We start from the raw sequence: 82,883 nt of genomic DNA on the forward strand, positions 1-82,883 counted from the left end.
GTCCTAGGCCTCTAGACGAAGGGGACCCGGACTTATGATTTAACTCGTAACCGAGCTTTGTAACACATTCACTTCCGTAGGCTAGGAAGCAAATGCCTTGTTCTTACCAAACAACACGTTAGTTATTCGCTAGGAACCAAAATGTGGTATCCCCTAGGGGATTCGAACCCCTGTTACCGCCGTGAAAGGGCGGTGTCCTAGGCCTCTAGACGAAGGGGACCCGGACATATTAATTTGAACCTAACGTTCCCGTTTAACATCTACGGTCTCATATGCACCCACTTCTAAAGAAATAAAAGTGCCATTGGTGTATTAATTTAAACTTTCGTTTCTGCTTAATAAGGCAGTAAATTGGTGGAGCTACACGGGATCGAACCGTGGACCTCTTGCATGCCATGCAAGCGCTCTCCCAGCTGAGCTATAGCCCCAAATCTTTGTCAACACACTAAGCTTTATCGGCCTGTACATCAGCAGAAATTTAGATTTTGTTCTTATCAAACAACACGTTGTCATTTGCTAGGAACCAATATTTGGTATCCCCTAGGGGATTCGAACCCCTGTTACCGCCGTGAAAGGGCGGTGTCCTAGGCCTCTAGACGAAGGGGACCCGGACATATTAATTTGAACTCACGTTCCTGCTTAACATCTGCAGTAAGTTTGGTGGAGCTACACGGGATCGAACCGTGGACCTCTTGCATGCCATGCAAGCGCTCTCCCAGCTGAGCTATAGCCCCAAACTTATCTAACGACATTTAAGTGCACTGCAAGCATTAGCTCGACTATGTCTCAACTGCGTGGCGCATTCTATGCAGCGCACCTAAAAGTGTCAACTCGTTTTTTTAGGAATTTATTCTATCTGCTACAAATTCAATCGCTTTGGATATTCTTTGTTCAGAACGGCTTCTTCCGATTAAAAATAGCGTGATATCTAAGCCTGGAGACTGCCCTGCCCCTGTTACTGCAACACGTAAAGGCATACCAACCTTACCCATACCCACATCTAATTCAGTTGCAGTATCTTCAATTGCCTGATGAATAGCTTCAGCCGTCCACTCTGTTAATGCAGTTAATTTTTGTTGCACCAGTTGCAATGGCTCTAACGCAACACCGCGTAAATGCTTTTTCGCCTGGGCTTCATCAAACTCGGCAAAGTCCTCATAGAAATAGCGGCTAGATGCAGCTAATTCTTTTAGTGTTTTTGCGCGTTCAGCTAATGCAGTGACCACTTCAGCTAATGCAGGGCCATTTGACAGATCAATTTTTTGATCGTCCATATGCCATTGTAAGTGTGTTGCCACATATTCTGGCGCTAAGCTCTTTATATAGTGTTGGTTGAGCCACACCAGCTTATCGGTATTAAAGGCAGAAGCGGCTTTGTTGATATCACCCAATTTAAAATATTGCTTCATTTCTTCTAATGAGAAAATCTCTTGGTCGCCATGTGACCAACCTAAACGCACTAAATAGTTCAGTAGTGCTTCTGGTAAATAGCCATCGTCACGGTACTGCATTACGCTAACAGCGCCATGGCGCTTAGATAACTTAGCGCCGTCATCACCTAGAATCATCGATACGTGTGCATATTCTGGAATCGGCGCCCCTAATGCTTTAAGGATATTGATTTGACGCGGGGTATTGTTGATATGATCTTCACCACGCACCACACAAGTGATCCCCATATCCCAATCGTCAACCACCACACAGAAGTTATAGGTTGGCACTCCGTCGGTACGGGCGATGATCAAGTCATCTAATGCATCATTTGAAAATTCAATACGGCCACGTACATGGTCGTCAAATACCACTGAACCGCCAATAGGGTTTTTAAAGCGCACCACAAATGGTTCATCGGTGTCACGGACAGGTAAATCACGGCAGCAACCATCGTATTTTTGCGCTTCACCGTTCGCCGCTTGTGTTTCTCTTAAGACATCAATGCGCTCACGTGAACAGTAACATTTATAGGCAGTGCCCTTTTCTAACATTTGCGCAATAATTTCGTTATAACGATCAAAACGCTTAGTTTGGTAGTACGGACCCTCGTCCCAAGTCAAACCTAACCAGTTCATACCTTCTAAAATCGCATCACAGGCAGCTTGAGTCGAACGTTCAATATCAGTGTCTTCGATACGCAGTACAAACTCACCGTTATTTGCACGAGCTTGTAACCAAGAATAAAGTGCAGTACGAGCACCACCAACATGCAAGAAACCTGTAGGACTAGGGGCAAAACGCGTCTTAGTTGTCATAATGGGACACTAACCTATATAAAGTCGTCTAGATAAAGACAATCACGTAAAAGTGGGCTTATTCTAACAGCCAAAGCGAGTGCTGCAAATGGGACAAGTAGGGTCAGTTCACTTATCGCATTAAAATCACTACTCTACATGTTAAATAATCCTGTTGGTGTAGAATTGGCCGTAGAAAAATCTTAGCTATCTGCCTCAGAAGACATCTAAAAAACTGTTCCAGTCCAGCATCGACTTAAACCTCTAATTTAAGTCAGCTGTTAAGCTTTAAATACCGTCCTTAGACAGCGTCACGATTCTATCGAGCCACACAGCCCTTCAATTAAACATCAATAATTGACTAATTAACTAACACTTTGATCCGCAGGATGAATAGCATTAAGTCAATACGAACAAAAATAACGCGACCAATGTTTTTTTCACTAAAAAGCGTTGACACTCGATCGAACCTCCCTATAATACGGCTCCACACAGCGAGGTCGATTAGCTCAGCTGGGAGAGCACCTCCCTTACAAGGAGGGGGTCACTGGTTCGAGCCCAGTATCGACCACCATATTTTTTGCAAAGAATTTATGGTTGTACAAAATAGTTATATCCCAGGTCGCTTAGCTCAGCTGGGAGAGCACCTCCCTTACAAGGAGGGGGTCACTGGTTCGAGCCCAGTAGCGACCACCATATAACATAACTTGATGTACAAAAATGTGTGTAGTCATTCCCAGGTCGCTTAGCTCAGCTGGGAGAGCACCTCCCTTACAAGGAGGGGGTCACTGGTTCGAGCCCAGTAGCGACCACCATTCTTTAGTGAATAATGACTTTCGATTTATCTAGTATCAGAATTCCCAGGTCGCTTAGCTCAGCTGGGAGAGCACCTCCCTTACAAGGAGGGGGTCACTGGTTCGAGCCCAGTAGCGACCACCATAATTCTGAAATACACAGCTTTACCCCCAGGTCGCTTAGCTCAGCTGGGAGAGCACCTCCCTTACAAGGAGGGGGTCACTGGTTCGAGCCCAGTAGCGACCACCATAATTCTGCAATACACAAGCTTTACCCCCAGGTCGCTTAGCTCAGCTGGGAGAGCACCTCCCTTACAAGGAGGGGGTCACTGGTTCGAGCCCAGTAGCGACCACCATATTTATTCCCTATTAAACTTTACCCATATTCTTATTCAACTATGCTTGTTCTCAATCAGCTAGTGGTCAATTTTACTATTCGGCATTTAATCATCTTCTAAATACCGAGTTCAATCGACACTCAGCCTGACTTCAGTTTGCTTTTAGCATTGTTTGGAGATCAATATTATGGCCAGCGTCAGTCAATCAGCTTCTCTTACCAATATTGCCGCTTATTTAAAGCATACCCACGCCTGTGATGAACAAACCGCCCTAAAAGAAGCACAAGAAGTGATGCATAATCTCGTCAACATGCGCTAAAAGGGCTTTATTACTGGCTGGTATTTTGACGAGCAAGGCCATTTAGCACTTTTACCTAGCGATGCCATCCTTAAACGTATCCTTTAAGTGACATGTCTTATACCAATCACATTAAATATCTAATCAGTTCAGAGCCTCACAGGTATTTCAATCCGAGGCGCATTGACGTAGAAATGGTTATTGCCTTTTAAGTCAATGCAGCACTGGAGTGAGATACCTGTGTGGCTCCCGAAGGGTGGCTGATGTTAACTGCATGGCGAAGCGCTTTATACTGCGTTTAAGGCTTTCGACAGAGCACCACTATCCTTTCAAGCCTTCGCCTTGTCTAAAGCGCGTTGAACTCACGCTGAATGAACAGATATTTAATACGATTGATATAACTGCTGAGTTAACGATAGTCACGATTAGCTTACCCATTGTCAGCAGTATTATTTCCTTACTTTGCAGTCACAACCCCAACCTCAGCCTGTGCCTAAGTATGATTTAGCAACATATTTTGATCTATAAATAACAAGCTTTGCTTAATTAGTCGCCATCTTAAAGCGCTATAGAGTAATGACAAACATTTCATTTGGGTGGTTACCCACCCAAACACATTGACATTGTGAGCGAGATCTCACCCACCAAACTAAATGTGTGACACACATCAAATCAACTACACTTTTGCAACCAAACACTTACAGTTTTTGGTGTAAGTTGGCGTAGTATTTGCCTTTAGTAAGACAGACCTCAGGGAAATCAAGGCTGTACTCCTACTCAAACTTGGTAACAAACCAACCAAGACTGAGGACCAATCCTAACAATAGAAAAAGGAACTCAAGATGACATTGAATCAACACACTGAATTTACCCGTCCACTTAAAACCCTCGTTAAAATGCTCGCCGTTGCTTCGGTATTCGCCACCAGTTTTAACGTGTTTGCCGCACCGGTTGAAATTAAGTTTTCGCATGTTGTCGCAGAAAATACCCCTAAAGGCCAAATGGCACTTAAATTTAAAGAACTCGTGGAACAACGTTTGCCAGGTGAGTACACAGTCAATGTATTCCCTAACTCACAGTTATTTGGCGATAACAATGAGTTAGCAGCATTACTGTTAAATGACGTGCAATTTGTCGCGCCTTCACTGTCTAAGTTCGAACGTTACACTAAACGTTTACAAGTATTTGACTTACCATTTCTATTCAATGACATGGATGCAGTTAATCGCTTTCAACAAGGTGAAGCGGGTCAAACTCTTCTAAACTCCATGACACGCAAAGGTATCGTGGGCTTAGGTTATTTACACAATGGTATGAAACAGTTCTCTGCCAACACGCCACTTAAAAATCCTTCTGATGCGAAAGGCTTAAAGTTTCGCGTAATGGCATCGGATGTTCTGGCTGCTCAGTTTGCGGCTATCGACGCCATTCCGGTTAAAAAGCCCTTCTCTGAAGTGTTTACCCTGCTACAAACCCGCGCTATCGATGGTCAAGAAAACACTTGGTCAAATACTTATTCACAAAAATTCTATGAAGTACAAAGCCAAATTACTGAAAGTAATCACGGCGTGCTCGATTATATGGTCGTGACCTCTGATACTTTCTGGAAAGGTTTACCTGCTGATAAACGTAAGATCATCAAAGAAGCCTTAGATGAATCTATCGCACTAGGTAACAAGATTGCCGGAGAAAAAGATGATCAAGATAAGCAGCTAATTCTTGATTCTAAACGTTCACAATTAGTGACGCTATCTCAAGCTGATCGTCAAAAGTGGATTGATGTCATGAAGCCAGTTTGGACTAAGTTTGAAGACGAAATCGGTAAAGATGTGATTGAGGCCGCTGTAGCTGCAAATAAATAATAAATAATAATAAAAATGCCGCTTAAGTTCATTTGAGTTTAAGCGGCTATTTCAGTGAGGGAGTTATGACTGTGATATCACGAATATTTGGTTATTTTGAAGAAGGTGTGCTGAATCTACTGATCACCTTGATGACATTGTTAGTATTTTCGGAAGTAGTCGCACGATTTTTCTTCAATACGGGTTTTCTGTGGATCCAAGAACTCACGTTAACCCTTTGCGGTTGGTTTGTGCTGTTTGGTATGTCCTATGGCGTAAAAGTCGGCGCGCACATTGGGGTGGACGCCTTTGTTAAAAACTTAGCACCTCGCGCCAAAAAGATAACCGCTTTAATTACCGCCTCTGTCTGTATCATTTATTGCGGACTGTTTTTAAAAGGTAGTTGGGATTATTTAAGCCAGATGTACCAAATTGGTGTGCCGATGGAAGATATTAATTTCCCTCAGTTTTTCTTACAAAGTATCGACCCTGACTTCGCCTGGGATGTATTAAAAATTGATATAGAAGATGGTGCGGTTCCCATTTGGTTATCTCAAAGCATCTTGATTATCGGATTCTTAATGTTGACGTGGCGTTTCGTCGAACTTTTTATAGGTATTTTACGCAACCAAATATCAGGCCTCCAATTTGCAGATGAAGCGAAAGAAAGTATGCATTTAATTGATGAAAGCGTGAAACAAACCAATACCACTATTATCTCTGGCGAAAAGGAGATTAAATAATGGCTATTGCGACCCTATTCACCGCCCTATTCGTGTGTATGTTTCTCGGGATGCCCATCGCTATAGCGTTAGGTTTTTCCAGCATGCTCACCATATTATTTTTTTCTAATGACTCTTTAGCCTCAGTTGCGCTGAAATTGTATGAGTCTTCATCAGAGCATTACACTTTACTCGCTATCCCCTTTTTCATTTTATCATCGGCCTTTTTATCAACCGGTGGCGTCGCGCGGCGGATTATTGATTTTGCGATGGACAGTATCGGACATGTCCGCGGTGGCTTAGCTATGGCATCTGTCATGGCATGTATGCTGTTTGCTGCGGTTTCTGGTTCATCACCTGCTACTGTTGCGGCTATCGGTTCTATCGTGATTGTGGGCATGGTTAAAGCGGGGTACCCAGAGAAGTTTGCCGCAGGGGTTATCACCACCTCGGGCACGCTCGGTATCTTAATCCCGCCGTCAATTGTTATGTTGGTATATGCGGCGGCGACAGAAGTATCGGCGGCGAGAATGTTTATGGCAGGTTTAATCCCAGGCTTAATGATGGGATTGATACTGATGATTGTTATCTACATCGTCGCACGTTTCAAAAACTTACCTTCACGCCCTTTTCCGGGCTTTAAAAAACTGGGGATTTCAAGTATCAAAGCTTTGGGTGGATTAGCACTCATCCTTATTGTATTAGGCTCTATCTATGGCGGCGTTGCTAGCCCAACCGAGGCATCGGCCGTAGCCTGTGTATATGCTTACTTTATTGCGGTATTTGGTTATCGTGATATCGGCCCATTAAAAGATGTAGCTTGGCGTAATGAAGGTGAAAATATCGCCAAAGCGACTGCGCGCAATTTAGGTTATATGGTATTAGGGTTAATAAAAACACCCGTTAACAAAGACATCCGCAACGTTGTACGTGATGGTGCTAAGGTTAGTATCATGCTGCTGTTTATCATCGCTAACGCTATGCTATTTGCGCATGTATTAACCACAGAACGTATCCCTCACATTATTGCTGAGTATATTGTTAGCATGGGTTTACCCGCCTGGGGATTCCTGATCATCGTTAACTTACTGTTGCTTGCTGCCGGTAACTTTATGGAACCCTCGGCGATTGTACTTATTATGGCGCCGATCCTCTTCCCTATCGCAACTCAATTAGGCATAGATCCTATTCACTTAGGTATTATCATGGTGGTTAACATGGAGATAGGTATGCTCACGCCGCCGGTGGGGCTTAACCTCTTTGTGACTGCGGGTATCACCGGGCATAGTATTGGCTGGGTGATTAAGTCAGTACTGCCGTGGTTAGTGGTGATGTTGGCTTTCTTAATCCTTATCACTTACGTGCCACAAATTTCACTTTTCTTACCTGAATGGTTAGATTCAATGCGTGGTTATTAGCCTACAGTTCAAGGTTATGACATTAACCCTTGATTACCGCTAATTTTTAAGCGAGCCTAACCTGGCTCGCTTTCTTTTTATAGCAAACCGTATCCGATATTAATGCCCGTGTTTTACCAGGATAGACACCATGTTACCCATGACCCCTAAGGCCAAAAAACGCCTATTTTTGACTATAGTCCTGCTGGTAGGCTTACTTTTAACGCTAAAACTGACCTATTGGGTACATTTACATCAGGGTAAAATTGATATTCAAGCTCAATCAGAAAAACAACTGAAGGAGTTAGTCAGTTTTCTTGATGGCTCATTATCGCGCTACGAAAGCATTCCCCACGTGTTGTCTACCAATCCTATGCTAGCCAATGTACTGAACGATCAACAAAACTCTAGTAAGATCCAAGAACTCAATTTATATCTGGAAGAAATTCAACATGTCACTGAAGCATCGGATATTTATCTTATCGATGAGCAAGGGGTCGCGATTGCCGCCAGTAACTGGCAACAGAGTTTCTCCTTTATCGGTAAAAACTATTCCTTTAGACCCTATTACAGCGATGCAATTTCAGGCAATTTAGGCCGTTATTATGCCGTGGGTACCAGCTCTGATAAGCGCGGATTTTACTTTTCCTACCCGATTTATCAGCAAGGGGGTAAAGAGATACTCGGCGCGATAATCGTTAAAGTGGATATAAGTGGTATCGAGCAGCAAAGCACGAGTATTGCTATCGCAGGCCAATATCAATTCCTTATCAGCGATCCCGAAGATATTGTGTTTATCTCTAGCGTCGATGCATGGCGTTTAAAATCTCTGACGCCATTGACTGAGATAAAACAGCATACTCTGGATACATCCAAGCGTTACGCTGCGCGCCCGATTGGCGAGCTATTAATTAAACCAGCCTATGAGAGTGGTCGTCAGGCGATGATTTACCAACTGCAAACGGGTAACAAGCATGAACAATATATGGATAATCACCAACAAATGTCTAAAGCCGGTTGGCAAGTGCATATATTCGCGCCGATTAATCCGCTGATGACCTCTTTACCTGCACTGATGCTACTCAGTGCCAGTATTTACCTGTTACTGGCACTGAGTATCTTATTTAGCGCCGAACGCCGCCGTAACTTACACCGTATGCAATTGGCTCAGAGCCTATTAGAGCAAAGAGTTGAAGAACGCACTCAAGACCTGCAGCAAGCCAACCATCAACTCAAAGACACTCAAGACGAACTGATCCAAGCGGCAAAACTCACTGTAATAGGCAGTTTAGCCGCCAGCATTAACCATGAACTAAACCAACCTCTCGCTGCTATTCGCAGTTATGCCCAGAATACTCAAACTTTCCTAGCCCGTAATATGCAAGATAAAGCCCTCGATAATATCAAGATAATTATTGAGCTGACCGATAGACTGGCCGATATTGTGGGACAATTTAAAAGCTTTACTCGCAAAAGCCAAGGCACAGATAGCGCCACCGATATTGGCCGTTGCCTAAAACAAGCACTGACCATAGTTCAGCCCGCAATAGACAAGCAAGGTGTTGAATTAGACGTGCAGTTACCCAGCGGTAATTATCAAGTGTGGGGCGATAAAGTCAGACTACAACAAGTATTTGTCAACATTATGAGTAACGCGGTTGTCGCGATGCAACAATCGGTAAAACGCCAGTTAATCATTCGTGTAACTGGCGAAGATAAATTCTGCATCAGTATTCAAGACACAGGTCCTGGCGTGCGTGAAAGCCAAATCGAAAAAATATTTGAGCCCTATTTTACCACCAGTGAACGTCACGGCCTTGGCTTGGGTTTATCGATTTCACAACGTATTATCGAATCAATGCAAGGCCAGATTAACGTGGCTAATGCCGAAGATGGCGGCGCCATTTTCCAGATTATTTTACCTATTTATTTGCTCGAGGAACGTTAGTCTCATGAGTGTGCTCAATTCAATCCAAGATTATTCTGTTCTCATCGTTGACGATGAGCCGCACATAGGCACAGTTCTAGTTCAACTGTTTGAACTAGAAGGTATTAAAGCGATTGCGACTACAGAGCCTAAAGGTATCGCTAAGCTTTTGCATAAAGATTGGGCCGGCATGGTGATATCAGATGTCAACATGCCGCACTTAGACGGCATCAATTTAATGCAGCAAATCCGCCTACAAGACCCTGATCTACCCGTAGTACTACTGACTGGCTTTGGCGATATCGCCATGGCGGTCAATGCGTTAAAGCAAGGCGCCTACGACTTTCTTGAAAAACCCTTTAATAATGAACATATTCTCGACGTAGTCAAACGCGCCCTAGATAAACGTAGCTTAACCTTAGAAAACCGTAAGCTCAAAAAGGATCTCGAGAGCCAGAGCGTGCCGGGGCCACGCATTTTAGGCAACAGTGTCGGCATTAACCGCATGCGCCATATTATTACTCAAGTGATAGACACCCCAGCCGACGTATTAATTGAAGGCGAAACGGGCACAGGTAAAGAGCTCGTCGCCCGTTATCTGCATGATCATAGCAGCCGTAACCAAGCTAACTTTGTTGCTATCAACTGTGGGGCTATTCCCGAAAACCTGATTGAAAGTGAACTTTTTGGCGCTGAAGCCGGCGCCTTTACCGGCGTAGACAAGATGCGCATTGGTAAATTTGAATATGCCAATGGCGGCACGTTATTTTTAGATGAGATTGAAAGTACGCCACTGTCACTACAAATAAAGCTGCTACGAGTACTTGAGGATCGTAAGGTTGAACGCTTAGGTTCCAATAAAAGCATCAGCTTAGATATACGCGTGATAGCGGCCACAAAAGTGGATTTAAAAAGCCTGTGTGATACGGGGGAATTTCGTCAGGATTTACTGTATCGCTTAAATCTAGTGACAGTGCCCATTCCACCATTAAGAGATCGCCGTGAAGACATTCCGTTGTTATTCCTACATTTTGCCCGTGTTGCGTCAGCGCGCTATCACAAAGCGCTCATCGCCTTAAATGCCGAACAAAATGCCATACTCACCTCCCACGATTGGCCAGGCAATGTACGTGAGTTACGTAACCTAGCAGAACGCTTTGTGCTATTAGGCGGAGAAGCGGCCTTTGCCGGCACGTTGGGCAATACGCCCAGTTTGCACTCAAGCATGTCCTTACTTCAAAGAGTCGAGTTTTTTGAGCGCGTATTAATTGAAGAAGCGCTCAGTCATAACAAGGGCAGTATTAAGCTGACGATGGAACAACTTGAACTACCGCGTAAAACCCTCTACGACAAAATGCGAAAATACGATTTAGACCGCAAGCAATACATTAATTCAGATGATTAAGCTGAGCCGTATTTATAGTGTTATGTGTAATCTCCATAATAACGTTACAGTACAGGGGGATTAATCAGTTATTCACTGATTCTGATTGAAGAGTTAACAGATAGTATGACAATCAATGCTTTTTACGTATAAAGGTAGGTTTTAAAAACGCGTATCAATCCGGCTCTGCGATGGCTAAATACACCATCGGAATGATCCATAAATCTACAATGAACACTTTGTATTCGGAGGCAAAATTGAAAAAACTATTATTAGTCATCAGTGTCTTTTTACTGAGCGGTTGCTTAGGTATGCCCAAATATGTTGAACCCGTAAATAATTTTGAGCTGAATCGATATTTGGGTAAATGGTACGAGATAGCACGATTAGATCATTCATTTGAAAGAGGGTTAAGCCAAGTTAGCGCCGAATATAGCCTAAAAGATGATGGCGGCGTGATGGTGATTAACCGTGGTTTTTCAACCGAAAAAAATGCATGGAAAGAAGCCGAAGGTAAAGCCTATTTTGTTAATGGCGATACTGAAGGCTATTTAAAAGTCTCCTTCTTTGGGCCATTTTATGGCTCCTATGTGGTCTTCGAATTAGATCATGAAAACTACCAATATGCTTTTATATCGGGGCCTGACACAGATTATTTGTGGTTACTGGCAAGAACACCGACTGTGCCAGCAGAAGTACTGCAAAAGTTTGTTGATATGTCAAAAGCGCGCGGTTTTAATACTGACGACTTAATTTACGTACAACAAAAATAATGCTAACCCATAACGAGAATTAAGCAGAAAACAGAGACAAAAACGCCGCAATTTATTGCGGCGTTTTTAGATTAGCAGCGCTTAATATCGCAGACTAATCAATCTTATAATTCAATCCCTTTACTGGCAAGGAACTCATCGTAACTGCCTCTGAAATCATTCACGCCTTTGTGAGTCACTTCAAGAATACGGTTCGCCAGTGACGATACAAATGCACGGTCATGACTCACGAAAATCAATGTGCCTTCGTACATTTCTAACGCGTTGTTCAATGACTCAATGGATTCCATATCCATATGGTTGGTCGGTTCATCGAGTACCAGAATGTTGGCTTTTTGCATGATGAGCTTGCCAAATAACATGCGGCCCTTCTCACCACCCGATAACACTTTGACTGACTTTTTAATGTCGTCAGATCCAAACAACATACGGCCTAAAATAGCGCGTACTGATTGGTCATCATCTTCAGGTTTACGCCATTGGCTCATCCACTCGAACAGAGTCATATCGTTTGCGAAATCAGACTCATGGTCCTGCGCATAATAACCAATGTTAGCGTTTTCAGACCATTGAATAGTACCGCTATCCTGTGGAATATCATGGATCAAAGTTCGTAACAGCGTTGTTTTACCCACACCATTTTCACCCAATACCGCAATACGCTCACCCACTTCAACAATCAAGTTTAAGTCTTTGAACAGTGGCGTATCGTAGCCTTTAGTTAATTGCTCAACCACTAAGGCATTACGGAATAATTTCTTTTCTTGCTCAAAACGAATGAACGGGTTCACACGGCTAGAGGCTTTAATATCATCTAACTTAATTTTGTCGATTTGACGGGCACGTGATGTAGCCTGTTTCGCCTTAGATGCGTTCGCAGAGAAGCGCGCTACGAAGGTTTGCAGCTCAGAAATCTGGGCTTTTTTCTTGGCATTATCAGACAATAAACGCTCGCGAGCTTGAGTTGCCGCCTGCATATATTCGTCGTAGTTACCAGGATAAACGCGCAGCTCGCCGTAATCTAAGTCAGCCATATGAGTACAGACTGAGTTTAAGAAATATCTATCGTGCGAAATGATCACCATAGTGCTGTTACGTTGATTCAGCATGTCCTGTAACCAACGAATTGTGTCGATGTCCAAGTTGTTGGTCGGTTCGTCAAGTAGCAGCACATCAGGATCAGAGAACAACGCCTGTGCTAACAATACTCGCAGTTTCAAACCTGGAGCGATTTCTGACATCAAACCAAAATGGGTTTCGATGCTAATACCCACACCCAGCAGCAATTCGCCTGCACGAGATTCGGCGGTATAACCGTCCATCTCAGCAAAGTCCATCTCAAGGTTAGCCACGGTAATGCCGTCTTCTTCACTCATTTCAGGTAAAGAATAAATACGGTCACGCTCTTGCTTAACCTTCCACAGTTCGCGGTGGCCCATGATCACAGTATCAATCAGGTTGAACTCTTCATAACCGAACTGGTTCTGGCTTAATTTACCCAGACGCTCATTGACATCTAACGAAACGTTACCGCTGCTAGGGTCTAGATCACCACACAGGATCTTCATGAAGGTCGATTTACCACAGCCATTCGCGCCGATAAGACCGTAACGGTTACCTCCGCCAAATTTAACTGAGATGTTTTCAAACAGTGGCTTAGCGCCGAACTGCATGGTGATATTTGCTGTTGTGATCAAAATGAACTTCCAAATCGAGTAATGTTGGCCTAGCCAGCTGGCGCCGCTTAAAAATAAGCATAAACCTAATAACGCTATGCCGAAGGGGTAAAAATAAACGTGGCACTATAGCAGTTTGGGCTAAATTATCAACTACCAAGGCAGTATTAGCCTTTAACGCTAATACTGCCATTGCCACTTAATATCGATGTTAAGAAACTGAACACGCTTAATATATTAGCTAATTTTCAATAAGTTAGATCTATTTACCTATGGTAGCACTCAGGCTGGCGTCGAAAATAACTCCAACGCCAAGACTGAACGTTAATCGCCCGCTTATAACTTCTGCCGTCTTAAACGATTAGCGTTAGTCACGACGGTTAACGAAGACAACGCCATAGCCGCCCCCGCAATCACGGGGCTTAACAGCATACCGGTTAACGGATAAAGCACACCTGCGGCAATGGGAATGCCTAAACTGTTATACACAAAGGCGCCAAATAGGTTCTGTTTGATATTGGTAATAGTTGCCCGAGACAGCGCCAATATGTGAGCAATCACGATTAACTGTGGTGATAATAAGGTCATATCCGCGCTTTCAATCGCCACCTCAGTGCCCGATCCCATCGCGATGCCCACATCGGCGCTCATTAAAGCTGGCGCGTCGTTAATGCCATCACCTACCATAGCAACCACATGCCCTTGCTTTTGCAAATCCTTCACATGCTGTTGTTTTTGCTCGGGTAGTACACCTGCTATCACTTCACTGATACCCACTTGGCTTGCCACCGCCTGCGCCGTTTGTGGGTTATCACCGGTCAATAACACCACGCGAATCCCACTTTGCAGCATAGCTGCAATCGCCGCTTTAGCATCGGGTTTAATCGGATCGGCCAGTGCGATAGTGGCCACTAACGTACCTGCCCTTGCGACGTAAATGGGGGTTTTGCCTTGATTTGCAAAACTTAAGGTTGCTTGCGGGTCTAACGCACTGCCATCAGGATTAACAATGTCCAATTCCGTCATCAAGGCAAGATTACCAATAGCAAAATGAGCACTATCAACTTCGCCGGTAATGCCTTTACCTTGATGGTTAATAAAACTTTGGGTATCCGGTAATTGCGATAGCGATTCCTTGGCATAATTGACAATAGCACTGGCCAATGGGTGCTCTGAATGTTGTTCAAGACTCGCAATCGCAGCGAGTAATTGCGTTTGTTCCGCATTATCTAGTGTTTGAACTAAGGTAAAGTCCGTCACTTGCGGTTTGCCTAACGTCACGGTGCCTGTTTTATCAAGCACAACGCAATCGACCTTACTTGCTGTTTGCAGCGCCTCACCATTTTTGACTAATACACCCATTTGAGCTGCGCGGCCAACGGCCACCATAATCGACATGGGTGTTGCCAGTCCAAGCGCACAAGGACAAGCAATAATCAGCACACTGGTCAGCACCACTAGCGCATGACTCAAGGCTGGCGCTGGACCTACAAAATACCAAATCGCGGCAGCAAGAAGGGCGATGATAACGACTGTCGGTACAAATACGGCTGAAATTTTATCGGCCAACCGACCTATGGGTAACTTAGAGGTTTGCGCCTGTTGTACCAGCGCAATAATTTTGGCAAGCCTAGTATCCTGCTGACCTGCTGTTACTCGATAAACTAAGCTGCCGTTCCCATTGACTGTACCTGCACTTAAGCTATCTCCGCGATTTTTAAGCACGGGAATAGGCTCGCCCGTCAACATGGCTTCATCTAATAAGGATTGCCCTGTTTCAACAACACCATCGAGGGCCACTCTATCCCCAGGACGTAAGCGCAACTTATCGCCAAGCTTAAGCTGACTTATTTCAACCTGTTCATCACCGTTGTCGCTAATACGGATAGCCGTAGTCGATTGTAATCCGAGTAATCGCTGCACTGCTTCGCTCGTTTTTCCGCGCGCTTTGAGCTCAAATCCGTGGCCTAAGTTAATTAATCCTAAAATCATCACACTCGCTTCAAAATACACATGGCGAGTCTCCATAGGAAAAGCACTTGGCATAATCACTACCAGCATGGAATACGCCCATGCTGTACTAGTACCGAGCACGATTAAGGTATCCATATTGGTCGTTTTGGCTTTAAGCGCCCGCCACATACCTTGATAGAAATGCCCACCCGTCGTCACCAGTAAAGCCAACGTCACCAGTCCCATGATGCCCCAGCCAAGTTGCATACTCGGGCTGTTGATCATCATTTCACCGCCCAGTAATCCCCATAACATCATAGGCATACCAACCGCGAGCGCCGCTATCGCTTGGCGCATTCGCAACCGATACTCAGCGGCATCGGCGATGCGTTTATCTTCGGCGGCGGCCTTAGCATCAACCACCACCTGTGCAGGAAACCCCGCATTGGTCATTACAGCTAACGCCGTATCAACATTCATGTTGCCGTCTACGGTCACTTGCTTATCGGCGAGGTTAACCCGCGCCTCGACGCCCTCTTGAGCGGCAAGTGCCTTTTCAATTTTCGCCACGCAGCCTGCACAATTCATATTGGCGACATAGAGCCTGATCAGAGCCATAAAATATTCCTTAGTTGAACTTTTACGCGATAAGCTTAAGATAAAGTCTCCCATGACAGGAGAGTCAAGCATCAATTGATTGAATGTGATAGCGGTAACCATTTACCCTTAAAAAGATAAGTAAAACGCGGCGTTAACCCATCCTAGCGCTTATCGTCGTGGTCATAGTCGTTGTTGTAGTCAAAGCCGAGGTGAAAATGAAGATAGGTGAAGTGGCGAAACAAACGGGCTTAAGTGTTAAGAGTATCCGTTATTACCATGATATTGGCTTAGTGTGCGGCGAGCGCAATGAGGCAGGTTATCGAGTTTATCGCCATCAAGATATTAAAGCACTTAAGTTTGTGCACCAGTGCCGCGACTTAGGTTTTAGCCTAGAGGATTGCAAATCCTTGCTAGGTCTTAAGGGTAATGAAAGCCGTAATGCAGAGGATGTAAAACAGCTTACCCAAACTCATCTTGCTTATGTCGAACAGCAAATCAATAAGTTACAGCAGCTTAGGGCACAATTACAGCAAATGGTAACCCAATGCCAAGGCGGCGATCAGCCCCACTGCGCCATTATCGACAGCCTAAGTCATGCGCCCCAAAAGGAAGAGAGCCTACAAGATACAACCTTTTCGTGTTGCCATAAAAGCCCCACAGAAGAACAACGGTCAGTATCAACCACTGCAATTCTGGGTTATTGATGACTGACACTGTTCGGCTTTAACGCCGCGGCATTATCAAGCAACAAGCTAGGCAATGTACCCGCAGGCGTAAAATGAAACACTTGTCCATAAAATGCCAGTTCAGTGTCTAAACTCGCCGCTTTATGTTCGGGTATCCAGCCATCATGAGACTCGTTTTCATAACTGATATAGGCTGTCGGCACCCCTTTGGCTTTTAAGGCGGTATAAATCTGTTGCGATTGCTGTGACGGCACAATTTGCCCTCTTAAACCTTGAATAATAAGCAAAGGTTCGTTTAATCCCTCAAGATGATAAAAAGGCGATCGCTCTCGATAACGCGCTTTATTCTCAGCATAGGGACCAATGAGTTGATCTAAATAGCCCGTCTCAAACTTATGCGTGTTATTGGCAAGCTGCTCAAAATCACTGATACCTGCGTAACTCACGCCCGCTTGAAATACATCGTAAAAAGCTAAAGATGACATAACCGTTAGTCCCCCTGCACTAATGCCGCGAATCGCTAACTTTTGCGCATCGACCCAACCTTTAGCGACCACATATTGAGCCGCATTGACGACATCTTCCACGTCAGCTTGGCCCCACTTCCCATAGAGACTTTGACGATAGGCACGGCCAAAACCACTACTTCCACGAAAATTAACATCAAGTACCGCAAAACCACGGCTGGTCCAAAACTGGATATCACTACGATAAGCCAGACTCGCCCGCGCAGTCGGGCCGCCGTGCAACATCACAATTAACGGTGGGCGAGTTTCTAGGGGGGCGGTATAATCGGGGTTTACGGGCTCATAAAAATAACCGTAGGCTTGTTGATGCTTACCAGTTTCAAAGGTAATAGTTTTTGCCCGTGAAATATAATGAGGATCAAGCTTGGCTAAGTTAGGGCTATAAACCAACTCAGTGCCGCGGCCAATCACTTTATAAATTCCCTTCTCTGGGGTGGCCTTAGCGCCAATAAAATAAACGCCGTCTTCCCCCCTTATCACTTGGGTTATTTCACCAAAGTCAACGGCTAAAGATTCAACCAAACCAGAATCCAAATACAAGCGAATTAACGCCGCCTGACTCCCTAACATATAGCTGGCGATAATCGTGTTTTCGGATTCAAAGGCATAGTTATGATTACCTAAATACCAATCAGCTACTGCAAACTCGGCACTTTTACTCAGTACAGGGGATAAGGTGTTTTTCGGTGTAACACGATAGATATTCCACCAATTACTCATATCCGAGACGACATAGAGTTGCCCATCAGGACTGAATAGTGGTTGAGATACAGAAGAATCTGTCGGCGTATTGATCTTACGAATATTATGTAACTGGCCTTTACGATCGAGATCACCAAGCCAGAGAACACTGTTATCCCATGGCATGTAGGGATGCTCCCATGTGATCCATGCAAGCTTCGAGTTATCGGGCGAAATGGCAGGGGCAGAGATAAAATCATGCCCCGAGACAAGGGTGTCACCTTCTTCGGCAAAATTGAGGTTAATCGTCACTAAACTGGCTTTGGGTTCGCCCGCTTGGCGATGATCTTCGCGCACACAGATAATCCGCGAGCCTTTAGGATAAGCAACACAGTCGGCTTGGCGGGTGCCATTTGGGGTTAACGGTAATGACGGTTGATTAGGCGCAAAGCGATAAAATAATTGATCGTCCGCTTTAGTGACAAATAAACTCTGGCCAATGCCTAAAAAGGCAGCTCCGCCATATTCGTGCACTGTGGATTTAACGTTAAAACTCGGTGGTACCACCTCAATAATATTACCCTGCTGATCAAGCTTCTTAATGCCAACTTGCCCCTGCTTTTCGCCATTAGACTCGGCAAAATACAGTGTGCCTGCCACGCTTTGTAATTCAATCACGCTATCGGACTGTTGAAATACATTCGCCGCCGATAAAGGAGAAACCCAGCTGCCATAGGAGGCAATAATCCGCGTGCCATTATCACTAGGGCGTGACACCTGCTCGCTCGAAGGCTCACATGCGCTCAAACATAACAAGCCAGCCAAGAGGTATAAATATTGATATAGCCCCATGTTTCTCTCCAATGTTTGCTTACTGTGCAAACCGAAACAAAAATATGAATGTGCAACACAGATTATTTTTTAAATGGATTTTTAAGTTTTTTTAAAAACCAATGCACGATTTGTACTTGCTGCGTCTGAGTCAAACCAAAATAAATGCATATCCAAGGTGAGAGCAGGAAAAACCAAGGAATGACCGCAACAGAACGACCGCTGAAAAGCAGAAAAAAGAACCCACAATAGATCACTATCAGCCCTAAAACACCGACAATCAGCATCATGCGTTTCGTTATCTTCTCAAGCCAGAGGGCTTTATGCTGCCAAGACATGCGGATGTTAAGCTCCATTACATACAATAAACCGGTTTATTGTATGGTGTAAAAAGTGGATGGCGATTGTTTAAGGTTAACCAGTAAATGTCAACTCTAACAACAGGGAACAACCCACTGTGATAGCCGCGATTATCTTTGCTTTACACATAAAAAACCGAGCTTAAGCTCGGTTTTCATTCATCTCGATGACACATACATCATCAATATACTTACAGGCGGATGCCGCCATCAATTTCAAATACACGACCATTCACATAATCGTTTTCAATAATAAAACGCACGGTTGAGGCGATTTCTTCAGCATGGCCAAGACGGCCAACGGGGATTAACGTCTCTAAACGCTCTAACGCTTCGGGTTTCATCGCAGCGGTCATTTCGGTTGCAATCACGCCTGGCGCAACTGCGGCACTACGGATATTGTGACGTGCCAGCTCTTTTGCCCAGCCAACCGACATAGCCGCAACGCCCGCTTTAGAGGCCGCATAGTTTGATTGCCCCATGTTACCCGCTTTAGCTAGACTAGAGATGTTAACAATCACCCCTGCTTGGCCAGATTCAATCATGGCAGCGGCGGCTTCACGACCACACAAGAAACTGCCCGTCAAATTAACATTGATAACCGATTGGAACTGCTCCAGTGACATACGGTCAGTGACTTTGCCGTCTTTGGCTTTGACTAACATACCATCACGTAAAATTCCGGCATTATTGACCAGTACGTTAACTTGACCAAAGTCTTCTAAAATATAGGCGAACCCTGCAACCACATCTTCTTCATCAGTAATATCTAAGGCATAACCTTGGACTTCGGTGTCTGAACCTAGCTCAGCACAAGCTCGCTCGAGTTTTTCTTGATCCACATCGATAAGTGCTATTTTAGCGCCTGCCTGTGCAAAATTTTGTGCCATTGCTAAGCCTAAACCACCCGCGCCGCCAGTAATGACGACAACCTTATCTTTTAAATCCATCTGGTTATCCCTTGTTCTAATGTTTATTTTTTAAGTGGTGCAAATTGTTCAAAAATACTGGAAAAATCTCGACGACCATTGCCTTGCCTTGCATGATTAACATACAAGCTACGGGCTAAGGCGCCCATTGGCGTACTGGAATTGCTCAGTAATGCCGCTTCTTGCGATAGACCAAGATCTTTAACCATCAAATCTACCATAAAGCCGCCCTCATAGCCCTTAGAAGAAGGTACGGTTTCCATCACGCCTGGGCAGGGATTGTACTTCTCTAACGTCCAATTACCACCACTACTGACCTTCATTATGTCCGATAACACTTTAGGATCCAGACCATGGTCAACACCCATTTGCAACGCTTCAGACGTGCCGACCATCAACACGGATAACAGCATGTTATTGCAAATTTTAGCGACTTGACCCGCACCCGGACCGCCTGCGTGGAATATGTTCATTCCCATGGCTTTTAATACAGGCTGTGCGCGCTCAAACGCCGCATCGGAGCCACCACAAATAAAGGTTAAACTGCCAGCAGCGGCACCTGCTGTGCCGCCAGAAACCGGCGCATCCATAAATTCGATACCACTTTTTGCCGCCTCTGCCGCGACTAATTGCGCACTTTGCGCATCGATGGTCGAGCAATCGATCAGTAGAGTATCGCCAGCAACCACGTCGAGCAGACCTTTGTCTGAACCATTACCTAAATATAAGTTTTTCACATGCTTACCCGCAGGCAACATAGTAATCACTACGCTTGCGCCCGCTGCTGCACCGCAAGCGGTACTCGATACAAAAGCCCCTTGATCAGCAAGATTTTTCATCGCTTCGGGGACTAAATCGAATACGCGAACTGTCATGCCCGCTTTTAATAAATTGGCCGCCATTGGGCTGCCCATATTGCCAAGACCGATAAATGCGACTGTACTCATGCTGACACTCCTGTGTGCTGTTCTTTTTATATGGTGATAATGCGGTCACTACCACAGAGTAAAACGCGCATGGCTGAGTTTAATTTTTATAAACCCAGCCATTAAACCAATTCAACACTTAGCTTAATTAATTAAAGGGATGCGCCTCGCCCCACGGGGACGTTAATATTTGCTCAATGACGGCCGCTGGCACAGAGTTAACATCCTTAAAGCGCCACTGGGGTTGCTTGTCTTTATCGATCAACAATGCCCGCACGCCTTCACAGAAATCACCGTGAGCACACACATTGACGCTGGCGGTTAATTCCCATTTAAAACATTGGGCTAAACTTAACTTGGTACCAAGTTGTGCTTGGCTATAAACTAAATGCCAGCTAATAGGGCTGCCCGCAAAGAAAGTATCTCTCGCCTTTAGTAACCAAGCATCATTAGACACCAGAGTCGACATACGCGTGGCGATATCCGTTAAGCTGCCCGCCATGAGTCTATCGATAATGTCTTGACTGCCAGCCAGTATGCTATCGCCCTTAGGAATATCAACTTGGTTAGACAACTCATTGATCATGCTGTCTAAACGTTGATGATTGAGCGCTGGTATATCGCTCCAATCTAAGGTGGCCATGGCATCAAACATCAGTTCTTTGTCATCACGATTCAAATAATGATCCGCAAGGCCAACATAACAGGCATCAGCAGCTTTCATTTGATAGGCGGTGAGCCCTAAAAATAGCCCCATTTTACCTGGCATGCGGTTAAGAAAATAACTGCCCCCCACGTCGGGATACAGGCCAATGGAGACTTCAGGCATAGCAATGCGCGAAGTTTCAGTGACAACTCTGTGGCTGCCACCCGCCATCAAACCGAGCCCGCCGCCCATGACAATGCCGTCACCCCACACCAACACAGGCTTGCCAAAGGTATGCAGTAGATAATCGAGACGATATTCCTCTTCGAAGAAAACCTTTGCCTCCTCAGTCACTTGTCCCTTCGCGGCAATGGATGCATGGTATAAAGCACGCACATCACCCCCAGCACAAAATGCCTTATCACCGCTGCCATCTAACACGATACAAGCGATAAGCGAATCTTTCTTCCATAGATTGAGCTGCGCCGTCATAGCGCGCACCATGTCTAAATCTAAGGCGTTGAGGGACTTTTCCACATTGAGTGTAACCACCCCAACCAACTTACCAGAAGCGGTAGCTAAGGTTTGGAACACCACGTTTTGCGTGGTCGTGGCCTGATGTGCGGCACTTTTTAATGCGTTATCTACTACATTAGTCATTAGCGGTTCTTCCAATCAGCTTTACGTTTACCCAAAAATGCGTTTACGCCTTCGGCCTGATCTTCGGTATCAAACAACCCGACAAATAATTCACGTTCAAGCGGCAGCGCTTGGTTGCGCACCATAGTACGACCTGCTTGAATGAGTGTCTTACACGCTGCTACGCTGCTTGGGCTTTGATTAGCCACTTTAGCGGCTAACGCTATCGCAGTATTAAGTGCCTCGCCCGTTTCGACCACTTCTTCGACTAAACGTAAACCCAATGCTTTGGTCGCATCAATACGCTCACCGCATAAAATCATCCGTTTAGCCCAACCTTCACCGACTAATGCGGTCAAATTTTGGGTGCCGCCCGCACAGGGTAATAAGCCGACAGTCGCCTCAGGCAATGCCATCACAGCTTGGGTCTCAGCGATACGAATATCGCAAGCTAATGCCACTTCTAAGCCACCACCCATGGCGTAACCATTAATGGCCGCAATCGACACACCGCGAAATTGGCTTAAGGTTTCAAAGGCTTCACCAAAATGCTTAGCCATCGCCGCGGCATTGTCTTTATTACCGTCGCTAAATAGCTTTAAGTCCGCACCAGCAGAAAAGAACTTTTGTCCCTGGCCGGTTAACACTAAGGCATAAATGTCTTTATTGGCATTGAGCGCCAGCACTTTGGCTTTAAGCGCCTGTAAACTCTCGGCGGTCCAAGTGTTTGCCGGTGGATTATTCATCGTCAGTATGGCCGTATGGCCTTCGATGCGTTCAACTAAATATTCCATTTGTATAGACTCCTTTTATGTTATCGCCTACCGGTAATCCACGCATCTTGCGAGCTGATTTACAGGATTTGTCCTGCATTTTCATCGAGTAAACGACGGGCGATAATCAAGCGCATAATTTCGTTGGTGCCTTCTAAAATCTGGTGTACACGCACATCACGGAAATGACGTTCTAGCGGGTACTCCCTTATATAACCATATCCGCCGTGAATTTGCAGCGCTGCATCGCAAACCTGAAAACCCACATCGGTGGCAAAACGTTTCGCCATGGCGCAATAAGCCGTGGCTTCTGGATCGCCACTATCTAATTTAAAAGCGGCAAGACGTACAATTTGGCGCGCGGCAACTAATTCAGTGGCCATATCGGCGAGCTTAAATTGTAAGGCTTGAAAAGCCGCCAACGGCTTACCAAATTGCTGGCGCTCATTCATATATTGGGTGGCACGCTCAAGTGCTGCTTGCGCCGTGCCCACTGAACAGGTCGCGATATTGATGCGACCACCATCTAAGCCTTTCATTGCAAAGGTAAAGCCTTGGCCTTCTTCGCCAAGTAAGTTTTCCACCGGTACGCGCACGTTTTCAAAGGTAATTTGACGCGTGGGCTGGGCATTCCAACCCATTTTATCTTCGGCTTTACCATAAATAACGCCAGCGGCGTCAGCGGGAATGGCAATGGCAGAGATTCCCTTTGGTCCCGCTTGTCCTGTGCGGCACATCACCACGAGTAACTCTGTGGCGCCTGCTCCAGAGATAAACACTTTAGAGCCCGAAATCACATATTCATCACCGTCACGTACGGCTTTAGTTTGTAATGAGGCGGCGTCCGATCCCGCGCCCGGCTCAGTCAAACAATATGACGCTAACATTTGGCCTGTAGTTAACGGCTCAGACCATGTCTGACGCAGAGTTTCAGTCCCCCAAGTCGTCACCATCCAAGTAGCCATATTGTGAATGGTTAACATAGCAGTCGTTGCCGTACAGCCTTTGGCGAGCTCTTCAAAAATAATCGACGCATCGAGGCGCGATAACCCCATACCACCTTCAGATTCAGGCGAATAGAGAGAGCAAAAACCAAGTTCACCGGCTTTTTGGATCACATCCTTCGGGAAATGATGTTCTTCATCCCATTTGGCGGCAAACGGGGTTAACTCTTCTGCGGCAAACTGGCGCGCAAGTTCGGCAAACTGGCGTTGGTCATCGTTGAAATTAAAATCCATTTGGCTCTCCTATGACTCTGTGGTCACTTGTTTTATTCAATAGACTGGGCGCCTTGAAGGCGCCATTTTTTATGTTTAGTGGCTCAACTTAGCGCAAATTAATGCTCATATTGGGAGCGATTGCCGTAGCAATATCAGACTCAAACCAACGAGAGGTAATGGTCTTAGTCTCAGTATAAAAACGCACCGCTTGCTTACCATAAGCATGTTGATCGCCATAGAAACTGCCCTTCCAACCGGTAAATGAGAAGAAGGGTAATGGCACTGGAATCGGCACGTTAATCCCCACTTGGCCCACTTCAACTTCATGTTGATATTTACGCGCCGCAGCGCCGCTAGCAGTAAAAATAGACGTGCCGTTACCGTAGGGGCTAGCATTAACCAACTCAATAGCTTCATCTAAAGAGTCTGATTCCATACAACATAATACTGGACCAAAGATTTCTTCTTTATAGATACTCATGTCTGTCGTGACTTTAGTGAACATGGTTGGGCCAACCCAGTTACCGTCTTCATAGCCTTTAACCGTAAAATGACTGCCATCAAGCACGCACTCTGCCCCCTCTTCTTTACCTTGAGCAATCAACTTAAGCACACGCGCTTTGGCGGCTGGGCTTATCACTGGGCCATAACCGGCTTCTTTGTCGTCCCATAAACCTGGGCGAACCTTAGCTAACGCATCTTTAAGTTCTGGGATCCACTCTTTAGCCGCACCCACAAATATCGCTACCGATAGCGCCATACAACGCTGACCCGCCGCGCCCACAGAAGCACCAACTAAATTGTTGATCACTTGCTGTTTGTTGGCATCAGGCATAATTACGCAGTGATTTTTCGCGCCAGCAAACGCCTGTACACGTTTTAAGTTATCGGTACCGGTTTTATAAATATATTGCCCAACAGCGACTGAACCGACGAAAGAAATGGCTTTAATGGCTGGGTCGGCAAGTAGAATATCAACCGCCGTTTTGTCGCCATGCACTAACTGTAATACGCCCTTAGGCGCACCTGCTTCAACAAACAGCTCAACTAAACGCTGCGGCGTCATTGGATCTTGTTCTGACGGTTTTAAAATAAAGGTATTACCGCAAGCAATCGCTAATGGGAACATCCATAACGGGATCATTGCAGGGAAGTTAAACGGCGTAATGCCCGCACAAACGCCCAGCGGCTGAGTGTAGCTGTAGGTATCGATTGAGCGCGCAACGTTCTCAACGGTTTCACCCATCAGTAATGACGCCACGTTACAAGCGTGTTCTACCACTTCAATACCGCGCCACACATCACCCTTAGCATCTTCAAAGGTTTTACCGGTTTCCTTTGCAAGAATGGTCGCCAGCTCATCGTGGTGTTCTTTTAATAAATGCTGATAACGCAACATGACTCGCGCACGCTCAGACACCGGCACTTCTTTCCAGGTTTTAAATGCCGCTTTAGCACTCGCAATAGCCGCATGGACTTCAGCGTTTGTGGCCGCATTGATTACCGCGATAGGCTGATTATTCGCCGGATTAGTCACAGTAATCTGTGATGTACCCGTACCATGGGTAAACTCACCGTCAATGTAATGCTTTACTTGTGTGATCATGTTGCAATCCTTTCTTTGTAGAGTGATTGGCTGGCGGTGCGATATTATAATTATCCTCAAGGGAAGTGATTGCCCTTGCCAGCCGTCTTGTTGATTTATCTAAAACTAAAACGATAACTTATATTTCGATGGCCATCGCAGTTGCTTCGCCGCCGCCAATACATAACGAAGCCACGCCGCGCTTAAGGCCGCGGGCTTTTAATGTATGGATTAAGGTCACAAGCAAACGTGAGCCCGAGCAACCAATCGGATGACCTAAGGCACAGGCGCCGCCATTAACGTTAACTTTTGCGTTATCTAAACCCAGTTCAGATACGGCAAGCATAGTCACCATGGCGAAGGCTTCGTTAATTTCGAATAAATCGACGTCATCTTTTGACCAGCCGACATTAGCCAGTAATTTTGTGATTGCGCCAACGGGCGCAGTGGTAAAGAGTGCAGGCTCTTGAGCGTGAGTGGTGTGGCCTTTAATGGTGGCTAACACAGTTAAACCTAAACGCTCAGCTTCGCCGCGCGAGGTCAACATAAGCGCCGCCGCGCCATCGGAAATTGAACTAGAGTTTGCTGCGGTAATGGTGCCATCTTTAGTAAAAGCGGGGCGCAACGTAGGGATTTTTTCAGGACGAGCATTACCAGGCTGTTCGTCGGTATCAATAGTCACATCACCACGACGATCACTGATTGTGACTGGCGAAATTTCGGCCTTAAAGGCTCCAGAGGTAATAGCGGCATTAGCTTTCTCTAACGAACTGAGGGCAAAAGCGTCCATCTGCTCACGGGTGATGCCAAATTCATCGGCAGTTTTCTGGGCAAAGGTGCCCATAGCACCACCGGTGTAGGCATCTTCTAACCCATCTAAAAACATATGGTCAAGCACTTTACCATGGCCCATACGCATGCCGCCGCGGGCTTTATCCAGCAAATACGGTGCTTGGCTCATGCTCTCCATGCCACCAGCGATCACCACTTTTGCGCTGCCTGCTTTAATTAAATCATGAGCTAACATCACCGTTTTCATGCCTGAACCACAGACTTTATTCACTGTCGTCGCACCAACAGACAAAGGCAAACCTGCGCCTAAAGTAGCTTGACGTGCGGGTGCTTGGCCCAAACCTGCGGGTAATACGCAGCCCATCAAGACTTCATCAACATGTTCACCCGCCAATTGCGTATCCGCTAACAAACCTTTAATAGCGGTCGCGGCTAATATGGGTGACGCAACGGATGACAAGCTACCTTGAAACCCACCCATTGGGGTGCGTTTTGCGGCAACGATAACGATATCTTGATTTAACTGTTCAGTACTCATTGAAACTCCAACCGATAATGCCAAGCACATCAAAACATGCCCATAGCGAATAAAAAAATCACAATAAAACCACTCTGACGTTTACGCGAACGTAAAGCAAGTATTCCTTGGTCTAATGTGAAGGTTTTATCCCCTAGAAATTGTCATAAAGGATTTACAGTAAGCATCGAATTTAGGAGGGAATAACGAAAAATATACTGTGTGGATGCTGAGCTCACAGCGATAGAGCGGCTCTCTTTTAATAGTAAAAATAAGCACAAAAAGCGGCGTAGGATATCGACTCCTGCGCAGCTTTTGTAAAACTTTATCACTAAATTAATCGCTTAATAGCAGGTTAACGCGACTCCCACGGGGTCATCGCCGTCATATCATTTAAATCATAGGGGGTTAACTGATAAACGTAATAGTTAAGCCAATTACTCACCAGTAAGCTGCCGTGACTGTGCCAACGGGCAATCGCCTCTGCTTCAGGATTGTCATTGCGATAATAGTTTTGTGGTACATCGGGATTGAAGTTTTGGGCTAAGTCTCGATGATACTCATCATTTAACGTCGATTTTTGATACTCAGGATGACCCATCACAAACAAGTTGCGATTGTTACGGCTTAATACTAAATAGGCTCCCGCCTCATCGGACTCGGCTAATACTTGCAGCTGCGGATGTTGTTTAATTTCTTCAAGATTCATTTCAGCAAAACGGGAATGGGGCGCAAAAAACTCGTCATCAAAACCCCGTAACAAAGGAAAATGCTGACAAGTACGACGATGTACAAATACGCCAGAACGCTTTTTTGGCAAAATTTGTCGATTTAAACCATAGAGATGATACAAACCCGCATGGGCTGCCCAACATAAAAACAGCACTGAGGTGACATGCTCTTGCGACCAGTCAATAATTTCACGGATATGATCCCAGTAGACTATATCTTCAAAATCGATTTGCCCCAGCGGCGCTCCCGTGATAATCAACCCGTCATAGTTTTTGTGGCGCACGTCTTCAAAATCACGATAAAAGGTATTCATGTGATCAATAGAAGTATGTTTGGATTCTTTATCATGAATACGCAGTAAATCAACATCGACTTGCAGTGGTGTATTACCCAGTAAACGCAATAACTGGGTTTCTGTCTCGATTTTGTTCGGCATCAAATTCAAAATCAGCACCTTCATCGGCCTGATATCTTGATTCGCCGCCCGCGTCTCGGACATAACGAAAATATTTTCTGACTCTAACACCCCTGCTGCGGGCAGATGGTCTGGAATTCTAACCGGCATACAGCGCCTCTTCTGTTCGTAAATATCAACGGATTCGGCGCGTATGTCAGCTCACCTTTAGTGAGCTAATTAATCACCGACTTTTTCCAGCAGTATGGTCATAGATTCAGTGGCGTTGAGGTCAATAGGATAAGCGTGAGTGTTAATAAACAATAACTTATCACCGAGCATTATCCGTGCACCTATAGCATAACTGTGACCAGGTTGAAATTGATCACTGCCCATCGCAAAACTAAATGGCGCGGGAATCGCAGCCCCTTGTTGCACACGTTCAGCCATCACTATGGCTGGCACATCCATTTTTGAAACATCAAGCAGTTGCACTATGACCTTGGCATCAGCAGGCAGTGCAATGCGTTCGCGATATAAGGCCTGGCCCTTAATCTCAACGATAGCATTGGGCGTTGCACAACCAGATAACACCCCAATGACGGCCATTAATACTAAGGCTGTTAATCTCAGCGCGCTTAAACGCAATCCTGTGTTCATTTTATTTCTCCTAATCATACATAAAGACTTCTAGATGTCCATACGCCCGAGCTATAAATCTTGTCTTGGCGCGTATATCTTTCTATCATAAGCCACCATTTCGTTGTCGAAAAACCTATGACTCAAGCAACTGCAATCATTGTGGGAGCTAGCTCACAATTAAGTCGTGAACTTGCAAAGCAATTGGCGGATCAACAGGTTGAATTAGCCTTATTCGCCCAAGATCCAGAATCACTTCACGATTTTGCCCTATCCTTGCCAACAAAAGTACAAGTATTTGCACTTCAAATTGAACGGCCTCAAGCAATTATTAATCAACTTGAATCCGTCTGGCAAAATCTTGGCGGCGCGCACTTAGTCTTAGTCAATACTGGCCTCAATAGCTACGATCCTGAGCTGCCTTGGTTACCTGAGCAAGATATTATCGATGTCAATGTGCGAGGTTTTGCCGCTATCTGTAATACGGCATTTAGACTATTTCGTGAACAAGGTTATGGACAACTGGCGGCAATAAACTCGATAGCAGGTCTACGTGGTGGGCCAAGCGTGGCTTACCATGCCTCAAAAGCTTTTGGGCAGAATTATCTTGAGGGCCTAAGCATGCATGCACAGCGCCTCAAGTTACCGATTACCATTACCGATATTCAACTCGGTTTACTCGATAAAGCCGCTATGCAGCAAAGTGCAATGTGGCTTGCGCCATTACCACAGGTCGCAGCGCAAATTATCAAGGCAATGAAACAAGGTAAACGCCGCGTTTATGTGACTAAACGCTGGCGCCTCGTTGCTTGGCTTACCGTGTTATTACCCGAATTTATCTACAACACGCGCCACTGGAAGGCTAAAAAACCAAAACAGTAAGCCGACATAGTAACGGATCAAAATATCGTGCTAAAAATGCAAAACGAAAAAGGAGCCCAAGGCTCCTTTTTTACGCTTATCTACTCAATAGATTAGAAAGTGTAACCCACACTTACCATATACACCCAAGGGTCGATATCGGTTTCAATCTTCACTGGAGCCTCTGCTAAATTAAACTTCACGTCGGTACTAATTTGCATATACCACACAGATGCGTTAACTAACCAATTTTTACTTAATTGATAATCTAAGCCAACCTGCCCAGCAACACCCCAAGAATTACTGAGGCTGAGATCCGTTAAGGCGCCGTTTAAGTCATTGGTGAATTCACTATCATAAAAGTTAGTGTAATTAACACCTACGCCAATGTAAGGACGTAGAGCAGATTGAGCATCACCAAAATAGTACTGAGCCACTAATGTGGGAGGGAGGTGCTTAGTGTTAGCAATTTTACCTACGCCTTTTAAAGAAACATCATGGCTAAAAGGCGTTGCCGCTAATAATTCAATACCCAGGTTATCAGTCAGCATATAGCCGAAGTTAAGCCCTAATTGAGTATTGTTGTTAATGATAAATTCACCGTTTCCAGCGACATCTTGGCTCGACTCATTCGGCGCCACCACAGCAACCCCCGCACGAACAATAATATCGCCCGCTTGGTGAGCCGATACTGAGGCTGAAAAACCAATAGCGAGAAGAGAGGCAGCGACTACAGCAGATACAGTATTTTTACGCATCATCATACTCCATGTATATAACATAAATGATTGTTTGTGATTACATTCGTAACGATTTGAGCTCACACTGCCAGAGAAATGATATGGTTTTATTGATCCAAATCAAATGCGCACACCAATACCTACTTGGGAGTATTCGCAGCGGGATACCGATCACAAAACATAAACATTTATTGAGAATACTCCTTTAATTATCGTGAGTTAGCGCATATATGCGCAAATACAAATATACATCTTTAGTTGTATGCCGCTCGATCACCGTTAACATTTCAGCTACATATATTCGCAGAATATTGCGCCAATTGGCGGTGGGGTTTAGTAGGTAGTTAGTGAGTGAGTAGAGCGGTAAGCTGTTAGAGAGCCAGATTAGATAACGACAGCGTTGGTTACGCTATAGAAAGTTAATTCATCAGTTTGAGTAAAGGATATTGGCGTAACCAGCCCTTTGCAGACACTCTTTGCTCAAATATCAGTAAGCTACGTCGAGGGTTTGCATGTAAGGTAAGGTCAAACAGTGCATAAAGACCAAAAGGCGTCACCAATCCATAAGATGTTGCACACTGGCAGAGTAAGGGCTGATCAGCAGTAACCTGAGTATTTTTGTCATAGTTACACTCGCTAACATCAGAGACATAAATACCAATAGCGGTTTCGAACTCAGGCCAATAGGTCATTGCATCTGCACAGGAAGTATAAGCAGGGTCTTGATTTTTTAAGTGCATTCGCGCTTGATTTTTCACCGACCAAGGTAAATCGGGCGCCAATTGTGTAAGGTAAGCTTCAATCGCAGCATCTCGTTCAGGGCGAATATCTAAGGGGCAAAAATAAATGAGATCAATGTCGTTAAGCGGGCTCAACTCAAATCCGTGCAAACGATCCCACACCAGATTACGCACAAATCCAGCCGCAATACACCACTGTGGCATTGAGTGTACTTTGGCGCATTGAATCGCGAGTTCAAGCGCCCTCACCCGCTCGCAGTCTTGAGCTATCCATTCGAGTAATTGATGCTCTAGCGCTGCTTCAGTCATTGCTTCACTCATAACAGCATCGCCCGCTTCAATATCAGATAAAAACACGGGAAAGACAGTAGGCTTACTCCACTTCGCCATCGGTTTCTGCGCACTTTACGACCTCATGACAGAGTAGTGAAACGAGACTATAAATAGGTGCCATCACCGCAACACAAATCCAAAAACCATGTACATCTTTGTCTAGCAGATTAACGCTAACAGTACAGATGGGCACGAACAGTAGCATCCATTTTATTACATTGAGTTTGTACAGTATCGGCTTATCACAATGACAGCAGCGCCCTTCCTTAATCGGCACATCCTTAGCGCCGAGTTTACCTTTGCAATACGGACATTTTTTACTGAAAAGCATTTAAACTCCATCGCTGAGATTAGACTCGCAAAGCAAGCCTCATCATCCATTTTTTCTATTCGTAAAAACCGTATCCGCGCAATTCGTTACACCGCATCCGCTTGGCGCTCTGGCGCAGCATCGGCAAAGGCATCAAGCTGATTACATTCAGCCCATACACGCATAATATTGGGGTAAGGCGTTACGTCCACATTAAAACGCTGCGCGTTATATACCTGCGGCACTAAACACAAGTCGGCTAATGTCACGGTATTGCCAAAGCTGTAACGGCCGCTATGTCTGGCTAATAGGGCTTCTAAGGCCGCAAAGCCACTCGTTACCCAGTGCTGATACCAAGTATTTTTAGCCGCCTCATCAATACCTAGTGTTTGGGTTAAATATTGTAATACTCGCAGGTTATTTAACGGATGAATTTCACAGGCTATGGTTAGTGCCATTGCGCGCACGTGAGCACGCTCAAGCGCTGAGGCGGGCAATAATGGCGCTTGAGGATAGATTTCATCAAGATATTCAATGATGGCTAAAGATTGCGACAAGGCATCCACATCCAGCTCATCATCCACCACTAAGGTTGGCACTAACTCTAAAGGATTAAGCGCAATATAGGCCGCTTTATGTTGCTCGCCGCCATCACGTACGAGATGCACTGAAAACTGTTCGGCTGAAATCCCCTTGAGATTAAGGGCAATACGAACCCGATAGGCTGCACTGGAACGCCAATAACCGTAAAGTTTCATATTTTCATGTCCTTATAAAAGTCAGTATAAAAACGGGGCAATTAAGCCCCGTTAGTTTGAGTCTGTATCGCCCTTTAAGGGAAAGTCTTAGGCTTTGTATTCAACCACTTTTTGATCGATAGAACCAAAAATGGTTACATCATTATCATCGAGCATTTCGATGCGCACTGTGTCACCAAAACACATAAATGGCGTCGTGGCTTTACCGTCAGCAATCACTTCTAACATGCGCTTTTCTGCTAAACAGCTCGAACCCGCGCTACGGTCATAGTTAGAAATCGTACCAGAGCCAATAATCGCGCCAGCGCTCAATGGGCGAGTTTTGGCAACATGTGAAACGAGTTGACTGAAATTAAACGTCATATCAACGCCGGCATTAGGGCGGCCAAATAACTCACCATTTAAGTAGGTGATTAATGGTAAATGCACTTTAGAATCTTCCCAACGTGCGCCTAATTCATCGGGCGTTACCGCCACAGGAGAAAAGCTGCTCGATGGCTTAGATTGGAAAAACCCAAAACCTTTCGCCAGCTCTCCTGGGATTAAATTACGCAGTGAGACATCGTTCACTAACATCAACAACTTAATATGTTTAGCGGCATTATCGCTACTCACGCCCATAGGAACATCATCAGTAATCACGGCGATCTCAGACTCAAAATCAATCCCCCAGTCTTCACTGGCCATTTTAATATCGGCTTTAGGCGCAATAAAGCTGTCAGAGCCCCCTTGATAAACGAGAGGATCTGTCCAGAAAGTTTCTGGCATTTCAGCGCCGCGTGCTTTACGCACTAACTCAACGTGGTTTACATAGGCGCTACCATCAGCCCATTGATAAGCGCGAGGTAATGGCGATAAACACTTAGCTTCATCAAAGGCTTGAGCATTATCAAACATGCCTTCATTCAACGCATCGTATAGTTCTTGTAATTGTGGCTTGAGTAAATCCCAACCATCGAGTAATTGCTGCATGGTGTGGGCAATAGCGGGTACGGCAACCGTTTTAGTCAGATCACGACTCACTAACATCAACTGACCATCGCGACGACCATTGTTATAACTTGCAAGTTTCATATTGGCTCCAGTACAGCTCTAACTAGGCGTACCATTTGGGACTACGGGAAAACGCTGCGCGTCACCCAACTTAAATTCGATGATTGTCATTGACTCATACTGAACATTTTAGGCTAACAAAATGTCCGTAATGGTTTACGCTAACGTATTTATTGCGCGTAGAAATACCCGATACCGGCGAAGATTCCTATAGCGCGAACAACATCATATCAAAATCAATTATTCCATACTTTGTAAACGATTAATTACGTTTATAAGTACCTTGCTGCTTTTCAATAGCTGGCCAACTGATATGCCTAAAAAGCCAGCTATTAAGTGGAACGATACGGTTACGTTTAGCGATTAAATATCATCACTAACGACGTTTAGCTATCTGGTATTCACGCAGTTTATTGGCAATTGCGGTATGCGACACTCCGAGCTTTTTTGCCAACTGGCGAGTACTTGGATACGCAGGATACAAACGGCGTAACAGATTACCCTCAAACTGCTTCATGGCATCATCGAGATTACCTTCGAACTCATCATCAAAGTAACCAAAACCTTCGGCATAAGAGGGAAGTTTTAGCTGCTCTACCGTCAATTCTGCCGAACCATCCCACATAGATACCGCTCTGAATACGGCATTTTTTAATTGACGCACATTACCCGGCCAAGCATAAGTGAGTAAATGCTCACGGCACAGGGCTGAAATCCGCCGTACAGGACTAGATAATTGCTGGCTGTAATGTTCGAGGAACATTTCAGTCAATGGAATGATATCAATTTTACGCTCACGTAATGAAGGGATGTGGTAACTCAGCACATGGATGCGATAGTACAAATCTTCCCTAAACTCACCGGTTTGGCACAGCTCAGCGAGATTTTTTTGGGTCGAACAGATAATACGTACGTCTGCGCGCACTTCGTCATCGCCACCTATGCGTCTAAAGGTGCCATCTTGCAGTAAACGTAATAATTTAACTTGGGCAGCCTTTGACATTTCAGCCACTTCATCAAGGAATATCGTTCCCCCTTTGGCCTCTTCAAAAAAACCGCGTTTGATCACTTTACCTTGGCTGACGTAACCAAATAATTCCTCTTCGGCGGCGCTGTCCGGTAAAGCGGCACAGTTAATGGCTATAAAAGGTTTTTCACGGCGCATACTGGCATCGTGGCTGGCTCTGGCCATGAGCTCTTTGCCGGTACCTGTTTCACCGGTGATCAGTAAAGGCGCATCAAGCTGAGCCATACGCTGCGCTTGCTTAAGCACATCTTTCATTTTGTCACTGCTGGCTAATACATTCTCAAAGCCAGTCGTTTGATTCTGCAACGCATTGAACTGTTTACCGACTCGTGCAGGAGATTTGAGCGACACCACTGCCCCCACTAAAATGCTTTTTTCATCCTCATCGGGCAGATAAATTGGCAGCATTTCAGCTAAATATTCGTTTGGACCAATTTGTACTCGCGCCGCTTGCGGTAATACTTGGCCTTCACTTAACCAACGACTGAAGTTAAAGCCTTGCACCCAATGATTAAGTGATTCTTCGAGCACCTCGTGCTCGCCCATACCAATATTGAGCAAAGCAGACTCGTTAACAATACGAATACGGCCTTTAGCATCGATAGAGAATACGGAATCGGGTAAGGTTTTTAGCAGGGTTTTGAGCGCGTAATGCTCTTGCTCTGAGGGCATAAATGAAACCGTGCGCACATCATGCACACTTTCCACCTTACGGATTTGCGGCATTAACGCACTTAAGGTTTCAAAACCTATTTCGGCAAATTGTAGGTATAAAAAACCTTGGTTACTGGCATCAATGGCAATTAAATTAATACCATACTGTTCTAACACGACTAATATATCTTTCGCTAAACCCACGCGATCTTGACAGCTGACTTCCAAGCGCATAATGACTGATATTCCCTTTTTTTGATTCGAATTTTGGGGATAAACCGTGCAGAGCTATTTTTTACGCACGTTAATGCAGAGCATGCTGGCTTAGGAAAACCAGCTTTACGCAAACGTAAGCGGCAAATTAATAGCAGGGCGTGTATACGTTAAAAGGTTAAATCAAAAGTGGCAAGTCTAGTTTACAGTACGAGCGGAGTTGGAATAACTAAATCAGCGCCGAAAAACACTTAACGAGCTGATTTAGTTATTTAAAAAATTAATCAAATAACTGGTCCGTCTTGGCGGCCATGATGAAATCGTTCTTATGTAACCCTTTTATTGAGTGTGACCACCAAGTTACCGTCACTTTGCCCCACTCAGTAAAAATACCTGGATGATGAAATTCGGCTTCAGCCAAATCTGCCAGCTTATTGGTAAATACCATTGCCAGTTTAAAGTTTTTAAACTTATAGACTCGTTCAAGTTGCATTACGCCATCACGCACTTGTACGCCCCAATCTGGGATCATACGCACCAGTTCTGCCAACTCTTCATCGGTCACTTTGGGTGCATCGGCTTGGCACGCTTCACATTTCATATTCGATAACGCTGTCATACATACTCCTATTGGCAACATCAATAAGGTCAATCCGTTGCACTTTATGCATTACTGATTGAGTGACTCAATCATAAAAAATGAACTCAGTTCACTATATCGGCACTAAATCACTATCTAACTAACTCACTATCTCGCTCACTTTAACTTTGGGTAAATATTTAGGGGCAAATAAGCCTAACTGGCGCGCCTTAGCCACATAACTCATGATATCCATTTTGGCAATTTCATCCAGCATATCAATATGTTCAATAACATAATAAATAGGCTGCATGATATCGATACGGTAAGGAGTTCGTAGCACGTCGAGTAAATCAAACGGTTGACGTTCTGGCACGTCACTTTCCATTGCATATAAAGTTTCACCGGGTGAACTTAAAATACCCCCACCATAAATACACAAAGGGCCGTCTTTAGGTTGTAGTAAACCAAATTCAACCGTAAACCAATACAAGCGAGCCAAAAATACCCGATCCTCTTTACTGGCATGCAAACCTAACTGGCCATACATATGCGAGAAATTGGCAAATGAAGGATTGGTCAATAAAGGGCAATGACCAAAAATCTCGTGAAAAATATCGGGCTCTTGTAGATAGTCAAACTCTTCCTTGCGGCGAATAAACGTTGCCACTGGAAACTCTTTATTAGCGAGCAATTCAAAAAAACGGCCAAAGGAAATCAATGCAGGCACTGCCGCGGTTTTCCACCCAGTCGTTACTTGCAGTACTGCATCAATTTCAGCAAGTTGCGGAATACGATCCTTAGGCATAGCTAACGCATCAAGTCCTTGCAGATATTCCTTGCAAGCTCGCCCTGGGAGATTCCCCGCTTGACGGGCGTACAATTGGCTCCATATGTCATGCTCTGCTTGTGGGTATTGAATAAAACCAGTCTCATCGGCTGTGTGAGCGATGTACGCTGTTCCTTTAGTCATAGTCTTCACTTCATGGCTAACTGTTATGACTCCATAGTGATCTAAGCCTTGAATTTTGTTAACTCCCTCACACTTTATTCTTGACCCGTCATTGTGATAAAAACGTAAAGCAAGTATTACAAAAAATTTAAAAGTGCACTAAAAACACATATCTCCAATGATGTATTAGATTCACTATGCTAACGTTGCTACAACCCTGCATAAATTTACCGTTAAAATACCGAAATACTCTGATATTTCAGTGTTTGTAAATAGCTTTTCTGTGCAGGTCATTTACAATATTGGCTATTAATCGTATCTCTTTGACCTAAAAGGTTCGCAATGACACAACATCAAATCCGTAAAGCTGTTATTCCTGTCGCAGGCCTTGGCACTCGTATGCTTCCAGCGACTAAAGCCATTCCAAAAGAAATGTTACCTGTTGTTGATAAGCCATTGATCCAGTATGTGGTAAGCGAAGCCATTGCCGCTGGAATTAAAGAAATTGTACTGGTGACTCATGCCAGTAAAAACTCTATCGAAAACCATTTCGATACCAGTTTCGAATTAGAAGCGCAACTTGAACGCCGCGTTAAGCGTCAGTTACTCGAAGCGGTACAATCTATTTGCCCTAAAGATGTCACCATTATCAGCGTACGCCAGTCGCAAGCGAAAGGTTTAGGTCACGCAATTTTATGTGCTAAATCTGTGGTGGGTGACGCACCATTTGCCGTATTACTGCCTGATGTGATTATCGATGAGTCGAGCTGCAATTTACGCACTGATAACTTAGCGGCCATGGTTGCCCTGTTCGATGAAACCCAAGTGGGTCAAATCATGGTTGAAGGCGTGCCACATAATGTCGTCAACCAATATGGTATTGCCGATGTGAATGGCCATGATTTACAGCCTGGTGAGTCCGAGCCATTAGCCGAGCTCGTTGAAAAACCATCTGTAGATGAAGCACCATCAAACTTAGCCGTTGTAGGCCGTTATGTGTTACCCGCCAGCATTTGGCCGCTACTGGCAAAAACACCAGCTGGTGCCGGTGATGAAATTCAATTAACCGATGCTATTGCCATGTTGATGAAGCAAGAAACAGTGAATGCTTATTATATGGAAGGTAAGAGTCACGATTGCGGTAATAAGCAAGGCTACATGCGTGCCAACGTAGAATATGCTCTGCGCCATAGCGAAATTGGTGAAGACTTTGCACAATATTTAAAAACCGTCGTAAAGGGAATGAAGTAATGACGATTTTAGTGACTGGTGGGGCGGGTTATATTGGTACCCACACTGTGGTAGAACTTCTTAATGCAGGTAATGACGTGATTGTATTAGACAACTTGTCTAATTCAAGCATAGAAGCCTTACACAGAGTCGAGCGGATCACAGGTAAAGCAGTCACTTTTTATCAAGGTGATATTCTCAATAAGGCTTTATTACAAAAAGTATTTAGCGACCATGCAATTGATTCGGTTATCCACTTTGCCGGATTAAAAGCCGTGGGTGAATCGGTTGCTAAACCACTCAAGTATTATGAGAATAACGTCACTGGTACCCTTATTCTCTGCCAAGTGATGGCAGAGAATAAAGTGAAAAATCTCGTTTTCAGTTCATCGGCTACCGTGTATGGCGATCCTGCAAGTTTACCTATCACCGAAGACTTCCCTACGGGGGCAACCAATCCCTATGGTCAGTCTAAGTTAATGGTTGAGCATATTCTTGCGGATGTACACAATGCCGATCCGAGCTGGAATATCGCTCGTTTACGCTATTTTAATCCCGTTGGTGCCCATGCCAGTGGCTTAATCGGCGAAGATCCTAACGATATCCCGAATAATTTAATGCCGTTTATTGCCCAAGTTGCCGTAGGTAAACGTACCGCCTTAAGTGTGTTTGGTAATGATTATCCTACTCACGATGGTACGGGTGTGCGTGACTATATCCATGTCGTCGATTTAGCCAATGGCCATTTAAAAGCGCTGGCCAAACTAGCGACCAAACCCGGTTTAGTAACATATAACCTAGGCACGGGCATAGGTTATAGCGTGTTAGATATGGTCAAAGCTTTTGAAAAAGCCTGTGGTCGCACTATTGCTTACCAGATTGCGCCACGTCGTCCCGGTGATATTGCCGCTTGTTACGCCGATCCAACCCATGCAAGGGAAGATTTAGGCTGGCAAGCCACGCATACCTTAGAGGATATGGCCAAGAGTAGTTGGCATTGGCAGTCGACTAACCCCACTGGTTATAGCTTATAGCGACTAATAATGTTAATGGCTTGTTGAAATATCTCACCAAGCCATTTTCTTTATCTCTTAGCCTACGAATACCGCTTGAAATGACCTACATCTTCACGGAGCAACATGACTCAAAGTATTAATCACAGTCGTCGCAGCCTCTTTAGTCGTCGTAAAAGTAACGCGATAAGGCCACCTTGGGTACGTGAGAATATCGAATTTACCGATATGTGTACTCGCTGCTCGGCTTGTATTACGGCCTGTGAAACCCAGATTATTATTAAAGGCGATGCTGGTTTTCCAGAAGTATCCTTCACTAACAATGAATGTACTTTTTGTACTCTGTGCGCCAAAAGCTGTCCTGAGAACATTTTTGATCTAACCCAATCCGCTTGGCATTATAAAGCCTATGTGCAAGAGACTTGTTTAACAAATCATGGGATCTGGTGCCAAAGTTGTAAGGATGCCTGCGAGCCCCGAGCTATCAACTTTGTATTCAGTATTGGCCAAGCTCCGAGCCCTCATATTGATGTTGATTTATGTAACGGTTGCGGTGCCTGTGTTGCACCTTGCCCTAGCCAAGCCATACATATAAAACAACCCACTGAATAAACCAATAATCCTACGGATGAGTAAACGGTTACTGGGCTAGTTATCTATTATCGGCTACTATCGCGCGCCGATTTAACTGAGTTAATTTATGATGACCTTTATTAAAAAACTGTTTTCCCCAACTCAAAAAAGTACCTCGTTGAGTTTTATTTCCCGTGGCACAAAACTCACCGGTAATATTGAATTAACCGGGGATGTACTTATCGGTGGCGATATTCAAGGTCAACTTCTGTCCCAAGCTAATGTCAGCATAGAGCAAGGCGGTACCATTCATGGCGAAGTAAAGTGTCAAGAATGTATTGTTGATGGATATTTTAAAGGTAGACTCATTTGTGAGCGTTTAGTGATCCAACGTAATGGCGTTGTCGATGGCGAAGTGGCAAGTACCTCAATGCAAATCCTTGAGGGTGGCCAATTTATCGGGATGCGGATTAAAGAAGATGCGCCCACTATTTATTCCCATGCAATAGGCCATACCCCAACAGCAAATTCACTCAACTTACCGTCCGTGCAAAACGACGTCATAGAATCTCGCTAATCCTAAATGCATCACAATCGTTTGCTCGCTGCCTTAGGCGAGCTGACGTTGACTAACTCTTTAGCTCAATCATTCCTTACCGCTCGACGTTAAACATAGCGTCTACTCATCTAACTCCCCCCACTTTACAATGGTTAAATAATTGTTAATTCACTGAGGGGGATCACAGTTAATCCGCATGCTGAATGTTAATCTTGGCAGTTAGTAACCATGATATTTGATCGCGGTAGTTCGGGTAATAGCAAGGACACAGAACTCCTCTAATCGTGCCGCAAAAGCATTTAAGACTCATACAGGGCAAAATACAAAATGAGCAACTTATTACTAAAACAGATCTGTGAACTCGATGTTTTTACCTTGCTTGTATTTAAAAGTATTTTCGACACTGGGCACGCAAATAGCGCGGCCAAAGCGCTAGATGTTTCTGCTCCAAAAATAAGCCGCTGCCTCAATGCCTTACGCCTAACCTTTAACGATGAACTATTTTATCGTCGTCAACAGGGGCTAAAACCGACGCCCTTAGCAGAAAGTCTCTATGTTGCTATTTGCCAGTTTACTGAATCGGTTTATCACCTCGAACAATCTGCAATCCAGATACAAAATGCGGCTATCAATACCGACTTACCGCTGCATATCGCTGCTTGTAATGGCCTGCTAAGCTTTTTAGCGCCTCAGTTAAGCACTCCTGAACTTGCCCAAAAGCTAGGACAAATACGCTTACATAAATGGCAGGAAAATAGCGCTGAGTTGATCCACGCAGGTGCGCTTGATTTTGGGATTACGTTCGAAAGTGCTGAAAATAAAGAATTAAGTTACACCAAACTTGGCTCAATCAATGGCATTTATATTGTTGCAGCCAAGCAACACCCACTTTGGGACGTTGAGACGAATATTACCTTAGAGCAAATTTGTCGCCATCCGTTTCTATTTCAAGAACTCAAGGGCTTTAACAGTAAAATCGATCCCTTAGAATTATTTTGCCAACGCCAAGGTATCTTACTGCCTACCGTAGAGAAAGTGATAGACAGGGAGGAATGGTATGCCCATCTATTAACCATGAAGAGTGTGGCTTTTTGTTCCAGCATTGATATGCACACAGTTAAACATATGCCCGGATTACATCTCGAGCGCCTTAGCGATACAGAGCTTAATAGACTCCACGAAACTATGATGGCGCCACATTATTATCTGATTGAGAAACCTGCAGTTCATCGGCGTTACAGCCAAAGCCAGTGTGATCTCGTCGTGCGCTCCTTACTTGCCGCACTCGAACCAGCACACTAATACAAAAATAGATTACACACTAAGTTCATTAACCTAGCTTACGTTATGGATGTTAAGTGGGTTTACTGGGCTATGGATTCTATTTATCCAAGTCACAATTCAATCACTTTACAATGCCATATCGTCCCCCATCCTCACCCTCTTATCCCATTGCTTTTATGCTCAAAACCTTAAGGTAACAACTTAAGACTCAGACTTTCTTAACATCGTTCATTTTGCTTAACCGAAAATGAATTCATCATTTCGACCTAAATTTAAAGATTAAAATTGTGATACACATCATAGGCTAGCAGCTTAATTTCACTATTTAAAATATCAAAGTGCAAAGTTTAGAATTACCATTCACAGGTGTTAGATCATCGTTCACATATCAGATACAAATTTGCAAATACCCCTTTATAAGTAGATGGATCCTCCTATATTGATGGCACTGCACACGCAGTCTTATAGATAGAAAAAGGGACGCGATGATGAAAAACTATAATAAATCTCTACTGGCACTGGCTTTGGTCAGTTGCTTAAGCCTTACCGCCTGCGGGGACGGAAGCGATGGTGAAAATGGCACTCCCGGAACACCGGGTACGCCCGGCACTCCAGGCACCCCCGGAATACCAGGAACCCCTGCGGGATCCTTTGCAACAACAGCGCAATCCATCACAGATCTGTCATTCACTTTAAGCCCCGCTGACATTAAAGTAACCAGCAGTGAAGGTTTTAGTATTAAATTTATGCTTAGCGGTAAAAATGCAAATAAAGATGTCCCCTTTACCGGGCTGAACAAGATTGCCATTTATTCGTTAACGGCTAATGAAAATACTTCAGGAACTGGCGCGCCAATTGAGTGGCAAAATAATGCAATGGCAAATGCGGCAGGTAGTTCATTTACTTGTACTTTAGATGGCCTTAACGCGGCTAAAAATGCTTGTACATTAACCGAAGATATCGCAACACCAGGTACTTATACTGCAACTTGGGCACATGATGGCGCAGCACCCATCATCAATCCAACTGATAATCCAAACGCAGTACACAGGGTATTTTTGCGGGCTTATAACATCGCCGATAGTACAGGTGTTGTCCTATCTGACAAGATTTTGTCTGTGCCCGTTGATTTTATCCCTGCAACAGATGAATTAGGTGTATCGGGTAAAGACACGGTATCAAATGCTGCATGTCAAAACTGTCACGGCGAAGTCAATGGCCATATCGCGAAGATTGAAGCTCACCATAACTACCAAGATGTTAAAAACTGCGTAGCCTGCCATAACCCTGATCTCACTCCAAGTGACGCACAACTGGCTGAAGGTTGGGTATTTGATTTTGCCCCCATGATCCACAGGATCCACGCCGGTCACCACATCAGTGACAGCTTAAGTGGTGAAGCAAAAGAATATTTTGGTGAGGTTGGTTTTCCAGCTGATTTGAAAGAATGTAAATCTTGTCATGATGGTGCGCCAAGCTATAACACCAATATTTATGCACAAGCTTGTGTGGGTTGTCATATCAATGTGAACTTCACCACTGGTGAAAACCATTCAGAATTTGGTTTAGCCCAAGCTGATGATACTCAGTGTAAATCTTGCCATGGCAGCGGTAGCTTAACACCTGAAGCGGTACACAGTGTCGGTAAACGCGCTGAATATGCAGAACTCTTTAAAGTTGATTTCACCAGTGCAGCTGTGGTGACTTCAGCAACACCTGGAATGAAAACATTGACATTAAAAGCCAATGTGACCATGAATGGCGCTGCAATTCCTAACGGAACCGATTTAAAAGTGTATAACGCGACAACTAACCCTACAGGTATGTTTGTGGCTAACGGCTTATTACTGGGTAACGTAACCACTGATGGTACTGTTTATGCTTGGAGAGATGTAAAACCGACTGCAATCGCTCTGACACTGAAAGATGGCACCTTGTCTGATGGTGTATTAACCTTCGTAAAAGATATTCCCGATGCCCAAGCAGTGGGTACTATCTATGTCAGTTCAGAAGCCAACGTCTGTATTAAAGCTGGCAAAGTGACTAGCTGTAATGCCACAGGACTTGAATTTGGCCTAACAAATCCAATTGGTAACACTGCTCCTGTTAAATTCTATAGTTTAGATACTACTGCAGTAGTTAAAGCTCGAATGACAGATCCTGCGCGTATTACAGTAGAAGAAGCAAAATGTAACGACTGTCACGGCACCTTAGATTATATCAAGGGCACCAGACACGGAACTTATACCTTTGACCAATGTATGCACTGTCACAACGATACAACAGGTGCATCTGGCCATAAAACAGTAGTTTACAAAGGTGAAGACGGTATCAAAGTTATCAATCCAAGTGTAACTTTCAATAACAAAGACTTATTCACAGTCGCTCACCGCTTCCACAGTGGTAACTTTGATGTTATCGCAGGGATCTTCCGCGATGCCAATGGTGAATTAGTCGGTTATCCATCACCAGAAACTGCATGTTCTGCATGTCATAAAGATGATGCAAAACTGTTTGCAACTGACGGTGGTTTAGCCTCTGAGAAGCGTTCAATCAAAGTGGGTAGCAACTACATTAGCCCAGTAGCTGAATCATGCCGTAGCTGTCACGCTCACTCTGATGCAGCGGCTGTCGCTCACTTTAGAAGTAACGGTGCTGTGGTTGAAGCTGACGCAATGACAGATCCTAACTTACCAGTAGAATCTTGCGCAACTTGTCATGCTGAAGGTAAAACCTACGGTGTAGATAAGGTACACGCAGAGGTTGCACACTAGTACCTTAGGGTTGCCCTGCACAACCCAAACTTTATCTCTGCAACTCATTGGGGACCCTTAGGGTCCCCTTTTTTATTGCTGATGGTCTTCAATTGAGATTGTAGACTTAACCAGCTGAGCGGCTACATTGTGCGATACGTTGTTTCAGTAACTTGATAAAGTCTTTAGGTTCTCTATCTAAACTGTCTTGAGGAATGTACAAGTGATAACCCAAACGCGTATCTAACATCACGCAGCGATGACCAAACATCGCCAACACGCCGCGATAACGATCGCCTTCTATCACTAAAGGGCCAAACTCAGCGCCGAGATAAGTTTCTAAAGTCGCTAAGTCTGCATCTTGAGAGGCAGCAGTCACCAGCAAAGGTCGCTGTTCAGTTAATAATCCAGTTGCTAGACGCAGGGAAATATTATCAAGAATGGGATTTAAATGTTTCAGTTTAATGCCTAAATAAGATAGCTCTATAGTATCTAAACCATTAGTCACCCGCGGAATATCGACCCGCTGAATATTATCCCAACCGATGGATACTTTGCCACGACGATGAAAATAGGTCAGCCCCTTGTCATCTAGTGCTAGAGTCGTTTCCGGTTCATATACCTTGGCTAAACCAAGAATTAATGCAATAGCGCCAAAACTGAAAAAAACTAATCCCACAGCAAATAAGGCTGGCATTGAGATAAATAGCCAAAACCCCAGCACAAGGCCGATTCCCCCCAACCAAGTTAAAGTTAAGCCATTTCGTTTTGATAAGGGCCGTATCGACACGATATCTGACTCAATTGTCATTGTTCATCTTCCTGTTAACACTCACTATCTTTAGATTAAAGTCGGCAAACCACACCTTCAACTTACGATCTTTAACTTATGGTCTTTAGCCATAACCACAAACGGCCAATGTATTCGTGAATCGCCCGCTGAGAGGCCACTAGATTATCCGCAGTCAAACGCCACCAAAAATCATCTCTCCCAATAAAATCCGTTGGTGCGGCTTCAGGATGTAAACCTTTAGCGGTGAAGATAGCCATCGCCCGTGGCATATGAGTGGCCGATGTGACTAAACGAAAAGACGCTTGACCTAACATCAACTGCAAATATTGCGCTTCTTCTACGGTATCTCGCGCCTGCGGAAATTGAATAATTCGATTTTTATCCACACCCAGCTCAATCGCAGCATTCGCCATCATTTCAGCATGGGAAACCTGTGTGAGTTCGCCGCCCCAACCACTAACGATCAACATACACTCTTGACCCAACTTAAGTTGCCGAATACCTTCAGTTAACCTTGTAAGGGCGACGTCCGATAAGGATTGCACCGCAGTCGCGCCTTGAATATCAGAATGCGCTGAGCCTAATACCATCACAACACAAGGGCCTGTAATCGCGGTAGAATTGATAGCGTAAACAGATTCTAACGGCCGCACTAAGGTATTCACACCCAGCTGACTGCTTAAAAAGAGTAAGACAAAGAAGGCGCACGATACTAAGTATTTCGCCATACTCCGGCGGCGCCATACCAGAATAGAAATGAGTAATAACAATAGGATAAAGGGAATCGGCATTATCCCCTGTGAAACAACTTTCTTAACCCAAAACATGATGTCCATGCCAAGCAACCCAAAAGAGCGCAATCATAGCATCAAAATACGGCTAAACGCATAGCAGATAACATTAGCCCAGCGTTTTGCTGGGCTAATGTTTATAAAACGTATAGGCCATTAAGCATTGATTTCAAAGCTGAATAAGCTCACTAGATAAGTACAGATATCCAAGCAAAGATTACTTTTCCCATAACCAAGCGGCGCCGCGCACACCCGATGAACAACCATAAAGATTCTGCACCACAGGCGTATGGCACTCACGCCCCACCACATAATGGGCCAGCAATGCCGGTAATCTTGGGTAAATCGCCGCGACATTCGACATTCCGCCGCCCAGCACTATGGCATCGGGATCGAGCATATTGATTACATGGGCGAGTGAACGAGCGAGCCTATCCATATAACGATCAAACGCAGCCACCGCAATAGCGTTACCTTCATCGACTAATAACATAATATCGGCACCTAATTTGGCAGCAGCGCGCACGGTACCCGCTGCAGTCAAAGCCGCATTATAATCACGCACAAAGCCAGTACCTGAAATAAAGGTCTCGATACAATCAGGATTACCACAGAAGCAACGGGTGGTATTGAACTCTTCCTTGGTCATCCAAGGCAAAGGATTATGACCCCATTCACCGCCAATACCATTACCCCCACCGTGCACTTTGCCGTTAATTGCCACGCCAGCGCCACAGCCAGTGCCAATAATCACGCCAAACACCACAGAAACGCCAGCAGCTGCCCCATCGACCGCCTCTGATACCGCAAAACAGTTTGCATCATTGGCAACCCGCACTTCACGCTGCAACAATTCCCCTAAATGTACATCGAGGGGCTGACCATTGATCCATGTTGAATTGGCGTTTTTCACTAAACCTGAATAGGGCGATACCACACCAGGAATTCCCACACCGACTGTGCCTTGCTCGCCGAGTGTCGCTTCCGCTTCCTTGACCAGATTGACAACCGCAGCTAGCGTGCCCTGATAGTCACGTGGCGTCGTCACACGTTTGCGAAATAGCTCATTGCCTTCATCACTCAGTGCGACTAATTCTATTTTTGTTCCGCCTAAATCGACGCCCATGCGCATCATGAATACTACTCCAGTGTTTAGCCCGCCCTTTCATCAACAAGTATCGATGCTATGCGGTCGTTATTTCACCCAGCCTGGGGCTGTGGCAATAAAGTAAGGGTTTAAAATGTCAGGTTTTTGATTATAAGTTAATGGTTCACCTGAGTCATAACAGACAACTGTGCCGCCTGCACTTTCGAGCACAGCTTGCGCCGCCGCAGTATCCCATTCGCTGGTAGGACCCAGTCTGGGGTACAGATCGGCACTGCCTTCTGCCAACATACAAAACTTAAGCGAGCTACCCACGCTTAAGATGTAATGCTCGCCAAACTGTTGTAAATATTGCGCTAAACCAGGGCTCAAGTGCGAGCGACTGCCAACAATCATCGGCATCACGCGTGGCGCTTTAGCGCCCAATAAGGGACTTTCTTGACCCGCTTGTTGACGCCATGCACCTAAATGCTTAGCGCCGTAATAATAGGTATCGAGCACAGGCGCATATACCACACCTGCGATTGCAACCCCTTGATGGATAAGCGCAATATTGACGGTAAACTCGCCATTGCGCTTAATAAATTCCTTAGTGCCATCTAAAGGATCAATTAACCAATAGGTTTGCCATTGACGACGCTCATCCCACGCAATATCCGCCGCTTCCTCAGACATAATAGGAATACCGACAAACTGCTTTGCCAATGCCGCCACTATCACGTGGTGCGCGGCTAAATCGGCGGCCGTCACGGGGCTATCGTCCCCCTTATGGCTCACCGAAAAGTCATCTTGACCATAAACCGTCATAATGGCATCGCCTGCGGCTTTGGCAATCGCGACCACTTGCTGTAGATCTTGTTTGGTCAATGTCTGCGCTATTGTCGTCTTGTCTGTCACTGAAACTTCCTTAATGCATTAAATATCTTGGCATTATGCCATTGTCATCCAAGGGGAATTTAGAACAAATTCATCATACATCAAGCAAAATAGACTAAGACTCGCGGCTTAAACCGCGGCGCACAAAACCACAGATAAACAAAGTGATTACGATACTAAGGCAAGCCATTGGCGCACAGAAGAGCCTTGAGTCCAGCTGCATTCGTATTCACAGCCTATGTTTTCATATTGATAGTCTAAAGCCGTCGCTTAAATCTGATTATTAGCGGGCTTATTGTTTTCGAAAGCGTTAATGATGTAAACGCTTAACGCCTGATTAAACCTGCCTAAACCCAAATGTGAGTCACGCTAATTATCGTCATGATAGCGTCGCAACATGCAATTCAGTTGCTGACGCCAATCTTGCCATACGACGTTATCAGGCATAGGCAGTGTGGTATTGACAGCCAAAGCGGACTGCACTTTGGCACTATCCAACACGCTATAACTCGGCCTCTTTGCCAAACCCACGCCGCGGTTTAGTGCCTGCTTAGCATAATCCGCACTGGTAATCGGCAAGATACCCACAGGTTGACTTAACAGATTGAGCGCTAGGGTTTGGTGCTGGATTTCACAGGCAAACTCATACCAACTACACTGGCCTTGAGCGCTATAATGAAATACGCCCGAACACTGTTGCATGACTAATTGCCATATCACCTTAGCGAGTGCATCACTCCACGTCGGACAGCCGATTTGATCGACTATCACCTGCAAGCTTGGTTGAGTGCGCATCAAGTTCAGCATGGTTTGGACAAAATTATGCCCATCTTGACCGTAGAGCCATGAGGTGCGCACAATCGTTGCATCCTCGCCCAGAACCGCCAATACCTTCTGCTCGCCGAGCAACTTACTCGTACCGTAAGCAGACAACGGCTCGGGAGCATCAATTTCAACAAATGGCCTTGGTAAATGATTTGGAGCTGAGTCTAGATTTTGATACTGCTCAACGCCAGTTTCTCTAACATCACGAACAGCTTGACCACCAACGACACATGCAGTAAGCACGCCCCCGACAGCCAACATTGCTGCGCCAGTAACTCAGGGCCAAGAGCATTAACGCGATGCGCTTCGATTGCATCATGCTCAGCAGCATCCACCGCATTATAGGCCGCACAATTGATCACCCAACTGGGTCGATATTGAGCAAACACTGCTGCAATATTGGCGGCATCAGTAATGTCTAACTGACTGCGACTTAGCGCATAAAGCTTAATTGGTGCGACTGAGTTTGTACTTGTGCTGGTATTTGGGGCTAGCTCGCCAATATCGGCAGCGACTCTCAGCAAGGCCTGAGCGAGCTGACTCTTCGCACCAGTGATTAACACCACTTGAGGAGTATTAGCGTCTGTGGCACTCGCCGCCCCGCATTGAAGTGGCGTCACTTTAGTTGCCACTATTTTCATCACTAATCAACAGCATGGCTCATCGTCACTAAATAAGGGGATCAAATCGGCGACGGTTTCATGACCACGGGCGGCTAAAAAGGCCAAGAGTGCCGAAGGACTGCGATTGAGTAATCGTGATGGCGGATAAGCCACTTCATCGATGATCGCTTGCGCCCGCGCAAAACCGCCCAAACTAAAAGCCACATGGGAATCAGAGCCCATAACTAGAATAGTGCCAAATTCCTTGGCCGCTTTAGCAATCGCAGTGCAATTGGCTTCGCTGCCCTTACGGGACACTTCAAAGGAGGAATTATTAATTTCGAGCGCTACACCGTATTCGGCAGCGGCGCGGGCAACGGCTTCAATATCAATTGGATAGGCGGGGTTTCCAGGATGGGTAATGATATCGACCTTGCCACTCTTAATGGTATTAATCATGGCCTCTGTGTGGGTTGCCTTATCTGATGGCGGATAAACCGGCTCATGGAATCCCGCGAGCACAATATCCAGCTGCTTTAGATAATCGCCAAAGAAATCAATCTCGCCGTCGACATTTTTAATATTGGCTTCGATACCCCGCAAAATCCCGACGCCATCGACCATACGAGGCAGCACTCTTAAATTCACAAAGTGCCAAAAATGCGGCGCATCGGCCATCGCAGGCCCATGATCTGTGGTGGCAAATAGGCGAATCCCCTTCTGCTTTGCCACCGCTAAGTAGTCATGAATCGTGCTATAAGCATGGCTCGAAGCCACAGTATGAGTATGAGTGTCGACTTGGTACTGCATGGTTCACCTCAGTCAAATGATTCAATCAATTTAGAAAAACTGGCCACAATTTAGCTAAAAAGCGATAACAATTCATCGGCGCTTCCTTGCCATGTGCCCTTGCCTTTACCTTCGAGAATACTGTCCGCCAGACTTTGCTTATGCTGCTGCATTTCTTGGATTTTTTCTTCTACTGTACCTTCTGCAATCAGCTTATAGACAAACACTGGCTTATCTTGGCCGATACGATGGGCTCTATCCGTAGCCTGTTTTTCCGCCGCCGGATTCCACCAGGGATCATAGTGGATCACAGTATCCGCCGCGGTGAGATTGAGCCCAGTGCCGCCAGCTTTTAAGCTGATTAAGAACACAGGCGTATAGCCCTCTTGGAACTTATCTATCTGCGCTTGGCGCAGGCGAGTTTGTCCGGTGAGTTTACTGTAATCGAGCCCCAAGTCCACCAGCTCAGCTTCAATCAGGCTGAGCATGCTAGTGAACTGGCTGAAGATCAATATCTTACGCCCCTCTTGCACCATCTCGGGCAGGTTCTGTTTTAGCCAGTCTAACTTAGCATTACTCTTCACTTTTTGCGCTTGCTCTAACTTCACCAAACGCGGGTCACAGCAGGCTTGGCGTAGCTTAAGTAAGGCATCGAGAAACTCAATATGGCTGCTACCCACGCCTTGAGTGGCAAATAAATCCCGCAGTTTTTTCTCCATGACCAGTCGAATACTCTCGTAGAGATTTCGCTGATCTTTTTCTAACGCTAAGCTCTGGGAGATTTCGGTTTTAGGGGGTAATTCACCGACCACTTCATCTTTGGTTCGGCGCAGTACAAAAGGCGCAATCCGCTGACTCAAGATTTGCGCTTGTTCCATATCCCCATAACGTTCAATTTTGTGCCTAAAGGATTTATTAAAGAAGGCATTAGTGCCGAGTAGTCCGGGCAAACAAAAATCCATCAAAGACTTAAGTTCGCCCAAATGATTTTCAAGCGGCGTACCCGACAGGCACAATCTAAACGGCGCTTTAAGATCTTTAATCACTTGAGTCACTTTCGCCTGCGCATTTTTTATCTGCTGCGCTTCATCCAGCACGATATGTTCAAACACCAGCTGTTGATAATAATCACTGTCGCGCACAATCAGCGGATAGGTCGTCACCACAATATCAAACTCACCTAAGCGTTCGAGCAAAGGCTTGCGTAAAGCACCATGAATAACGACTAGCTTTAACGATGGCGCAAATTTCGCGGCTTCTTTCGCCCAATTGCCCACCAAGCTCGTTGGGCAAATAATGAGGCTCGGTGCATAATTAGCCCCTGCGGGTTTTAACGCTTGCTGCTTAAGTAAAAAGGCCAAGGTTTGAATGGTTTTACCTAGACCCATATCGTCGGCCAAAATACCGCCAAGCTGATATTCCTTTAAAAAACAGAGCCAATTTAAGCCTTGCTGTTGATACTGGCGTAACTCAGCATGTAAGTTGTCTGGGACAGAGACCTCTAACACACCGTTAAAATTTTCAAGCTTAGTTGCTAAACTGCGTACCCGTTCGCCATTAAGCAGACGAATATCGCTGTCGGCAAAATCATTTAATAGGTGGGCACGGTATTTAGGCAAAGATACGCTATTGCCTTTATGGCTGTCGAACAGTTCTAAAATTATGCTGATCAGCGGCTTAATCACGCTGGCTTTGACTTTTAACCAATCGCCATTCGGGCTGGGTAGCAGTAATTCTGCATCATCAGCTGGTTCACCATACTGCTTAAGCCAAGTGGCAATTAAGGGCAGCATAGGCACCATTTGGCCATCGATATCGGCATTCAGTGACAGAGAAAACCATCCCTCTTGCGTATCATCCAGTTCAATCGCCAATGGAGTATCAATCACATTCAAACTGAAATGGTCGGCAAAATGCACTTGGTAGCCCAAGGCCTCTAGCGCTGGGATGTCCTGTTGGATAAAGTGCAACCAAGCATCAATCGTTTCAGGCAGTGGCCCTAACCCCCAAATGCTGACATAGCTGCCGCTATTCGGGATAAAAGAAGGCGCCAGCTCGACCAGTTCCAATGCCATCAAACGATTAATCGCATCCATTTCCGCATCGAGTTGACGCGCGATTTGATAGGTTTTGCCTTGATGAGTGACTAAGGACAAGGGCTCGTCGGGATATTGGCCGCCAAGTACCACGTCTTGATAGACAAATTCCAACAGCACCAGTGGCTGCGCCATAGCAAACTCAGGTAAATCCTGCGAGGTTAAGGTCAAACGGACTTGCAGCGGCACTTGCAGCTCGACAAAATCAATCGATGCGGGCGTAGGCACGGTTTTCGCCGAAAAGTGTTTAATCAGTTTGTGGCTCACCATTTCAATCTGCGAGCTAGGCACTGGCGGCATCTGGCTGAGTAACAACAGTTTTTCAACGCTGATCTCTGTCTCTAATGCGCCTATCTTAAAATAATCTAAATCGATATAAGTCGGCGGCTCACAGGGGATCAGCTCCCAATTGTCTTTATTGGGCAGCGTTAACTGCATCTGTTTATGTTCGGCATCCTTATCCAGCCAAATGAATTCTGGCTTTAACGGTTCACCTCGGGTAAGCGCTAAACGGCTCTCTTCCCAAAAACATCGCCCGGTGACGAGCATTTTTTCCAGCGCCATAGCGCCTAACTGAGCTTTAAGATACAAACGCGAGGCACCGTGGCGACGAGTCGACATAATAAGATTGATGATGAGTACGTCTTCGGCGCCAATCCAAGCGGGCATATAGTATTGCACATCGGATAACGCGATTTTCGAGCCTTTGTTATAGCCGCCCTTCTTCGCCAGCTTGCCTTTTCTTAGTTCAAGGAAAACGCCGTTATCATCTTTGGATAACACGTACAGCACGCGATCGTCATAGAGTAAATCGACATTTGAAACAGTGAGATCATCACTTTCGTCTAGCAGATGTAACCACTGGGCAATACGTTGATCTTCAACGGTTCTATCGCTCAATAAACTGTAAAGCACGGCGGCAATATGCTTGCAATGCCCAGTGGCGGGGCATGAACAGAAGCCATTCATGATCAACTTATGGTTAACACTCACGAGGCGAATATCTTGACGATAGGGCTGGGATTCCGTCCCCATGACGCGACCTTCAATATGACGAAAATCGGCATTCGCTTTGGCGCTCAAGACCCGTCCCTTCATCACATAATCACGGGCGCGCATTAAGGTTGGCGGCGTGAATAATGACTCAATAGTAGTGCGAGTCAATTGGATAGGATCTTGGGGGGACAAGCGATTCATGTAAAAACCTTGAAACTAAAAATATCAATACCTAACAATAGCAAGCCATTGCCGAGCGACATTTATCAATGAGTTGTGTGGGATTGTATTGAAAGCCTTGGCCGAAAGCCAGAATGATAGCCTCTATCGATAAACCCACCCTGCCGCAAGATAAAATAACAAACTTATCCGCAGACAGGGCACAGGCCTTACCCAGAGCAAAGTCATTGATAATTAATTAATTATTTTCAATAGCTAAGCGTTAACTGTTACAACCAAATGCTAAACTTTCGCTTTAGCGTCTGTGGGTTTGGCCTCAGTATTTTTTGTATCAGCACTTTTTTTATCAGCAATGTAGCGATCGACTAATGTTTCTAAGATATCCAAAGGCACAGCACCATTCTTCAGCACCACATCGTGGAAATCCCTGAGATCGAACTTATCACCTAAGGCCAACTTGGCTTTTTCGCGCAGTTCGAAAATTTTCATCATACCGACTTTATAAGCCGTCGCTTGACCTGGCATCACGATATAACGCTCAATCTCAGCCGTGACATCACGATCGGACATGCCGGTGTTTTTCTTCATATAGTCAATCGCTTGCTCGCGAGTCCAACGGCTATGGTGAATACCCGTATCTACCACTAGACGCACAGCGCGGAACAACTCTGCCTGCAAACGCCCGATATTATCAAAGGGATCCTTTTGAAAACCAAGTTCCCACGCCAAACGTTCGCTATATAAAGCCCAACCTTCAATGTACGCCGTAAAAGGCGCCATCTTACGAATAAGCGGCATACCTTCTAACTCCATCGCCACTGCGATTTGAAAATGATGCCCAGGGATCCCCTCGTGGTAGGCTAAAGTGCGCATACCGTATTTAGGCGTGGCCTTGATGTCATATAAATTGGCATAGAAACGCCCCGGACGACTGCCGTCAATCGCGGGCTGCTGATAATAGGCACCCGGTGCTGTTTTCTCTTTAAATTCAGGGATTCGTACTACTTCCATGCCCGCTTCGGGTCGAATACGGAAGGCATCACCGAGTCCCGCATTCACTTCATCAAGAATATGCTGATAATCAACCAGAATTTGCGCTCTACCCGCATCGCTATCTTCGTAGTAAAACTTAGGATCGGCGGCTAATGCTTCAATCGCGACCGAGAAACCTTGGCTTATATCGTAACCTTCAGCGGCTAAGATAGTCATGATCTCCCTCTGAATGCGATCCACCTCTGCCAGCCCTTTGGCATGGAGTTCGTCAGCAGTGTAATTAGTGGTCGTAAAGAACTTCAGCAATTGCTCATAGGCAAGGTCGCCATTTGGCAGCGCCCAATAACCATCATCCGTCCCCGCTTTGGCTTGTAACTGGGTAAAGTAGTCGATAAATAATTGATACGCTGGATGCACGTAACCTTTAATGTCCGCTTCGACGGCGGCCAATAACCGTGCTTGTTCATCGGCACTGATATCCGTGTCAGCTAATTTGGTTTTGAATGAACTGTATAGGATATTGTCTTGAATCGGCGTCGCGACAAAATCATTCATCTCGGTCAGTACCCGCTCAATCACAAACTTAGGCGGAATAATCCCTTTAGCTTCACGGATTTTTAAGCCTTCGAGAGTTTGCGCAAACTTAAGTTTCACCTTTTGTAAACGCGACAGATAGTTTTCAGCATCGCCCACCGAGTGAACTTGGTGCTGTGCCTGCATAACGCTGGGATAACCGTTTTGCACGCCAAACAACTGATTCAGCGGATAGTTATGGTAACGATACGGCTCAGAGACCAATGCGAAATCGGCAAGATATAAGGCAATATCCTTGGAGATACGTTGATTTTCATCTAAATCCGCATCGGGATAGCTCAATAAGGTTTCACGTAGATCTCGCACTTGCGCGAAAGTCTTATCCATCGCCTCTGGACTATCATCATCCAACTCGGCGTTATGGCCTGTAATCCCTACCGATTCTAAGAAACCCAATGAGGTTAAGGTCTCAGGGCTTTCGAAAGCCATCTTGACCACACTTCGATCTAAAAACGCTCGAAAGAAAAACGGCTTTTTCGCAAACCATTCATGGGCGGCCAGCGCCGCTAATAACAGCACTAAGACTAAGCTGCCGAGTCCAATCCATTTTAGTACTGTCTTCAATGTCACTCTCCATTCGTTATCATATTGAATCTAAAAAGCTGCATGCAGGACTCAACATTCAGCATATTGTTATATGTGGCAACAATATCACCCACACAAAAAAGCAACAATTTAATAACGTAACGAATCATGACTAAGATAAATTAGCTTATATCTAAGCGTCAGCGAACCAGCCTATAAGCGGCGTATTAAGCATTAGATGTAAACTTCAGATAAATCGAGGTCGATACACAAAAATAATTTCAGACCCTAAAACATTGAAATGGTGAGCTTAATATATTGAATAATAAGAACTATTGCATTGTAAAATATCAGCCCCACTCTAGAAGCACATCATCTATTGAGAAGATATTTGAAAATAAAGCTATACAAACCCCTAGAGTGTGTTAATCTTCAATCCGGCCTGTGATTCAGACCTATTTATAAGCAATATTATGTATTTGAAAACCTTCGCTACGCCTGTAATATTTTTTTTGCTGTCATGAAGCTTTCCACTCATAACTTATCATCAATGTAAATAATTCTATTTCTGGCTAACATACCGCATAATTGCGAATTATTTGTTTGAAAAATTTTGGAGACATTCATGTCTAAAACTACTGGTGTAGTTAAATGGTTTAACGAAGATAAAGGTTTTGGTTTTATTTCTCCTGACAATGGTGGCGCTGACGCATTCGTTCATTTCCGCGCAATCGTTTCAGAAGGCTTTAAAACTCTTGCTGAAGGTCAAAAGGTTTCTTTTGATATCGAACAAGGCCAAAAAGGTCCTCAAGCTGCGAACGTAGTTATTCTGTAATTAGACTTTGTCTAATTTAAGTTAACGAGTTCCAGACAAAAATGCCGACTTATTGTCGGCATTTTTATATCAGTTATTTGGGTTATTTTCATCTGCTATTAAAAATACTCTATTTATTAGCTTTACCCATTACAGTGAGAATCTACTTCCTCTAACCGCCCCAAACTCCCCGACTATCTGTCAAATACTGTTTGAGCTATTCAACTTCGGCTGCATTACGCATTGTCTTTAACTTTAACGTACCAACAACATACTGTTATCAGTATCTAAGTAATAGCATCAGCACGCTCATAACCATTTCATTACGTGTTAAAAAGTAATCTTTTTATCGATTACACAACTTACAAACATTATCAATGTACTACTCATCTATAAATCAATGACTATTATCCATTGCTAAAACATCATTCAAAGCAAGGATCACATCCCTTTAGGGAGGCAGAATGCATATCGTCCGCCACCAAGTATTTTTTTGAAAAGTAATATGCTAATTGCGCTCGACAACGCCTGTCAAAATACTGACATGTCAAAATATAACTCATGATTCAAAATAGAGTGGAGACTTAACTGAATGACTATCAAGGACTAATTACAGTTGCAAATATTACGGCACAACATTTGCTTACAATAGCCTAAAGGTGTACCCCACTGACACTAACGGGAGTAATGATAATGGATTTTGGCCTAGCGACTGAGCTATATCCTGATGAATATCGATATCAAATAGCGAATTATAGTTCCAATAATAATCCATTGGACTTAATACAAGTGATCCAACAACTGCACGCCAGTTTAGATCCAAAGACAGTTTTTGCCTGCTATGGCAATGTACTAGGACAACACTTGCCGATCCAAGGTGTGCGCTTAACCTATGGTCAATACAAATTAAGCTGCGGCAAACGTTATGGTATTACTGTTAAGCGCCAGCTCATTCTTGCAGGCCAGACGCTGCATATTCAGTATCAATTACTGACTCCGCTCACACCGTCACAAACCTCAGATTTGCAAGAAATTGAACCGCTGTTATTGCAACCATTGTTAAATGCCATGCAATATCAGGAGATGTCGACGCAAGCCATGTTTGATTCGTTAACAGGTTTAGGTAATCGCCACTACTACAGTAAAAGTTTGACGAAAGCGATTGCAAGAGCTCATAGAAGACAAGGCTCTGCTGCAATCATAGTGTTAGATCTGGATAACTTTAAGCAACTTAATGATAAATTCGGCCATAAGTGTGGCGACTATATTCTAAAAGAGTTTGGCGATATTATTCAGGCGACAATTCGTAATACAGACCAAGCATTCCGTATTGGCGGAGATGAGTTTGTCATTATTGTGCAAGGGGATATTCATGCAACTAGCTTACTGTGTGAACGGATTATTGTGGCAATCAATCAACATCCTAGCTTCAATCAATTTGAGGTCAGCTGTAGTTTAGGTGCAGCAGAATCACACGATACAATGGAGGCAGAACAGCTTTATGAACTCGCTGATAAAGCACTGTATCAAGCCAAAGCAGCCGGACGTAACTGCTATAAACTCAGCCAAAATCAATTAGTTTAGACGCGCAGGGATGCCAAATGAAATGCGATAACTCACTCGCAGCGCGTAATCGGTGAAGGTTCAAAACGAAAGGAAGGTTAATATCTCAAGGAAGATTCGAATCAAACTGACGCGCTGCGACCTACTCTCTCTTACTTTCCTACTTTCCTACTAAAAAGAATAACACTGCAACCACTCACAAAAACTCCAGCGACAACTCCCAACCCAAACCCCTTGCATCGCCAAACAAACACTTAAACAGAAGTTTGAGAGACCTGCAAACCTAGTCCATTCGACTCAAGAATAAAGCTTTTTTCAACCCACAGCCCAATCGCCATCACCAGTTGCTCGTTATAGAACACGAAACCGATCTTTTCACGTACCCAAGGCGGAACGCCAAACTCTTGCCACAGTTTCTTTAATTCTCGGCCCTTGCCACGGGAATGGGGATGACAGCGAAATTGCCCCGCAAGTTGATAACGCACACTAACGACTTCATCTGGCCGAGGAAAACGAGCTCTGGGCCCTTGCATTGTGGCACAGAGACATATCGGCTCATCACATGTAACCTCCGCAGGCGTCACGTCCAATTTAGCGATATAACCCTGCACTAACGGGATAAGGAGCTGCGAAGGAAGTGTCCAGCTAGCAGGCTTAACATGACGCAAGCGGGCTTGATCCTTAAATAAATACACTTGATTGGCAAAGCGGCGAATTTCACATTCACCAACACGAATATGCACTTTAGCATCATCTTTCGCGGTTAAAAGCTGAGTGATGATCTGCTTAAGCTGCACCTTTGAGGGCAAGGCGAACCCTTGGGATTCAATAAAACCCCGCAAGAGTAATGCTTGCCAATCAGCTGACTGCTCGGCAAAACCATCGAGCTTGAATACACTTTGAGTATGGTAAGGCGCTTGGGTTAACCATAAAGGTAAACGTTCACTCACCTGTAAATCCAGCGTCGCCTGTTGTTCGGCGCACAATGCCGCACTGCGACTCGCAGTTGTCGCAATACTCGGCCAACGCGCTTTTAAGCGGGGAATGATTTCTAATCGTAGAAAATTTCGATCATACTTATCGTCTTGATTACTTTCATCTTCAATATGCACTAAGCCTTGTTGTTTTGCGTAGGCTTCAATTTGCTCACGGCTGATATCCAATAACGGCCGCAATTGTTTGCCTTGTGCTAATGCTTGTACTTGCCCCATGGCCGCTAGCCCTTTCGGGCCCTGACCACGTTTCAGCGCCAATAGGATAGTTTCCAGCTGATCATCTTCATGGTGGGCCGTTAACAACACATCATTTGCAGTTAAATGCCGTTCAATCGCTTGATAACGGACTTTTCGTGCTTCGGCTTCAAGGCTTAATCTGGATCCGCGATTAACTGTCACTCGCTCAACCGTCACGGGCAAACCATAATGCTGACCGCGCTCAAGACAATGCTGCGCCCAAACCTCAGCGTTGTCGCTGAGACCATGATGCACATACACCAGTTGATAGCTAAACTCGGGATGTTGCCGCGCAAACTGACTTAAGCCAAAGGCCAATACTTCGGAATCAACCCCGCCACTGTAAGCCAGCACTAACTTGCAGTCAGGCGCTAAAGACTGCGCTGTCAAAAAAGCACTAATATGCGCGCTGAGATCGCCAGCTGCCAATGGCTCATCAAACTTAGCCGACATAGGTTAACTTCATCTGTTTGCACCTAAGACATTCGTCAGCATTAGAATAAGATTCTCACCTTGTTTGGCCCGAGCAGCGATTCAAGCGAGAGCATCAAATCATCGGTCGGATTCACTCGCCAAGCATCGTCGAGCCTAAATTGACCTTTGGCTTGGGCTTGAGTGTAGTTGATTACCACAGGCACGGCGCCGTTACGCCACGGACTTAAGGCTTGCTCGAAGGTATCGAGGGCTGATGGCGTTAACTCACTGCCATCCATATCGATTTCTAGCGCCTTAGCAAAGTGACTTCGCGCCTCACTGATGTCGATAATGTTACGCGCCGTCATGCGGTTGCCGCCAGCAAAATCATCGTAACTCACCTCACCTTCACAAATGAGGATACGATCTTTTTCCAGCAGATGATTAAACTTTTCAAAGGCTTCGGTAAACAACATGATCTCAAGCCGCGCGCTCTTATCATCAAGCGTCAACAGACCCATTTTCGAGCCGCGCTTGGTGAGCATCACGCGTGTTGCCACCACTAAACCCGCAGCCTTGGCTGTTTTACCGCGCTCGGTGGGATGCACATCTTTCAAACGGCCGGACGTGTAATGCTTCAGCTCTTTTAAATATTGATTGATCGGATGACCAGTCAAATACAAGCCTAAGGTTTCGCGCTCGCCTTCGAGCCAAATTTTATCCGGCCAAGGAGTACATTCAACAAACTGCTGCTTACTGTCTTCGGGTTCACTGTTGAGCAAACCAAACATATCGTGTTGGCCTATCGCTTCGGCTTTAGCATGTTGATCGGCGGCGCGAATGGCTTCGGGTAAGGTGGCCATCATTGACGCTCGGTGCGGCCCAAGATTGTCTAAGGCACCCGCGCAGATCAGCTTTTCAATCACGCGTTTATTGAGTTTTTTCAAATCGATGCGGGCACAGAAATCGAATAAATCGATAAAGGGGCCGTCTTTACGCGCCTCTAAAATCGATTCCACTGGGCCTTCACCCACACCTTTAATGGCGCCAATGCCATAAACAATGCGCAGATCATCATCGACGGTAAATTTGAACAAACCTTTGTTCACATCCGGCGGAATAAGCGGCAAGCCCATGCGTTCACATTCATCGACCAAGGTCACAATCTTATCTGTGTTATCCATATCGGCCGACATTACCGCCGCCATAAACTGCGCAGGAAAATGGGTCTTAAGCCATAAGGTCTGATAGGAAACCAGCGCATAAGCGGCGGAGTGTGATTTGTTAAAACCGTAGCCGGCAAACTTTTCCACTAAGTCGAAGATCTTCATCGACAAGTCGCCATCGACGCCGTTATTGATTGCGCCTTCTTTAAAGATACTGCGCTGCTTAGCCATCTCTTCGGGCTTTTTCTTACCCATAGCACGGCGCAGCATGTCGGCGCCGCCAAGGGTGTAGCCCGACAGCACCTGCGCAATCTGCATCACCTGCTCTTGATACAGAATAATGCCGTAGGTCGGCGATAACAGCTCACGAAGCGATTCATGCTGATACTGAGAATCGGGGTACGAGACTTCCTCACGCCCATGCTTACGTTCGATAAAGTTATCTACCATGCCCGATTGCAACGGCCCCGGACGGAATAGTGCTACCAGTGCGATCATGTCTTCGAAACAATCGGGCTGCAGACGCTTAATCAAATCCTTCATACCGCGGGATTCGAGCTGGAATACCGCCGTGGTTTCATACTTTTGCAGCAAACGGAAACAGGCGGGATCTGTGAGTGAAATCGCCTCAATCCGTATTGGTTTGCGCCCATTTTTCACTTCGACCTTGTTCACCATCTCGAGCGCCCAGTCGATAATGGTCAAAGTACGTAAACCTAAAAAGTCGAATTTAACTAAACCTGCGGTTTCGACATCGTTTTTATCGAATTGTGTTACTGGGTTTTTGCCTTCTGCATCGCAATAGAGCGGTGCAAAATCGGTAATCTTTGTCGGTGCGATAACGACACCACCAGCGTGTTTACCCGCGTTACGGGTTACGCCTTCAAGCTTGCGACACATGTCGATTAGATCTTTTACATCTTCATCGCCATCATAGGATTCTTGCAGTGCAGGCTCGACTTCAAAGGCTTTGGCCAGTGTCATTCCAGGTTCAGGAGGAATTAATTTTGAAATTCGGTCAACGAAGCCGTAGGGATGACCGAGCACACGGCCAACGTCGCGGATAACCGCTTTTGCCGCCATAGTTCCGAAGGTGATGATTTGCGATACCGCTTCGCGGCCGTACAATTCGGCCACGTGGTCAATCACTTCATCGCGTCTATCCATGCAGAAGTCGACGTCAAAGTCGGGCATAGAAACCCGCTCAGGATTCAAGAAGCGTTCGAACAGTAAGTCAAATTCGAGCGGATCTAAGTCGGTGATTTTGAGCGCATAGGCCACAAGTGAACCCGCGCCCGAACCACGACCGGGTCCCACTGGGATACCGTTATCTTTACCCCATTGGATGAACTCCATCACGATCAAGAAGTAACCGGGGAAGCCCATCTGGTTGATCACTTTGAGTTCGATATCGAGCCGTTCGTCGTATTCGCCCCGTTTCTCGGCGCGCACTTCGGGGTTGGGGAACAAAAACTCGAGCCGCTCTTCAAGGCCCTTCTTCGAACAATCAACCAGAAAGTCTTCGATGGACATATCGCCCGTCGGGAAGTTGGGCAGGAAATACTCGTACAAACGAATCGTCACGTTACAACGTTTAGCGATTTCGACACTGTTCGCCAGCGCCGCAGGAATGTCGGCAAATAGCGCGCACATTTCCTCCTCACTACGTAAGTACTGCTGTTCACTGTACTTTTTAGGACGGCGCGGATCGGCAAGGGTAAAACCATCGTGGATCGCGACTCGAATTTCATGGGCGTCAAAATCCTCAGGTTTAAGGAACACGACCTGATTAGTGGCGACCACTGGAATACCTTTCTCCTGCGCTAAAATCACAGCCATGTGCAGATAGCGCTCTTCGTCGGGGCGACCGGTACGGATAAGTTCGAGAAAATAACGATCGGCAAAATGAGTCTGATAAAACTCACATAAAGATTCAACCTGAGTGCTATTACCCTTGAGGAGCGCCTTACCCAGATCGCCCTCTTTGGCGCCTGATAACAGCAAAATGCCTTCGTTATAAGTGAGTAACCACTCTTGGTCGATCACCACACGCCCAGCCACTTGGCCACGCAAATAGGCCTGACTGATAATTTGGGTCAGATTCTGATAACCAACATTGTTCATCGCAATGATGGTCAAGGCGCATAATTCGCCTTCGAATCCGGGCACTTGCATCCAAAAATCGGCGCCGATAATCGGTTTGATCCCCGCACCATGGCAACCGCTGTAAAACTTAACCAAACCACAAAAGTTGTTTTGGTCAGTCAGGGCGACAGCCGCCATTCCCTGCGCTTCTACCTGTGCCAAAATCGGCTTGACCTTGGCCACGCCATCGGTCATGGAGTAATCACTGTGGACACGCAGATGTACAAAACGAGGATCGGACATAATTAGGATTATCTTTGAATAGCAGGTTAACGATAACTAAAAAGCAGACTAACAAAGTCACGCAGCCAGAGCCAGTGACTTTGCTTGATAACAGAGCCTATCGCGTTAAAAGCACACGTTAGCGATCTAATATTGCCTTGACGGGTTTGAAACTTTTACGATATTGGTCAAACACCCCATGTTCGGCGATGGCCTCAAAATGCGCCTTGGTTGGATAGCCTTTATGTTTTGCAAAACCGTATTGTGGATAAGCAGCATCGAGCACATCCATCTCCCTATCGCGCGTCACTTTGGCAATAATCGATGCGGCGCTGATACTGGCAATTAAACCATCACCTTTTATGATGCTGTGACTGGTAAGCGAGACGCCATTATGGGCAACAAAGATGGGGCTACGATTGCCATCGACCAACACCAACGCAGGCGCGATCTTAAGCCCAGCAACCGCGCGCTGCATCGCCAACATAGTGGCGTGCAGAATATTCAGCTCATCGATTTCAGCAGGGCTTGCGCGGCCAACGTGATAACACAACGCTTTTTCACAAATCTCATCAAACAGGGCTTCGCGGCGTTTCTCACTGAGTTTCTTGGAATCATTCAGACCACTGATGGGCTTGCTCGGATCTAAAATAACCGCGGCAGTCACCACATCACCAACTAAAGGCCCACGGCCGACTTCATCCACTCCGGCAATCAAACCAGTTGAAAAGGCGAGCAAATCGGCTTCGGTTAAACTTTTAAAGGTTGCCACTAGTTAGCCTCCTGCGATTTAGCCTGATTTTGTTTAGGCTCAACCAGCGCCATTACCGCTTCAGCAGCTTTTAAGCTCGCATCACGACGTAATACTTGGTGCAGGGCTTCAAACTCGGCTTTAAGCGGCGCAAAATCGCGATTGAGCTCAAGGGTAACTGCCGCTGCAATTTTCTCTGGGGTGCAATCCTCTTGGATCAGTTCTGGGACGAGATCTTTTCCTGCAAGCAAATTCGGTAACGAGAAACGCTCCACCTGCATCATGCGCTTAGCAATATAATAGGTTATCGGGCTCACGCGATAAGCCACCACCATAGGACGCTTGACCAACATAGCTTCTAAGGTCGCGGTGCCAGAGGCCAATAAAATCCCATCGGCTGCCGTCATCACTTCACGCGACTGGCCTTCAATCATGTGGATTTCAAGATCTGGCGCAAAATCCTTCAGCGCTTGTTCAAATTGCTCACGGCGTTTTTGATTCACCAGTGGCGTCACAAAACGTATGTCTGGGAAATTTTGTTTAATCAGTAAAGCTGCTTTTACGAAAGGCTCGGCCAGTTGCTTTAACTCGCCACCACGGGAACCGGGCAGAATCGCTAAGTATTCAGCATCGGCATCTAATCCAAGCAATGCACGGGCAGCGGCCTTATCGCTTTGGAAGGGAATATCGTCGGCCAAGGTATGACCCACAAAGGTACAAGGCACCTGATGCTGATCGTAAAAAGCTTTCTCAAAAGGCAACAGCGACAACACCATATGGGTGGCTTTGGCGATTTTGAATATCCGTTTTGGACGCCACGCCCACACAGACGGGCTTACATAATGGACCGTCTTAATGCCACGCGCTTTGAGTTTAAGCTCGAGGCCAATATTAAAATCCGGTGCATCTATGCCAATAAAACAATCGGGCTTAAGCGTGGTGATCGCTTTAATCAAGGATGACCGCACTTTCAATAAGCGAGGTAGACGGGATAACACTTCAACAATCCCCATCACGGCGAGTTCTTCCATCGCAAACAGGGATTCAAAGCCGAGGGCTTCCATGCGGGGTCCACCGATACCGACAAAGCGCGCATCGGGATGGGTCTTTTGCAGCGCCGCCATTAAACCAGCGCCTAAAATATCGCCCGAGAGTTCTCCGGCAACCATGGCAAACACTAATGGAGTTTTATTGCTCATAAACCAATCACGTCTCATGAATTAATGGCATTGGATGAAGAGGTAAACCGCACCTAAAATGCATCGTTCCAAGCCTACACTTATGTTAAGTTAATGATTCAATTAATGACTAAGCTCATTTATGGTCGAATGTATTGATGAATAAACGCATTTTTAACGACTACGTCTACCACAAAAAAGGCTTAAGCCAATAATACAAAAGGGCATAAAAATGCCCTTTTGTTGTCGTGTGGTCATCAAGTTAGCGAATAATGCCGCGACTCGATGACTTTACAAATTCAAGGAATAATTTCACTTGCTCATCGTTCTGCGCATCTTCAGCTAATGCTTCAATCGCTTCTTCTACCGTTAAGCTGCTGCGGTATAAGGTTTTGTAAGCACGACGAACGGCTAACAGGCTTTCTTTAGAAAAACCACGACGCTTCATACCTTCGCTATTTAAACCCCGTGGAATTGTCGGTTGACCCGCGGCCATCACAAAGGGAGGCACATCTTGCAGCACTAAAGAACAGCCTGCAGTAAACGCATGAGCGCCAATATGCACAAACTGGTGAACCCCAGTCATGCCACCTAAAATAGCCCAGTCACCCACATGTACGTGACCTGCGATAGAAGCGTTATTCGCCATGATAACATTGTCGCCGACCACACAGTCATGGGCGATATGCACATAGTTCATAAATAGGTTATTCGACCCGATACGAGTCTCACTGTTATCTTGTACTGTACCGCGGTGAATAGTCACGTTTTCACGGATGACGTTATTGTCACCCATGATCAGTCGTGTCGGCTCGCCAGCATACTTTTTGTCTTGGCACTCTTCGCCTACTGAGGCGAATTGAAAAATACGATTACCTTTGCCGATAATCGTTGGGCCTTTAACAACCACATGGGAACTCAACCAACAATCATCACCAATTTCAACACCTGCACCGATATAGGTCCAAGGGCCGATCGTGACATTATTGCCAATTTTTGCATCGGGATGCACAAACGCTAATGTATCTATCACTGACTAATCTCTCTGCGGGCGCACATAATTTCAGCGGAACAAACTAATTCACCATCCACTTTGGCCTCACCGTAGAAAACGCCAATCCCGCGGCGTTCTTTGATCATTTTTACTTCAAAATGAATTTGATCGCCAGGTTCTACCACACGTCTAAAACGTGCATTGTCGATACCCGCAAAGTAATACAACACACCCGGAGGGGGTACATCATCACTCATTGTTTTAAACGCAAGTAAACCCGTTGCTTGCGCCATCGCTTCTAAAATAAGCACACCGGGCATTACCGGCTGTACGGGGAAGTGCCCCTGAAAAAACGGCTCATTTATTGAAACATTTTTGATTGCCTGCAGACTGACACCTGGGGTGTAATCCAGCACACGATCAATCAATAGAAATGGATATCTATGGGGCAGATATTGAAGAATTTCTTTAATATCCATAGTGTTCATTTGATTAGACACGAACCGAGTTCCTCAAATTGCTTTGGAGCAATTAATCTGGTGTTTTTAAATTTTTTTCCAACGTTTTAACACGCTGGAACAGTTCATCCAACTGACGGAAACGAACTGTATTTTTACGCCAAAGCTTATTGTCCATTGCCACTGTGGCAGAAGAGTATAAACCAGGTTCACGCATGGTACTGGTAATATTGGTACCGCCAGAGACATGCACTCCATCGGCAATGCTCAAATGACCAGCTATGGCACTGTTGCCACCAATAATACAATATTTACCAATGGTGACACTGCCTGCAACCGTAGTACTACCTGCGATAGCGGTATTTTCGCCAATAATAACGTTATGGGCAATTTGTACTAGGTTATCAATGATCACACCATTGTGGATCTCTGTATGACCTAAAGCACCCCGATCTACCGCTGAATTAGCACCTATTTCAACCCGATCGCCGATACGAACGCCGCCTGTCTGCGGAATTTTAACCCATTGACCACGTTCATTGGCATAACCAAAACCATCTGAGCCTAACACTGCCCCAGAATGGATAATACAATCTTGCCCTAGCTGCACATCATGGTAGACAGTGACATTAGCCCATAAACGTGTTTTAGAACCGATAACCACGTCTTGACCGACTACGCAGCCCGCGCCAATTTGCACATTTTCGCCAAGAATGACATTGGCACCAATCACAGCATTCGCACCAATAGCAACGCCTTCACCGACATGGGCTGAAGAGTCAATTTGTGCTGATGCATGAATACCTTCCGCCGCGTTGGGCGTGGTATCTAAATATTGGGCTACACGGGCAAAAGCCACATAAGGATCTTTTACAATTAACGCAGTACCTTGATAATCCTGCGCATCTTTAGCTGACAATAACACCACCCCCGCTTGAGTCACCTCAAGCTGAGAGCGATATTTACTGTTGGCTAAAAAAGAGATTTGATCCGACTTGGCTTGTTCCAAAGTCGCTACGCTATTGAACAATAACGTTTCGTCACCTTGAATGTCTCCATCAAGTAACAGACTTAGCTCTTTTAAAGTCACACTTTTCATCTACTACTTGCCTTTACTTAAGGCTTCAACCACTTTGCTACTGATATCAGCGTTAGACTTGACATAAATAACAGCACCACGTTGTAATACCAAATCATATTGGTCTTTTTCAGCGATAATGTTGATGGCTTTCTGAACCTTTTCTAACAGTTTATTTTGCTCTTCACCTTGGCGACGACGTAGGTCTTCATCCAATGCTTTGCCTTTTAACTGATATTCAGATTTTAGCGATTCCATTTTACGAACCAGTTCCGTTTTTTGTGCATCGTTCATCAATGCACCATCACGTTGCTGCTTCTCCATTAGAGAACGCATTTCTTCTTGCATTTTCTGGACATTAGCCATGCGATCGCCAAACTCTTTCTTTAGAGATTGAGAGATCTGTTCACGTTGTGGGAGCTGTTCAAACACAGCGCCCATATCCACTACGGCAATTTTCTCAGCATGTGCCACTAATGGCGCGCCTAATAAAACTAACGTCATCAGCGCACGATTTACCATCTTGTTCAAAATAAACTCCTTGTTACCTTGTTATTGTCAGCAAAACCTGCCGAGTGTATGCTTTTTAAAAAGTTTTGCCAATATTGAAAGAGAAGATCTCCGTCTGATCGCCTTCGTATTCTTTAAGCGGCCACGCCAAGCTGAACACCATAGGTCCCATTGGCGACAACCACTGCACACTTAAGCCCCAGGATGCACGCAGACGCTCTGGATCACTGTAGTCCTGCAACTTATCAAACTCTTCCGCGGGAAGGGTTTGATACTGATCTAAATCAAACTCGGTATCCCAAACGTTACCCGCATCCAAGAAGAGGCTGGTACGCACAGAATTTGAGTAAGCTTCATCCAAGAATGGGGTCGGTAAAATTAACTCCATGCTCGCAGTTGCAATCGCGTTACCACCAATAGAACGGCCAGAACTCACACTAATACTGTTAGGATCGCCCGGTAAGCTACAACCATCACCTGATGGATCCGGTCCACATGGCTCACTACCTCGATAGAGATAGAATGAACGCGGTCCCACAGAGTTAGACTTAAAGCCACGCAGTGAACTACTACCACCTGAGTAATAGTTTTCCCAGAAAGGCAATATTTGGTCATTATCATTATACTGGCCATAACCATTAGCATAACCTAAACGACCACGAGCTAAGAGTACAAAGCTATGACTACGGTTAACGGGGAAATAGTAGTTAGTATCAAAATCTGTCTTAAAGTACTGTAAATCCGATCCTGGCACTGTCATCTTGCCATTCAAACGCTGTGATGAGCCATCTGTTGGGAAAGTGCCCCGGTTTAACGTACTACGAGACCAGCCTAAACTCAGTTCAAAGTTATCGAAACTTAAATCAGAATCAGGATCATCCGCGCGATAAATATTATAAAAACGCAGTGCTTGCTCATAGGCTGAGATTTCAGAAATCGTGTTATGACGATAGCCTATGCCACCATTGATACGGTTGTATTCATTGATTGGGAAACCTGAGTTTAATGCCACACCGTAAGAACTGTTTTTATAGCGCTCTAAGTTAGCTTCATTGGCATCAAACTCACTCCAATAAACGCTCCCGCCTAAACTGACGCCGTCTTTCGTCCAGTAGGGATCGGTATAAGATAAGTTAACATTTTTAGAGTACTTGTTAGTACTCATACTAATACCCGCTTGATTACCCGTACCTAAGAAGTTGCTCTGTTGCACACCAAACTGCAAACTCAGCCCTGACTCAGTACCATAACCCACGCCGGCGTTAAAGGAACCCGATGGTTGCTCTTTCACTTTAACTGCGATATCAACTAAATCGTCCGTACCAGGTACTTGAATAGTTTCAGTATCAACGGTTTCGAAAAAGCCTAAACGGTTTAATCGTGCTTTAGATTGCTCAACTTGTGCTGAGTTTAACCAAGCCCCTTCCATTTGGCGCAATTCGCGGCGCATCACTTCATCTTTAGTAACCGTATTACCAGTAAAGTTAATCGCGCGAACATAAACACGCTTACCCGGTTTGATATTGATGTTTAAGGTGACTTCTTTAGTCTTATCATCAATTTCAGGGTAAGTTTTTACTTCAGGATAGGCATAACCAAAACGGCCTAAATATTTACTGTACATTTCTTCGGTGAATGTGACATCACCACCGTTATACATATCACCGGTTTTGATCGGCAGAATTGATTGCATCAACTCTTCACGGCCCATCAAATCACCCGTCAGATTCACGGCTTTAACTTTATATTTATCACCTTCATTCACATTGATGGTGATATAGAGACCTTTACGATCAGGCGTCATCGCTACTTGAGTCGAGGTGACTTCAAAGCGGATATAACCTTTATTGTGATAATAGGTTTTGATGGTCTCGAGATCGGCCTGCAGCTTTTGCTTCTGATAACGGCGTTCGCCGAACAGATCCCACCAAGCCACATAATCTTTAAGTTCCAGCATGCCAATCAACTCAGCATCGGTGAACTCATGATTACCGACCACGTTAATTTGGCGGATTTCGGCCGCTAAACCTTCGGTGAACTTAAATTTCAGCTCAACCCGGTTACGGGGTAAGTTAATCACTTGAGCTTCCACTTTAGCGCCGTATTTACCCACGCCGTAGTAGAAATCCTGCAGACCCTTTTCAATACCGGTCAACATAGTGCGATCGAGCGACTCACCGACTTTAACGCCAGAACCGTCCAGACTTTCCTGTAACTGTTCGTCTTTAATGTCTTTGTTGCCTTCAAACGTCACTGCGCTAATAGTGGGACGTTCAGTGACTTTCACCACTAACACGCCACCATCTCGGCTCACAGTCACATTTTCAAAGTTAGTCGATGCATACAAGCTTTTAATCGCTTGTTGAACCCTTAACTGGTCAACAGTGTCACCTACTTTTACTGGTAAGCTTAATAGGGCAGCACCGAGTGCAACTCGCTGCAAACCTTCAACTTGGATGTCGGTCACTTCAAACGGTTGGAAAGTATCAGCCAACACAGTCCCTGAAAACGACGCACCGACGAATAACATCGAGGCAAAAAGTTTATTCAATCTCATAGAGCACTTCTAATTATTAGTCTGTCCTTGCTCAGAGTCGGGCAAAATCATTGAAAAGCGCAATGCTCATCAACATCAGCAATATTGCTGCCCCAAATCTGAATCCTATTTCCTGCACCTTTTCAGGTACAGGTTTACCAGTTATTACTTCAATAAAGTAATACAGCAAGTGTCCCCCATCGAGCACAGGTAAAGGCAGCAAATTAATGATGCCTAAATTGACGCTGATGAGCGCGAGGAACCCGAGAAAATAGACCAAGCCATAGTTTGCACTACTGCCCGCACCCTGTGCGATTGAAATAGGTCCACTCAGGTTTTTCACCGACACATCGCCGGTAAATAATTTGCCAATCATCTTAAAGCTCACAGCAACAAGTTGCCATGTTTTATCCGCTGCGATGCCGAAAGAATCAATTGGTCCATATTCAAGTTGTAAACGCATATTTTCTGGCCATTGTGCTTGTATTGGGCTAACCCCAAGCACACCAATTTCTTGACCATCTACACCTTTACTGCTTAACGGTGTCACTGTCAGGTTAAATTGTTCACCATTACGGCGCACAGTTAAACTCACAGGCACATTGGCAGAATGTTGAATAATGTCAACAAAAGCCTGCCAATCGGTATAATTTTCACCATTTATCGCCACTAAGGTATCACCCACTTTTAGCTCGCTATTTGCAGCTGCGCTGTCAGGGCTAATTGCCGCAACAGTAGGGACGATTTCGGGACGATATATGCCTAAACCTAAAGCCGTGATTGGGGATTCTTTTTCGGGATCAAAATGCCAATTACGTGTATTTAATTGGTAGGTTTTATCGCTGGAATCAAGCCCCTGCAAGCCGTTCAAAGGCGTCAGAGATACACTCAAGCTTTCATCACCAATATGCCCGACTAAGGCTAAATTGACTTCTTCCCAGTTGCGTACAGCCTGACCTGAAATCGCCGTAATTTGCATCGGCTCAGTCACTTGAATTTGCGCAGCAGCAGTCCCAGGAGTAGTCGATGTAATAACTGGTTTTAGCGATGGCACACCAATTAAATACATGAAATATAAAGCAACAATAGCAAATATAAAATTAGCTATTGGGCCAGCCGCTACAATAGCAATGCGTTGCCATACTGTTTTACGATTAAATGCTTGGTGTTTTAATTCCTCGGGAACCTCTTCAACACGCTCATCAAGCATTTTAACGTAGCCACCCAACGGGATCATGGCTAACACATATTCGGTACCGTCTTTGCCAACTCGACGCCAAATTGCCTTACCAAAGCCAATGGAGAAACGTTCAACTTTAACGCCACAACGACGTGCTACGTAGAAATGGCCATACTCGTGGGCAGTGATTAGCAAACCTAATGCAACGATGAAAGAACCCAAGTTCCATAAAAAATCTAACATCCCACTCCCTACATCATTGATTAAATCACTCAGCTATAGCTAAGTTATGCTTATTAAGATCTCACGCGCATAAATGCGAGTTTGAGCGTCTAGCGCTAAAATATCTTCTATGGTCGCCATTGGCCGTTTAGGCACTGTCATCAAACAGGCTTCATTCACTTTGGCAATTTGAGTAAAACCTATTTGTCCATGCAAAAATGCTTCAACTGCTATTTCGTTGGCCGCATTTAGCACGGTCGTTGCTTCTTGGCCTTGGGCGCAAGCCTCCATAGCCAATGCTAAACAGGGAAAACGATTAAAGTCAGGTTCACAAAAGCTTAACTGTCCGACTTTGAAAAAATCTAAAGGTTCAACACCAGAGTGAATTCTTTGCGGATAAGCCATGCAATGGGCAATCGGTGTACGCATATCGGGGTTGCCCATCTGCGCAATAACTGAGCCATCACGGTACTGCACCATAGAATGGATAACGCTTTGCGGATGGATAACCACTTTAAGCTGTTCAGCCCCAGTATTAAACAACCAGCGCGCTTCAATAAACTCTAAGCCCTTATTCATCATAGTGGCCGAATCGACAGAGATTTTAGGTCCCATCGACCAATTAGGATGTTTACACGCTTGTGCTGGCGTCATCGCCTCCAGCGCTGCAAGTTCTGAACGTAAAAACGGACCACCTGAGCCCGTTAATAAAATATGTGAAATACCTGCTGCAGTTAAATCACAGCGGCCTAAATTGGCCTGCACTTCTTGGGGTAAACATTGAAAAATCGCATTATGCTCACTGTCCACAGGCAAGAGTACGGCACCAAAACGCTTAGTTGCCTCGATGAATAGCTCACCGGACATCACCAAGGCTTCTTTGTTGGCTAATAATACCCGCTTGCCCGCCTTAACCGCTTCAAGGGTTGGTACTAACCCTGCTGCGCCTACAATAGCCGCCATCACAGTATGCACTTCAGCAGCAGTCACTAAGCCAAGTAAATCATTCATGCCAGTGGTGACTTGGATATTAAGCGTCGCAGGTAAAACGGCGCGCAACTGCTTTGCAGCCGCCTCATCCATCATATGTGCCACTTTCGGTCGATGTGCCACGCACAAAGCGAGCATCTTATCCACGCTTGTATTGGCCACTAATCCATAGACACGATACGCCAATGGATTAACTGAAATCACGCTTAGGGTACTGGCACCAATAGAACCAGTAGCCCCCAATATCACCATATTTTGCATAACGTTACATCCAAAATGCAATATAGACCAAGGTAAACACCGGCAAGGCTGCTGTTAGGCTGTCGATGCGATCGAGTACGCCGCCGTGACCGGGTAAAATAGTGCCTGAATCTTTAATGCCACCTGCACGTTTAAACATACTCTCAGATAAATCACCCAGTGCAGATACTAAGGCAACAAATAAGGTCACTGCGACTACTAAGCCTAATTCTTGCTCTGGTGAATAATGCATCACCCCCGCAACCACTAGCATAGTCGTCACTAGACCACCGAGTAATCCCTCAAGGGTCTTAGCGGGGCTCACTGCAGGCATTAGCTTAGTCTTGCCCATCGCTTTACCAACAAAATAAGCTCCCGTATCAGCGGCCCATACAATCAACATCACTAGCAATACTAAAACGGGGCCGTAATAGGGTGAAGCTTGCGAACTAATCGATTTGAGTGCAATCAGGGCGACAAAACAAGGTACTAAGGTTAACTGGCCAAACATCGACTTAAACATCGGGTTATTTTGCCAAAACGCCGCACTTTTAGGGTAAGTAAACACCAAGAATAACGAGACTGCCCACCACAATGCGCCAATGTAGAGTATCGCCAGATAGATAGGATGTAACTTATTGCTCAACCAAACCGCATCAATAGGAACAATGAGATTGATAGCGATCAACAGAATACCAATCGTACAGGTGAAGCTCCACTGGGTGACGTCACACTGATTATCGATAATTCTTCCCCATTCTTTTGCAGCAATGAGAAATACGGCAACTAATGCCCAAGCAAAATAATTGGCAGGGAGGATAAATATCGCCCCTAAGACTAATGGTATTAACCAAGTTGCTGTTATTATTCGTTGTTTTAGCAAAAAAAATCCCTCATGCGATTTTACAATGCGCGCATGTCATCAATCTGACTTCCAGTCAAACCAAAGCGACGCTGACGACTTGCAAAAATGGCAATCGCCTCATGAAAAGCCTGTTCATCAAAATCAGGCCAAAGGGTGTCGGTAAACACCAATTCAGCATAAGCAGCTTGCCACAGCACAAAATTGCTAATGCGGCAGTCACCACCCGTGCGGATCATTAAATCAACTTCACTCTGATTTTGCATGCATAAATGTGCACTTAGGGCTTCTTCGGTGAACTGACTGCTGTTCATTTCACCAACTTCGACCTTTTTTGCTAATTTTTGTGCGGCTTGAAGTATGTCCCAACGGCCACCATAGTTAGCCGCAACATTCAAAACTAAGCCAGTATTAGCTGATGTTTTCTCTTCAGCGGTAGCAATTTGCTTCTGTAAACGAGCAGAAAATCGGCTGATATCACCAATAATATTGAGCTTAACTTGGTTATTATGCAGCAACTTAATTTCGCGCTGCAGCACGGAAAAAAATAACTCCATCAGCAAGCTGACTTCTTTATCGGGTCTACGCCAATTCTCGCTAGAAAATGCAAATAAGGTTAGCGATTCAATGCCTAATTGGCTTGCGGTACTCACGGCTCGTCTTACGGCCTTAACACCCGCCTTGTGCCCCATGACGCGTGGTTTACCTTGGAGTTGTGCCCAACGCCCATTGCCATCCATAATAATGGCAACGTGTTTAGGTAACGACTGGTTCACGATTTCGGGTAGTTGTCCAGGCAAGGTAGTTTGAGCGCATAAATCGCTCTCATTTAACCTAGGGTAAGGATCAAGTTCCACTGTGGATGACATTTAATACAGCCCTTTAAAATAGACAAACGCCGTGTAGTATACCCCTACACGGCGCATCAACTCTAGCTTATCGAACTTGAGATTAGACTTCCATCAACTCAATTTCTTTGGCCGCTAAAATCTCATCAATCTTTTTAATATGAGCATCGGTGAACTTTTGTACTTCTTCTTCGCTACGGCGAACATCATCTTCAGTACAAGCTTTAGCTTTCTCAAGTTTTTTCACTTCAGAGATAGCATCACGACGCACGTTACGAATGGCAACACGACCGTTTTCAGCTTCGTTACGTACCACTTTAATGAAATCTTTACGACGTTCTTCAGTCAGGGCGGGCAATGGAATACGTAAAGTGGCCCCTGCAGACATAGGGTTCAAACCTAAATCTGAGCTCATTATCGCCTTTTCTACGGCTTGGATAGCGCTACGGTCAAACACGGTTACCGATAGCGTACGAGAATCTTCAATACCTACGTTTGCCACTTGATTGAGTGGTGTCATAGTACCGTAATAAGACACTTGAATTGAATCAAGTAGGCTTGGATGGGCACGACCTGTACGCACTTTTGCCATTTGATTCTTAGTCGCGTCTACACATTTACCCATGCGCTCTTGCGCATCTTTCTTAATGTTCTCAATCACGTTAAATGTCCTTCTTGGTCATTAAATAACTTTTTTCGCTCTGATCAACGTACCTTCTTCTTCACCCATGATAACGCGGCGTAGTGCACCAGGTTTATTCATGTTGAAGACTAATATAGGCATGTCATGATCACGCGCCATCGTAAAGGCCGCTAAGTCCATTACTTTTAATTCTTTTTCCAGAATTTCTGCATAAGTGACTTCATCATACTTAATTGCATCTGGGTTTTTCATCGGGTCTTCAGAGTATACACCATCGACTTTTGTGCCTTTCAGCACAACTTCAGCTTCAATTTCAATGCCGCGTAAACAGGCCGCTGAATCAGTGGTGCAAAATGGATTACCCGTTCCGGCAGCAAAAATAACCACTCTGCCAGATTTTAGCAAGCTTATCGCTTCAGCCCAATTGTAATCGTCACACACACCCTTTAATGGGATAGCTGACATCAGACGAGCATTAACATAGGCACGGTGTAAGGCGTCACGCATGGCTAAGCCGTTCATAACCGTTGCCAGCATACCCATGTGATCGCCCACCACACGGTTCATACCCGCTTTTGCCAGGCCTTCACCGCGAAACAGATTACCACCACCAATAACCACGCCCACCTGAATACCCAGTTCAACCAGCTCTTTCACTTCCTGAGCCATGCGATCTAACACTTTAGGGTCGATGCCGAAGCCTTCGTCGCCCATCAGCGCTTCGCCACTTAATTTGAGAAGAATGCGTCTAAATGCGGGTTTTGGATTGGTGCTCATAATTTTTATCCTGGTATAACAAGACCGCAGCAATTGCCGCGGTCTTGGGGTATTTAGCGTAGGCTATTAAGCCTTTTTAGAAGCAGCGATTTGAGCAGCAACTTCAGCTGCGAAATCTTCTTCTTTTTTCTCAATACCTTCACCGACTTCTAAACGAACGAAGTTAGTGATTGTAGCGCCTTTCTCTTTCAAGAATTCGCCAACAGTTTTCTTTGGTTCCATGATGTAAGCTTGGCCAGTAAGAGAAATCTCACCAGTAAACTTCTTCATACGACCAGCAACCATCTTTTCAGCGATCTCAGCAGATTTGCCTTCGTTCATTGAAATTTCGATTTGCAGAGCTCGTTCTCTTGCAACTAAATCTGCAGGAACGTCTTCTGGATTAACGAATTCAGGCTTAGAAGCAGCAACGTGCATTGCGATATGCTTTAAGATTTCTTCGTCAGCATTACCAGCAACAACAACACCAATACGCTCACCGTGGCGGTAAGAAGAAAGGTTTGCACCATCGATATATTCAACACGACGAATGTTGATGTTTTCACCGATTTTAGTCACTAATGCAACACGGGCATCTTCAAACTGTGCTTTTAGGTCTTCGATAGTCACTTTAGACGCTGCAGCAACATCTAATACTGCATTAGCAAAACCTAAGAAGTTTGAATCTTTAGCTACGAAATCTGTTTGGCAGTTCACTTCTAACAGTGCAGCGAAACCTTCGCCATTCTTGATTAGAATTGTACCGTCAGCAGCGATATTACCCGCCTTTTTAGCAGCCTTGGCAGCACCAGACTTACGCATGTTGTCAATTGCTAACTCCATGTCGCCGTCAGTTTCTGTCAGTGCGTTTTTACAATCCATCATGCCTGCGCCAGTACGCTCGCGCAGTTCTTTAACTTGGGCAGCAGTAATTGCCATTGTTAAATCCTCTATAAAAAAATCGACTAATTTGCAGATATAAAACAGGGGCACAATGGCCCCTGTTAACCAATCAAAAATCTTGGTTAATAAGGGTGATGATAATCATCGCGCCTTATTATTATTCGGCTTCTACGAAACCGTCTTGCTCAGCTTGAACAGCCAAATCTTGACCACGGCCAGCTTTCGCAGCAGCAGCAACAGAAGAAGTGTACAGGCGGATAGCACGCATAGCGTCGTCGTTACCAGGAACGATGTAATTAACACCATCTGGCGCAGAGTTAGTATCAACAACTGCAACAACAGGGATACCCAGGTTGTTAGCTTCTTTAATAGCGATATGCTCGTGGTCAGCACCGATGACGAATAATACGTCTGGCAGGCCGCCCATGTTCTTAATACCACCTAAAGATTTTTCCAGCTTTTCAAGCTCACGAGTACGCATCAGCGCTTCTTTCTTGGTCAGCTTGTCGAAAGTACCGTCTACTGATTGGACTTCCAGCTCTTTCAGACGTTTGATTGACTGACGAACTGTTTTCCAGTTAGTCAGCATGCCGCCTAACCAACGGTGATCAACATAAAACTGATCACAAGATAGAGCAGATTCTTTGATTGCTTCGCCAGCAGCACGTTTAGTACCAACGAATAATACTTTACCTTTCTTTGAAGCTACGTTGCTGATGAAAGCAAGGGCTTCATTGAACATTGGCACTGTATGCTCAAGGTTGATGATGTGAACACCGTTGCGAGCACCGAAAATGAATGGCTTCATTTTTGGGTTCCAGTAACGGGTTTGGTGACCAAAGTGGACACCGGCCTGAAGCATATCGCGCATTGAAACTGTAGTCATTTCTATTACCTTAAAATTTAGGGGGTTAGACCTCCACGCATCCCATGTCTTCGACCCCTTATATAACCACTTAGGGCACCCCGAAGAATGTGTCGATACGTGTGTGATTTAGTATTTAGACAAATTGCCATGTATAATGGCCGCAATATTTAGTCTTGCCATCATCAAAGCAGAGCGTAAAGCTGGCGAGGACAATTCGTCAAGACTTAAACATAACGGCGCGCTTTATACCATAAATAGCTCTAAAGCACAAATTTTTGCATTAGATTGCGCTGCCATCGAACATTTAAGACAGAAGAGAAAATGCAATGAGTATCGTCATTAAGACAGCGGAAGAAATTGAGAAAATGCGGGCTGCGGGTAAACTGGCTGCAGACGTATTGGAAATGATCGCCCCTTATGTAAAGCCTGGCGTAACCACCAATGAACTCGATACGCTTTGCGCTCAATATACGCAAGAGCAAGGCGCCATTTCTGCGCCACTTAATTACCATGGATTTCCTAAATCCATCTGTACCTCGGTCAATAATGTTATTTGCCACGGTATTCCCAACGATAGCCCGCCATTGAAAGAAGGCGATATTCTCAATATCGACATCACTGTCATTAAAGACGGTTACCACGGTGATACCTCAAAAATGTTTCTTATTGGCGAAGTCAGTCCAAAAGATAAGCGTTTATGTCGTATTGCCCAAGAAAGCCTGTATTTAGCGATTCGTAAGGTCCGCCCAGGCCTAAAACTGGGTGAAATTGGCAATACTATCGAAAAATTCATCAAAGCCAGCAAAACAGGCCTTGAGAAATATTCCATCGTGCAAGATTATTGTGGCCACGGTATTGGATCGGGTTTCCACGAAGAACCACAGGTCATGCATTATCGTAACGGCGATAACACGATTTTACGTCCAGGCATGTGTTTCACGATTGAGCCAATGATCAATGCGGGGCGCCATACCACCATACTAAATCGTGATGATAAATGGACGGTAACCACCTCTGATGGTAAAAATTCTGCCCAGTGGGAGCACACGTTATTGGTGACAGAGAAAGGTGTTGAAGTGCTCACGCTGCGTAATGAAGAAGATTTTCCGCGAATTATCAACCATTAATATATGGCAATCATAAGGGACTAGATGAACACAGCGCTACTGGCTAAACAAGCACTTATCGAACAAAACCAAGCCTTGCTTGCCCGTTTTCAAGCAAAGGCTCCAATTGTTGAACTGGTCTTGCAGCGCTGTCAGTTTGTCGACTCCCTTGTGAAGCACGTTTGGGCCCAACTTGGGCTCAATAGATTTGATATCGCGCTTATTGCTGTAGGAGGATATGGCCGCGGCGAATTACACCCTCATTCAGATATCGATTTACTCTTCCTTTACGATAACGACTTATGTGCAGATGCTGAAAATGCCCTCAGTCAATTCATCGCCTTTTTATGGGATGCTAATCTTGAGATTGGCCACAGTGTTCGCACCTTAGAAGACACGCTTAGTTTAGGACGAATTGATGTCACCATCGCCACGAACTTACTCGAAGCACGCTTTTTAACTGGTACTGAATCACTGTTTGATAGGCTTTATGATGCCATTCGCCAAGGTGACTTTTGGACATCGAGTGATTTTTTTATCGCTAAACGTGACGAACAAAATGCCCGCCATGCCAGAGCGAGTGCCTTCGATCTTGAGCCCAATATCAAAAGTTGTCCCGGTGGCCTGCGGGATATCCAAACAATAGCTTGGGTCGCTATGCGCCATTTTGGTGCCGCGCGTTTAGAAGAGTTAGTGCAATACGACTTTTTAGAACCCGCGGAATTAGAAGAGCTGCTCGAATGCCAGTCTTTTTTATGGACCCTGCGTTTTGCCCTACACATGACAGCAGGACGCGATGAAAATCGCCTACTGTTTGATGTACAACGCCAAGTAGCCGAGCTCATGGGTTACCAAGATGCGACTCAGCTTGCCGTCGAACAAATGATGAAACGCTACTATCGCACGGTTCGCCGAGTGATGGAGCTAAACGAAATGCTGTTACAGCTATTTAAGCGCGCCACATTAGGCCAAACAAAAGCACTCGAAATCCAATCAATAGACAAACACTACCAACGCCGCGGCACCTTTATTGAAGCCTTAAGCGATGATCTATTCGATAGCAGTGAAGAAATAATTAGACTGTTTTTATTGGTGGCTAAAAACTCCAATATCAAAAGTATTTACGCGCCAACGCTACGTTCGCTGCGCCGTGCTAGACGCGCCCAAACACAGGCATTACAGGAAAATCCACTTTGTCGCCAAGCCTTTATGGAAATTTTGCGTCATCCTCGCGGCATTGTAGCCTTATCCTTAATGCATAAACACGGCGTGTTATCGGCCTATTTACCAGCATGGCGCAATATCGAAGGTCAAATGCAGTTTGACCTATTTCATGCTTATACCGTCGATGAACATACCCACAGATTACTGCTCAATATTGAACGGTTTTCTCAAGCGGAACAAAAAGAGGAGTTTCCCTTAGGTTCTGTGCTTATTAACCAATTACCGAAAAAAGGGTTATTGGTGTTAGGCGCTATCTTTCACGATATCGCCAAAGGTCGCGGGGGGGATCATAGCAAGCTGGGCAGCGTTGATGCCCTCGCCTTTTGTAAACTCCATGGCTTGAACGATCACGATGGCCGCTTAGTCGCTTGGTTAGTTGAAAACCATCTGGTGATGTCAATTACCGCCCAGCGCCGTGATATTTCTGATCCCGATGTGGTTGCCAACTTTGCTAGCAAAGTGCGCGATGCCGTGCATCTAAGTTATTTATACTGCTTAACCGTAGCCGATATCTGCGCCACCAACGAAAAAACCTGGAATAGCTGGAAAGGCTCGCTACTACGGGATTTATATTTTTCGACCCAAAGAGTACTCGCTCGTGGTAAAGAAAAGCCGGTCGATATTCGGGCGCGTGTGCGCGAATCACAAGCCAAGGTTAAAAAAGAATTACTGCGCCGTGGGCTTAAAGAAAAAGATCTGGATATTTTATGGCACCGTTTCAAAGCCGATTATTTTTTACGCTACCAGCCAAATCAACTGGCTTGGCACGCTGAAGCGATTCTAAAACACAAACAACTCGACGAGCCCTTAGTACTCGTTTCGAAACATGCCACGCGCGGCGGTACAGAATTATTTGTTTATTGCCAAGATAGACCTAAATTATTCGCGACTGTGATGGCGGTACTCGACAATAAAAATATTACTGTCCATGATGCCAATATCATGACCTCTAAAGATAATTATGCGCTCGATACCTTTGTGATCTTAGAGCAAAATGGCGAGCCTGTTAGCCAGTTATCGCGTATTCAAAGTGTTCGAAAAGCCCTCGAAAAAGCGCTGGCGAGTGATAGTCCAAAACTGCCACGTTTTAGAAAACTATCACGTAAGATGAAACCGTTTCACGTTCCGACGCAAGTAAGTTTCCTTAAAAGCAGCCGTCAGGGCACCAGTATGATGGAGCTTATCGCTTTAGATAGCCCAGGATTACTGGCTAAAGTCGGTGATATCTTTTACCGTTGCAATACAATATTACTCGCGGCCAAGATCACCACCATTGGTGAACGTGCCGAAGATTTTTTTATGCTGCAGACCAATGAAGGTTTACAGCTCAATGAACATCAAGAAAATACTCTCAGGGAAGCGTTGATCAATGCCCTGAATGTAAAAAATATCGAATCCGTTAATTAACGAAACCAGTGGGAGAAATAAATGGAGGCTTTACGCCAACGTATTGAAGCAGCGTTTGAAGCACGCGCCGATATCACACCAAGCACAGTCGATGCCAGCATTCGCAGCGATGTGCAAAATGTTATCAATATGCTCGACAGAGGAGAAGTACGTGTTGCCGAAAAAATCGACGGCCAATGGCATGTACATCAATGGCTAAAGAAAGCCGTGTTACTGTCGTTCCGTATTTTTGACAACGTGGTCATTGATGGCGCTGAAACCAAATACTTCGATAAAGTGCCATTAAAATTTGCCGAATATGACGAAGCACGCTTCAAAGCCGAAGCCATTCGTGTAGTCCCTTCTGCTACCGTGCGTAAAGGCTCATTTATCGGTAAAAATACCGTGCTGATGCCATCTTATGTGAACTTAGGCGCCTATGTTGATGAAGGCACTATGGTTGATACATGGGCGACTGTCGGTTCGTGCGCACAAATTGGTAAGAACGTACATTTATCAGGTGGTGTTGGCATTGGTGGTGTATTAGAGCCATTACAAGCTGGCCCAACGATTATCGAAGATAACTGTTTTATCGGTGCGCGCTCTGAGATTGTTGAAGGCGTTGTGGTTGAAGAAGGGTCAGTGATTTCAATGGGGGTGTATATTGGCCAAAGCACACGTATTTATGATCGCGAAACGGGTGAAGTCCATTACGGCCGCGTCCCCGCAGGCTCTGTCGTTGTGTCGGGCAACCTGCCGTCGGCCTGTGGTAAGTACAGCCTTTATGCTGCCATTATTGTTAAAAAAGTGGACGCAAAAACCCGCAGTAAAGTGGGTATCAACGAGTTACTACGCATCGTTGACTAGGGTCTGTTGATCTTTCGAGAGTGATTTTTAGACAGCATGACAAGACGTTATAATTTGCTTCGCCAAAAGTAACCATAACCTCAAGCCATGCCAAGACTTATGCTAACCGATGAACGCTGGGA

The 82,883-nt window shown here is 45.2% G+C and carries 65 protein-coding genes, 10 tRNA genes and 2 pseudogenes; 26 read left to right on the forward strand and 51 right to left on the reverse strand.

From position 1 onward, the window contains the following. Positions 1-144: 144 nt before the first annotated feature. The 5 genes from ACRN9H_RS15000 to gltX all read right to left on the reverse strand — a co-directional run bounded on the left by ACRN9H_RS15000 (position 145) and on the right by gltX (position 2,249). Positions 145-220, reverse strand: a tRNA-Glu gene (locus tag ACRN9H_RS15000). A gap of 132 nt (positions 221-352) precedes the next feature. Then, positions 353-428: transfer RNA gene (locus ACRN9H_RS15005), tRNA-Ala, on the reverse strand. 103 nt (positions 429-531) lie between these two features. Continuing rightward, positions 532-607, reverse strand: a tRNA-Glu gene (locus ACRN9H_RS15010). Between the two features lie 51 nt (positions 608-658). Beyond that, positions 659-734, reverse strand: a tRNA-Ala gene (locus ACRN9H_RS15015). 105 nt (positions 735-839) lie between these two features. Beyond that, a complete protein-coding gene (gltX, locus tag ACRN9H_RS15020) occupies positions 840-2,249 on the reverse strand; it encodes a glutamate--tRNA ligase (RefSeq protein ID WP_432314862.1) in 1,410 nt (469 codons plus the stop codon). 477 nt (positions 2,250-2,726) lie between these two features. Here gltX and ACRN9H_RS15025 point away from each other — a divergent pair. The 13 genes and pseudogenes from ACRN9H_RS15025 to ACRN9H_RS15085 all read left to right on the forward strand — a co-directional run bounded on the left by ACRN9H_RS15025 (position 2,727) and on the right by ACRN9H_RS15085 (position 11,702). Continuing rightward, a tRNA-Val gene (locus ACRN9H_RS15025) sits at positions 2,727-2,802 on the forward strand. Between the two features lie 46 nt (positions 2,803-2,848). After that, a tRNA-Val gene (locus tag ACRN9H_RS15030) sits at positions 2,849-2,924 on the forward strand. 43 nt (positions 2,925-2,967) lie between these two features. Beyond that, positions 2,968-3,043 (forward strand) — tRNA-Val (locus ACRN9H_RS15035). A gap of 48 nt (positions 3,044-3,091) precedes the next feature. After that, positions 3,092-3,167, forward strand: a tRNA-Val gene (locus ACRN9H_RS15040). Between the two features lie 29 nt (positions 3,168-3,196). Further along, a tRNA-Val gene (locus tag ACRN9H_RS15045) sits at positions 3,197-3,272 on the forward strand. 30 nt (positions 3,273-3,302) lie between these two features. Further along, positions 3,303-3,378, forward strand: a tRNA-Val gene (locus ACRN9H_RS15050). Between the two features lie 169 nt (positions 3,379-3,547). Next, positions 3,548-3,766, forward strand: a pseudogene (locus ACRN9H_RS15055) (hypothetical protein). Between the two features lie 734 nt (positions 3,767-4,500). Beyond that, positions 4,501-5,520 (forward strand): TRAP transporter substrate-binding protein, encoded by a 1,020-nt coding sequence (locus tag ACRN9H_RS15060; RefSeq protein WP_220774824.1) that lies wholly within the window; start codon positions 4,501-4,503, stop codon positions 5,518-5,520. Between the two features lie 65 nt (positions 5,521-5,585). Beyond that, on the forward strand, positions 5,586-6,242 hold the full coding sequence (locus ACRN9H_RS15065) for a TRAP transporter small permease (protein WP_432314864.1): 657 nt from the start codon (positions 5,586-5,588) through the stop codon (positions 6,240-6,242). Beyond that, a complete protein-coding gene (locus tag ACRN9H_RS15070) occupies positions 6,242-7,639 on the forward strand; it encodes a TRAP transporter large permease (protein WP_220774212.1) in 1,398 nt (465 codons plus the stop codon). Before ACRN9H_RS15065 ends, ACRN9H_RS15070 begins: the two co-directional genes overlap by 1 nt. Before the next feature lie 130 nt (positions 7,640-7,769). Continuing rightward, positions 7,770-9,566: a sensor histidine kinase gene (locus ACRN9H_RS15075; protein WP_432314865.1), complete on the forward strand. Its 1,797-nt coding sequence runs from the start codon at positions 7,770-7,772 to the stop codon at positions 9,564-9,566. A 4-nt stretch (positions 9,567-9,570) separates the two neighbouring features. Further along, positions 9,571-10,950, forward strand: a complete 1,380-nt coding sequence (locus tag ACRN9H_RS15080) for a sigma-54-dependent transcriptional regulator (RefSeq protein WP_220774214.1) — start codon at positions 9,571-9,573, stop codon at positions 10,948-10,950. A gap of 236 nt (positions 10,951-11,186) precedes the next feature. Beyond that, positions 11,187-11,702: a lipocalin family protein gene (locus ACRN9H_RS15085; RefSeq protein WP_220774215.1), complete on the forward strand. Its 516-nt coding sequence runs from the start codon at positions 11,187-11,189 to the stop codon at positions 11,700-11,702. A 104-nt stretch (positions 11,703-11,806) separates the two neighbouring features. Here the strand turns inward: ACRN9H_RS15085 and ACRN9H_RS15090 are convergent, their stop codons facing one another. Both ACRN9H_RS15090 and ACRN9H_RS15095 read right to left on the reverse strand, forming a co-directional pair. Next, the gene (locus ACRN9H_RS15090) at positions 11,807-13,399 is read right to left on the reverse strand and encodes an ABC-F family ATPase (RefSeq protein ID WP_220774216.1); all 1,593 of its coding nucleotides are present in this window, start codon (positions 13,397-13,399) and stop codon (positions 11,807-11,809) included. A 315-nt stretch (positions 13,400-13,714) separates the two neighbouring features. After that, positions 13,715-15,949 carry a heavy metal translocating P-type ATPase gene (locus tag ACRN9H_RS15095; RefSeq protein WP_432314867.1) on the reverse strand — a complete coding sequence of 745 codons (2,235 nt, stop codon included), beginning with the start codon at positions 15,947-15,949 and terminating at the stop codon, positions 13,715-13,717. A gap of 197 nt (positions 15,950-16,146) precedes the next feature. On the opposite strand from ACRN9H_RS15095, the gene ACRN9H_RS15100 reads away from it, so the two are divergent. After that, complete coding sequence (locus tag ACRN9H_RS15100; protein WP_432314869.1) at positions 16,147-16,635, forward strand: MerR family DNA-binding protein; 489 nt, start codon at positions 16,147-16,149, stop codon at positions 16,633-16,635. On the opposite strand, the gene ACRN9H_RS15105 is transcribed toward ACRN9H_RS15100, so the two are convergent. The 11 genes from ACRN9H_RS15105 to ACRN9H_RS15155 form a co-directional block, all read right to left on the reverse strand. Further along, a complete protein-coding gene (locus tag ACRN9H_RS15105) occupies positions 16,629-18,677 on the reverse strand; it encodes a prolyl oligopeptidase family serine peptidase (protein WP_432314871.1) in 2,049 nt (682 codons plus the stop codon). The genes ACRN9H_RS15100 and ACRN9H_RS15105 overlap by 7 nt on opposite strands. Positions 18,678-18,739: 62 nt before the next feature. Next, a complete protein-coding gene (locus ACRN9H_RS15110) occupies positions 18,740-18,994 on the reverse strand; it encodes a hypothetical protein (protein WP_432314873.1) in 255 nt (84 codons plus the stop codon). Positions 18,995-19,206: 212 nt separating this feature from the next. Further along, positions 19,207-19,965 carry an SDR family oxidoreductase gene (locus ACRN9H_RS15115; RefSeq protein ID WP_432314874.1) on the reverse strand — a complete coding sequence of 253 codons (759 nt, stop codon included), beginning with the start codon at positions 19,963-19,965 and terminating at the stop codon, positions 19,207-19,209. A 23-nt stretch (positions 19,966-19,988) separates the two neighbouring features. Then, positions 19,989-20,891, reverse strand: a complete 903-nt coding sequence (gene mmsB / locus ACRN9H_RS15120) for a 3-hydroxyisobutyrate dehydrogenase (protein ID WP_432314876.1) — start codon at positions 20,889-20,891, stop codon at positions 19,989-19,991. 127 nt (positions 20,892-21,018) lie between these two features. Beyond that, a complete protein-coding gene (locus ACRN9H_RS15125; protein ID WP_432314878.1) occupies positions 21,019-22,176 on the reverse strand; it encodes an enoyl-CoA hydratase/isomerase family protein in 1,158 nt (385 codons plus the stop codon). Further along, positions 22,176-22,949 carry an enoyl-CoA hydratase gene (locus ACRN9H_RS15130; protein ID WP_432314880.1) on the reverse strand — a complete coding sequence of 258 codons (774 nt, stop codon included), beginning with the start codon at positions 22,947-22,949 and terminating at the stop codon, positions 22,176-22,178. Before ACRN9H_RS15130 ends, ACRN9H_RS15125 begins: the two co-directional genes overlap by 1 nt. Positions 22,950-23,008: 59 nt before the next feature. Next, entirely contained in the window at positions 23,009-24,166 is a 1,158-nt protein-coding gene (locus ACRN9H_RS15135) for an acyl-CoA dehydrogenase family protein (RefSeq protein WP_220774973.1), read from the reverse strand. An 88-nt stretch (positions 24,167-24,254) separates the two neighbouring features. Continuing rightward, the gene (locus ACRN9H_RS15140) at positions 24,255-25,754 is read right to left on the reverse strand and encodes a CoA-acylating methylmalonate-semialdehyde dehydrogenase (RefSeq protein ID WP_432314882.1); all 1,500 of its coding nucleotides are present in this window, start codon (positions 25,752-25,754) and stop codon (positions 24,255-24,257) included. 118 nt (positions 25,755-25,872) lie between these two features. Continuing rightward, positions 25,873-27,063, reverse strand: coding sequence for a thiolase family protein (locus ACRN9H_RS15145; RefSeq protein ID WP_432314884.1), 1,191 nt, complete (start codon positions 27,061-27,063; stop codon positions 25,873-25,875). Positions 27,064-27,397: 334 nt separating this feature from the next. Then, complete coding sequence (gene metA / locus ACRN9H_RS15150; RefSeq protein ID WP_432314886.1) at positions 27,398-28,339, reverse strand: homoserine O-succinyltransferase MetA; 942 nt, start codon at positions 28,337-28,339, stop codon at positions 27,398-27,400. Between the two features lie 69 nt (positions 28,340-28,408). Beyond that, positions 28,409-28,828, reverse strand: a complete 420-nt coding sequence (locus ACRN9H_RS15155; RefSeq protein WP_432314888.1) for a YbaY family lipoprotein — start codon at positions 28,826-28,828, stop codon at positions 28,409-28,411. 117 nt (positions 28,829-28,945) lie between these two features. On the opposite strand from ACRN9H_RS15155, the gene ACRN9H_RS15160 reads away from it, so the two are divergent. Next, positions 28,946-29,689, forward strand: a complete 744-nt coding sequence (locus ACRN9H_RS15160) for an SDR family NAD(P)-dependent oxidoreductase (RefSeq protein WP_432314890.1) — start codon at positions 28,946-28,948, stop codon at positions 29,687-29,689. Positions 29,690-29,781: 92 nt separating this feature from the next. On the opposite strand, the gene ompW is transcribed toward ACRN9H_RS15160, so the two are convergent. From ompW to phhA, 8 genes are all read right to left on the reverse strand, one after another. Then, positions 29,782-30,429 carry an outer membrane protein OmpW gene (ompW, locus tag ACRN9H_RS15165; RefSeq protein ID WP_432306631.1) on the reverse strand — a complete coding sequence of 216 codons (648 nt, stop codon included), beginning with the start codon at positions 30,427-30,429 and terminating at the stop codon, positions 29,782-29,784. Positions 30,430-30,827: 398 nt separating this feature from the next. Then, positions 30,828-31,469 (reverse strand): nucleotidyltransferase family protein, encoded by a 642-nt coding sequence (locus ACRN9H_RS15170; protein ID WP_432314947.1) that lies wholly within the window; start codon positions 31,467-31,469, stop codon positions 30,828-30,830. Between the two features lie 52 nt (positions 31,470-31,521). Beyond that, entirely contained in the window at positions 31,522-31,812 is a 291-nt protein-coding gene (locus tag ACRN9H_RS15175) for a hypothetical protein (protein WP_432314892.1), read from the reverse strand. 86 nt (positions 31,813-31,898) lie between these two features. Then, positions 31,899-32,549 (reverse strand): maleylacetoacetate isomerase, encoded by a 651-nt coding sequence (maiA, locus tag ACRN9H_RS15180; RefSeq protein ID WP_432314894.1) that lies wholly within the window; start codon positions 32,547-32,549, stop codon positions 31,899-31,901. An 87-nt stretch (positions 32,550-32,636) separates the two neighbouring features. After that, positions 32,637-33,623, reverse strand: a complete 987-nt coding sequence (locus ACRN9H_RS15185) for a fumarylacetoacetate hydrolase family protein (protein ID WP_432314896.1) — start codon at positions 33,621-33,623, stop codon at positions 32,637-32,639. Positions 33,624-33,978: 355 nt separating this feature from the next. Then, positions 33,979-35,517: a transcriptional regulator TyrR gene (gene tyrR, locus ACRN9H_RS15190; RefSeq protein WP_263188941.1), complete on the reverse strand. Its 1,539-nt coding sequence runs from the start codon at positions 35,515-35,517 to the stop codon at positions 33,979-33,981. A gap of 259 nt (positions 35,518-35,776) precedes the next feature. After that, complete coding sequence (locus tag ACRN9H_RS15195; protein ID WP_076496760.1) at positions 35,777-36,115, reverse strand: 4a-hydroxytetrahydrobiopterin dehydratase; 339 nt, start codon at positions 36,113-36,115, stop codon at positions 35,777-35,779. 121 nt (positions 36,116-36,236) lie between these two features. Continuing rightward, positions 36,237-37,049 carry a phenylalanine 4-monooxygenase gene (phhA, locus tag ACRN9H_RS15200; protein WP_432314898.1) on the reverse strand — a complete coding sequence of 271 codons (813 nt, stop codon included), beginning with the start codon at positions 37,047-37,049 and terminating at the stop codon, positions 36,237-36,239. A gap of 321 nt (positions 37,050-37,370) precedes the next feature. Between phhA and galU the strand changes: the two genes are divergently transcribed. The 6 genes from galU (at position 37,371) to ACRN9H_RS15230 (ending at position 44,461) form a co-directional block, all read left to right on the forward strand. Continuing rightward, positions 37,371-38,279 carry a UTP--glucose-1-phosphate uridylyltransferase GalU gene (gene galU / locus ACRN9H_RS15205; RefSeq protein WP_432314900.1) on the forward strand — a complete coding sequence of 303 codons (909 nt, stop codon included), beginning with the start codon at positions 37,371-37,373 and terminating at the stop codon, positions 38,277-38,279. Beyond that, on the forward strand, positions 38,279-39,292 hold the full coding sequence (galE, locus tag ACRN9H_RS15210; protein WP_432314902.1) for a UDP-glucose 4-epimerase GalE: 1,014 nt from the start codon (positions 38,279-38,281) through the stop codon (positions 39,290-39,292). The genes galU and galE overlap by 1 nt, the downstream gene beginning before the upstream one ends. Positions 39,293-39,397: 105 nt before the next feature. Then, the gene (gene napF / locus ACRN9H_RS15215; RefSeq protein WP_432314904.1) at positions 39,398-39,883 is read left to right on the forward strand and encodes a ferredoxin-type protein NapF; all 486 of its coding nucleotides are present in this window, start codon (positions 39,398-39,400) and stop codon (positions 39,881-39,883) included. 88 nt (positions 39,884-39,971) lie between these two features. Then, on the forward strand, positions 39,972-40,421 hold the full coding sequence (locus ACRN9H_RS15220) for a bactofilin family protein (RefSeq protein ID WP_432314906.1): 450 nt from the start codon (positions 39,972-39,974) through the stop codon (positions 40,419-40,421). A 309-nt stretch (positions 40,422-40,730) separates the two neighbouring features. Then, on the forward strand, positions 40,731-41,705 hold the full coding sequence (locus ACRN9H_RS15225) for a LysR family transcriptional regulator (protein ID WP_113938944.1): 975 nt from the start codon (positions 40,731-40,733) through the stop codon (positions 41,703-41,705). Between the two features lie 467 nt (positions 41,706-42,172). Next, entirely contained in the window at positions 42,173-44,461 is a 2,289-nt protein-coding gene (locus ACRN9H_RS15230; protein WP_432314907.1) for an OmcA/MtrC family decaheme c-type cytochrome, read from the forward strand. A gap of 106 nt (positions 44,462-44,567) precedes the next feature. Here ACRN9H_RS15230 and ACRN9H_RS15235 read toward each other — a convergent pair whose 3' ends face one another. The 8 genes and pseudogenes from ACRN9H_RS15235 to ACRN9H_RS15270 all read right to left on the reverse strand — a co-directional run bounded on the left by ACRN9H_RS15235 (position 44,568) and on the right by ACRN9H_RS15270 (position 55,644). Further along, positions 44,568-45,251 carry a DUF2982 domain-containing protein gene (locus ACRN9H_RS15235; protein ID WP_432314909.1) on the reverse strand — a complete coding sequence of 228 codons (684 nt, stop codon included), beginning with the start codon at positions 45,249-45,251 and terminating at the stop codon, positions 44,568-44,570. A 71-nt stretch (positions 45,252-45,322) separates the two neighbouring features. Beyond that, complete coding sequence (locus ACRN9H_RS15240; protein WP_432314949.1) at positions 45,323-46,024, reverse strand: YdcF family protein; 702 nt, start codon at positions 46,022-46,024, stop codon at positions 45,323-45,325. Positions 46,025-46,241: 217 nt separating this feature from the next. Next, complete coding sequence (mak, locus tag ACRN9H_RS15245) at positions 46,242-47,159, reverse strand: fructokinase (RefSeq protein WP_432314910.1); 918 nt, start codon at positions 47,157-47,159, stop codon at positions 46,242-46,244. Between the two features lie 60 nt (positions 47,160-47,219). Further along, complete coding sequence (gene cysQ / locus ACRN9H_RS15250; RefSeq protein ID WP_432314912.1) at positions 47,220-48,026, reverse strand: 3'(2'),5'-bisphosphate nucleotidase CysQ; 807 nt, start codon at positions 48,024-48,026, stop codon at positions 47,220-47,222. Positions 48,027-48,374: 348 nt separating this feature from the next. Next, positions 48,375-49,471 (reverse strand): annotated as a pseudogene (rfbD, locus tag ACRN9H_RS15255) (dTDP-4-dehydrorhamnose reductase). A 6-nt stretch (positions 49,472-49,477) separates the two neighbouring features. Beyond that, positions 49,478-50,242: a phosphatase gene (locus tag ACRN9H_RS15260; RefSeq protein WP_432314914.1), complete on the reverse strand. Its 765-nt coding sequence runs from the start codon at positions 50,240-50,242 to the stop codon at positions 49,478-49,480. Between the two features lie 50 nt (positions 50,243-50,292). Next, a complete protein-coding gene (locus ACRN9H_RS15265; RefSeq protein ID WP_432314916.1) occupies positions 50,293-53,514 on the reverse strand; it encodes an SNF2-related protein in 3,222 nt (1,073 codons plus the stop codon). 261 nt (positions 53,515-53,775) lie between these two features. Next, positions 53,776-55,644 (reverse strand): DUF885 domain-containing protein, encoded by a 1,869-nt coding sequence (locus ACRN9H_RS15270; RefSeq protein WP_432314917.1) that lies wholly within the window; start codon positions 55,642-55,644, stop codon positions 53,776-53,778. Between the two features lie 586 nt (positions 55,645-56,230). Between ACRN9H_RS15270 and cspE the strand changes: the two genes are divergently transcribed. Both cspE and ACRN9H_RS15280 read left to right on the forward strand, forming a co-directional pair. Beyond that, complete coding sequence (gene cspE / locus ACRN9H_RS15275) at positions 56,231-56,440, forward strand: transcription antiterminator/RNA stability regulator CspE (RefSeq protein ID WP_006080998.1); 210 nt, start codon at positions 56,231-56,233, stop codon at positions 56,438-56,440. A gap of 672 nt (positions 56,441-57,112) precedes the next feature. Beyond that, complete coding sequence (locus ACRN9H_RS15280) at positions 57,113-58,003, forward strand: GGDEF domain-containing protein (RefSeq protein ID WP_432314919.1); 891 nt, start codon at positions 57,113-57,115, stop codon at positions 58,001-58,003. A 233-nt stretch (positions 58,004-58,236) separates the two neighbouring features. Here ACRN9H_RS15280 and tilS read toward each other — a convergent pair whose 3' ends face one another. The 17 genes from tilS to rpsB all read right to left on the reverse strand — a co-directional run bounded on the left by tilS (position 58,237) and on the right by rpsB (position 78,196). After that, positions 58,237-59,667, reverse strand: a complete 1,431-nt coding sequence (gene tilS, locus ACRN9H_RS15285; RefSeq protein WP_432314921.1) for a tRNA lysidine(34) synthetase TilS — start codon at positions 59,665-59,667, stop codon at positions 58,237-58,239. Positions 59,668-59,708: 41 nt separating this feature from the next. After that, a complete protein-coding gene (dnaE, locus tag ACRN9H_RS15290; RefSeq protein WP_432314922.1) occupies positions 59,709-63,182 on the reverse strand; it encodes a DNA polymerase III subunit alpha in 3,474 nt (1,157 codons plus the stop codon). 118 nt (positions 63,183-63,300) lie between these two features. After that, on the reverse strand, positions 63,301-63,933 hold the full coding sequence (gene rnhB, locus ACRN9H_RS15295) for a ribonuclease HII (RefSeq protein WP_432314924.1): 633 nt from the start codon (positions 63,931-63,933) through the stop codon (positions 63,301-63,303). After that, positions 63,933-65,111: a lipid-A-disaccharide synthase gene (lpxB, locus tag ACRN9H_RS15300; RefSeq protein ID WP_432314926.1), complete on the reverse strand. Its 1,179-nt coding sequence runs from the start codon at positions 65,109-65,111 to the stop codon at positions 63,933-63,935. Before lpxB ends, rnhB begins: the two co-directional genes overlap by 1 nt. 241 nt (positions 65,112-65,352) lie before the next feature. Beyond that, positions 65,353-66,123, reverse strand: coding sequence for an acyl-ACP--UDP-N-acetylglucosamine O-acyltransferase (gene lpxA, locus ACRN9H_RS15305; RefSeq protein ID WP_432314928.1), 771 nt, complete (start codon positions 66,121-66,123; stop codon positions 65,353-65,355). Next, entirely contained in the window at positions 66,120-66,584 is a 465-nt protein-coding gene (fabZ, locus tag ACRN9H_RS15310) for a 3-hydroxyacyl-ACP dehydratase FabZ (protein ID WP_220773469.1), read from the reverse strand. The genes lpxA and fabZ overlap by 4 nt, the downstream gene beginning before the upstream one ends. A 31-nt stretch (positions 66,585-66,615) precedes the next feature. Beyond that, positions 66,616-67,641, reverse strand: coding sequence for a UDP-3-O-(3-hydroxymyristoyl)glucosamine N-acyltransferase (gene lpxD / locus ACRN9H_RS15315; RefSeq protein WP_432314930.1), 1,026 nt, complete (start codon positions 67,639-67,641; stop codon positions 66,616-66,618). 3 nt (positions 67,642-67,644) lie between these two features. Next, positions 67,645-68,142, reverse strand: a complete 498-nt coding sequence (locus tag ACRN9H_RS15320; protein WP_263188993.1) for an OmpH family outer membrane protein — start codon at positions 68,140-68,142, stop codon at positions 67,645-67,647. Positions 68,143-68,206: 64 nt separating this feature from the next. Further along, a complete protein-coding gene (bamA, locus tag ACRN9H_RS15325) occupies positions 68,207-70,687 on the reverse strand; it encodes an outer membrane protein assembly factor BamA (protein ID WP_432314932.1) in 2,481 nt (826 codons plus the stop codon). Positions 70,688-70,718: 31 nt separating this feature from the next. Continuing rightward, complete coding sequence (rseP, locus tag ACRN9H_RS15330) at positions 70,719-72,089, reverse strand: sigma E protease regulator RseP (protein ID WP_432314934.1); 1,371 nt, start codon at positions 72,087-72,089, stop codon at positions 70,719-70,721. Positions 72,090-72,128: 39 nt separating this feature from the next. Continuing rightward, positions 72,129-73,319 carry a 1-deoxy-D-xylulose-5-phosphate reductoisomerase gene (ispC, locus tag ACRN9H_RS15335; RefSeq protein WP_432314936.1) on the reverse strand — a complete coding sequence of 397 codons (1,191 nt, stop codon included), beginning with the start codon at positions 73,317-73,319 and terminating at the stop codon, positions 72,129-72,131. A 4-nt stretch (positions 73,320-73,323) separates the two neighbouring features. Then, entirely contained in the window at positions 73,324-74,181 is an 858-nt protein-coding gene (locus ACRN9H_RS15340) for a phosphatidate cytidylyltransferase (RefSeq protein ID WP_432314938.1), read from the reverse strand. Positions 74,182-74,201: 20 nt separating this feature from the next. Continuing rightward, positions 74,202-75,029, reverse strand: a complete 828-nt coding sequence (locus tag ACRN9H_RS15345) for an isoprenyl transferase (protein ID WP_432314940.1) — start codon at positions 75,027-75,029, stop codon at positions 74,202-74,204. Between the two features lie 82 nt (positions 75,030-75,111). Beyond that, on the reverse strand, positions 75,112-75,669 hold the full coding sequence (gene frr / locus ACRN9H_RS15350) for a ribosome recycling factor (RefSeq protein ID WP_432314942.1): 558 nt from the start codon (positions 75,667-75,669) through the stop codon (positions 75,112-75,114). Between the two features lie 21 nt (positions 75,670-75,690). After that, the gene (gene pyrH / locus ACRN9H_RS15355; protein ID WP_220772667.1) at positions 75,691-76,428 is read right to left on the reverse strand and encodes a UMP kinase; all 738 of its coding nucleotides are present in this window, start codon (positions 76,426-76,428) and stop codon (positions 75,691-75,693) included. 66 nt (positions 76,429-76,494) lie between these two features. Continuing rightward, on the reverse strand, positions 76,495-77,346 hold the full coding sequence (tsf, locus tag ACRN9H_RS15360) for a translation elongation factor Ts (RefSeq protein ID WP_220772668.1): 852 nt from the start codon (positions 77,344-77,346) through the stop codon (positions 76,495-76,497). A 121-nt stretch (positions 77,347-77,467) separates the two neighbouring features. Beyond that, positions 77,468-78,196, reverse strand: coding sequence for a 30S ribosomal protein S2 (gene rpsB, locus ACRN9H_RS15365; protein ID WP_076496791.1), 729 nt, complete (start codon positions 78,194-78,196; stop codon positions 77,468-77,470). 308 nt (positions 78,197-78,504) lie between these two features. On the opposite strand from rpsB, the gene map reads away from it, so the two are divergent. The 3 genes from map to dapD are packed head-to-tail and all read left to right on the forward strand — an operon-like array spanning position 78,505 to position 82,761. Beyond that, positions 78,505-79,305: a type I methionyl aminopeptidase gene (gene map / locus ACRN9H_RS15370; protein WP_432314944.1), complete on the forward strand. Its 801-nt coding sequence runs from the start codon at positions 78,505-78,507 to the stop codon at positions 79,303-79,305. Positions 79,306-79,329: 24 nt separating this feature from the next. Beyond that, complete coding sequence (gene glnD, locus ACRN9H_RS15375) at positions 79,330-81,915, forward strand: bifunctional uridylyltransferase/uridylyl-removing protein GlnD (RefSeq protein WP_432314945.1); 2,586 nt, start codon at positions 79,330-79,332, stop codon at positions 81,913-81,915. A 21-nt stretch (positions 81,916-81,936) separates the two neighbouring features. Beyond that, positions 81,937-82,761 (forward strand): 2,3,4,5-tetrahydropyridine-2,6-dicarboxylate N-succinyltransferase, encoded by an 825-nt coding sequence (dapD, locus tag ACRN9H_RS15380; RefSeq protein ID WP_220772671.1) that lies wholly within the window; start codon positions 81,937-81,939, stop codon positions 82,759-82,761. The last annotated feature ends 122 nt before the right edge of the window (positions 82,762-82,883 follow it).

The sequence above is a fragment of the Shewanella sp. MF08487 genome (genome assembly GCF_050848685.1).
GTDB lineage: Bacteria > Pseudomonadota > Gammaproteobacteria > Enterobacterales > Shewanellaceae > Shewanella > Shewanella glacialipiscicola.

Excerpts from the sequence above, each read along its gene's own strand:
- ACRN9H_RS15225 (WP_113938944.1), top strand. The coding sequence starts at position 40,731 with ATGAGCAACTTATTACTAAAACAGATCTGTGAACTCGATGTTTTTACC.
- mmsB (WP_432314876.1), bottom strand. The coding sequence starts at position 20,891 with ATGAGTACAGTCGCATTTATCGGTCTTGGCAATATGGGCAGCCCAATG.
- ACRN9H_RS15195 (WP_076496760.1), bottom strand. The coding sequence starts at position 36,115 with ATGACAGCGTTATCGAATATGAAATGTGAAGCGTGCCAAGCCGATGCA.
- rpsB (WP_076496791.1), bottom strand. The coding sequence starts at position 78,196 with ATGACTACAGTTTCAATGCGCGATATGCTTCAGGCCGGTGTCCACTTT.
- ACRN9H_RS15095 (WP_432314867.1), bottom strand. The coding sequence starts at position 15,949 with ATGGCTCTGATCAGGCTCTATGTCGCCAATATGAATTGTGCAGGCTGC.
- dnaE (WP_432314922.1), bottom strand. The coding sequence starts at position 63,182 with ATGTCCGATCCTCGTTTTGTACATCTGCGTGTCCACAGTGATTACTCC.
- ACRN9H_RS15065 (WP_432314864.1), top strand. The coding sequence starts at position 5,586 with ATGACTGTGATATCACGAATATTTGGTTATTTTGAAGAAGGTGTGCTG.
- napF (WP_432314904.1), top strand. The coding sequence starts at position 39,398 with ATGACTCAAAGTATTAATCACAGTCGTCGCAGCCTCTTTAGTCGTCGT.
- ACRN9H_RS15185 (WP_432314896.1), bottom strand. The coding sequence starts at position 33,623 with ATGAAACTTGCAAGTTATAACAATGGTCGTCGCGATGGTCAGTTGATG.
- ACRN9H_RS15280 (WP_432314919.1), top strand. The coding sequence starts at position 57,113 with ATGGATTTTGGCCTAGCGACTGAGCTATATCCTGATGAATATCGATAT.
- ACRN9H_RS15240 (WP_432314949.1), bottom strand. The coding sequence starts at position 46,024 with ATGCCGATTCCCTTTATCCTATTGTTATTACTCATTTCTATTCTGGTA.
- ACRN9H_RS15320 (WP_263188993.1), bottom strand. The coding sequence starts at position 68,142 with ATGGTAAATCGTGCGCTGATGACGTTAGTTTTATTAGGCGCGCCATTA.
- glnD (WP_432314945.1), top strand. The coding sequence starts at position 79,330 with ATGAACACAGCGCTACTGGCTAAACAAGCACTTATCGAACAAAACCAA.
- metA (WP_432314886.1), bottom strand. The coding sequence starts at position 28,339 with ATGCCGGTTAGAATTCCAGACCATCTGCCCGCAGCAGGGGTGTTAGAG.
- ACRN9H_RS15175 (WP_432314892.1), bottom strand. The coding sequence starts at position 31,812 with ATGCTTTTCAGTAAAAAATGTCCGTATTGCAAAGGTAAACTCGGCGCT.
- galU (WP_432314900.1), top strand. The coding sequence starts at position 37,371 with ATGACACAACATCAAATCCGTAAAGCTGTTATTCCTGTCGCAGGCCTT.
- lpxD (WP_432314930.1), bottom strand. The coding sequence starts at position 67,641 with ATGAAAAGTGTGACTTTAAAAGAGCTAAGTCTGTTACTTGATGGAGAC.
- ACRN9H_RS15075 (WP_432314865.1), top strand. The coding sequence starts at position 7,770 with ATGTTACCCATGACCCCTAAGGCCAAAAAACGCCTATTTTTGACTATA.
- maiA (WP_432314894.1), bottom strand. The coding sequence starts at position 32,549 with ATGAAACTTTACGGTTATTGGCGTTCCAGTGCAGCCTATCGGGTTCGT.
- dapD (WP_220772671.1), top strand. The coding sequence starts at position 81,937 with ATGGAGGCTTTACGCCAACGTATTGAAGCAGCGTTTGAAGCACGCGCC.
- ACRN9H_RS15110 (WP_432314873.1), bottom strand. The coding sequence starts at position 18,994 with ATGTCTTGGCAGCATAAAGCCCTCTGGCTTGAGAAGATAACGAAACGC.
- ACRN9H_RS15080 (WP_220774214.1), top strand. The coding sequence starts at position 9,571 with ATGAGTGTGCTCAATTCAATCCAAGATTATTCTGTTCTCATCGTTGAC.
- ACRN9H_RS15220 (WP_432314906.1), top strand. The coding sequence starts at position 39,972 with ATGATGACCTTTATTAAAAAACTGTTTTCCCCAACTCAAAAAAGTACC.
- galE (WP_432314902.1), top strand. The coding sequence starts at position 38,279 with ATGACGATTTTAGTGACTGGTGGGGCGGGTTATATTGGTACCCACACT.
- tyrR (WP_263188941.1), bottom strand. The coding sequence starts at position 35,517 with ATGCGCTTGGAAGTCAGCTGTCAAGATCGCGTGGGTTTAGCGAAAGAT.
- ACRN9H_RS15265 (WP_432314916.1), bottom strand. The coding sequence starts at position 53,514 with ATGAATCGCTTGTCCCCCCAAGATCCTATCCAATTGACTCGCACTACT.
- ACRN9H_RS15115 (WP_432314874.1), bottom strand. The coding sequence starts at position 19,965 with ATGGATTTAAAAGATAAGGTTGTCGTCATTACTGGCGGCGCGGGTGGT.
- ACRN9H_RS15125 (WP_432314878.1), bottom strand. The coding sequence starts at position 22,176 with ATGACTAATGTAGTAGATAACGCATTAAAAAGTGCCGCACATCAGGCC.
- ACRN9H_RS15260 (WP_432314914.1), bottom strand. The coding sequence starts at position 50,242 with ATGCAGTACCAAGTCGACACTCATACTCATACTGTGGCTTCGAGCCAT.
- gltX (WP_432314862.1), bottom strand. The coding sequence starts at position 2,249 with ATGACAACTAAGACGCGTTTTGCCCCTAGTCCTACAGGTTTCTTGCAT.
- map (WP_432314944.1), top strand. The coding sequence starts at position 78,505 with ATGAGTATCGTCATTAAGACAGCGGAAGAAATTGAGAAAATGCGGGCT.
- ACRN9H_RS15170 (WP_432314947.1), bottom strand. The coding sequence starts at position 31,469 with ATGAGTGAAGCAATGACTGAAGCAGCGCTAGAGCATCAATTACTCGAA.
- cspE (WP_006080998.1), top strand. The coding sequence starts at position 56,231 with ATGTCTAAAACTACTGGTGTAGTTAAATGGTTTAACGAAGATAAAGGT.
- tilS (WP_432314921.1), bottom strand. The coding sequence starts at position 59,667 with ATGTCGGCTAAGTTTGATGAGCCATTGGCAGCTGGCGATCTCAGCGCG.
- tsf (WP_220772668.1), bottom strand. The coding sequence starts at position 77,346 with ATGGCAATTACTGCTGCCCAAGTTAAAGAACTGCGCGAGCGTACTGGC.
- ACRN9H_RS15060 (WP_220774824.1), top strand. The coding sequence starts at position 4,501 with ATGACATTGAATCAACACACTGAATTTACCCGTCCACTTAAAACCCTC.
- ACRN9H_RS15235 (WP_432314909.1), bottom strand. The coding sequence starts at position 45,251 with ATGACAATTGAGTCAGATATCGTGTCGATACGGCCCTTATCAAAACGA.
- lpxB (WP_432314926.1), bottom strand. The coding sequence starts at position 65,111 with ATGAGCAATAAAACTCCATTAGTGTTTGCCATGGTTGCCGGAGAACTC.
- ACRN9H_RS15130 (WP_432314880.1), bottom strand. The coding sequence starts at position 22,949 with ATGGAATATTTAGTTGAACGCATCGAAGGCCATACGGCCATACTGACG.
- ispC (WP_432314936.1), bottom strand. The coding sequence starts at position 73,319 with ATGCAAAATATGGTGATATTGGGGGCTACTGGTTCTATTGGTGCCAGT.
- mak (WP_432314910.1), bottom strand. The coding sequence starts at position 47,159 with ATGATGCGCATGGGCGTCGATTTAGGCGGAACAAAAATAGAATTAGTC.
- ACRN9H_RS15100 (WP_432314869.1), top strand. The coding sequence starts at position 16,147 with ATGAAGATAGGTGAAGTGGCGAAACAAACGGGCTTAAGTGTTAAGAGT.
- rseP (WP_432314934.1), bottom strand. The coding sequence starts at position 72,089 with ATGTTAGATTTTTTATGGAACTTGGGTTCTTTCATCGTTGCATTAGGT.
- ACRN9H_RS15230 (WP_432314907.1), top strand. The coding sequence starts at position 42,173 with ATGATGAAAAACTATAATAAATCTCTACTGGCACTGGCTTTGGTCAGT.
- ACRN9H_RS15160 (WP_432314890.1), top strand. The coding sequence starts at position 28,946 with ATGACTCAAGCAACTGCAATCATTGTGGGAGCTAGCTCACAATTAAGT.
- ACRN9H_RS15140 (WP_432314882.1), bottom strand. The coding sequence starts at position 25,754 with ATGATCACACAAGTAAAGCATTACATTGACGGTGAGTTTACCCATGGT.
- pyrH (WP_220772667.1), bottom strand. The coding sequence starts at position 76,428 with ATGAGCACCAATCCAAAACCCGCATTTAGACGCATTCTTCTCAAATTA.
- ompW (WP_432306631.1), bottom strand. The coding sequence starts at position 30,429 with ATGATGCGTAAAAATACTGTATCTGCTGTAGTCGCTGCCTCTCTTCTC.
- ACRN9H_RS15145 (WP_432314884.1), bottom strand. The coding sequence starts at position 27,063 with ATGAGTACTGAACAGTTAAATCAAGATATCGTTATCGTTGCCGCAAAA.
- phhA (WP_432314898.1), bottom strand. The coding sequence starts at position 37,049 with ATGACTAAAGGAACAGCGTACATCGCTCACACAGCCGATGAGACTGGT.
- ACRN9H_RS15105 (WP_432314871.1), bottom strand. The coding sequence starts at position 18,677 with ATGGGGCTATATCAATATTTATACCTCTTGGCTGGCTTGTTATGTTTG.
- ACRN9H_RS15155 (WP_432314888.1), bottom strand. The coding sequence starts at position 28,828 with ATGAACACAGGATTGCGTTTAAGCGCGCTGAGATTAACAGCCTTAGTA.
- ACRN9H_RS15135 (WP_220774973.1), bottom strand. The coding sequence starts at position 24,166 with ATGGATTTTAATTTCAACGATGACCAACGCCAGTTTGCCGAACTTGCG.
- ACRN9H_RS15345 (WP_432314940.1), bottom strand. The coding sequence starts at position 75,029 with ATGTCATCCACAGTGGAACTTGATCCTTACCCTAGGTTAAATGAGAGC.
- bamA (WP_432314932.1), bottom strand. The coding sequence starts at position 70,687 with ATGAGATTGAATAAACTTTTTGCCTCGATGTTATTCGTCGGTGCGTCG.
- ACRN9H_RS15070 (WP_220774212.1), top strand. The coding sequence starts at position 6,242 with ATGGCTATTGCGACCCTATTCACCGCCCTATTCGTGTGTATGTTTCTC.